151 protein-coding genes and 2 pseudogenes (1 of these 153 only partly in view) are annotated in these 107,832 nt (G+C 36.4%); 54 read left to right on the top strand and 99 right to left on the bottom strand.

Annotated elements, in window-relative coordinates; genetic code table 11:
- The 23 genes from HMPREF9423_RS11875 to HMPREF9423_RS04970 form a co-directional block, all read left to right on the top strand.
- On the top strand, positions 1-385 hold a 385-nt coding region (locus tag HMPREF9423_RS11875), incomplete at its 5' end, for an LPXTG cell wall anchor domain-containing protein (RefSeq protein ID WP_155105627.1).
- Positions 386-614: 229 nt separating this feature from the next.
- Positions 615-791, top strand: a complete 177-nt coding sequence (gene rpsU / locus HMPREF9423_RS04865) for a 30S ribosomal protein S21 (RefSeq protein WP_000048054.1) — start codon at positions 615-617, stop codon at positions 789-791.
- Positions 792-855: 64 nt separating this feature from the next.
- The gene (locus HMPREF9423_RS04870) at positions 856-1,818 is read left to right on the top strand and encodes a hypothetical protein (RefSeq protein ID WP_006148209.1); all 963 of its coding nucleotides are present in this window, start codon (positions 856-858) and stop codon (positions 1,816-1,818) included.
- A gap of 135 nt (positions 1,819-1,953) precedes the next feature.
- Positions 1,954-2,889, top strand: a complete 936-nt coding sequence (gene hprK, locus HMPREF9423_RS04875) for an HPr(Ser) kinase/phosphatase (RefSeq protein ID WP_006148210.1) — start codon at positions 1,954-1,956, stop codon at positions 2,887-2,889.
- Positions 2,882-3,670 (top strand): prolipoprotein diacylglyceryl transferase, encoded by a 789-nt coding sequence (lgt, locus tag HMPREF9423_RS04880; RefSeq protein ID WP_006148211.1) that lies wholly within the window; start codon positions 2,882-2,884, stop codon positions 3,668-3,670. The genes hprK and lgt overlap by 8 nt, the downstream gene beginning before the upstream one ends.
- A gap of 1 nt (position 3,671) precedes the next feature.
- On the top strand, positions 3,672-4,055 hold the full coding sequence (locus HMPREF9423_RS04885; protein ID WP_006148212.1) for a DUF948 domain-containing protein: 384 nt from the start codon (positions 3,672-3,674) through the stop codon (positions 4,053-4,055).
- Between the two features lie 14 nt (positions 4,056-4,069).
- The gene (locus tag HMPREF9423_RS04890; protein WP_006148213.1) at positions 4,070-4,465 is read left to right on the top strand and encodes a YtxH domain-containing protein; all 396 of its coding nucleotides are present in this window, start codon (positions 4,070-4,072) and stop codon (positions 4,463-4,465) included.
- Between the two features lie 85 nt (positions 4,466-4,550).
- Complete coding sequence (gene hemW, locus HMPREF9423_RS04895; protein WP_006148214.1) at positions 4,551-5,681, top strand: radical SAM family heme chaperone HemW; 1,131 nt, start codon at positions 4,551-4,553, stop codon at positions 5,679-5,681.
- A 4-nt stretch (positions 5,682-5,685) separates the two neighbouring features.
- Positions 5,686-6,423, top strand: a complete 738-nt coding sequence (locus HMPREF9423_RS04900; protein WP_006148215.1) for an acyl-[acyl-carrier-protein] thioesterase — start codon at positions 5,686-5,688, stop codon at positions 6,421-6,423.
- A 10-nt stretch (positions 6,424-6,433) separates the two neighbouring features.
- Positions 6,434-7,207 (top strand): TIGR01457 family HAD-type hydrolase, encoded by a 774-nt coding sequence (locus tag HMPREF9423_RS04905; RefSeq protein ID WP_006148216.1) that lies wholly within the window; start codon positions 6,434-6,436, stop codon positions 7,205-7,207.
- The gene (locus HMPREF9423_RS04910) at positions 7,197-7,826 is read left to right on the top strand and encodes a TIGR01906 family membrane protein (RefSeq protein ID WP_006148217.1); all 630 of its coding nucleotides are present in this window, start codon (positions 7,197-7,199) and stop codon (positions 7,824-7,826) included. Before HMPREF9423_RS04905 ends, HMPREF9423_RS04910 begins: the two co-directional genes overlap by 11 nt.
- 140 nt (positions 7,827-7,966) lie before the next feature.
- Positions 7,967-8,368 carry a Spx/MgsR family RNA polymerase-binding regulatory protein gene (locus HMPREF9423_RS04915; RefSeq protein ID WP_006148218.1) on the top strand — a complete coding sequence of 134 codons (402 nt, stop codon included), beginning with the start codon at positions 7,967-7,969 and terminating at the stop codon, positions 8,366-8,368.
- Complete coding sequence (locus HMPREF9423_RS04920; protein ID WP_006148219.1) at positions 8,369-8,647, top strand: UPF0223 family protein; 279 nt, start codon at positions 8,369-8,371, stop codon at positions 8,645-8,647.
- Positions 8,637-9,404 (top strand): inositol monophosphatase family protein, encoded by a 768-nt coding sequence (locus tag HMPREF9423_RS04925; protein ID WP_006155647.1) that lies wholly within the window; start codon positions 8,637-8,639, stop codon positions 9,402-9,404. The genes HMPREF9423_RS04920 and HMPREF9423_RS04925 overlap by 11 nt, the downstream gene beginning before the upstream one ends.
- A gap of 6 nt (positions 9,405-9,410) precedes the next feature.
- Positions 9,411-10,724 carry an RsmF rRNA methyltransferase first C-terminal domain-containing protein gene (locus tag HMPREF9423_RS04930; protein ID WP_006148221.1) on the top strand — a complete coding sequence of 438 codons (1,314 nt, stop codon included), beginning with the start codon at positions 9,411-9,413 and terminating at the stop codon, positions 10,722-10,724.
- 109 nt (positions 10,725-10,833) lie between these two features.
- Entirely contained in the window at positions 10,834-11,709 is an 876-nt protein-coding gene (locus HMPREF9423_RS04935; protein WP_006148222.1) for a phosphate ABC transporter substrate-binding protein PstS, read from the top strand.
- 2 nt (positions 11,710-11,711) lie between these two features.
- On the top strand, positions 11,712-12,629 hold the full coding sequence (gene pstC, locus HMPREF9423_RS04940) for a phosphate ABC transporter permease subunit PstC (protein ID WP_006148223.1): 918 nt from the start codon (positions 11,712-11,714) through the stop codon (positions 12,627-12,629).
- Positions 12,619-13,503 (top strand): phosphate ABC transporter permease PstA, encoded by an 885-nt coding sequence (gene pstA, locus HMPREF9423_RS04945; RefSeq protein WP_004252556.1) that lies wholly within the window; start codon positions 12,619-12,621, stop codon positions 13,501-13,503. The genes pstC and pstA overlap by 11 nt, the downstream gene beginning before the upstream one ends.
- 10 nt (positions 13,504-13,513) lie before the next feature.
- Positions 13,514-14,317 carry a phosphate ABC transporter ATP-binding protein PstB gene (gene pstB / locus HMPREF9423_RS04950; RefSeq protein WP_006148224.1) on the top strand — a complete coding sequence of 268 codons (804 nt, stop codon included), beginning with the start codon at positions 13,514-13,516 and terminating at the stop codon, positions 14,315-14,317.
- A gap of 12 nt (positions 14,318-14,329) precedes the next feature.
- Positions 14,330-15,088 (top strand): phosphate ABC transporter ATP-binding protein PstB, encoded by a 759-nt coding sequence (pstB, locus tag HMPREF9423_RS04955; RefSeq protein WP_006148225.1) that lies wholly within the window; start codon positions 14,330-14,332, stop codon positions 15,086-15,088.
- Between the two features lie 10 nt (positions 15,089-15,098).
- On the top strand, positions 15,099-15,752 hold the full coding sequence (gene phoU / locus HMPREF9423_RS04960; protein WP_006155649.1) for a phosphate signaling complex protein PhoU: 654 nt from the start codon (positions 15,099-15,101) through the stop codon (positions 15,750-15,752).
- Between the two features lie 92 nt (positions 15,753-15,844).
- Positions 15,845-16,312, top strand: a complete 468-nt coding sequence (locus HMPREF9423_RS04965) for an NUDIX hydrolase (RefSeq protein WP_029689683.1) — start codon at positions 15,845-15,847, stop codon at positions 16,310-16,312.
- A gap of 118 nt (positions 16,313-16,430) precedes the next feature.
- On the top strand, positions 16,431-17,246 hold the full coding sequence (locus HMPREF9423_RS04970) for an ABC transporter substrate-binding protein (RefSeq protein WP_006148228.1): 816 nt from the start codon (positions 16,431-16,433) through the stop codon (positions 17,244-17,246).
- Between the two features lie 118 nt (positions 17,247-17,364).
- On the opposite strand, the gene HMPREF9423_RS04975 is transcribed toward HMPREF9423_RS04970, so the two are convergent.
- Entirely contained in the window at positions 17,365-18,693 is a 1,329-nt protein-coding gene (locus tag HMPREF9423_RS04975) for an aminotransferase-like domain-containing protein (RefSeq protein ID WP_006148229.1), read from the bottom strand.
- 328 nt (positions 18,694-19,021) lie between these two features.
- Here HMPREF9423_RS04975 and budA point away from each other — a divergent pair, with 328 nt between their 5' ends.
- The 17 genes and pseudogenes from budA to alaS all read left to right on the top strand — a co-directional run bounded on the left by budA (position 19,022) and on the right by alaS (position 40,648).
- Positions 19,022-19,750 (top strand): acetolactate decarboxylase, encoded by a 729-nt coding sequence (gene budA, locus HMPREF9423_RS04980; RefSeq protein ID WP_006155660.1) that lies wholly within the window; start codon positions 19,022-19,024, stop codon positions 19,748-19,750.
- 12 nt (positions 19,751-19,762) lie between these two features.
- Positions 19,763-20,512 carry a YhfC family intramembrane metalloprotease gene (locus tag HMPREF9423_RS04985; protein ID WP_006148231.1) on the top strand — a complete coding sequence of 250 codons (750 nt, stop codon included), beginning with the start codon at positions 19,763-19,765 and terminating at the stop codon, positions 20,510-20,512.
- 119 nt (positions 20,513-20,631) lie between these two features.
- A complete protein-coding gene (gene murB / locus HMPREF9423_RS04990) occupies positions 20,632-21,537 on the top strand; it encodes a UDP-N-acetylmuramate dehydrogenase (RefSeq protein WP_006155655.1) in 906 nt (301 codons plus the stop codon).
- 134 nt (positions 21,538-21,671) lie between these two features.
- Positions 21,672-22,829, top strand: a pseudogene (locus tag HMPREF9423_RS05000) (ABC transporter ATP-binding protein).
- Entirely contained in the window at positions 22,810-23,616 is an 807-nt protein-coding gene (locus HMPREF9423_RS05005) for an ABC transporter permease (RefSeq protein WP_000754116.1), read from the top strand. The pseudogene HMPREF9423_RS05000 and the gene HMPREF9423_RS05005 overlap by 20 nt, the downstream one beginning before the upstream one ends.
- The gene (locus HMPREF9423_RS05010; protein WP_006148235.1) at positions 23,613-24,386 is read left to right on the top strand and encodes an ABC transporter permease; all 774 of its coding nucleotides are present in this window, start codon (positions 23,613-23,615) and stop codon (positions 24,384-24,386) included. The genes HMPREF9423_RS05005 and HMPREF9423_RS05010 overlap by 4 nt, the downstream gene beginning before the upstream one ends.
- Entirely contained in the window at positions 24,383-25,453 is a 1,071-nt protein-coding gene (locus HMPREF9423_RS05015; protein WP_006148236.1) for an ABC transporter substrate-binding protein, read from the top strand. The genes HMPREF9423_RS05010 and HMPREF9423_RS05015 overlap by 4 nt, the downstream gene beginning before the upstream one ends.
- 3,328 nt (positions 25,454-28,781) lie before the next feature.
- The gene (gene cas6 / locus HMPREF9423_RS05020; protein WP_006148239.1) at positions 28,782-29,513 is read left to right on the top strand and encodes a CRISPR-associated endoribonuclease Cas6; all 732 of its coding nucleotides are present in this window, start codon (positions 28,782-28,784) and stop codon (positions 29,511-29,513) included.
- Entirely contained in the window at positions 29,494-31,737 is a 2,244-nt protein-coding gene (gene cas10, locus HMPREF9423_RS05025; RefSeq protein ID WP_006148240.1) for a type III-A CRISPR-associated protein Cas10/Csm1, read from the top strand. The genes cas6 and cas10 overlap by 20 nt, the downstream gene beginning before the upstream one ends.
- The gene (csm2, locus tag HMPREF9423_RS05030; RefSeq protein ID WP_006148241.1) at positions 31,738-32,118 is read left to right on the top strand and encodes a type III-A CRISPR-associated protein Csm2; all 381 of its coding nucleotides are present in this window, start codon (positions 31,738-31,740) and stop codon (positions 32,116-32,118) included.
- On the top strand, positions 32,118-32,780 hold the full coding sequence (gene csm3, locus HMPREF9423_RS05035; protein WP_006148242.1) for a type III-A CRISPR-associated RAMP protein Csm3: 663 nt from the start codon (positions 32,118-32,120) through the stop codon (positions 32,778-32,780). Before csm2 ends, csm3 begins: the two co-directional genes overlap by 1 nt.
- Position 32,781: 1 nt before the next feature.
- Positions 32,782-33,687: a type III-A CRISPR-associated RAMP protein Csm4 gene (csm4, locus tag HMPREF9423_RS05040; protein ID WP_006148243.1), complete on the top strand. Its 906-nt coding sequence runs from the start codon at positions 32,782-32,784 to the stop codon at positions 33,685-33,687.
- Positions 33,684-34,760 carry a type III-A CRISPR-associated RAMP protein Csm5 gene (gene csm5 / locus HMPREF9423_RS05045; protein ID WP_006148244.1) on the top strand — a complete coding sequence of 359 codons (1,077 nt, stop codon included), beginning with the start codon at positions 33,684-33,686 and terminating at the stop codon, positions 34,758-34,760. Before csm4 ends, csm5 begins: the two co-directional genes overlap by 4 nt.
- Entirely contained in the window at positions 34,760-35,920 is a 1,161-nt protein-coding gene (gene csm6 / locus HMPREF9423_RS05050) for a type III-A CRISPR-associated CARF protein Csm6 (protein ID WP_006148245.1), read from the top strand. Before csm5 ends, csm6 (HMPREF9423_RS05050) begins: the two co-directional genes overlap by 1 nt.
- 16 nt (positions 35,921-35,936) lie before the next feature.
- A complete protein-coding gene (gene csm6 / locus HMPREF9423_RS05055; protein ID WP_006148246.1) occupies positions 35,937-37,226 on the top strand; it encodes a type III-A CRISPR-associated CARF protein Csm6 in 1,290 nt (429 codons plus the stop codon).
- 297 nt (positions 37,227-37,523) lie between these two features.
- Positions 37,524-38,009, top strand: coding sequence for an LURP-one-related/scramblase family protein (locus HMPREF9423_RS05060; protein WP_000847084.1), 486 nt, complete (start codon positions 37,524-37,526; stop codon positions 38,007-38,009).
- Between the two features lie 20 nt (positions 38,010-38,029).
- Positions 38,030-40,648: an alanine--tRNA ligase gene (gene alaS, locus HMPREF9423_RS05065; RefSeq protein WP_006148247.1), complete on the top strand. Its 2,619-nt coding sequence runs from the start codon at positions 38,030-38,032 to the stop codon at positions 40,646-40,648.
- 82 nt (positions 40,649-40,730) lie between these two features.
- Here alaS and gdhA read toward each other — a convergent pair whose 3' ends face one another.
- Positions 40,731-42,077 carry an NADP-specific glutamate dehydrogenase gene (gene gdhA, locus HMPREF9423_RS05070; RefSeq protein WP_006148248.1) on the bottom strand — a complete coding sequence of 449 codons (1,347 nt, stop codon included), beginning with the start codon at positions 42,075-42,077 and terminating at the stop codon, positions 40,731-40,733.
- Positions 42,078-42,305: 228 nt separating this feature from the next.
- Here gdhA and HMPREF9423_RS05075 point away from each other — a divergent pair, with 228 nt between their 5' ends.
- The 6 genes from HMPREF9423_RS05075 to HMPREF9423_RS05100 all read left to right on the top strand — a co-directional run bounded on the left by HMPREF9423_RS05075 (position 42,306) and on the right by HMPREF9423_RS05100 (position 47,393).
- The gene (locus tag HMPREF9423_RS05075) at positions 42,306-43,241 is read left to right on the top strand and encodes a dihydroorotate oxidase (protein ID WP_006148249.1); all 936 of its coding nucleotides are present in this window, start codon (positions 42,306-42,308) and stop codon (positions 43,239-43,241) included.
- A gap of 32 nt (positions 43,242-43,273) precedes the next feature.
- A complete protein-coding gene (holA, locus tag HMPREF9423_RS05080) occupies positions 43,274-44,311 on the top strand; it encodes a DNA polymerase III subunit delta (protein WP_006148250.1) in 1,038 nt (345 codons plus the stop codon).
- Positions 44,312-44,380: 69 nt separating this feature from the next.
- Entirely contained in the window at positions 44,381-44,986 is a 606-nt protein-coding gene (gene sodA / locus HMPREF9423_RS05085) for a superoxide dismutase SodA (protein ID WP_000974733.1), read from the top strand.
- 157 nt (positions 44,987-45,143) lie between these two features.
- Complete coding sequence (locus tag HMPREF9423_RS05090; protein ID WP_006155650.1) at positions 45,144-46,052, top strand: LysR family transcriptional regulator; 909 nt, start codon at positions 45,144-45,146, stop codon at positions 46,050-46,052.
- Positions 46,049-46,510 carry a signal peptidase II gene (gene lspA, locus HMPREF9423_RS05095; RefSeq protein ID WP_006148252.1) on the top strand — a complete coding sequence of 154 codons (462 nt, stop codon included), beginning with the start codon at positions 46,049-46,051 and terminating at the stop codon, positions 46,508-46,510. The genes HMPREF9423_RS05090 and lspA overlap by 4 nt, the downstream gene beginning before the upstream one ends.
- Positions 46,500-47,393 carry an RluA family pseudouridine synthase gene (locus tag HMPREF9423_RS05100; RefSeq protein WP_006148253.1) on the top strand — a complete coding sequence of 298 codons (894 nt, stop codon included), beginning with the start codon at positions 46,500-46,502 and terminating at the stop codon, positions 47,391-47,393. Before lspA ends, HMPREF9423_RS05100 begins: the two co-directional genes overlap by 11 nt.
- A gap of 23 nt (positions 47,394-47,416) precedes the next feature.
- On the opposite strand, the gene ffh is transcribed toward HMPREF9423_RS05100, so the two are convergent.
- The 3 genes from ffh to HMPREF9423_RS05115 are packed head-to-tail and all read right to left on the bottom strand — an operon-like array spanning position 47,417 to position 49,551.
- A complete protein-coding gene (gene ffh, locus HMPREF9423_RS05105; RefSeq protein WP_006148254.1) occupies positions 47,417-48,982 on the bottom strand; it encodes a signal recognition particle protein in 1,566 nt (521 codons plus the stop codon).
- A gap of 18 nt (positions 48,983-49,000) precedes the next feature.
- Complete coding sequence (locus HMPREF9423_RS05110) at positions 49,001-49,216, bottom strand: hypothetical protein (RefSeq protein ID WP_006148255.1); 216 nt, start codon at positions 49,214-49,216, stop codon at positions 49,001-49,003.
- 2 nt (positions 49,217-49,218) lie between these two features.
- Positions 49,219-49,551 carry a putative DNA-binding protein gene (locus HMPREF9423_RS05115; protein WP_006148256.1) on the bottom strand — a complete coding sequence of 111 codons (333 nt, stop codon included), beginning with the start codon at positions 49,549-49,551 and terminating at the stop codon, positions 49,219-49,221.
- A gap of 153 nt (positions 49,552-49,704) precedes the next feature.
- On the opposite strand from HMPREF9423_RS05115, the gene rnc reads away from it, so the two are divergent.
- From rnc to HMPREF9423_RS05135, 4 genes are all read left to right on the top strand, one after another.
- Positions 49,705-50,403 carry a ribonuclease III gene (rnc, locus tag HMPREF9423_RS05120; protein ID WP_006148257.1) on the top strand — a complete coding sequence of 233 codons (699 nt, stop codon included), beginning with the start codon at positions 49,705-49,707 and terminating at the stop codon, positions 50,401-50,403.
- Positions 50,394-53,933: a chromosome segregation protein SMC gene (smc, locus tag HMPREF9423_RS05125; RefSeq protein WP_006148258.1), complete on the top strand. Its 3,540-nt coding sequence runs from the start codon at positions 50,394-50,396 to the stop codon at positions 53,931-53,933. The genes rnc and smc overlap by 10 nt, the downstream gene beginning before the upstream one ends.
- Positions 53,934-54,022: 89 nt before the next feature.
- Entirely contained in the window at positions 54,023-54,682 is a 660-nt protein-coding gene (locus HMPREF9423_RS05130; RefSeq protein WP_006148259.1) for a trimeric intracellular cation channel family protein, read from the top strand.
- Between the two features lie 180 nt (positions 54,683-54,862).
- A complete protein-coding gene (locus HMPREF9423_RS05135) occupies positions 54,863-55,444 on the top strand; it encodes an HD domain-containing protein (RefSeq protein ID WP_006148260.1) in 582 nt (193 codons plus the stop codon).
- A 130-nt stretch (positions 55,445-55,574) separates the two neighbouring features.
- On the opposite strand, the gene HMPREF9423_RS05140 is transcribed toward HMPREF9423_RS05135, so the two are convergent.
- Positions 55,575-56,042 (bottom strand): 8-oxo-dGTP diphosphatase, encoded by a 468-nt coding sequence (locus tag HMPREF9423_RS05140; protein ID WP_006155645.1) that lies wholly within the window; start codon positions 56,040-56,042, stop codon positions 55,575-55,577.
- A 331-nt stretch (positions 56,043-56,373) separates the two neighbouring features.
- Here HMPREF9423_RS05140 and HMPREF9423_RS05145 point away from each other — a divergent pair, with 331 nt between their 5' ends.
- Genes HMPREF9423_RS05145 through ftsY form a run of 3 tightly spaced genes read left to right on the top strand, consistent with a single transcriptional unit; the run spans position 56,374 to position 59,345 of the window.
- Complete coding sequence (locus HMPREF9423_RS05145) at positions 56,374-57,165, top strand: Cof-type HAD-IIB family hydrolase (protein WP_006148262.1); 792 nt, start codon at positions 56,374-56,376, stop codon at positions 57,163-57,165.
- Positions 57,165-57,983 (top strand): Cof-type HAD-IIB family hydrolase, encoded by an 819-nt coding sequence (locus tag HMPREF9423_RS05150; protein WP_006148263.1) that lies wholly within the window; start codon positions 57,165-57,167, stop codon positions 57,981-57,983. Before HMPREF9423_RS05145 ends, HMPREF9423_RS05150 begins: the two co-directional genes overlap by 1 nt.
- Before the next feature lie 3 nt (positions 57,984-57,986).
- Positions 57,987-59,345 carry a signal recognition particle-docking protein FtsY gene (gene ftsY / locus HMPREF9423_RS05155; protein ID WP_006148264.1) on the top strand — a complete coding sequence of 453 codons (1,359 nt, stop codon included), beginning with the start codon at positions 57,987-57,989 and terminating at the stop codon, positions 59,343-59,345.
- Positions 59,346-59,668: 323 nt separating this feature from the next.
- Here the strand turns inward: ftsY and HMPREF9423_RS05160 are convergent, their stop codons facing one another.
- The 38 genes from HMPREF9423_RS05160 to HMPREF9423_RS05300 all read right to left on the bottom strand — a co-directional run bounded on the left by HMPREF9423_RS05160 (position 59,669) and on the right by HMPREF9423_RS05300 (position 78,168).
- Positions 59,669-60,001, bottom strand: a complete 333-nt coding sequence (locus tag HMPREF9423_RS05160; protein ID WP_006148265.1) for a hypothetical protein — start codon at positions 59,999-60,001, stop codon at positions 59,669-59,671.
- 55 nt (positions 60,002-60,056) lie between these two features.
- On the bottom strand, positions 60,057-60,473 hold the full coding sequence (locus tag HMPREF9423_RS05165; RefSeq protein WP_420902912.1) for an RHS repeat-associated core domain-containing protein: 417 nt from the start codon (positions 60,471-60,473) through the stop codon (positions 60,057-60,059).
- 66 nt (positions 60,474-60,539) lie between these two features.
- Positions 60,540-60,995 (bottom strand): hypothetical protein, encoded by a 456-nt coding sequence (locus tag HMPREF9423_RS05170; RefSeq protein ID WP_006148267.1) that lies wholly within the window; start codon positions 60,993-60,995, stop codon positions 60,540-60,542.
- A gap of 110 nt (positions 60,996-61,105) precedes the next feature.
- Positions 61,106-61,249, bottom strand: a complete 144-nt coding sequence (locus HMPREF9423_RS12585) for an AHH domain-containing protein (protein ID WP_233419426.1) — start codon at positions 61,247-61,249, stop codon at positions 61,106-61,108.
- 164 nt (positions 61,250-61,413) lie between these two features.
- Positions 61,414-61,500: a hypothetical protein gene (locus tag HMPREF9423_RS12800; protein WP_420902914.1), complete on the bottom strand. Its 87-nt coding sequence runs from the start codon at positions 61,498-61,500 to the stop codon at positions 61,414-61,416.
- A 21-nt stretch (positions 61,501-61,521) separates the two neighbouring features.
- A complete protein-coding gene (locus HMPREF9423_RS12805) occupies positions 61,522-61,638 on the bottom strand; it encodes a hypothetical protein (RefSeq protein ID WP_414391897.1) in 117 nt (38 codons plus the stop codon).
- Positions 61,639-61,798: 160 nt separating this feature from the next.
- Entirely contained in the window at positions 61,799-62,314 is a 516-nt protein-coding gene (locus tag HMPREF9423_RS05175) for a hypothetical protein (RefSeq protein WP_006155659.1), read from the bottom strand.
- Between the two features lie 108 nt (positions 62,315-62,422).
- A complete protein-coding gene (locus tag HMPREF9423_RS05180; RefSeq protein ID WP_006148270.1) occupies positions 62,423-62,773 on the bottom strand; it encodes an Imm10 family immunity protein in 351 nt (116 codons plus the stop codon).
- A 269-nt stretch (positions 62,774-63,042) separates the two neighbouring features.
- The gene (locus HMPREF9423_RS05185) at positions 63,043-63,714 is read right to left on the bottom strand and encodes a hypothetical protein (RefSeq protein ID WP_006148271.1); all 672 of its coding nucleotides are present in this window, start codon (positions 63,712-63,714) and stop codon (positions 63,043-63,045) included.
- The gene (locus tag HMPREF9423_RS12480; RefSeq protein ID WP_006148272.1) at positions 63,707-64,093 is read right to left on the bottom strand and encodes a hypothetical protein; all 387 of its coding nucleotides are present in this window, start codon (positions 64,091-64,093) and stop codon (positions 63,707-63,709) included. Before HMPREF9423_RS12480 ends, HMPREF9423_RS05185 begins: the two co-directional genes overlap by 8 nt.
- Positions 64,094-64,095: 2 nt before the next feature.
- Positions 64,096-64,374, bottom strand: a complete 279-nt coding sequence (locus HMPREF9423_RS12485; protein WP_006148273.1) for an RHS repeat domain-containing protein — start codon at positions 64,372-64,374, stop codon at positions 64,096-64,098.
- Positions 64,375-64,439: 65 nt separating this feature from the next.
- Complete coding sequence (locus HMPREF9423_RS05200) at positions 64,440-64,913, bottom strand: hypothetical protein (RefSeq protein ID WP_006148274.1); 474 nt, start codon at positions 64,911-64,913, stop codon at positions 64,440-64,442.
- Positions 64,914-65,081: 168 nt separating this feature from the next.
- The gene (locus HMPREF9423_RS12810; protein WP_006155648.1) at positions 65,082-65,213 is read right to left on the bottom strand and encodes a hypothetical protein; all 132 of its coding nucleotides are present in this window, start codon (positions 65,211-65,213) and stop codon (positions 65,082-65,084) included.
- A 144-nt stretch (positions 65,214-65,357) separates the two neighbouring features.
- A complete protein-coding gene (locus tag HMPREF9423_RS05205) occupies positions 65,358-65,858 on the bottom strand; it encodes an SMI1/KNR4 family protein (RefSeq protein WP_006148276.1) in 501 nt (166 codons plus the stop codon).
- 61 nt (positions 65,859-65,919) lie between these two features.
- A complete protein-coding gene (locus tag HMPREF9423_RS05210) occupies positions 65,920-66,324 on the bottom strand; it encodes an NTF2 fold immunity protein (RefSeq protein ID WP_006148277.1) in 405 nt (134 codons plus the stop codon).
- A gap of 23 nt (positions 66,325-66,347) precedes the next feature.
- Positions 66,348-66,932 (bottom strand): hypothetical protein, encoded by a 585-nt coding sequence (locus HMPREF9423_RS05215; protein ID WP_006148278.1) that lies wholly within the window; start codon positions 66,930-66,932, stop codon positions 66,348-66,350.
- A 69-nt stretch (positions 66,933-67,001) separates the two neighbouring features.
- Positions 67,002-67,454, bottom strand: coding sequence for a tetratricopeptide repeat protein (locus HMPREF9423_RS05220; protein ID WP_006148279.1), 453 nt, complete (start codon positions 67,452-67,454; stop codon positions 67,002-67,004).
- A 305-nt stretch (positions 67,455-67,759) separates the two neighbouring features.
- Positions 67,760-68,128 (bottom strand): DUF7716 domain-containing protein, encoded by a 369-nt coding sequence (locus HMPREF9423_RS05225; protein WP_004694758.1) that lies wholly within the window; start codon positions 68,126-68,128, stop codon positions 67,760-67,762.
- A gap of 23 nt (positions 68,129-68,151) precedes the next feature.
- On the bottom strand, positions 68,152-68,379 hold the full coding sequence (locus tag HMPREF9423_RS12815; RefSeq protein ID WP_006148280.1) for an HNH endonuclease: 228 nt from the start codon (positions 68,377-68,379) through the stop codon (positions 68,152-68,154).
- 376 nt (positions 68,380-68,755) lie between these two features.
- On the bottom strand, positions 68,756-69,136 hold the full coding sequence (locus HMPREF9423_RS05235; protein ID WP_006148282.1) for a hypothetical protein: 381 nt from the start codon (positions 69,134-69,136) through the stop codon (positions 68,756-68,758).
- A 282-nt stretch (positions 69,137-69,418) separates the two neighbouring features.
- A complete protein-coding gene (locus tag HMPREF9423_RS05240) occupies positions 69,419-69,742 on the bottom strand; it encodes an SEL1-like repeat protein (protein ID WP_006148283.1) in 324 nt (107 codons plus the stop codon).
- Positions 69,743-69,936: 194 nt separating this feature from the next.
- Complete coding sequence (locus HMPREF9423_RS05245) at positions 69,937-70,326, bottom strand: hypothetical protein (RefSeq protein ID WP_006148284.1); 390 nt, start codon at positions 70,324-70,326, stop codon at positions 69,937-69,939.
- Positions 70,327-70,453: 127 nt separating this feature from the next.
- Positions 70,454-70,588 (bottom strand): hypothetical protein, encoded by a 135-nt coding sequence (locus HMPREF9423_RS11895; RefSeq protein ID WP_006155657.1) that lies wholly within the window; start codon positions 70,586-70,588, stop codon positions 70,454-70,456.
- A 52-nt stretch (positions 70,589-70,640) separates the two neighbouring features.
- Positions 70,641-70,892 (bottom strand): RHS repeat-associated core domain-containing protein, encoded by a 252-nt coding sequence (locus HMPREF9423_RS11900; RefSeq protein WP_080555138.1) that lies wholly within the window; start codon positions 70,890-70,892, stop codon positions 70,641-70,643.
- A 132-nt stretch (positions 70,893-71,024) separates the two neighbouring features.
- Positions 71,025-71,426: a hypothetical protein gene (locus HMPREF9423_RS05250; RefSeq protein ID WP_006148287.1), complete on the bottom strand. Its 402-nt coding sequence runs from the start codon at positions 71,424-71,426 to the stop codon at positions 71,025-71,027.
- Between the two features lie 438 nt (positions 71,427-71,864).
- Positions 71,865-72,332 carry a hypothetical protein gene (locus HMPREF9423_RS05260; RefSeq protein ID WP_006148289.1) on the bottom strand — a complete coding sequence of 156 codons (468 nt, stop codon included), beginning with the start codon at positions 72,330-72,332 and terminating at the stop codon, positions 71,865-71,867.
- 33 nt (positions 72,333-72,365) lie between these two features.
- Positions 72,366-72,590: an RHS domain-containing protein gene (locus tag HMPREF9423_RS12775; protein WP_006148290.1), complete on the bottom strand. Its 225-nt coding sequence runs from the start codon at positions 72,588-72,590 to the stop codon at positions 72,366-72,368.
- A 141-nt stretch (positions 72,591-72,731) separates the two neighbouring features.
- Positions 72,732-73,040, bottom strand: coding sequence for a barstar family protein (locus tag HMPREF9423_RS05265; RefSeq protein WP_006148291.1), 309 nt, complete (start codon positions 73,038-73,040; stop codon positions 72,732-72,734).
- 118 nt (positions 73,041-73,158) lie between these two features.
- Positions 73,159-73,596: a DUF4265 domain-containing protein gene (locus tag HMPREF9423_RS05270; protein WP_006148292.1), complete on the bottom strand. Its 438-nt coding sequence runs from the start codon at positions 73,594-73,596 to the stop codon at positions 73,159-73,161.
- A gap of 606 nt (positions 73,597-74,202) precedes the next feature.
- Positions 74,203-74,970: a hypothetical protein gene (locus tag HMPREF9423_RS05275; protein WP_006148294.1), complete on the bottom strand. Its 768-nt coding sequence runs from the start codon at positions 74,968-74,970 to the stop codon at positions 74,203-74,205.
- 57 nt (positions 74,971-75,027) lie between these two features.
- Positions 75,028-75,414: an ankyrin repeat domain-containing protein gene (locus tag HMPREF9423_RS05280; RefSeq protein WP_006148295.1), complete on the bottom strand. Its 387-nt coding sequence runs from the start codon at positions 75,412-75,414 to the stop codon at positions 75,028-75,030.
- Between the two features lie 198 nt (positions 75,415-75,612).
- Positions 75,613-75,681, bottom strand: a complete 69-nt coding sequence (locus HMPREF9423_RS12820; RefSeq protein ID WP_080555155.1) for a hypothetical protein — start codon at positions 75,679-75,681, stop codon at positions 75,613-75,615.
- Positions 75,660-75,836: a hypothetical protein gene (locus HMPREF9423_RS12230; protein ID WP_208853954.1), complete on the bottom strand. Its 177-nt coding sequence runs from the start codon at positions 75,834-75,836 to the stop codon at positions 75,660-75,662. Before HMPREF9423_RS12230 ends, HMPREF9423_RS12820 begins: the two co-directional genes overlap by 22 nt.
- A gap of 95 nt (positions 75,837-75,931) precedes the next feature.
- On the bottom strand, positions 75,932-76,603 hold the full coding sequence (locus tag HMPREF9423_RS05285) for a hypothetical protein (RefSeq protein ID WP_006148296.1): 672 nt from the start codon (positions 76,601-76,603) through the stop codon (positions 75,932-75,934).
- Between the two features lie 17 nt (positions 76,604-76,620).
- Positions 76,621-76,842 carry a hypothetical protein gene (locus HMPREF9423_RS05290; protein WP_006148297.1) on the bottom strand — a complete coding sequence of 74 codons (222 nt, stop codon included), beginning with the start codon at positions 76,840-76,842 and terminating at the stop codon, positions 76,621-76,623.
- Positions 76,843-76,954: 112 nt separating this feature from the next.
- Positions 76,955-77,230, bottom strand: a complete 276-nt coding sequence (locus HMPREF9423_RS05295; RefSeq protein ID WP_006148298.1) for a hypothetical protein — start codon at positions 77,228-77,230, stop codon at positions 76,955-76,957.
- A 10-nt stretch (positions 77,231-77,240) separates the two neighbouring features.
- On the bottom strand, positions 77,241-77,426 hold the full coding sequence (locus HMPREF9423_RS11915; protein ID WP_233419427.1) for an RHS domain-containing protein: 186 nt from the start codon (positions 77,424-77,426) through the stop codon (positions 77,241-77,243).
- 52 nt (positions 77,427-77,478) lie between these two features.
- Complete coding sequence (locus HMPREF9423_RS05300) at positions 77,479-78,168, bottom strand: hypothetical protein (protein WP_006148299.1); 690 nt, start codon at positions 78,166-78,168, stop codon at positions 77,479-77,481.
- 39 nt (positions 78,169-78,207) lie between these two features.
- On the opposite strand from HMPREF9423_RS05300, the gene HMPREF9423_RS12410 reads away from it, so the two are divergent.
- Positions 78,208-78,351: a hypothetical protein gene (locus HMPREF9423_RS12410; protein ID WP_162097542.1), complete on the top strand. Its 144-nt coding sequence runs from the start codon at positions 78,208-78,210 to the stop codon at positions 78,349-78,351.
- A gap of 83 nt (positions 78,352-78,434) precedes the next feature.
- Here HMPREF9423_RS12410 and HMPREF9423_RS05305 read toward each other — a convergent pair whose 3' ends face one another.
- The 55 genes and pseudogenes from HMPREF9423_RS05305 to HMPREF9423_RS05540 form a co-directional block, all read right to left on the bottom strand.
- Positions 78,435-78,734 carry a MafI2 family immunity protein gene (locus HMPREF9423_RS05305; RefSeq protein WP_006148300.1) on the bottom strand — a complete coding sequence of 100 codons (300 nt, stop codon included), beginning with the start codon at positions 78,732-78,734 and terminating at the stop codon, positions 78,435-78,437.
- A gap of 412 nt (positions 78,735-79,146) precedes the next feature.
- A complete protein-coding gene (locus tag HMPREF9423_RS05310; RefSeq protein ID WP_006148301.1) occupies positions 79,147-79,929 on the bottom strand; it encodes a hypothetical protein in 783 nt (260 codons plus the stop codon).
- Positions 79,930-79,969: 40 nt separating this feature from the next.
- Entirely contained in the window at positions 79,970-80,191 is a 222-nt protein-coding gene (locus HMPREF9423_RS05315) for a hypothetical protein (RefSeq protein WP_006148302.1), read from the bottom strand.
- 102 nt (positions 80,192-80,293) lie between these two features.
- Positions 80,294-80,821 carry an Imm21 family immunity protein gene (locus HMPREF9423_RS05320; protein ID WP_006148303.1) on the bottom strand — a complete coding sequence of 176 codons (528 nt, stop codon included), beginning with the start codon at positions 80,819-80,821 and terminating at the stop codon, positions 80,294-80,296.
- Positions 80,822-80,867: 46 nt separating this feature from the next.
- Positions 80,868-81,188 (bottom strand): hypothetical protein, encoded by a 321-nt coding sequence (locus HMPREF9423_RS05325; protein WP_006148304.1) that lies wholly within the window; start codon positions 81,186-81,188, stop codon positions 80,868-80,870.
- A gap of 202 nt (positions 81,189-81,390) precedes the next feature.
- Positions 81,391-81,909, bottom strand: coding sequence for an Imm15 family immunity protein (locus HMPREF9423_RS05330; protein WP_006155761.1), 519 nt, complete (start codon positions 81,907-81,909; stop codon positions 81,391-81,393).
- A gap of 145 nt (positions 81,910-82,054) precedes the next feature.
- Positions 82,055-82,894, bottom strand: coding sequence for a hypothetical protein (locus tag HMPREF9423_RS12600; protein WP_420902915.1), 840 nt, complete (start codon positions 82,892-82,894; stop codon positions 82,055-82,057).
- On the bottom strand, positions 82,869-82,973 hold the full coding sequence (locus tag HMPREF9423_RS12825) for a polymorphic toxin type 34 domain-containing protein (RefSeq protein ID WP_208853958.1): 105 nt from the start codon (positions 82,971-82,973) through the stop codon (positions 82,869-82,871). The genes HMPREF9423_RS12600 and HMPREF9423_RS12825 overlap by 26 nt, the downstream gene beginning before the upstream one ends.
- A complete protein-coding gene (locus HMPREF9423_RS12725) occupies positions 82,973-83,173 on the bottom strand; it encodes a polymorphic toxin type 34 domain-containing protein (protein WP_006148307.1) in 201 nt (66 codons plus the stop codon). The genes HMPREF9423_RS12825 and HMPREF9423_RS12725 overlap by 1 nt, the downstream gene beginning before the upstream one ends.
- A gap of 36 nt (positions 83,174-83,209) precedes the next feature.
- Complete coding sequence (locus HMPREF9423_RS11925; protein ID WP_208853959.1) at positions 83,210-83,422, bottom strand: RHS repeat-associated core domain-containing protein; 213 nt, start codon at positions 83,420-83,422, stop codon at positions 83,210-83,212.
- A 350-nt stretch (positions 83,423-83,772) separates the two neighbouring features.
- Complete coding sequence (locus HMPREF9423_RS05345) at positions 83,773-84,084, bottom strand: hypothetical protein (protein WP_006148309.1); 312 nt, start codon at positions 84,082-84,084, stop codon at positions 83,773-83,775.
- 92 nt (positions 84,085-84,176) lie between these two features.
- Positions 84,177-84,629, bottom strand: coding sequence for a hypothetical protein (locus tag HMPREF9423_RS05350; RefSeq protein WP_006148310.1), 453 nt, complete (start codon positions 84,627-84,629; stop codon positions 84,177-84,179).
- Between the two features lie 188 nt (positions 84,630-84,817).
- Positions 84,818-85,168: a hypothetical protein gene (locus HMPREF9423_RS05355; RefSeq protein WP_006148311.1), complete on the bottom strand. Its 351-nt coding sequence runs from the start codon at positions 85,166-85,168 to the stop codon at positions 84,818-84,820.
- Between the two features lie 282 nt (positions 85,169-85,450).
- Complete coding sequence (locus HMPREF9423_RS05360) at positions 85,451-85,891, bottom strand: SMI1/KNR4 family protein (protein WP_006155773.1); 441 nt, start codon at positions 85,889-85,891, stop codon at positions 85,451-85,453.
- A gap of 355 nt (positions 85,892-86,246) precedes the next feature.
- Positions 86,247-86,672 (bottom strand): hypothetical protein, encoded by a 426-nt coding sequence (locus HMPREF9423_RS05370; RefSeq protein ID WP_006148313.1) that lies wholly within the window; start codon positions 86,670-86,672, stop codon positions 86,247-86,249.
- 141 nt (positions 86,673-86,813) lie between these two features.
- Positions 86,814-87,131 (bottom strand): hypothetical protein, encoded by a 318-nt coding sequence (locus HMPREF9423_RS0102060; RefSeq protein WP_006155749.1) that lies wholly within the window; start codon positions 87,129-87,131, stop codon positions 86,814-86,816.
- 379 nt (positions 87,132-87,510) lie between these two features.
- Entirely contained in the window at positions 87,511-87,678 is a 168-nt protein-coding gene (locus tag HMPREF9423_RS12610) for a hypothetical protein (protein WP_006155764.1), read from the bottom strand.
- Between the two features lie 281 nt (positions 87,679-87,959).
- Entirely contained in the window at positions 87,960-88,796 is an 837-nt protein-coding gene (locus HMPREF9423_RS05385; RefSeq protein WP_006148316.1) for an RHS repeat-associated core domain-containing protein, read from the bottom strand.
- Positions 88,797-88,974: 178 nt separating this feature from the next.
- Positions 88,975-89,178: a DUF4926 domain-containing protein gene (locus HMPREF9423_RS05390; protein ID WP_006148317.1), complete on the bottom strand. Its 204-nt coding sequence runs from the start codon at positions 89,176-89,178 to the stop codon at positions 88,975-88,977.
- Between the two features lie 224 nt (positions 89,179-89,402).
- Positions 89,403-90,038: an Imm43 family immunity protein gene (locus HMPREF9423_RS05395; RefSeq protein WP_006148318.1), complete on the bottom strand. Its 636-nt coding sequence runs from the start codon at positions 90,036-90,038 to the stop codon at positions 89,403-89,405.
- 9 nt (positions 90,039-90,047) lie between these two features.
- Positions 90,048-90,647, bottom strand: coding sequence for an RHS repeat-associated core domain-containing protein (locus HMPREF9423_RS12415; protein ID WP_006148319.1), 600 nt, complete (start codon positions 90,645-90,647; stop codon positions 90,048-90,050).
- A pseudogene (locus tag HMPREF9423_RS12830) lies at positions 90,580-90,753 on the bottom strand (hypothetical protein); the annotation flags it as partial. The gene HMPREF9423_RS12415 and the pseudogene HMPREF9423_RS12830, both read right to left, overlap by 68 nt.
- A 21-nt stretch (positions 90,754-90,774) precedes the next feature.
- Positions 90,775-91,413, bottom strand: coding sequence for an Imm43 family immunity protein (locus HMPREF9423_RS05405; protein WP_006148321.1), 639 nt, complete (start codon positions 91,411-91,413; stop codon positions 90,775-90,777).
- A 263-nt stretch (positions 91,414-91,676) separates the two neighbouring features.
- Positions 91,677-92,159: an SMI1/KNR4 family protein gene (locus tag HMPREF9423_RS05410; protein WP_006155770.1), complete on the bottom strand. Its 483-nt coding sequence runs from the start codon at positions 92,157-92,159 to the stop codon at positions 91,677-91,679.
- Positions 92,160-92,178: 19 nt separating this feature from the next.
- Positions 92,179-92,586, bottom strand: a complete 408-nt coding sequence (locus HMPREF9423_RS05415; RefSeq protein ID WP_006148323.1) for a hypothetical protein — start codon at positions 92,584-92,586, stop codon at positions 92,179-92,181.
- Between the two features lie 181 nt (positions 92,587-92,767).
- Positions 92,768-93,121, bottom strand: coding sequence for a type II toxin-antitoxin system RelE/ParE family toxin (locus HMPREF9423_RS05420; protein WP_006148324.1), 354 nt, complete (start codon positions 93,119-93,121; stop codon positions 92,768-92,770).
- Positions 93,111-93,395, bottom strand: a complete 285-nt coding sequence (gene relB / locus HMPREF9423_RS05425) for a type II toxin-antitoxin system RelB/ParD family antitoxin (protein ID WP_006148325.1) — start codon at positions 93,393-93,395, stop codon at positions 93,111-93,113. Before relB ends, HMPREF9423_RS05420 begins: the two co-directional genes overlap by 11 nt.
- A gap of 475 nt (positions 93,396-93,870) precedes the next feature.
- Positions 93,871-94,143 carry an RHS domain-containing protein gene (locus tag HMPREF9423_RS12500; protein ID WP_115253943.1) on the bottom strand — a complete coding sequence of 91 codons (273 nt, stop codon included), beginning with the start codon at positions 94,141-94,143 and terminating at the stop codon, positions 93,871-93,873.
- A 174-nt stretch (positions 94,144-94,317) separates the two neighbouring features.
- Positions 94,318-94,566, bottom strand: a complete 249-nt coding sequence (locus HMPREF9423_RS05435) for a hypothetical protein (protein WP_006148327.1) — start codon at positions 94,564-94,566, stop codon at positions 94,318-94,320.
- A 181-nt stretch (positions 94,567-94,747) separates the two neighbouring features.
- Positions 94,748-95,182, bottom strand: a complete 435-nt coding sequence (locus HMPREF9423_RS05440) for an SMI1/KNR4 family protein (RefSeq protein ID WP_006148328.1) — start codon at positions 95,180-95,182, stop codon at positions 94,748-94,750.
- A 260-nt stretch (positions 95,183-95,442) separates the two neighbouring features.
- On the bottom strand, positions 95,443-95,904 hold the full coding sequence (locus tag HMPREF9423_RS11750; RefSeq protein ID WP_006148330.1) for a DUF4303 domain-containing protein: 462 nt from the start codon (positions 95,902-95,904) through the stop codon (positions 95,443-95,445).
- Between the two features lie 134 nt (positions 95,905-96,038).
- Positions 96,039-96,401 (bottom strand): hypothetical protein, encoded by a 363-nt coding sequence (locus tag HMPREF9423_RS05450; RefSeq protein WP_006148331.1) that lies wholly within the window; start codon positions 96,399-96,401, stop codon positions 96,039-96,041.
- Positions 96,402-96,444: 43 nt separating this feature from the next.
- Positions 96,445-97,134: a hypothetical protein gene (locus HMPREF9423_RS05455; protein ID WP_006148332.1), complete on the bottom strand. Its 690-nt coding sequence runs from the start codon at positions 97,132-97,134 to the stop codon at positions 96,445-96,447.
- The gene (locus HMPREF9423_RS12425; RefSeq protein ID WP_006148333.1) at positions 97,131-97,268 is read right to left on the bottom strand and encodes a hypothetical protein; all 138 of its coding nucleotides are present in this window, start codon (positions 97,266-97,268) and stop codon (positions 97,131-97,133) included. The genes HMPREF9423_RS05455 and HMPREF9423_RS12425 overlap by 4 nt, the downstream gene beginning before the upstream one ends.
- 271 nt (positions 97,269-97,539) lie before the next feature.
- The gene (locus HMPREF9423_RS12505; RefSeq protein WP_208853962.1) at positions 97,540-97,677 is read right to left on the bottom strand and encodes an RHS repeat-associated core domain-containing protein; all 138 of its coding nucleotides are present in this window, start codon (positions 97,675-97,677) and stop codon (positions 97,540-97,542) included.
- A 21-nt stretch (positions 97,678-97,698) separates the two neighbouring features.
- Entirely contained in the window at positions 97,699-97,815 is a 117-nt protein-coding gene (locus tag HMPREF9423_RS12615) for a hypothetical protein (RefSeq protein ID WP_006155774.1), read from the bottom strand.
- 155 nt (positions 97,816-97,970) lie between these two features.
- Positions 97,971-98,282: an NTF2 fold immunity protein gene (locus HMPREF9423_RS05460; RefSeq protein ID WP_006155772.1), complete on the bottom strand. Its 312-nt coding sequence runs from the start codon at positions 98,280-98,282 to the stop codon at positions 97,971-97,973.
- A 138-nt stretch (positions 98,283-98,420) separates the two neighbouring features.
- A complete protein-coding gene (locus tag HMPREF9423_RS05465) occupies positions 98,421-99,002 on the bottom strand; it encodes a hypothetical protein (protein ID WP_006155757.1) in 582 nt (193 codons plus the stop codon).
- A 25-nt stretch (positions 99,003-99,027) separates the two neighbouring features.
- Positions 99,028-99,189 carry a hypothetical protein gene (locus HMPREF9423_RS12260; RefSeq protein WP_006148336.1) on the bottom strand — a complete coding sequence of 54 codons (162 nt, stop codon included), beginning with the start codon at positions 99,187-99,189 and terminating at the stop codon, positions 99,028-99,030.
- 55 nt (positions 99,190-99,244) lie between these two features.
- A complete protein-coding gene (locus HMPREF9423_RS05470; RefSeq protein WP_006148337.1) occupies positions 99,245-99,721 on the bottom strand; it encodes a hypothetical protein in 477 nt (158 codons plus the stop codon).
- Positions 99,722-99,944: 223 nt separating this feature from the next.
- Entirely contained in the window at positions 99,945-100,481 is a 537-nt protein-coding gene (locus HMPREF9423_RS05475) for a hypothetical protein (RefSeq protein WP_006155765.1), read from the bottom strand.
- A gap of 331 nt (positions 100,482-100,812) precedes the next feature.
- Positions 100,813-101,157, bottom strand: coding sequence for a hypothetical protein (locus tag HMPREF9423_RS05480; RefSeq protein WP_006148339.1), 345 nt, complete (start codon positions 101,155-101,157; stop codon positions 100,813-100,815).
- A gap of 88 nt (positions 101,158-101,245) precedes the next feature.
- Positions 101,246-101,401: an RHS repeat-associated core domain-containing protein gene (locus tag HMPREF9423_RS12620; RefSeq protein ID WP_233419438.1), complete on the bottom strand. Its 156-nt coding sequence runs from the start codon at positions 101,399-101,401 to the stop codon at positions 101,246-101,248.
- 248 nt (positions 101,402-101,649) lie between these two features.
- Positions 101,650-102,042, bottom strand: coding sequence for a hypothetical protein (locus HMPREF9423_RS05485; protein ID WP_006148340.1), 393 nt, complete (start codon positions 102,040-102,042; stop codon positions 101,650-101,652).
- Between the two features lie 122 nt (positions 102,043-102,164).
- Entirely contained in the window at positions 102,165-102,398 is a 234-nt protein-coding gene (locus HMPREF9423_RS05490) for a DUF7660 family protein (RefSeq protein WP_006148341.1), read from the bottom strand.
- Positions 102,399-102,471: 73 nt separating this feature from the next.
- Complete coding sequence (locus HMPREF9423_RS05495; RefSeq protein WP_006148342.1) at positions 102,472-102,804, bottom strand: hypothetical protein; 333 nt, start codon at positions 102,802-102,804, stop codon at positions 102,472-102,474.
- Between the two features lie 197 nt (positions 102,805-103,001).
- Positions 103,002-103,853, bottom strand: a complete 852-nt coding sequence (locus HMPREF9423_RS05500; protein ID WP_006148343.1) for a hypothetical protein — start codon at positions 103,851-103,853, stop codon at positions 103,002-103,004.
- Between the two features lie 232 nt (positions 103,854-104,085).
- On the bottom strand, positions 104,086-104,517 hold the full coding sequence (locus tag HMPREF9423_RS12520) for a TNT domain-containing protein (protein ID WP_006148344.1): 432 nt from the start codon (positions 104,515-104,517) through the stop codon (positions 104,086-104,088).
- A gap of 14 nt (positions 104,518-104,531) precedes the next feature.
- A complete protein-coding gene (locus HMPREF9423_RS12730; protein ID WP_006148345.1) occupies positions 104,532-104,801 on the bottom strand; it encodes an RHS repeat-associated core domain-containing protein in 270 nt (89 codons plus the stop codon).
- 104 nt (positions 104,802-104,905) lie between these two features.
- Complete coding sequence (locus tag HMPREF9423_RS05510) at positions 104,906-105,238, bottom strand: hypothetical protein (protein WP_006148346.1); 333 nt, start codon at positions 105,236-105,238, stop codon at positions 104,906-104,908.
- A gap of 48 nt (positions 105,239-105,286) precedes the next feature.
- On the bottom strand, positions 105,287-105,847 hold the full coding sequence (locus HMPREF9423_RS05515) for a hypothetical protein (RefSeq protein ID WP_006148347.1): 561 nt from the start codon (positions 105,845-105,847) through the stop codon (positions 105,287-105,289).
- Positions 105,810-106,163: an RHS domain-containing protein gene (locus HMPREF9423_RS11960; RefSeq protein WP_006148348.1), complete on the bottom strand. Its 354-nt coding sequence runs from the start codon at positions 106,161-106,163 to the stop codon at positions 105,810-105,812. The genes HMPREF9423_RS05515 and HMPREF9423_RS11960 overlap by 38 nt, the downstream gene beginning before the upstream one ends.
- A gap of 164 nt (positions 106,164-106,327) precedes the next feature.
- Positions 106,328-106,903 carry a hypothetical protein gene (locus HMPREF9423_RS05525; protein WP_006148349.1) on the bottom strand — a complete coding sequence of 192 codons (576 nt, stop codon included), beginning with the start codon at positions 106,901-106,903 and terminating at the stop codon, positions 106,328-106,330.
- Positions 106,904-106,984: 81 nt separating this feature from the next.
- Positions 106,985-107,203 (bottom strand): hypothetical protein, encoded by a 219-nt coding sequence (locus HMPREF9423_RS12430; RefSeq protein WP_006148350.1) that lies wholly within the window; start codon positions 107,201-107,203, stop codon positions 106,985-106,987.
- 522 nt (positions 107,204-107,725) lie between these two features.
- A protein-coding gene (locus tag HMPREF9423_RS05540; RefSeq protein WP_006148352.1) for a toxin C-terminal domain-containing protein crosses the window boundary here: on the bottom strand, positions 107,726-107,832 show its 3' portion. It continues 232 nt past the right edge of the window; only the last 107 of its 339 coding nucleotides appear in the window; its start codon lies beyond the right edge, outside the window — the gene reads right to left on this strand; it ends in the stop codon at positions 107,726-107,728.

Here is a 107,832-nt window from a genome sequence, read left to right on the forward strand (position 1 = left end):
AGCTCCAACAACAACTGAAGCTCCAACAACTGAAGCTCCAACAACTGAAGCTCCAACAACTGAAGCTCCAACAACTGAAGCTCCAACAACGACTGAAGCTCCAACAACAACTGAAGCTCCAACAACAACTGAAGCTCCAACAACTGAAGCTCCAACAACTGAAGCTCCAACAACTGAAGCTCCAACAACTGAAGCTCCAACAACTGAAGCTCCAACGACTGAAGCTCCAACGACTGAAGCTCCAAAAACGACTGAGGCTCCAACAACAACTGAAAACAAACCAGGACTTCCAAATACTGGTGAGGCTACAAGCCTAGTACTTGTATTGGCAGGTGTGGTAATCATGTCAGGAACAGTTGTTATGAAACGTAAATTTACTAAATAATAGTTTTTAGAAAATCTACACTATCTTAAAGAGAGCCGAAAGGCTCTCTTTTCAATTTAATGAGTGTATATAAATCTCCCTACTTAATTAATTATTTTTTATAAAAAAGTGATAAAAGCAAGTTTGAAATTAATAGTGAAAATTCATGGAATAAATCATTTTAGTCTTGACAAATAGCTCTTATCCATGTAAAATAGAATAGATCTTGAACTTGAAGGGAGTGAAAAAAATGTCTAAAACAGTAGTACGTAAGAATGAATCTCTTGACGATGCACTTCGTCGTTTCAAACGTGCGGTTACTAAAGCTGGTACTCTTCAAGAAACACGCAAACGTGAATTCTATGAAAAACCTTCTGTAAAACGTAAACGTAAATCAGAAGCAGCTCGTAAACGTAAAAAATTCTAATTGAAATGAAAGGCTAGACTTGTCTAGTCTTTTTTTGCACATTGTTTAGAGATATGAGGAACTTATGAAAGAGTATATAAAAGAATATCAAAAGATGCGCGAAGTACATTTTAAGGATTGGGGTTATTTTTCTGACCCTATAAACTGGCAGGAATTTGAAGAGTCTAATCAGAGGATTTTTCAAAAGTATTTGAAGGATTCAAAAGTATTGTCCGATAATGTTTTAAGGACAAAGTTGTATAGTAGCTTATTGCTAAATGATATCAAGTATTTTGCATACTATATAGCTTTTTTAGACGGAGATTACAAACAATTAAATAATGCTCTGTGGCAAACAGGAAGAGAAGAATTGATTAGAGGTGGTTTGCTTGCAAGTGGAACAATCTATACAGATGGTATTTTGAGGGGCTTATTTACCTCTTTTGCATGTAACGATTTTTCAGTCATTTCATCTTATATACCAAAAGACTTGCCTTTACTGAAAGGAACCTATTATCCCCAAAATGTCATCAATCTTTTGCACGCTATTTATTATCAGGATGAAGACAGATTATCAGAGTCTATCATATTGGCACAACAGTTTCTAGAGAAGAAAAAACGAACAGGTATGGAAGAATTTTCTGTTCGTTACTTTATAAACTTGGCAAGAAAAGAAGCAGCTGGGATAAGCCAAAACTTACAAAACTTATGCCTAGCTTATCAGAGACGGGGTTATTCCTTTGAGAAGATAGATAAATGCTTCGCTGATGAAGTTCATGGTCTTTATCGTTTGGTGAAATATTTTGATGATTCCATGTTTGAAGAGGTTCGTATGCCGTCTCATAAGACTTTTCTGCAGGAATTTGAAAAATGGCAAGTTCAAAATCAGTTTCCACAAGGACAACAGTTCTATATCTATCCACAAGATATGGCTGATGCAAACAAAATACTAAAAAATGAACTTCCGAGAATTCACATAGAAAAATCTGGAAGGGATTTGGTGATAGACGTTGACCGATTTGCAGTGGATTTGTCTCAACTGATTTGAGAAAGTACGAGAAGACTCACATGCTAAATCATTTTTAAGGCAACTTTAAATAAATACTGTAAATCTTGCAAAAAAAGGAAACTTCCAGCTACAATCTGATATAATAGTAAGAGAACTCGATTTAAGGAGAAATATATGTCGGTTTCAGTAAAAGAAGTAATTGAGAAGCTTAGATTAGACATTGTCTATGGGGAGCCTGAATTACTTGAAAAGGAAATTAATACTGCGGATATTACGCGACCTGGTCTTGAAATGACAGGCTATTTTGATTACTATACTCCAGAGCGTATTCAATTGTTGGGGATGAAGGAATGGTCTTACCTAGTCTCTATGCCTTCTCAAAATCGTTACGATGTCTTGAAAAAAATGTTTCAACCAGAGACACCTGCGGTCATTGTTGCGCGTGGTCTAGTTGTTCCTGAGGAAATGTTGAAGGCAGCCAGAGAATGTAAAATTGCGATTTTAACTAGTCGTACAGCTACAAGTCGTCTTTCTGGAGAACTGTCTAGTTATCTGGACTCCCGCTTAGCAGAACGTACTAGTGTACACGGTGTCCTAATGGATATCTATGGTATGGGTGTTTTGATTCAAGGTGATAGTGGAATTGGTAAGAGTGAGACAGGTTTAGAACTAGTTAAACGTGGTCACCGCTTGGTGGCAGACGATCGAGTAGATATCTATTCTAAGGATGAAATGACTCTCTGGGGTGAACCTGCTGAAATTTTGAAACATCTGATTGAAATTCGTGGAGTAGGGATCATTGATGTCATGAGTCTATACGGTGCTAGTGCTGTTAAGGATTCTTCACAGGTCCAGTTGGCTGTCTATCTAGAAAATTATGATACACATAAGACCTTTGACCGCTTGGGGAACAATGCTGAAGAGTTGGAAATTTCAGGTGTTTCTATTCCGCGTATTCGGATTCCTGTAAAAACAGGTCGCAATATTTCTGTGGTCATCGAAGCTGCTGCCATGAACTATCGTTCTAAGGAAATGGGCTTTGATGCGACACGTCTTTTTGAAGAAAGATTGACGAAATTAATCGAAAAGAACGAGGTGCAAAATGATTGATCCAGTTGCTTTTCAAATAGGTCCCTTTGCTGTTCGCTGGTATGCTATCTGCATTGTATCTGGATTAATACTAGCAGTTCTTCTTGCAATGAGAGAAGCACCCAAAAAGAAAATTTTATCTGATGATGTTATTGACTTTATACTAGTAGCCTTTCCTCTGTCCATTATTGGTGCAAGACTCTACTATGTCATCTTTAAGTTTGACTATTATAGTCAACATATTGGAGAAATCTTTGCTATATGGAATGGTGGTCTTGCGATTTACGGCGGTCTAATTACTGGAGCGATTGTACTTTATATTTTCGCAGACCGTAAGTTAATCAATACCTGGGACTTCCTAGATATTGCAGCACCAAGTGTCTTGATTGCCCAGAGTCTTGGACGTTGGGGGAACTTCTTTAACCAAGAAGCTTATGGCGCAGTTGTAGAGAGTCTTGACTACTTGCCTGCTTTCATTAAAAATCAAATGTATATTGATGGTTCTTATCGTCAACCAACCTTCTTATACGAATCTGTCTGGAACCTGATTGGGTTTGCTTTAATTGTTATTTTTAGACGCCGATTAAATGGCATTCGTCGTGGTCATATCACAGCTTTTTATCTAATTTGGTATGGATTTGGACGTATGATTATTGAGGGTATGCGTACAGATAGTCTCATGTTCTTTGGACTTCGAGTATCTCAGTGGTTGTCTGTTCTATTAATTGGACTTGGTATTTATATTATCGTTTATCAAAATCGGAAAAAAGCACCATTTTATAATGTAAAAAAGGAGAATTAAAATGTTAGAATTTGCTTATATTATTGTGGCTATTGCCTTGATTGTATTTATTGTTTATTTGATTATTACCCTTCAAAAAGTTGGACGTGTAATTGATGAAACAGAAAATACTGTTAAAACGCTAACTTCAGATGTAAATGTTACTCTACATCACACAAACGAACTTCTTGCCAAGGTCAATGTTCTTGCTGATGATATCAATATCAAAGTTGCAACCATTGATCCACTCTTTACAGCAGTTGCAGACCTTTCTGTTTCTGTTTCTGATTTAAATGATCAGGCTCGTGTCTTGAGTAAAAAAGCATCATCTGCAGGTTCAAAAACATTAAAGACTAGTGCAGGCTTATCTGCCGTTCGTATTGCAAGTAAATTTTTTAAAAAATAAAAAGGAGATAACTCATGGGTAAATTATCATCAATCCTTTTAGGAACTGTTTCAGGTGTGGCTGTTGCCTTGTTTCTAACAAGTGAAAAAGGAAAACACGTTACTAGTCAGGCACAAGACTTTATTGAAGATCTGAGAGAAGATCCAGAATATGCTAAGGAACAAGCTCTTGAAAAATTGACAGAAGTCAAAGAACAAACCAGAGATTTTGTTCTAAAGACAAAAGAACAAGTAGAATCAGGCGAAATTACCTTGGATTCAGTTCTTGAAAAATCTAAATCTTTAGCTCAACAAGCTACTGAAGCTTCAAAAGAGACCTTGAACAGTCTCAAGGAACAATTGGAAGAAAAAGTAGTTGTTGAAGACCCAGAAGATGGTCAAGAAATCATCATTGATACTCAAGAAGATTAAAATAGAAATCACCATTTTTGATTCCCTTAGAGTCGGAGATGGTGATTTTTTTCTTGAGTGAAGTCTTTGTGGTATAATAAATACTATGCAGAAGAAACCAACATCAGCTTACGTGCACATTCCATTTTGCACACAAATCTGTTATTATTGTGACTTTTCTAAGGTCTTTATTAAAAATCAACCAGTAGACAGCTATCTAGAACATCTACTGCAAGAATTTCATTCTTATGACATTCAGAAGTTGCGTACTCTCTATATTGGGGGAGGTACACCGACAGCCTTGTCTGCGCCACAGTTAGAGGTGCTTCTGGATGGATTGACAAAAAACTTAGATTTGTCAGTCTTAGAAGAATTAACCATTGAGGCCAATCCTGGAGATTTGGATGAGGATAAGATTGCAGTTTTAAAGAATTCAGCTGTCAATCGTGTTTCATTGGGTGTCCAAACTTTTGATGACAAAATGCTGAAAAAAATTGGTCGTAGTCATTTGGAGAAAGATATCTATGAAAATATTGATCGTCTCAAGTTAGCAGGGTTTGATAATATTTCTATTGACTTGATCTACGCTCTTCCTGGTCAGACTATGGAGCAGGTCAAGGACAATGTTGCCAAGGCCATCGCTTTGGATATTCCCCACATGAGTCTCTATAGCTTGATTTTGGAAAACCATACAGTCTTTATGAATCGTATGCGTCGTGGGAAATTACCACTTCCTAAAGAAGAAGTAGAAGCTGAAATGTTCGAATATATTATTGCAGAATTAGAGCGTGCTGGTTTTGAGCATTATGAAATTTCAAATTTTTCAAAACCTGGCTTTGAAAGTCGTCACAATCTTATGTACTGGGATAATGCTGAGTATTATGGTATAGGTGCAGGTGCGTCTGGATATATAAACGGTGTTCGCTATAAAAACCATGGTCCAATCCGCCATTATTTGAAGGCAGTAGAAGAGGGAAATGCTCGCATCCATGAAGAACATCTAAGTCTAAGGGAACAAATGGAAGAAGAGATGTTTCTTGGACTTCGCAAGAAGACAGGAGTTTCAAAAGCAAGATTCGAAGAAAAATTTGGTACATCTTTTGAAAATATATATGGTCAAGTTGTAAGAGATTTGTGTCATCAAGGTCTTTTACAAATAGAAGATCAGCAAATACGAATGACAAAAAAGGGTCTCTTTTTAGGAGATACAGTAGCAGAAAGATTTATATTGGAGTAGAATTATGGGCTTAACTTATCAAATGAAGATGAAAATTCCTTTTGATATGGCTGATATGAATGGCCATATCAAGTTGCCAGATGTTATTTTGTTGTCCCTGCAAGTATCAGGAATGCAATCCATTAATTTAGGAGTGAGTGACAAGGATGTTTTAGAACAGTATAATCTAGTCTGGATTATCACTGATTATGATATCGATGTTGTACGTTTACCTCAATTTGCTGAGGAGATTACCATCGAAACAGAGGCCTTGACCTACAATCGTCTATTTTGTTACCGCCGATTTACTATTTATGATGAAGCTGGTCAAGAAATCATTCGCATGGTGGCTACCTTTGTCCTTATGGATCGTGATAGTCGTAAGGTCCACCCTGTAGAACCAGAAATTGTCGCACCTTATCAATCTGAATTTTCTAAGAAACTCCTTCGCGGGCCAAAATATGCAGATCTGGAAGAAGCGATTAGCAAAGATTATCATGTCCGTTTTTACGACTTGGATATGAATGGCCACGTCAATAACAGCAAATACCTGGACTGGGTTTTTGAAGTTATGGGGGCAGATTTCCTAACCAATCATATTCCTAAAAAAATCAACCTCAAATATGTCAAGGAAGTTCGACCAGGTGGTATGATTACTTCTAGTTACGAATTGAATCAACTAGAAAGCAATCACCAAGTCACAAGTGATGGCGATATTAATGCTCAGGCAAAGATAATTTGGCAAGAAATTAACACAGATTAGAAAGTAATATATGACTTATAAAGGCTATTTAATTGATTTAGACGGTACAATTTATAAAGGAAAAGATAGAATCCCAGCTGGTGAAGCATTTGTTCACGAGTTGCAAAAAAGAGTGATTCCTTATCTCTTTGTAACAAACAACACTACTCGTACACCTGAAAGTGTTCAAGAGATGTTGGCAAATCAGTTTAATATTGACACACCTGTATCGACAATCTATACTGCAACCTTAGCGACTATTGATTACATGAATGATTTAGGTCTTGAAAAGACTGTTTATGTAATTGGAGAAGCAGGGCTCAAGGAAGCAATCAAAGCAGCTGGTTATGTTGAAGATAAAAAAAATCCAGCCTATGTGGTTGTAGGTTTGGACTGGCAAGTTGACTATGAAAAATTTGCTACTGCAACCCTAGCTATCCATAAAGGTGCTCATTTTATCGGCACCAATCCAGATTTAAATATTCCAACAGAACGTGGACTTTTACCTGGTGCTGGTTCACTGATTACTCTTCTTGAAGCAGCAACTCGTGTAAAACCAGTTTATATTGGAAAACCAAACGCGATTATTATGGATAAGGCTGTTGAACACCTAGGACTTGAACGCCAAGAAATTGTCATGGTAGGGGATAATTATCTTACTGATATTCGAGCTGGTATTGACAATGGCATTCCAAGTCTTTTGGTGACGACAGGATTTACAAAACCTGAAGAAGTAGCGGATTTACCAATCGCACCAACCCATGTCCTCTCAAGTCTAGCGGAGTGGAATTTCGATGAAAACTAAATTTACTTTTGTAGGAAGTCTTCTCTTTCTCCTCTCGCTTGCTATTTTATTGACCATCTACCTGTCTTGGTTGGTTTACCCTCTGGAGATTTCTTGGTTAAATCTGACAAGTCGTGTTCATGTTCAACCTCAGACCATCCAACATAACTTGAATGTTTTGATGAATTATTTGACCAATCCATTGAGTCAAGTATTAGCAATGCCAGATTTTCCTTCGTCTGCCTCTGGAATTCACCACTTTGTCGTTGTAAAGGGACTCTTTCACCTAGCGCAAGGAGTAGCAATCGTAACTCTACCGATTTTCTACCTTTTTTGGAAGCGAGTCATTCAGAAAGGTTTTCTGTCTCTATATCGCAGAGGTCTCTTGATTATGCTGTCTTTACCTTTGGTTCTTGGTTTAGTTGGCGTCTTCATTGGGTTTGAACAATTCTTTACCTTGTTTCATCAAATTCTATTTGTAGGTGATGATACCTGGCTTTTTGATCCCGCTAAAGATCCAGTCATTCTTATTCTACCAGAGGATTTTTTCCTGCATGCCTTTCTCCTATTTTTCTGCTTGTATGAGTTAATTTTTGGATTCGTTTATCTACTAAGTTGGAAAAAATTACCAAAAATATAATAAATGCAAAAAAATGTTTTAAAAATTATACGAAAAACCTATTTTTCTTTAAAAAGTAGGTTTTTTTTCGGAAATAACTAGTCAAGCGCTTTATTTTTTTGTATAATAGAGTTAGAAAAGTATGCAAAGAAGAGAATAGCATGATTACACTATTTTTATCACCGAGTTGTACATCATGTCGTAAGGCAAAGGCCTGGCTTGATAATCATAAAGTGCCTTTCCAAGAGCACAACATTATGACCAGTCCTTTATCAAGAAAAGAATTACAACACATTCTTTCCTTGACCGAAAACGGTACCGATGACATCATTTCAACTCGTTCAAAAATTTTCCAAAAATTAAATATCGATGTGGAAAGTATCTCGGTGACAGAGTTGCTTAATTTAATTGAGCAATATCCTAGTCTTTTGCGTCGTCCAATCATCATTGATGATAAACGTATGCAGATTGGCTTTAATGAAGATGAGATTCGTGCATTTCTTCCTCGTAGTTACCGTAAGCAAGAATTGAAAGAAGCTACATTAAGAGCTGGTATTAATTAGATGAATAAACAGTATAGTTACCCACTAGATTTGTCGTGGAGCACTGAAGAACTTGCTTCAGTGCTTTCTTTTTTTAATGATGTTGAAGCTGCCTATGAAACACAGGTAGATGCTAAGAAACTATTAGAATCCTACAAGGTATTCAAGTCAGTTGTGCCTAGCAAGAGCGAAGAAAAACGTTTGGGACGTGAGTTTGAATCAGTTAGTGGCTATTCTTTCTACCGTGCAGTTCAGTTGGCCAAAGAAAAAGGAGAAGGGAAGATTTCACTTGGAAAATAAATTTACATTTGCCAAAGAAATTGTCAGGGAAGCTGGGGAATACATTCTCCAGCATATGAAAGAAGATCTCCATGTTGAGAGAAAGTCTTCCCCTACAGATTTGGTAACTAAGTTAGATAAAGAAGTTCAAGAATTACTTATTAAAAAAATCCGTTCTCGCTATCCAGATGATCTATTTTGTGCAGAAGAAGGCTGCATGCGTGCAGCAGTAGGACAAGGTTCTGTATGGATTATTGATCCTATTGATGGAACCAACAACTTCGTAGCACAAGGTGAAGATTTTGCTGTTATGCTGGCCTATTTTGAGGATGGTATTGGTAAGTTTGGTATTATTTATGATGTCATGAAAGGTGATTGTTACCATGGTGGAGGAGACTTCCCGCCCTGTCGCAATGACGAACCTTTGCCACTCTTTAAAAAGAGACCCTTGAGAGAATTTTTGGTAGCTGGTAATTCTGGAATGTTAGCGACTAACGAATGGGGCTTAGCGGATTTGGGAAACGCTGCACTTGGGACACGAGTTTATGGCAGCGCCGCTATTAGTTTTGCCAAGGTACTATCAGGTCGACTTTTAACCTATATCACTTATTTACAACCTTGGGATTATGCGGCTGCAAGTATCCTAGGTGAGAGTTTGGGGTATAAGGTTTTTACGATTGCTGGTGAGGAAGTCGATTTTCAAACACGACAGGCCGTTATGATGGTGCCAGTCGAGATGAAAGATGAGATTCAATCCTATATCTATGAAAGGAAATAAATCTACATGCAATTTCCAGATGGATTTGTAAAAAAATACGAAACAATATTGGGAGATGAGGCAAGAGCTTTTCTTGCCTCTTTTGATGATGAGGCTGTTTCTGCTTTTCGTATCAACCCTTTAAAAGAAAGACAGCTTTCTTTTTCAGATGCTATCCCCAATACACCCTGGGGCTACTATGGCAAGGTTTCAGGGAAATCACCAGAACATGTAACTGGCTTGGTCTATTCACAAGAACCTGCCGCACAAATGGTCGCTCAAGTAGCCCAGCCAAAGCCAGGTATGAAGGTCTTGGACTTGGCAGCGGCTCCCGGTGGGAAATCCACTCAACTGGCCTCCTATCTTGCAGGAGACGGTCTTCTTGTTTCAAATGAGATTTCAAGCAAACGGTCAAAGATTTTAGTTGAAAATATGGAACGCTTTGGTGCGACTAATGTCGTTGTGACCAATGAATCAGCAGACCGTTTAGCCAAGGTTTTTAAAGGCTATTTTGACCTGATTGTTTTAGATGCTCCTTGCTCAGGAGAAGGGATGTTTCGTAAACAACCTGACGCTATGGATTATTGGAGTGTCGATTATCCTAGTCAGTGCGCTAGTTTACAACGTGAGATTTTATCAGATGCTATTACCATGCTGGCTGATGGTGGTCGACTAGTCTATTCAACCTGTACATGGGCGCCAGAAGAAAACGAAGAAATCGTCCAATGGTTACTGGATAGCTATCATTTTGAATTGATTCCAGTCCAACACATCAATGGAATGGTACCTGGAATTGATTTACCTGAAACAGCTAGAATGTACCCTCATCACTTTAAGGGAGAAGGTCAGTTCGTGGCCCATCTTCAGTTTAAAGGTCAAAACAAGGCTGGGAAGTTCAAACCTTCTAAATCCAACCTATCTCGTGAACAGATTTCCTTATGGCAGGATTTTGAGAAAAAATATCTTAAAGAAAAACTGACCGGTGTCCTACAAGTTTTTGGAGACCAGCTTTATCTCTTGCCAGAAGTCCTACCCGATATAGGAAAACTCAAGATAGCTCGTAATGGTCTTCATCTTGGAACTTTTAAGAAAAAACGTTTTGAACCAAGTTTTGCTCTTGGCTTAGCTTTAAAACCAAGTCAGGTCAAGCAAGTCATTGAAATTCATCAAGAAGACTTTGTCAAATATGTGGCTGGTGAAACGGTCCAATTAGCTGAAACTCTTCCAAATGGTTGGTACCAAGTTTTGGTTGGTGGAAATGGTCTAGGTTTTGCAAAAGTAACCGGAAATACCTTGAAGAATTATTTTCCCAAGGGCTTGAGGTTTCAGGTGAAAAACTAGTCAAAAACAGTATTCTATGTTATAGTGGAAGTATGGATTTTCCCTGAAAACAATAGAAAATAAGGGCAAAAATTCAAGCTATTCATCATTATTTTCAAGGAGACAAATAGTGAAAAAATTTAAAAAACTCACCATCTTTCTTGCAACTCTTTTACTTGCTGGTTCGCTAGCAGGATGTGCAAGTTGGATTGATCGTGGGGAGTCTATGACGGCTGTTGGTTCAACTGCCCTTCAACCTTTAGTCGAGGCGGCAGCAGATGAATTTGCGTCCGCACACGTTGGTAAAACAGTCAATGTTCAAGGCGGTGGTTCAGGTACAGGTCTGTCTCAAGTCCAGTCTGGGGCGGTAGACGTCGGTAACTCGGATGTATTTGCCGAGGAAAAAGATGGTATCGATGCGTCCGCGCTAGTTGACCATAAGGTTGCTGTTGCTGGATTAGCTGTCATTATTAATAAAGAAGTAGATGTCGATAATCTTACGACAGACCAACTTCGCAAAATTTTTACAGGTGAAATTACCAACTGGAAGGAAGTCGGCGGTAAGGATTTAGCTATCTCTATTATCAACCGAGCTGCTAGCTCAGGTTCTCGTGCTACCTTTGACAGTGTGATTATGAATGGTCAGTCAGCGGTACAAAGTCAGGAGCAAGATTCAAACGGTATGGTGAAGTCCATTGTTTCTCAAACCCCTGGAGCTATTTCCTACCTTGCCTTTGCTTATGTTGATGATTCGGTTGGGACCATCAAGCTCAATGGTTATGAGCCAATTTCAGAAAATGTTACAACGAATAATTGGCCTTTGTGGTCTTATGAACATATGTATACACTTGGCGAGCCAAATGAATTGGTTGCCGAATTCCTAAACTTTGTCCTTTCAGATGAAGCTCAGAATGGAATCGTAAAAGGAATGGGCTATATTTCTGTCAAGGAAATGAAGGTCGAAAAAGATGCTGCAGGTACTGTGACAGCGCTAGAAGGGAGCTAATAATGAATCAAGAAGAATTATCAAAAAAATTGCTCTCTCCTTCAAAAAACTCTCGTCTTGAGAAATTAGGAAAAGGGCTAACCTTTGCCTGCCTTTCTTTGATTGTTATCATTGTTGCTATGATTTTGATTTTCGTGGCTCAGAAAGGCTTATCGACCTTCTTTGTTAATGGTGTGAATATCTTTGATTTTCTTTTTGGTGCAACCTGGAATCCGTCAGGTAAACAATTTGGTGCCCTTCCAATGATTTTAGGTTCCTTTATTGTTACCATCCTGTCAGCTCTTATTGCAACACCATTTGCCATTGGTGCAGCAGTCTTTATGACAGAAGTGTCTCCAAAAGGAGCTAAGATTTTGCAACCTGCTATTGAACTCTTAGTTGGGATTCCTTCAGTAGTATATGGATTTATCGGTTTGCAGGTCGTGGTACCATTTGTACGTACTGTCTTTGGTGGAACAGGTTTTGGTATTTTATCAGGGATTTTCGTTCTCTTTGTTATGATTTTGCCGACTGTAACCTTCATGACAACTGATAGCTTACGTGCAGTTCCTCGTCACTATCGTGAAGCTAGTTTAGCCATGGGAGCTACTCGTTGGCAAACTATCTGGCGTGTAACCTTGAAGGCTGCTCGTTCAGGTATTTTTACGGCTGTAGTCTTTGGTATGGCGCGTGCTTTCGGTGAAGCCCTTGCAATTCAGATGGTTGTTGGTAACTCAGCAGTTGTTCCAACTTCATTGACGACACCAGCAGCGACTCTCACATCTGTATTGACCATGGGAATTGGTAATACCGTTATGGGAACTGTTGATAATAATGTTCTTTGGTCACTGGCCTTAGTATTGCTCTTGATGAGTTTGGCCTTTAACAGTGTGATTAAATTGATTACGAAAGAAAGAGGAAAGAAAAACTATGCACGCTAAGAAATTAGATAAACTTGCAACAGCTGTCCTCTATACCATCGCAGGAATCATTGTAACCATTCTAGCTTCCTTGATTCTTTATATCTTGGTTCGAGGCTTGCCTCATGTTTCTTGGTCTTTCTTGACAGGAAAATCATCCTCTTATCAAGCAGGTGGTGGTATTGGAATCCAGCTTTATAATTCCTTTTTCCTTTTGGTGATTACCTTATTTATCTCTGTACCTCTATCAATGGGGGCTGGAATTTTCCTAGCAGAGTATGCTAAAAAAGGTCGTATTACCAATTTCGTTCGTACCTGTATTGAAATCTTGTCTTCTCTACCATCCGTAGTTGTGGGACTATTTGGTTACCTCATCTTTGTAGTCCAGTTCGAGTATGGATTTTCCATTATTTCTGGTGCCTTGGCTTTAACAGTCTTTAATCTTCCACAGATGACTCGTAATGTTGAGGATAGTTTGAAGCACGTTCACCATACGCAACGTGAAGCAGGTTTGGCGCTTGGACTTTCTCGTTGGGAAACTGTCCTTCATGTCGTTATTCCTGAAGCCCTACCTGGTATCGTAACAGGTATTGTGCTTGCATCAGGTCGTATCTTTGGGGAAGCTGCAGCCCTTATCTATACGGCAGGTCAATCTGCACCAGCTCTTGACTGGTCTAACTGGAATGTTCTCAGCGTAAGTAGTCCAATCTCAATCTTCCGTCAAGCAGAAACCTTGGCTGTCCATATCTGGAAAGTCAACAGTGAAGGAACTATTCCTGATGGAACACTTGTTTCAGCAGGTTCTGCAGCGGTGCTCCTAATCTTTATCTTAATCTTTAACTTTGGAGCACGTAAACTCGGAAGCTATCTACATAAGAAATTAACCGCAGCCTAAAGGAGAAGCCATGTCAAAATATAATTGGGATGAAAGGCATATCATTACTTTTCCAGAAGAAAAAGTGGTCCTCTCTACTAAGGATTTACATGTTTACTACGGTAAGAATGAATCCATCAAGGGCGTGGATATGCAATTCGAAAAAAATAAAATTACGGCCTTGATTGGACCGTCAGGTTCTGGGAAATCAACCTACCTACGCAGTCTCAATCGTATGAATGATACCATTGATATTGCAAAGGTTACAGGACAAATTCTCTATCAAGGAATTGACGTTAACCGTCCTGAGATCAATGTTTATGAAATGCGTAAACATATTGGAATGGTTTTTCAACGTCCAAACCCGTTTGCTAAATCAATCTACCGCAACATCACCTTTGCACACGAACGTGCAGGTGTTAAGGATAAGAAAGTCCTTGATGAAATTGTAGAAACCTCTCTTCGTCAGGCTGCCCTCTGGGACCAGGTCAAAGATGACCTTCACAAGTCTGCCTTAACGCTTTCAGGTGGTCAGCAGCAACGTCTCTGTATCGCGCGTGCTATTTCTGTAAAACCAGACATCCTCTTAATGGATGAGCCGGCATCAGCCTTGGATCCAATTGCGACAGCTCAGCTTGAGGAAACTATGTTGGAGTTGAAGAAGGATTTTACCATCATCATCGTTACCCACAGTATGCAACAGGCTGCGCGTGCAAGTGACTACACTGGGTTTTTCTACTTAGGTGATTTAATTGAGTACGATAAAACGTCAAATATTTTCCAAAATGCCAAGCTACAGTCTACCAATGACTATGTAACTGGGCACTTTGGTTAGAAAGGAAGCAGTATGACAGAACCGATTTTACAGGTCAAAGACCTGTCTGTTTATTACAACAAAAAGAAAGCTTTGAATAGTGTTTCCTTATCTTTCCAACCCAAGGAAATTACAGCTCTTATAGGTCCATCAGGATCAGGAAAATCAACCCTGCTCAAGGCTATCAATCGTATGGGAGATTTAAATCCTGAAGTGACGACAACTGGATCAGTGGTTTATAATGGGCACAATATCTATAGTCCGCGTACCGATACGGTTGAATTACGTAAGGAAATCGGGATGGTTTTCCAACAACCCAATCCCTTCCCAATGTCTATCTACGAAAATGTTGTCTATGGACTGAGAATTAATGGAGAGAAAGACAAGCAAGTCTTGGACGAAGCTGTGGAGAAAGCTTTACAGCGTGCTTCAATCTGGGATGAGGTCAAGGATCGCTTGCATGATTCAGCTATTGGACTTTCAGGTGGACAGCAACAACGTGTCTGTGTAGCCCGTGTTTTGGCGACTAGTCCAAAGATTATCCTCTTGGATGAGCCGACCTCAGCCTTAGACCCTATCTCGGCTGGAAAAATCGAAGAAACCCTATATAGTCTTAAGGACAAGTACACCATGCTATTGGTTACTCGTTCCATGCAGCAAGCATCTCGAATCTCTGATAAAACAGGCTTTTTCCTCAATGGAGATTTGATTGAATTTAACGATACCAAGGAAATGTTCCTCTATCCACAACATAAGGAAACAGAAGATTACATTTCAGGTAAATTTGGATAAGGAGAAAAAGATGTTACGATCTCAATTTGAAGAAGATTTAGAGAAATTGCATAACCAATTCTACGCTATGGGACAAGAAGTTCTTTCCCAAATTAATCGAACTGTACGTGCTTTTGTCACTCATGACCGTGACTTGGCTAAAGAAGTCATCGAGCAAGACGCAGAAGTCAATGAATACGAATTGAAACTTGAAAAGAAATCATTTGAAATCATTGCCCTTCAACAACCAGTATCACAAGACTTACGTACAGTTCTAACAGTTCTAAAGGCTGTTTCAGACTTGGAACGTATGGGTGACCACGCAGTATCCATTGCTGAGGCAACCATTCGTATGAAGGGGGAACAACGTATCCAAGCTGTCGAAGAAGAAATCAAAAAAATGGGACGTGATGTTAAAGATTTCGTAGAAACAACCCTTGAACTTTACCTAAACGGATCAGTTGATAAGGCCTATGAAGTTGCAACCATGGATGAAAAAATCAACCATTACTTTGAAAATATTCGAGATTTGGCAACTGAAGAAATCAGAAAGAATCCAGATGCTATCGTCACAGGTCGTGATTACTTCCAAGTGATTTCATACTTGGAGCGCATCGGTGACTATGCAAAAAATATCTGTGAATGGGTTGTTTACTTTGAAACAGGTAAGATTGTAGAATTGTAAAATATTTAGAAGATAAAAATTATTGTGAAAGCTTACTTTTTAATATAGTAAGCTTTCATTGTATCGATAGTTTACTTTGTCAGAGGTGAATGATGAACTATATACAGAGTATAAGAAAAAAAGTTGGAAAAGATAAAATTATTTTAAATTTTACTTGTGGAATTTTAAGTCAATCAGGGAAAATATTATTACAAAAACGAGCAGATAAAGGAACTTGGGGTTTACCAGGTGGTGCTATTGAATTAGGTGAATCGGCTGTAGGAGCATTAGTGCGAGAGTTTTATGAAGAAACTGGAGTGAAAGTAACAGTGAAAAAACTCTTAAATGTTTATACAAAATATTCAGATAGTTATCCAAATGGTGATGAGGCACAAGTTATTACAATGTTGTATTTAGTTACATCTGAAACTTCAATCTCTACAAATGTTTTTACGAGTGACGAAACTTTAGAATTAGGGGTGTTTGATCACAGGGACATGCAAAATATCACAATTGTAAACCAGCAACATCAAGATATGATAAATGATTTTTTTGAAAATTGTTTCCCAATAGATAGATAAACCAATCATTGAATTTGTATTTTTTATAAATATATTTTATTGAAAATGCAAGAAAATGTTGACAATTATTTTTAAATAAGTTATAATTATACAAATTTGATAGAGAGGTTGTTTATTTATGAAATTAAAAAAATGGATATTTGTCTTATGTAGTTTTCTTGCAAGTTTCTTTTTAGTTGCTTGCCAATCGTCTAGCTCAAGCTCACAGTCTGCAGTAGAGGCAATCAAACAAAAAGGTAAATTAGTGGTCGCAACTAGCCCAGACTATGCACCATTTGAGTTTCAAGCACTTGTGGATGGCAAGAACCAAGTCGTAGGTGCTGATATTGATATGGCACAAGCTATCGCTGATGAACTTGGAGTGAAATTGGAAGTTTCCAGTATGAGTTTTGACAATGTCTTGACCAGTCTTCAAACAGGGAAAGCAGATTTGGCCATTGCGGGAATCAGTGCAACTGAAGAAAGAAAAGAAGTCTTTGATTTCTCAATCCCTTACTATGAAAACAAGATTAGCTTCCTAATCAGAAAAACTGATCTTGAAAAATACAAAGATTTAGATTCTCTAGCAAGTGCAAATATTGCAGCTCAAAAAGGAACTGTCCCTGAATCTATGGTTAAAGAGCAACTTCCTAAAGCGCAGTTGACTTCATTGACAAATATGGGTGAAGCTGTTAATGAGCTTCAATCAGGTAAGGTTGATGCTGTTCATATGGACGAGCCAGTAGCCCTCAGCTATGCAACAAAAAATGCTGACTTGGCTGTCGCAACAGTAAGCTTAACTATGAAAGAAGGCGAAGAAAATGCAGTTGCTATCAAGAAAGGCAACTCAGATTTGAAGGAAGTAGTTGATAAAGTTATTCAAAAACTGAAAGATGACGGTACTTATCAAGCATATCTTGAAAAAGCTGCCAAGCTAACAGAAGTAGAGCAATAAAAAATAACAGAGGCTGGGACAAAAGTCCTAGCCTCTCAATTGTCATTGGATTATCAAGCAAGACGCAGTGGTTGAGTGGGCTCTACTACGCTGATTTCATCAGCTTTTACAGCCTTACTCAACTGTGCGGAGGTGGGACGACGAAATCGAATTCTAACGAATTACCGATTTCTGTCCCACTCTCTGTTTTTAAGTAATTTAATGTTGTTTCAAGATTTTCTAAAGGAACCTTAGCAAATTGATAAGGGCAGGTCTCAATGTAGGACGATTCGAAAAAGTCTAGATTTAAAGAGCTATGTTTGAGGCTTGCAATCTTAGGATAGTTCCTGAGATCAAGCAAAAGTCCATCATGGAGAGGATAGTTTGGTAGGGAAAGGGGATAAGATTTTAATAGCTTATGAATGAAGTCTTGACTTTTCTCTTGCAGTGCCAATCTTGCTACTCTATTTTTTTCAAAAAGTTGACTATCAATATAGAGTGATAAAGCCTTTTGCATAATGAGGTTGTTATCATAGTCCAGAATGTTTTTATAAGAGACAAAAGCATCTTTCATAACATTTGGGAGTATGAGAGCAGTGATTCGAAGTGCTGGGAAAATACTTGTAGAAAAAGACTTGATGTAGATGACCAAATCATTTTGGTCCAAATAATGAAAGGTTTGTCCCATTTTAGGATCTAGATCCCCCAGATAATCATCTTCAACGATATAAATTTGATATTTGGCTGCTAGATCAAGGATGGCACGTTTCTCCTCTTCAGAATATGAATGACCCAGAGGATAGTGGAATCGAGGAATGGTGTAGAAAAATTTAATGTTACCACTTTTAAAATGTTTCTCAAGTTCTTTCAGGTCAATGCCATCCACCCGACGTTCAATGGTTTGATAGGGAAGATTTTGAGCCAGAAGAAGTTGGTTCATTCGGTGATAGGTTGGTTGTTCGACCAGTATTTCTTGGCTCTTACCTGGAAAGTCAATTTGAGAAAGAATAAACAGTGCTTGCTGGGTTCCAGTTGTCATGACTAATTGATCGGGTTTACTATAGATAGCTTGGTCAAACAGTAGTTGCTGAACAGACTTTCGTAATTCTTCTAAACCCTCTTGGTGTTCATAGTAGTTGTAGAGATAATTTTCTCGACCAATCAAGCTTTCATTGACACAAAGACGAAAATCATCATAGGCAGCAGCATGTTCGTCATTGACCGAGATAACGAGGTCTTCGTGGCTAGCTTGTTGTTCTAAAACATAATAGCCACTTTGAGGTTTGGAGTAAATGTATTTCTCGTATCGGAGTTCCAAAAGTGCACGCTGCACAGTATCTTTACTACAGTGGAAGTCTTGACTGAGTTTTCGGATAGAAGGTAGACGACTTCCTGTTTGAAGTTTTCCTGATTCAATCTCTTCTTTTAGATAGTGAACAACTTGTTCGTACTTACTTTCTTGCTTCATTCCAGACCTCTCTTGATTTTGTTACATTGTACCCTTTTTTTAGTTGTTTGGCAATGTTATACTCTTCGAAAATCTCTTCAAACCGCGTCAACGTCGCCTTGCCGTATATATGTTACTGACTTCGTCAGTTCTATCCACAACCTCAAAACAGTGTTTTGAGCTGACTACGTCAGTTCCATCTACAACCTCAAAACGGTGTTTTGAGCAACCTGTGACTAGTTTCCTAGTTTGCTCTTTGATTTTCATTGAGTTTTAAACGGCAGTCCTGCGTTCAATTCTAAGAAGAAATGTGATATACTTAGTAAGTAAATTTTCAAAGAAGAGTGAGATGATAAAGGTGCAAGAACCAGTTAAATTATTCCAATATAATACTTTGGGAGCCTTGATGGCAGGACTTTACGGCGGGACCATGACAGTTGGTGAGTTACTTGAACATGGAGATTTGGGGCTAGGAACCTTGGACTCTATTGATGGGGAGCTAATTGTCTTAGATGGTAAAGCCTATCAAGCTAAGGGTTCAGGTGAGAAGCCTGAAATCGTTGAAGTTTCACCAGACGCGCTGATTCCCTATGCAGCAGTTGTACCCCACCAGGCAGAAGTTATTTTCCGCCAGCGTTTTGAAATGACTGATCAGGAACTAGAAAAACGTATTGAGTCCTACTATGATGGAGAAAATCTTTTCCGTTCGATTAAGATTCATGGTGATTTTAAACACATGCATGTTCGCATGATTCCAAAATCGACAAGCGAAACGAAATTTGCTGAGGTTGCGACTCATCAGCCTGAATATAGTTGCGAAAATGTCTCTGGGACTATCGTTGGATTCTGGACACCTGAAATTTTCCATGGTGTCAGTGTCGCAGGCTATCATTTGCACTTTATCTCAGATGACCTAACCTTTGGTGGTCACGTTATGGACTTTGTCATCAAGGAAGGAATCGTAGAGGTTGGAGCTGTCGATCAATTGGATCAACGTTTCCCTGTCCAGGATCGCCAGTACCTCTTTGCTAAGTTCAATGTTGATGAGATGAAAAAAGATATCGATCAGGCTGAATAAAAGGAGAAAAATATGAAAATTCATGTAATAACCACAATGATAGCTTTAGTTGTATTTCTCATAGCTGCCATTTGGTTCTCAAAAAAGAAGTACAAGATTAACCTTTCAGTTTTAGGACTTGGGGCAGTTGCATTTTTTGTCTCATCTCAGGTCTTAGAGAAAATTGTTCACCTTTTGGTGCTTCATCCACAAAAGGATGGGACAGTTCCACTCATGACGGAAAATCCTCTTCTCTATGTGGTTTACGGGGTCTGTATGGCTGCTTTGTTTGAAGAAACAGCTCGACTTGTCTTCTTTAAGTGGTTAGAGAAGAAGAGAGCTTTGGAAGATTCGGATGCCCTCGCCTATGGACTTGGTCATGGTGGCTTGGAATTGCTCTACCTCGGAATGGGAAGCTTGATTAGTCTTTTGATCCTCTTTTCGTTATTAGAGTCTTCAAATCCAGATCTGGCAAATCTCCTTCCTAAAAATACACTTGAAACAGTACAATCTCTATCTGGATGGCAGGTTTATTTACTCGGTGTTGAGCGTGTGCTTGCTCTTGTTATGCAAATCGGTCTCTCTTTCTGGGTTTATCAAGCAGTTCGTCAAAAGAATTGGATTTATCTAGTAACTGCTTATGGTTTACATGCCTTCTTTGATCTGGCTCCGAGTCTATCTCAGGTTGGTTGGATTTCAAATCCGCTTCTTGTTGAAGGATTGTTAGCAGTGGAAGTTGTTCTATTTGTATACTTTACAAAAACTATCTTGTATAAAAAATAATCATGCAAAAGAGGTCTGACCTCTTTTTTACTTGTGTGAATAAAAAAGCTTTTTCAAATCATCGAAAAATGCTCCTAAAAATGGTATAATAGAATGTATTTTATAAAAGGATGAGAGATATGACAGTACTAGATAAATTAAAAGAAACCTTAGAAGGTATTGATATTCGTTTTAACGAACCACTCAAAACCTACACCTATACGAAAGTGGGAGGGAAGGCAGATTACTTAGCTTTTCCTAGCAATCATTATGAGATGGCCCGTGTGGTTAAGTTCGCTAATCAAGAAAATATCTCATGGATGGTTCTTGGAAATGCCAGTAATATTATCGTCCGAGAAGGCGGAATTCGTGGCTTTGTCATTATGTGTGACAAACTCAACAATGTTTCGGTCGATGGTTACACCATTGAAGCAGAAGCAGGTGCTAACCTGATTGAGACCACTCGTATAGCTCTTCGACATAGCTTGACTGGTTTTGAGTTTGCCTGTGGAATTCCAGGAAGCGTCGGTGGAGCTGTCTTTATGAATGCTGGAGCCTATGGAGGTGAGATTTCCAATATTTTGCAGTCTTGCAAAGTATTGACCAAGGATGGGGAAATCGAGACTTTATCAGCCAAGGACTTAGCTTTTGGTTACCGTCATTCAGCTATTCAAGATTCTGGAGCAGTAGTCTTATCAGCTAAATTTGCACTATCTCCAGGGAATTATGAGACTATTAATCAAGAAATGGATCGCTTAACTCATTTGCGTGAACTTAAGCAACCTTTGGAATATCCATCATGTGGTTCTGTCTTTAAACGTCCAGTCGGGCATTTTGCAGGGCAATTGATTTCAGAAGCTGGTTTGAAGGGCTACCGTATCGGTGGTGTCGAAGTCTCAGAAAAACATGCAGGCTTTATGATTAATGTAGCCGATGGGACAGCAAGAGACTATGAAGACTTAATTGAGTCTGTCATTGAAAAAGTTAAAGAACATTCTGGTGTTACCCTTGAGCGAGAAGTTCGTATCTTGGGTGAACACGAATAACATTATTATTAAACATTATACAAAGATTGGGATTTTATCGCTAGATATGGTTTGGGTCAATTCCTTACAGTTATTGCTAGCATTTAACAAGGTCCCAATCTGTTAATTTACGAAGAAAAAGGAATTTAGAGGAATTGAAAAAACCAATTATCGAATTCAGAAACGTTTCTAAAGTTTTTGAAGATAGTGACACTAAGGTTCTCAAGGATATTAACTTTGAGTTGGAAGAAGGAAAATTTTATACACTGCTAGGAGCTTCTGGTTCAGGAAAATCAACCATCCTAAATATCATTGCAGGTTTGCTAGACGCAACGACAGGTGATATTTTGCTAGACGGTGTTCGTATCAATGACATCCCGACCAATAAGCGCGATGTTCACACGGTCTTCCAATCTTACGCCTTGTTCCCGCACATGAATGTCTTTGAAAATGTTGCCTTTCCATTGTGATTGCGCAAGGTCGATAAAAAAGAAATCGAAAAACGTGTCTTAGAAGTTCTCAAGATGGTACAGCTTGAAGGATATGAAAAACGTTCTATCCGTAGGTTATCTGGAGGACAACGTCAGCGTGTAGCTATTGCACGTGCGATTATCAACCAGCCTCGTGTGGTGCTCTTGGATGAGCCCTTGTCAGCACTTGACTTGAAGTTGCGGACAGACATGCAGTACGAACTACGTGAACTGCAACAACGCTTGGGCATCACCTTTGTCTTTGTTACTCACGATCAGGAAGAAGCTCTGGCCATGAGTGACTGGATTTTTGTCATGAATGACGGTGAGATTGTTCAGTCTGGGACACCAGTTGACATCTACGATGAACCTATCAACCACTTTGTAGCCACCTTCATCGGTGAATCAAATATCTTGCCAGGGACCATGATTGAGGACTACTTGGTCGAGTTTAACGGCAAACGATTTGAAGCGGTCGACGGTGGGATGAAGCCAAATGAACCGGTCGAAGTCGTCATTCGTCCAGAGGACTTGCGTATTACCCTTCCAGAAGAAGGAAAGCTTCAAGTTAAGGTCGATACGCAGCTCTTCCGTGGGGTTCACTATGAGATTATCGCCTATGACGAACTTGGCAATGAATGGATGATCCACTCAACTCGTAAGGCCATCGTTGGTGAGGAAATCGGTCTGGACTTTGAACCAGAAGACATCCACATCATGCGTCTCAATGAAACAGAAGAAGAGTTCGATGCTCGTATCGAAGAATACGTAGAAATCGAAGAGCAGGAAGCAGGTTTGATTAACGCTATTGAGGAGGAAAGAGATGAAGAAAACAACCTCTAAACTCTTTGTAGTGCCCTACATGCTTTGGATTGCCCTCTTTGTATTGGCACCCTTGGTCTTGATTTTTGGACAATCATTTTTCAACATCGAAGGTCAGTTTAGTTTAGAAAACTATAAATCCTATTTTGCGTCACAAAACTTAACCTATCTCAAAATGAGCTTTAACTCTGTTCTCTATGCAGGGATTGTGACTTTAGTGACACTCTTGATTAGCTATCCAACAGCCCTCTTTTTGACTCGTCTCAAACACCGTCAACTCTGGCTCATGCTAATCATCTTGCCAACTTGGATCAACCTACTGCTCAAGGCTTATGCCTTTATCGGAATTTTTGGTCAAAATGGCTCTATTAATCAATTTCTAGAATTTATTGGAATTGGTTCTCAGCAGTTGCTATTTACCGATTTCTCATTTATCTTTGTCGCAAGCTACATCGAGCTTCCATTTATGATTTTGCCCATCTTCAATGTCTTGGATGATATGGATAACAATCTCATCAATGCCAGCTATGACCTTGGTGCAACCAAGTGGGAAACCTTCCGTCATGTCATCTTCCCTCTGTCTATGAACGGGGTGCGAAGCGGAGTTCAATCGGTCTTTATCCCAAGTTTGAGTCTCTTTATGTTGACCCGTTTAATTGGGGGGAACCGAGTGATTACCTTGGGGACTGCCATCGAGCAGAACTTCTTGACCAACGACAACTACGGTATGGGTTCAACTATCGGTGTTGTTCTTATCCTGACTATGTTTATCACTATGTGGGTGACTAAGGAAAGGAGAGAACGATGAAAAAATTATCGAATCTTTACCTAGCCTTTGTCTTTATCGTCCTTTATTTGCCAATCTTTTACCTGATCGGATATGCCTTCAATGCTGGGGATGATATGAATAGCTTTACAGGCTTTAGTTTGTCTCACTTTGAAACCATGTTTGGAGATGGAAGACTCATGCTCATCTTGGTTCAGACCTTTTTACTAGCCTTTCTATCAGCCTTGATTGCGACTGTTATTGGGACTTTTGGGGCTATCTACATCTATCAATCACGCAAAAAATACCAAGAAGCCTTTCTATCTCTCAATAACATTTTGATGGTTGCACCCGATGTTATGATTGGTGCCAGCTTCTTGATTCTCTTTACTCAGCTCAAGTTCTCTCTTGGTTTTCTGACAGTGTTGTCCAGTCACGTAGCCTTCTCGATTCCTATCGTAGTGCTTATGGTCTTGCCACGATTGAAAGAGATGAATGGAGATATGATCCATGCAGCCTATGACCTTGGAGCTAGTCAGTTCCAGATGTTTAAGGAAATCATGCTTCCTTACCTAACGCCGTCTATTATCGCAGGCTACTTCATGGCTTTCACCTACTCGCTAGATGACTTCGCCGTGACCTTCTTTGTGACAGGGAATGGATTTTCAACCCTCTCAGTCGAGATCTACTCTCGGGCTCGTAAGGGAGTTTCCTTAGAAATCAATGCTCTTTCAGCCTTGGTCTTTCTCTTTAGTATTATCCTAGTAGTTGGATATTACTTCATTTCACGTGAGAAGGAGGAACAAGCATGAAACGACTCTATTCATTTTTAGCAGGAATTTTAGCCATTATCCTTGTCTTATGGGGAATTTCTTACCATCTTGATAGTAAAATCAATAGCCGTGATAGTCAAAAACTGGTTATCTACAACTGGGGAGACTATATCGACCCTGAACTTCTGGAGAAATTTACAGAAGAAACCGGGATTCAAGTCCAGTATGAGACCTTTGACTCCAACGAAGCCATGTACACGAAAATCAAGCAGGGTGGGACAACCTATGATATTGCCATCCCAAGTGAGTACATGATCAACAAAATGAAGGATGAAGACCTCTTAGTTCCACTGGATTATAGTAAAATTGAGGGCATTGAGAATATTGGTCCAGAGTTTCTCAACCAGTCTTTTGATCCAAATAACCAGTACTCTATCCCATACTTCTGGGGAACTTTGGGAATTGTCTACAATGAAACCATGGTGGAAGAAGCACCTGAACATTGGGACGACCTCTGGAAACCAGAGTACAAGGATTCGATTATGCTCTTTGATGGGGCGCGTGAAGTACTTGGGTTAGGTCTTAACTCACTAGGCTATAGCCTTAACTCAAAAGATCCTCAACAACTGTCACAAACGGTTGATAAACTGTATGAGCTGACTCCTAATATCAAGGCAATTGTAGCCGATGAGATGAAGGGTTACATGATTCAGAACAATGCTGCTATTGGTGTGACCTTCTCAGGGGAAGCTAGTCAGATGTTGGAAAAGAATCCTAACCTCAAATATGTTGTGCCGACAGAAGCAAGTAACCTCTGGTTTGACAACATGGTTATTCCTAAAACTGTCAAGAACCAAGATGCAGCCTATGCCTTCATCAACTTCATGTTGAAGCCTGAAAATGCTCTCAAGAATGCAGAGTATGTCGGCTACTCAACACCAAACAATGCTACTAAGGAAATGCTCCCAGAGGAGACAAAAGAGGACAAGTCCTTCTATCCCGATGCAGATACAATGAAACACCTAGAAGTTTATGAAAAATTTGACCATAAATGGACAGGAATCTACAGTGACCTCTTCCTACAGTTTAAGATGTATCGGAAGTAGGAGTTTATAAAACAAAACGAACCAGTCAAGCTGGTTCGTTTTTTGTTTAAAAAAATTTATATTTGGGCTTGACAAAAGGAATTTTAATGATAAAATAGTATCCTTTATACATTAAGGAGGTATAAAAAAGATATGTGATTTATTTGGTATTCAGAAATGAAAACTCTTACAAAGTATGATATACTAGTAATAGTTTCCAATAGGTTATATCTAGTGCTTGTTATAGGTTTACATACAAGATATGGGGTATAGATACCTATCTACCTCGAGAGGGGACGGAAACTGTGTAAGTGTTTGTTTCCAAACGACCCAACATCATAGTATAGATACCTATCTACCTCGAGAGGGGACGGAAACGAAAGCCTAGTTGATTAAAGATTGTACTCTTATTCAGTATAGATACCTATCTACCTCGTGAGGGGACGGAAACGCGTTAGACACACCAGTATCGAGACCCATCATTTTGTATAGATACCTATCTACCTCGTGAGGGGACAGAAACTCATCAAAAGCCCAATTACTAGCATCTTGATAGTCTGGTATAGATACCTATCTACCTCGAGAGGGGACGGAAACACTACTGGAGTAGGTGTTGGTTCAGCTGGTACTTGTATAGCTCCCTATCTACCTCGCGAGGGGCCGGAAACAAATACCGCTTCTCTTTCTCGACCTCGTAACCGTCAAATATAGCTACCTATCTACCTCGAGAGGGGCCGGAAATGCTAGTGATTTTGAACCGTATTCTAGTTTTATATTTCCGTATAGATACCTATCAACCTCGAGAGGGGCCGGAAACTAAACGCTATATTTACTAGTGTATAGTTCAGTATTTGAGGTATAGGTACCTATCTACCTCGCGAGGGGCCGGAAACGCCATGTACCCTTTCTCATCGAACCAGTACCATTTTTATAGCTCCCTATCTACCTCGATAGGGGCCGGAAACGCAGCAACGTGACCATAGAGAGTTACGCTGTTGAAGTTGGAGAGTATAGTTACCTATCAACCTCGGTAGGGGCCGGAAACATTTCTTTTACGAAATCTTCATAAGAATCCGTAGGTTCGGTATATCTCCCTATCTACCTCGAGAGGGGCCGGAAACAGAAGGAGTTCTGCAAAGGCTTGCAACTCTTCTTTATAGCTACCTATCTACCTCGAGAGGGGCCGGAAACAGAACGGAAGATCATCTTCGCTCATATTAAAATTGGTATAGATACCTATCTACCTCGAGAGGGGCCGGAAACTGTTACCGTCCCAGCCTGACCATTGAAAGTATCCAGCAACTGTTACCGTCCCAGCCTGACCATTGAAAGTATCCAGCAACTGTATAGCTACCTATCTACCTCGAGAGGGGCCGGAAATAGAAGTAGGTCTAATTGACCTTCTGAGATGCTTTTATATAGCTACCTATCTACCTCGAGAGGGGCCGGAAACGGGAGTAATTGTGTTCCTAAAAAATACAATGCAGCAAATAGTATAGCTACCTATCTACCTCGCGAGGGGCCGGAAACCTTTGTAGTTCTTTGTATTGTTCTAGTAAGTTCATTTTGTATAGCTACCTATCTACCTCGTGAGAGGCCGGAAACTTATATCTCTTTTGAGATATTCCCTTAGTTTTATTCTGTATAGCTACCCATCTACCTCGAGAGGGGCCGGAAACTATTTCCCACCAGAACTTACCTTTGTTGAAAGGATACGTATAGCTACCTATCTACCTCGCGAGGGGCCGGAAACCATCACTCCACCTCCTCAATCTCAAACAATGGACTATTAAACACTGTATAGCTATCTACCTCGCGAGGGGCCGGAAACGAGTAGCAGTTCCCATTAATAAGACCAATCCACTTTATAGCTACCTATCTACCTCGAGAGGGGCCGGAAACTCGTAGTTTCCAGTTACAGATTCGATAGCACGTTGAACAGGTGTATCTCCCTATCTACCTCGAGAGGGGCCGGAAACTTGCTTGTGTAAAGTTCAGTATTTGAGTAGTCAAATTTGTATAGATACCTATCTACCTCGCGAGCGGCCGTAAACGGACTTGTACCAATACCCTGCTCAATACCGTGAGAAAGTAACGTATATCTCCCTATCTACCTCGCGAGGGGCCGGATACTCACTTGGAATCACTTCTTTCTCAACAGACCACGAGCCTTTATATATCTCCCTATCCACCTCGCTAGGGGCCGGAAACAAATTCAAGAGAAACCTTTGATATAAAATCAATTTGTATAGCTCCCTATCTACCTCGAAAGGGGCCGGAAACCCTTCTTCATCTTTGTAGTTACGTTCTACTGCAATTGTGAGTATAGCTCCCTATCTACCTGGGTAGGGACGGAAACACGAAAGTACGGTTGTTGTCTTGTAGATATTTGTTAATAACTGTATAGCTAACTACCTACCTCGAGAGGGGCCGGAAACGGAATTGAAATCCCTTGAAGTTAAAATTTTTCATTGTGTATAGATACCTATCTACCTCGAGAGGGGACGGAAACTTTGTTTTCAAGTGATATGCGACTTGTTTCCAAGAATGTATAGATACCTATCTACCTCGAGAGGGGCCGGAAACCCATTTTGTCCATTGCTTTAACATCAGTTACATCATCGGTATAGATACCTATCTACCTCGAGAGGGGACGGAAACTCTGATGCGCTAACTGCAAATCCATCAACGTAAAACGTATAGATACCTATCTACCTCGCGAGGGGCCAGAAACGTTACTAAGTAACCTCTCACAAACGCAACTCGCATTACTGCAAGTATAGATACCTATCTACCTCGAGAGGGGACGGAAACGTATTCATGGGAGAAACAATAGTATCATAGTGGTAAATAATCAGTATAGATACCTATCTACCTCGAGAGGGGACGAAAACGCTGGCTCATAAACTCTTTCAAATTCCAAGTCTTCAGTATAGCTTCCTATTTACCTCGCGAGGGGCCGGAAACTCAATTGTTCCAACGATTTTTCAAAAATTCTTTTTTGTATATCTCCCTATCTACCTCGCGAGGGGCCGGAAACTTGTGCCACTGCTTTATTGTCTTGCGTGTAGCGAAGTTCGAGTATAGATACCTATCTACCTCGCGAGGGGGCGGAAACACAAACTGCTGGATTTTGACTTTTTCGGGTTCATCTAAGTATAGGTACCTTTCAACCTCGCGAGGGGCCGGAAACATTCCTGAGTTCCTGTGTAAGGAAGCTCAACCATTTTGTATAGATACCTATCTACCTCGAGAGGGGACAGTTTTATAAGGGCAAAGGATTCCAAAAGTAAATGAAAAAAGCGCTCATGAGAAACCAAAAGCGCAATTGTATCAATAAAGGAGGCATATGAAACGCATCGAACTATCATTTAAGCGGATTGACCAATCACCGAACGACCTATCGACAAAATTTCAAGGTTTTCTCATGGAAAATCTGGAACCTGACTATGTGACTTGGCTACATGAGCAGGAGACCAATCCCTACTCACTAAAAATCATCCATCAAAAGGACAAGACTCTATGGTCCCTTCATCTCCTAACGGATGAGGCTGTCAAGCAGATTTTGCCTGTTCTATTGGAGCTCAAGAAAGTAGAGCTTCATGATTTACCGACTCTCATGGTAGAGTCTGTGTCCATGCAAGATCTCAGTTCGGAGCAACTCTTTGAGTTTTTTAATGAAAACCAAGATCGGTCACTCTACACCATTCATTTTCAAACTCCGACAGGATTTCGCTCTCAGGGAGAGTACGTACTCTTTCCGACCATGCGCCTCATCTTTCAGAGTTTGATGATGAAGTATGCACGTCTGGTCGAGAATCGTCAGGACATCGAAGAGGAAACCCTGGACTACTTGGTCAAGCATAGTAGGGTTACCAGCTATCGATTGGAGTCCAGCTATTTTAAGGTCCATGGCAAAAAAATTCCTGGTTTCAGGGGGAAATTGACCTTTAAAATTACAGGTCCAAATACCTTGAAAGCATACGCCAATATGCTTCTAAAATTTGGGGAATACTCAGGTCTAGGTATGAAAACTAGCTTAGGGATGGGAGGTTTAGAACTTGAAGAAAGAAAAGATTGATTTAGTTTATGGATCGCTTTTGCACGCTATCGGCAAGGTGATTCAAGGTTCCAGGTATGATGATAAAGACCTAGGTACCATTGGGTCCGAATGGTTTAGACGCTTTTCGGATAATGAAAAAATAGCCCAGCAGATAGCCAAGGCGACTTCTAGCAATTTGCCGACGGATTTAGCTCCTGATAGTTTGGTCTATATTACGTCATCTGCGGCAAAGATTGCTTCAGGACTAAAAGGGGCAGCAAGAATTCATCAAGGAAAAGAAGATTTCCTAAGCAAACAATCGGATATCTTCAATGTATTTTCAGATAGCCCTAGTCAGCGTTATCTCGATGCACGACTATTAGACCTTGACGGGGAACCAAACTATGCTAAGGAATCGAGTGAGCCGTCTGACCAGTCAGATTATGACTTGATAGTAGAAACCTTAGAAAAAGAGTTTGAGAGATTGGACTTTAGCCAATCTGAGATAGATACCCTTTTGAATCTCCTTGAGTCTACTCTTTCCTATGTGCCTGTTTCGACAAGGACCAAGGAATTATCGGATATTTCTCTAGCAACCTACAGTCGTCTGACAGCTGGCTTTGCCCTAGCTATAGAGGACTACTTAGCAGACAAGAATTGCCGTGACTATGACAAGGTACTAGGGCAAGATTTAGAAGCTTTTTATAGCGAGAAGGCCTTTTTACTAGCAAGTTTTGACTTGTCAGGGATTCAGGATTTTATCTACAATATAGCAACAGCTGGAGCAGCCAAGCAACTAAAAGCACGTTCCTTGTATCTAGATTTCATGGGGGAACATATCGCTGACAGCTTACTGGAGAAGTTAGAGCTTACAAGGGCTAATCTTCTCTACGTCGGTGGAGGGCATGCCTACTTTATCCTTCCAAACACCGAAAAAACTAGAGAAACCTTGGCTAACTTTGAAGCAGGGTTCAATCAGTTTTTGGTCAATCATTTCCAGACAGGCTTATACGTAGCATTTGGTTGGAGTCCGTTTTCTGCCAATGATATGACAACGACACTGGCCGACTATCGAAAAGTCTACCAAACAACTAGTCGGATGATTTCCCAAAAGAAAATTTCTCGTTATGATGCCAAAACTCTCCTTGAACTCAACCAAGGAGGAAAGAGTTCCCAGAGAGAATGTGCAATTTGCCACTCAGTCGAAAAGCTTACCAAGTATAAAGATCAAGAGGTCTGCCATATCTGTGCAGGAATGTATCGCTTTGCCAAGGAGATACAAGAAAGCTACTATATTGTTACAAAAGAAAAAGGCCTCCCGATAGGTCCGGGAGCCTATATTAGAGGTATTTCCAAAGCCGACCTTGCTAAAGAAGAGTGGGACCGTGTTTATGTCAAGAATAGCTATAGTACAGATATCCTAAAAGCAACCCATGTCTTTGTCGGAGATTACAAATATGCTGAGATTGACCAATATGCCAAACTATCTCAGGATAGGGAAACTGGACAAGGGATTAAGCGATTAGCAGTCGTTCGACTAGATGTGGATGATCTAGGAGCAGCATTTATGGCTGGTTTCTCCTATCAAGATAGTGGCAAATATAATACTCTGGCACGTTCGGCGACCTTCTCTAGAAGTATGAGTCTCTTCTTTAAGGTCTATATCAACCAGTTTGCCAAAGAGAAAAAACTATCGATCATTTATGCCGGTGGAGATGATGTATTTGCGATCGGTTCCTGGCAGGATATTATTGAGTTTACTATTTGTCTCCGACAAAACTTTATCAAGTGGACAAATGGTAAATTAACCCTATCAGCAGGAATTGGACTCTTTCCAGACAAGACTCCAGTTAGCCTCATGGCTGAAGAAACTGGTAAGCTAGAAGGAGCAGCCAAGGATAACGACAAGGATAGTATCTCACTTTTTGAAAAAAATTATACCTTGAAGTTCGACCGATTTATTGACAATGTCTATAAAGGGAAACTGAAGAGCATTCGTTACTACTTTAATATTCAAGATGAGCGAGGAAAGAGTTTTGTATATAGACTTATTGAGCTCCTTCGCAACTACGATCGTATGAATATTGCTCGATTAGCCTATTATTTGACCCGTTTAGAAGATCAAACTTCTAAGGATAAAAAAGAGGAGTTTAAAGAGTTTAAAGATTTATTCTTTTCTTGGTATACAGGTAGCGATAATGAACGTAAGGAAGCAGAGATAGCTTTACTTCTATATATTTATGAGATTAGAAAGGATTCATAGATGGCAATTTTAACAGATGATAATTACGTAGATAAGGCAGAGAATGTTATTAAATCACTGAATCGAAACACTAGAGATTCTAGGAACCCTGAAGCATTCCTTTTAACAACTAGCAAAATTAGAAACCTACTAAGCTTGACGAGTACTCTCTTTGATGAAAGTAAGGTTAGAGAGTATAAGGATTTAGCTGACAAAATTGCTTATTTGAGAGTGCAGTTTGTTTATCAATCGGGCCGAGAAACTGCGGTTAAAGACTTGGTTAAAAAGGCTGAAATTCTAGACATTTTAAAAGAAATAAACAATAAGGAAAGTCTCCAACGTTTTTGTCGTTATATGGAAGCACTAGTAGCTTATTTCAAATTTTACGGAGGAAAAGATTAATGGCATTTGCAAAAATTCAAGTAACAGCACAAATTCGTCTAGAAACAGGACTTCATATTGGAACCAGCAATGCTTTTGCGGCAATTGGGGCTACTGATTCTCCTGTAATCAAGGATCCTATTACTAACTTACCCATTATTCCTGGTTCAAGTATCAAAGGCAAGATGCGCAGTCTTCTTTCAAAAGTACATAATGAACGACTAGCTAAGAAACCAGGAGAAGATGGCGAACTTCTAAGTCGACTCTTTGGGAACAGTTCAGATAATCGCTATAAAATGGGGCGACTCATTTTTAGAGATGCTTTCTTAATCAATAAGGACGAGTTAGATTCATTAGGGGTCAAGAGTTACACTGAAGTTAAGTTTGAAAATACTATTGACCGTATCACTGCTGAAGCGAATCCGAGACAAATTGAACGTGCCATCCGTAAGAGTGCTTTTGCATTTGAATTAATCTATGAAATCACAGATGACAGTGAAGACCAAGTGGAAGAGGATTTTAAAGTAATTCTTGATGGATTAAAACTCCTGGAACTTGATTATTTAGGTGGATCAGGCTCTCGTGGATATGGTAAAGTTGTTTTTGAGGATCTTAAAGCAAATACAGTTTTCGGAAACTATGATGTTAGTAGATTGAATGAACTTTTAACTACGGAGGTCTAGTATGACCTATAAGATGTATATTATGAACTTTCAGTCTGCTCACTTTGGAGCAGGTACGCTCGATAGTTCTAAAATGACTTTTGCAGCTGACCGATTATTTTCTGCCTTAGCTATTGAGGCAAAGAAAATGGGTAAAATGGAGGAATTTGTATCATTAGCAGGTCAAGATGAATTCGTTTTGACAGATGCATTTCCATATAAGTCAGGCCCATTTTTGCCTAAGCCGATAGGATTTCCAAAGTTTGATCAGCCGGACTTAACAACGGATGTCAAAGAAGTAAGACGTCAAGCGAAAATGGCGAAGAAACTTCAGTTTATCCCTTTGGATAAATTTGATTCTTATGTAAATGGAACTCTTTTTGAAGACGCAGAACATGCAGTAACAAACATCATCACTAAAAACCAACCTCATGTGGATGGGCATCTTTATCAAGTTTCTACCGTTCGATTTGCAGATCAGTCTGCTCTCTATGTGATTGCGACCGAATCAGACCTCTTGAATCAACTCATGACAAGCTTGCAGTATACAGGAATTGGTGGCAAACGTTCCAGCGGTTATGGACGGTTTGATTTGACCATTACAGACATACCTGATGCTCTTAAAAATCGTCTTACTAAGGTCCATCAAGGACCTGTCATGACCTTGGCAACTTCTCTACCGGTCGAAAAGGAACTTGAATATGCTATGGAAACTGGTTCCTATTTACTAAGTAAGTCAAGTGGTTTTGCTTTTAGTACAGAAACTAATGAAAATTACCGTAAGCAGGATTTATATAAGTTTGCTTCTGGATCTACTTTCTCTGAAACCTTTACAGGACATATTGTAGATGTAAGACCTCTTGATTTCCCGCATGAAGTATTAAACTATGCTAAGCCACTATTTTTCAATATGGAGGTAGAAAGATGAAAATAGATTATAGAACTTTTCAATTTAGCCTCCTAGCCATGGCTCCTATCCATATTGGGAATGGTGAAAAATATACTTCTCGAGAATTTATCTATGAAAATGGATACTTTTATTTCCCTGATATGGGTAAGTTTTATAATCGCATGGTGGAGAAAGGATACGATCAGAAGTTTGAGCGTTTTTTACAGGAGACAAAGCCAAACGCCAGAAATAATCGCTTGATTTCCTTCTTGGATGATAACCGGATATCTAATCGTGATTTCGGTGGTTACCGGATTGTTGAGACTGGTTTGGAAATTGAAAAAAATAATCGCGATTCCAAATTAGGCACGATAAATGAAGTGGCAAAATTTATTAGAGACCCTTTTGGGAGTCCGTATATTCCAGGTAGTTCCTTAAAGGGAGCTATTCGAACCATCTTAATGAACACCAATCCTGACTGGAACAATAAGAATGCAATTGATTTTCGTGGGAGAGGTCCTAAAGAAAATAAAAAGATGATTCCATGGGGTGCCAAAAAGGGTCAAGAATTTAATGACTTGTTTAATGCGATTCGTGTTAGTGATAGTAAGCCATTTAACAATGAGCAGATTATTCTAGTTCAAAAATGGGATTATTCAGCCAAGTCCTTAACTGCCAAGCCTCTTCCTTTATACAGAGAAGCAATCGTACCCTTAACTAGAATAAATTTCACCATTACTACAACCACTAAGGAAGCTGGAATCCTAATTGAGGAATTAGGACAGAGAGCGCAAGCTTTTTACAAAGAATATAAAGAATTTTTCTTATCAGATTTTCCTGAAAATAAGATTCAACCAAATCTTCAATATCCTATCTATTTGGGAGCTGGAAGTGGAGCCTGGACAAAGACCTTGTTTCAACAAGCGGATGGAATCTTACAAAAACGGTATAGTCGAATGAAGACAAAGATGGTTGGTAAGGGAGTGTTGAAATTAACAAAAGCACCAATGAAAAGTGTTAAAACAACACAAGCAACTCGAAAACTGATCATGAATGATGAGTCTTTCTATGAAATGGGCAAAGCTAATTTCATAATTAAGGAGATTAGTTGATGAAGGTTTTAATTTCAGCAGTGGGTGATACAGATCCAATCCGTAATTTTCACGATGGAGCTTTAGTTCATATTGCGAGAAAATACCGTCCAGAAAAGATTATTATTGTTTTTTCAGAGAGAACAATTAGTAAGAAAGATGATATTGAGAAAGTAATTCACTCTATCGATACTGAATACCTCCCAGAAATTGTATGTCATGAACCAATTATCTTGAATGAAGATGTATTTGTTTTTGATACCATGTATGAACAATTTGATGCTATTATACAAAAGTATTATACAAAAGACGACGGATTTATTCTCAATCTTTCAAGTGCAACTCCTCAAGTAAAATCGGCTTTGTTTGTGATTAATAGACTTAGTGAAATCAATGTCAAGGCAGTACAAGTTTCAAGTCCTGAAAATGATTCAAATGCAGGAGTTGGACATGATGATTCAGAAGATATTGACGCACTAATTGATACGAACTTAGATAACAAACAGGACTATATCGACCGAACCATTGAAGATACTTCAGAGAAGTTTAAACAAGGCTTAATGAAGAAAACTTTACGTGATTTTATTACGAAATATGATTACAAAGCAAGTTTAGAGGTTGCTAATCAATTATCAGACTTTCCTGGTTTGAAAGAATGTCGCAAGAAGTTGCAAGATATTGTGGATTCATTAGATAGGCAGGCTGTACCTCAAGTCCTCCAAAAGAAAAAATGGAGCGAAGAACAGAAAAAAGTATTAAATTCTTATTTGACTATTGATTTGCAAAAAGAACGTGGTAATTTTAGTGAAGGTCTGATAAGAATTAAAAACCTCACAGAGTTTATCTTAGATGACTATATCGAAAATCGTTATCCAGGATTTCTGGATAATTACGCGAACGATTCAGAGAAATATTATATCGGGATTTGGGATTATGGTAAGATCCTTCAAGAAAAAAGAGAGTGGACATTGCATAATAAAATCAAACCGATTTTGAGAATGAACAAAACACGAAATACGATAGCTCATAAATTGGATTCACTAGATTCTGAGGAACTTAAACAGTTAGGTCCAGTTCTAAAAGCCTTAAAAGGGCTAATCAAGGAACAGTATCAACTTACTGAAAAGGATTTTAATTTTTACAAGGATTTTAATAAAGAATTATTAGAATTACTGAAATAATGAGAGGTAGAATATCTTGGAAATTTTAATTTCAGCAGTTGGAACGACAGATCCGATAAGCAATAATCGAGATGCAGCTTTATTACATATTGCTCGAACATACAGACCTGAACAAATTGTTTTGGTTTATAGTGAAGAAATGTTAGTAAAAAAAGATCTTGTTGAGAAAGCACTATGTTCAATAGAGGGTTATCATCCTAAAGTGGTTATTGAATCAATCATACTGAAAAATGATGAAGTCTATCTATTTGATAAAATGTATGAAGTGATGGGACAGATTATCGAAAAATATTCTGGAACAGATCATCAATTAATCTTAAATCTCTCCTCAGGGACACCTCAGATTATTTCTGCTTTATTTGCCTTAAATCGAATTAATGATTATAATACGCAAGCCATACAGGTTGCAACTCCTAACAAATCTGCAAACAGAAAGTATGTGCCACTGTCAAATGAAGATGAACAGAAGCTTTTTGACGAGAACGAGGATAACCAAAAGGATTACGAAGATCGTACAATCAAAGATGAAGCTGAAAAATTTAATCAGTCTCTTATCAAGCGACACTTAAGAAATTTAATCTCTTCTTATGATTATCTTGCTGCGGAAGAATTAGTTACTAGAAAAGAATACAATAAATTACTTTCTAAAAAGAAATTAGCTCGTTTAAGAGATCTATTAAATGATTTTGTAAAAGTATTTAAAACCCAAGCGATTTTAAAAGATATTCAGGGATATTCACTCACAGAAGTTGAGAAAAAAGCTCTTAATTACTTTTTAATGATTGAAGTTTTGAAAGAGAGAGGGCAGGTTGCTGATGTCTTAATCAAATCAAAGTCTTATGTTGAATTTATCATCGAGGAAAAGATAAAGAAAGATTATCCAGATTTGATCAAATATGATGGAACTTTTCCAAAGTTAAATGAAGAATACAAGGATTTTGAAGCTATCTTAGATTTCATTGATCTAGAATTTAAGAAAGCTAAGGGTATAAAAGATGAGAAGGAAAGAATCTATTCCCCTCAGTCAACCTTAAATCTCTTGTCATATGAAAATATTCTATCTTATTATCAAGTTTCTCCTGAATTACTTAAGTCCATAAAGCTAATAAATAGCTTAAATGGTGAGAGAAATAAGGTGGCACATGGCTTGTCAGAGATTGATAGTAAACTAGTCAATTCAAAGAAATTGCAGCAGACGATAGATACTTTGCGCTTTATTTTACAAGATACATTTGAGATTGATGATAGCTATTTATCTTGTTATCAAACACTTAATAATGAAATGCTTGACTTACTTCGTCAATAATATTCTTTAACAATAAATAGATTTGATAATGATACATATAATGAAATTGCAAGTGCTTGCTTTCCCAGTTGACTCAAACTCAAAAAAACAGTATAATAGGAATGTTGAGAATTGATTTTCTCTCCATCTTAGTTCAGAGAATTGGCGGTGCTGCGAGCCATCTAAGATAGAAAATCATGCTACTCAATCAGACAATTGCATAAGAACAAGAGAATGACAAGTTCATTGAATGAAGGTGGTACCGCGGTTTTTCGCCCTTCGTGATATGGACTTGTCTTTTGATTTTTGGAGGTGTTTATGAAGACATTTCTCGTGAAACAAAAGTTTCGTCTTGGAGGCGAACGCTTCGATATTAAAGATGATAGGGGAGTAGTGAACTATCAGGTGGAGGGCTCTTTCTTCCAAATTCCTAAGACCTTTACCATCTATGACGCCTATGGTGAGCAAGTCAGTGAGATTAGTAAAGAATTTTTCACTTTGCTTCCTCGATTTACTATTCAGCTACGAAACGGTTCAAATTTCGTTATTCGTAAGAAGTTGACCTTCTTTCGAGATAAGTATGAATTTGACAACCTAGGTCTGCGCATTGAGGGAAATATCTGGGATTTAAACTTTAAACTTCTGGATGACCGCGACCAAGTGATTGCCGAGATTCGAAAAGAGATTTTCCATTTGACCTCAACTTACACCGTAACCGTCTATGAAGACTCTTATGCAGATCTAGTCATTTCCCTCTGTGTCGCGATTGACTATGTGGAGATGCTGGAAAGCCAATCAAATTAAACAAGTAATAAGGAGATATTATGAAACAACTATCTAGTGCTCAAGTTCGCCAAATGTGGCTTGATTTCTGGGCGACCAAAGGTCACTCAGTAGAACCATCAGTAAGTTTGGTTCCAGTAAACGATCCAACCCTTTTGTGGATCAACTCAGGGGTTGCTACTCTTAAGAAATACTTTGACGGAACCATCATCCCTGAAAACCCACGGATTACCAATGCGCAAAAGGCTATCCGTACCAACGATATCGAAAACGTAGGGAAGACTGCGCGTCACCATACTATGTTTGAAATGTTGGGGAACTTCTCTATCGGGGATTACTTCCGTGACGAAGCCATTACCTGGGCTTATGAACTCTTGACAAGTCCTGAGTGGTTTGACTTCCCTAAAGACAAACTCTACATGACCTACTATCCAGATGATACAGATTCTTACAACCGCTGGATTGAAGTGGGAGTAGATCCAAGTCATTTGATCCCAATCGAAGACAACTTCTGGGAAATCGGTGCTGGACCTTCTGGACCTGATACAGAAATCTTCTTTGATCGTGGGGAAGCTTTTGACCCGGAAAATATCGGTATTCGACTTCTCGCAGAAGATATCGAAAACGACCGTTACATCGAAATCTGGAATATCGTTTTGTCACAATTTAACGCTGACCCAGCTGTACCTCGTAGCGAATACAAGGAATTACCACACAAGAACATTGATACGGGCGCTGGTTTGGAACGTTTGGTAGCCGTTATCCAAGGCGCTAAGACTAACTTTGAAACAGACCTCTTCCTTCCAATCATTCGAGAAGTTGAGAAGTTGTCTGGTAAGGTTTATGACCAAGATGGTGACAACATGAGTTTCAAGGTTATTGCAGACCACATCCGTTCACTTTCATTTGCGATTGGGGATGGTGCCCTTCCTGGAAATGAAGGTCGTGGTTATGTCCTTCGTCGTCTTCTCCGCCGTGCCTCTATGCATGGTCAAAAATTGGGCATCAATGAACCTTTCCTTTACAAACTCGTTCCAACTGTTGGAAAGATCATGGAAAGCTACTACCCAGAAGTGCTTGAAAAACGTGACTTTATCGAAAAAATCGTTAAGAGCGAAGAAGAGTCATTTGCCCGCACTCTTCACTCAGGTCAACACTTTGCAGAAACCATCGTAGCAGACTTGAAAGAAAAAGGTCAAACGGTTATCGCTGGTCAAGACGTCTTCAAATTGTACGATACATACGGATTCCCAGTAGAATTGACAGAAGAAATCGCTGAAGAAGCAGGAATGACTGTAGACCGTGAAGGCTTTGAAGCAGCCATGAAGGAACAGCAAGAACGTGCGCGTGCGTCAGCTGTTAAAGGTGGCTCAATGGGTATGCAAAACGAAACCCTTCAAAACATCACTGTTGAGAGTGTCTTCAACTACAATGCTAGCCAATTGTCTTCTAAGTTAGTGGCTATCGTAGCGGATAATGCAGAAGTAGAAGCTGTAACAGAAGGGACTGCATCATTGATCTTTGCAGAAACACCATTCTACGCTGAAATGGGTGGACAGGTTGCGGACCATGGTCAAATCTTGGATGCTGCAGGAAATGTCGTAGCGACGGTAACAGATGTTCAAAAAGCACCAAACGGACAACCACTCCATACCGTTGAAGTTCTTGCTCCTCTTGCTTTAAACCAAGAATACACCTTGACTATCGATAGCAATCGTCGCCATCGTGTCATGAAGAACCACACAGCTACTCATTTGCTCCATGCAGCTCTTCATAATATCCTTGGCCACCATGCTACTCAAGCAGGATCACTTAATGAAGTGGAATTCCTACGCTTTGACTTCACCCACTTCCAAGCTGTGACTCCAGAAGAGTTGCGTGCTATTGAGCAACAAGTCAATGAGAAGATCTGGGAAGCTATTGCAGTCAAGACTGTTGAGACAGACATTGACACCGCTAAAGAAATGGGAGCTATGGCCCTCTTTGGTGAGAAATACGGTAAGGAAGTCCGTGTTGTAACGATTGGTGACTACTCAGTTGAACTTTGTGGTGGTACTCACGTAGGTAACACTTCTGAAATCGGTCTCTTCAAGATTGTCAAAGAAGAAGGGATTGGCTCAGGAACTCGTCGTATCTTGGCAGTGTCTGGTAAGGAAGCCTTTGAAGCCTACCGTGAGCAAGAAGATGCACTGAAAGCCGTCGCAGCAACCTTGAAAGCTCCTCAACTCAAAGAAGTACCTCACAAGGTTGAAGGACTTCAAGAACAACTCCGTCAATTGCAAAAAGAAAATGCTGAATTGAAGGAAAAAGCTGCAGCAGCAGCGGCAGGTGATGTCTTCAAAGACGTTAAGGAAGCAAATGGCCACCGTTACATTGCGAGTCAAGTTTCTGTTTCAGATGCAGGTGCTCTTCGTACCTTTGCAGATAACTGGAAGCAAAAAGACTACTCTGATGTGCTTGTTCTTGTCGCAGCAATCGGTGATAAGGTCAACCTTCTTGTAGCCAGCAAGACTAAAGACATCCACGCAGGTAACTTGGTTAAAGAATTGGCTCCAATCGTCGATGGACGTGGTGGTGGTAAACCAGACATGGCCATGGCAGGAGGAAGCAACCAAGCGAAAATCCAAGAATTATTGGATGCAGTAGCAGGTAAATTGTAATAAAAAATACCTATCCGTTTGGATAGGTATTTTTTGCATCAGAAAAACTCCCCACGAATAGTGAGGAGTTCATTTTTTAGAATTAAACAATACCTTGGGCAATCATAGCATTTGCTACGTTTTCAAAGGCTGCAATATTTGCACCTGCAAGGTAGTCAGTACCAAGACCGTATGTTTCAGCAGTTGTTTTAGCTGTGTTGAAGATGTTAGTCATGATGTCTTTGAGACGTCCGTCAACTTCTTCACGTGTCCATGAAAGACGAAGACTATTTTGGCTCATCTCAAGAGCAGATACAGCTACACCACCAGCATTGGCAGCTTTGGCAGGTCCGTATAGGATACCGTTTTCCTTGTAGACTTTGATAGCTTCAAGGTCGCTAGGCATGTTGGCTCCTTCAGAGACACAGATAACTCCTTGAGCAACCAAGCGTTTCGCAGCTTCACCGTTGATCTCGTTTTGAGTCGCACATGGAAGAGCGATATCGTAGTTACCAGTGTAAGTCCATACAGAACCTTCATAGTAAGTAGCAGTAGGTTTTTCTGCAGCGTACTCAGTTAAACGAGCACGACGGTTGTTTTTAACATCTGACAAAAGGTCGAAGTCGATACCATTTTCATCAATGACATAACCATTTGAGTCAGATACAGAAATAACTGTAGCACCAAGTTCAGTTGCTTTTTGAAGGGCAAACTGAGCAACGTTACCAGAACCAGAAACAACCACTTTCTTACCAGCAAAGCTGTTTCCGTTAGCTTTGAGCATTTCTTCAGTGTAGTAAACCAAACCGTAACCAGTCGCTTCTGGACGAATCAGGCTACCACCAAATCCAAGAGGTTTACCAGTCAAGACACCAGCATCAAATTGGTTAAGGCGTTTGTATTGTCCGTAAAGGTAACCAATTTCACGTCCACCGACACCGATATCACCAGCAGGTACGTCAAGAGAAGGTCCGATGTATTTTTGCAATTCAGTCATGAAGCTTTGGCAGAAGCGCATTACTTCAGCATCAGTTTTGCCTTTAGGATCGAAGTCGGCCCCACCTTTACCTCCACCGATTGGAAGTCCAGTCAAAACGTTTTTAAAGATTTGTTCGAAGCCGAGGAATTTCAAGATCCCTTGGTTTACAGTTGGGTGGAAACGAAGTCCGCCTTTATATGGTCCAACAGCAGAGTTAAATTGAACACGGTAACCACGGTTAACTTGAACTTTTCCTTCACGGTCAACCCAAGGAACACGGAAAGAAATTACGCGCTCAGGTTCAGTGATACGTGCCAAGATGTTTTCTTCAATATACTCAGGGTGTTTTTCAAAGACAGGTTCCAAAGTACTGAAGAATTCTTCAACCGCCTGGAGAAATTCAGCCTCATGCCCGTTACGAGCTTTTACAGTTTCAAACACGCTTTGGATATATTCTTTAGCAGATGTCATATCGTTCTCCTTTTTTTATTGTCATATTTTATTACATGAGACATTATAGCAGAAAAAATTTTCAGTGTAAAGAAAAAAACATAAATTTTCTAAAAATTCTTTCAATTTGAATAAGCTTGTTTTATTAGCTGTATCAGAACCTTTTTATAGGGTTAGTTTTATTAAAAGGCTCCTTGCCAAAGTATGGTATAATAATAAAGAAACAATGGATTTTGGAGGAATAGAATCATGGTATCAACGAAAACGCAGATTGCTGGTTTTGAGTTTGGAAATTGCTTAATGAATGCAGCAGGTGTTGCTTGTATGACAATTGAGGAATTGGAAGGTGTCAAAAATTCAGCAGCAGGAACCTTTGTCACTAAGACAGCAACCTTGGAATTTCGTCAGGGAAATCCTGAACCACGCTATCAAGATGTTCCACTTGGTTCTATTAACTCTATGGGGCTCCCAAATAATGGTTTAGACTATTACTTGAACTACCTTTTGGAATTGCAAGAAAAGGAACCAAATCGTACATTCTTTCTATCTTTAGTTGGAATGTCTCCAGAGGAAACTCATACCATCTTAAAAAAGGTGCAAGAAAGTGATTTCCGTGGTTTAACTGAACTCAATCTCTCATGCCCAAATGTGCCAGGCAAGCCCCAGATTGCCTATGATTTTGAAACAACAGATCGTATCTTGTCAGAAGTTTTTGAGTATTTTACAAAACCTCTAGGAATTAAGCTTCCACCTTATTTTGATATTGTACATTTTGATCAAGCGGCAGCTATTTTTAACAAATACCCACTCAAATTCGTCAACTGTGTCAACTCTATTGGAAATGGACTTTATATAGAAGATGAGTCTGTCGTGATTCGTCCTAAGAATGGCTTTGGTGGAATTGGTGGAGAATACATTAAACCAACTGCCCTTGCCAACGTCCATGCTTTTTATCAACGCTTAAATCCTCAAATTCAAATCATCGGAACTGGTGGAGTATTAACGGGGCGTGATGTCTTTGAACATATCCTATGTGGTGCCAGCATGGTACAAGTAGGAACTACTCTTCATAAAGAAGGTGTAGGTGCTTTTGAGCGTATTACAAAGGAGCTCAAAGAAATTATGACGGAAAAAGGATACCAAAGCCTAGAGGATTTCCGTGGAAAATTGAATTATATGGATTAAACGGAAGCTAAATTAAAAAGAAAGGAGAATAAATGCTAGCCATAGAAGAAAGTCGAAAGCTATCCTTAGCGAACCTTCCTAGTTTGACCCTGTTTACAGGGGCTGATCAAGGACAGTACGACATCATGAAAACTCAGGTTCTAAAGCAAATCGGGTACGACCCTGCAGATTTGAATTTTGCTTATTTTGACATGAAAGAAGTAGACTACAATAGTTTGGAACTTGAGCTGGTCAGTCTTCCTTTCTTTGCGGATGAAAAAATTGTTATTTTAGATCATTTTATCGATATTACAACTGCTAAAAAACGCTATCTAACTGATGATGAGCTCAAGGCCTTTGAAGACTATCTGGAAAATCCTGTACCCTCAAGTAAATTAGTAATCTTTGCTGAAGGCAAGTTAGATAGCAAGCGACGTTTGGTCAAATTACTTAAGCGGGATGCGACAGTATTTGAGGCTCTTGAACCTAAAGAGCAAGAGTTGAGAGCCTATTTTCAAAAGTGGACTCAGGAACAAGGACTTACTTTTGGTGGAAATTCCTTTGAACAATTGCTTATCAAATCTAGTTTTCAATTCAGTGAAATTCAGAAAAACCTGCTCTTCTTACTGTCTTATAAGGATAGTGGTCTGATAACAGAAGAAGATATTGTTGAAGCCATTCCAAAGACTTTGCAGGATAATATTTTTGATTTGACCCAATTAATATTAACTAAGAAAATTGATCAGGCACGAGATTTAGTTAAAGATTTGACCTTGCAAGGAGAAGATGAGATTAAACTGATTGCCATTATGCTAGGGCAGTTTAGACTCTATACACAGGTAAAAATATTGCAAGAGTCTGGTCAGACAGAATCACAGATGGTTAGCAGTTTGGGTCACTATCTTGGTCGCAATCCGAATCCCTATCAAATCAAATTTGCCCTTCGTGACACGCGAGGATTGTCTCTGAATTTCCTACAAGATTCTATTCGTTATCTTATTCAGGCAGATTATCAAATTAAGACTGGTGTTTACGAAAAAGGGTACTTGTTTGAGAAGGCTTTATTGCAGATTGCGAGCCAGTCAAATTGAGCAAATAACTTGAAAAAAAAGGTTGTTTGCGTTATCATTTTTATATAGAAAGAAAAAGAGGTATTACAGATGGCTATTATCTTACCAGATCTTCCATACGCTTACGATGCATTGGAACCATACATCGATGCTGAAACAATGCACTTGCACCATGACAAACATCACCAAACATATGTCAACAACGCAAACGCAGCTCTTGAAAAACACCCTGAAATTGGTGAAGACCTTGAAGCTTTGCTTGCAGATGTTGAATCTATCCCTGCAGATATTCGTCAAGCTCTTATCAATAATGGTGGTGGCCACTTGAACCATGCTCTTTTTTGGGAATTGATGACTCCTGAAAAGACAGCTCCTTCAGCAGAACTTGCAGCAGCAATTGATGCAACATTTGGTTCATTCGAAGAATTCCAAGCAGCATTCACTGCAGCAGCAACAACTCGTTTCGGTTCTGGATGGGCATGGTTGGTTGTTAACAAAGAAGGTAAGCTTGAAGTGACTTCAACAGCAAACCAAGATACACCAATCTCAGAAGGTAAAAAACCAATCTTAGGTTTGGACGTTTGGGAACATGCCTACTACGTGAAATATCGCAACGTTCGTCCTGACTACATCAAAGCTTTCTTCTCAGTGATTAACTGGAACAAAGTAGACGAGCTTTACGCAGCAGCTAAATAATCGCATTTGATAACACCCCTTTTTAGTTGGATTTTGGGTCTAGCTTTAAAGGTGTTTTTTTGTTTGCCTTTTTTAGAAGTAACTGTCTCATGATTTTCCTTTGTTGGATAGGCTTTATTTATGGTATAATGATAAGATAGAAACCGAAGGAGAAGTCATGAATATTCAACAATTACGCTACGTTGTTGCTATTGCAAATAGTGGTACTTTTCGTGAAGCGGCTGAGAAAATGTACGTTAGCCAACCCAGTCTATCTATTTCTGTAAGAGATCTGGAGAAAGAGCTAGGATTCAAGATTTTCCGCAGAACTAGTTCGGGTACCTTTCTTACTCGTCGTGGAATGGAATTTTATGAAAAGGCCCAAGAGTTGGTTAAAGGATTTGATATTTTCCAGAACCAGTATGCCAATCCTGAAGAGGAAAAGGATGAGTTTTCAATAGCCAGCCAGCACTATGATTTCTTGCCACCGACTATCACAACTTTTTCTCAACGGTACCCAGACTATAAAAATTTCCGTATTTTTGAATCTACAACTGTTCAGATTTTGGATGAAGTAGCCCAAGGTCATAGTGAGATTGGGATTATTTACCTCAACAATCAAAACCAAAAGGGTATCATGCAACGGGTTGAAAAGTTAGGCCTTGAAGTGATTGAGTTGATTCCTTTCCAGACGCATATCTATCTTCGTGAAGGACATCCTTTAGCCAAGAAAAAAGAGTTGGTTATGGAGGATTTAGTTGATTTGCCAACAGTTCGTTTCACACAAGAGAAGGATGAATATCTCTATTACTCAGAAAACTTTGTGGATACAAGTGCTAGCTCTCAAATGTTTAATGTAACTGACCGTGCTACCTTAAATGGAATTCTTGAAAGAACAAATGCTTATGCGACTGGTTCTGGATTCTTGGATAGCGATAGTGTCAACGGAATTACGGTTATTCCATTAGATGATAATCTCAATAATCGCATGGTTTATGTGAAACGTGAGGAAGTAGACTTGAGCCCAGCGGGAACCTTATTTGTAGAAGTTATGCAAGAGTATTTTGATCAGAAGAGGAAAGCATGAAAAAAAGAGGAATAGTAGCAGGAATCATAGCAGCCTTGATTGTATTAGATCAATTGGTAAAAGCTTATGTCGTTCATAATATTGCTCTAGGTGAAATTAAATCATGGATTCCAAATCTAGTTAGTTTAACCTATCTGCAAAATAGAGGGGCTGCCTTTTCCATGCTTCAAGATCAACAGTGGTTTTTTGCGGTGATTACTCTAGTAGTTATGGCAGGAGCTATCTGGTATTTGCACAAGCACATAGAGGATTCCCTCTGGATAGTCTTTGGATTGGTTCTGATTATTGCAGGTGGTCTAGGAAACTTCATTGATCGCATTGGCCAAGGATTTGTCGTGGATATGTTTCACTTAGACTTTGTCAATTTTGCGATTTTCAATGTGGCTGATAGTTATCTGACAGTAGGGGTCGTTGTGTTATTACTTGCAATGCTAAAAGAGGAAATGAATGGAAATTAAAATTGAAACGGGTGGGATACGCCTAGATAAGGCTTTGTCAGATTTGACAGAATTGTCTCGTAGTCTCGCCAATGAACAAATCAAGTCTGGTCAAGTCTTGGTCAACGGCCATGTTAAGAAAGCCAAGTATACGGTCCAAGAGGGGGATGTCATCACCTATCAAATTCCCGAACCAGAGGTTTTGGAGTATGTAGCTGAAGATATTCCTTTAGAAATCATTTACCAAGATGAGGATGTAGCAGTAGTCAACAAACCTCAAGGTATGGTTGTTCATCCAAGTGCTGGTCATACCAGTGGTACCTTAGTAAACGCCCTTATGTATCATATTAAAGACTTATCAGGTATCAATGGTGTGCTGCGTCCAGGGATTGTCCATCGTATCGATAAGGACACATCTGGGCTTCTCATGATTGCTAAAAATGATGAAGCTCACATGGCACTGGCTCAAGAATTGAAAGACAAGAAATCTCTTCGAAAATATTGGGCCATTGTTCACGGTAATCTTCCCAATGATCGAGGTGTCATTGAGGCACCGATTGGTCGTAGCGAAAAAGACCGCAAGAAACAAGCTGTGACTGCTAAAGGAAAACCGGCAGTGACACGTTTCCAAGTCTTGGAACGCTTTGGAGACTATACCTTACTGGAATTACAACTGGAAACAGGACGGACCCATCAAATCCGTGTGCACATGGCTTATATCGGTCATCCTGTCGCTGGGGATGAGGTTTATGGTCCTCGTAAAACCTTGAAAGGACATGGGCAATTTCTCCATGCTAAGACGCTAGGTTTTACCCATCCAAGAACTGGGGAAACGCTGGAATTTACTGCTGATATTCCAGAAATATTCAAGCAAACCTTGGAGAAACTTAGAAATGAACAATAAAAAAGGACTCAATTGAGTCCTTTTTATTTGCGTTTTTTCTTAGCTTTTTTCATTTTGTTGGCCATACGTTTCATGGATTGCTTCATGGCAAATTCACCGATTTTACCCTTGAGACCTCCACCAAGCATCTGGCTCATATCAGGCATTCCGGCTCCTCCAAGAGCAGACATATCCGGCATACCACCTTGTCCCATCATGCCTTCAAGGGCGGACATATCCATGCCACCAGGCATGTTTTTAGGAAGGTTGTTAGGGTTGATGCCCATTTGTTTCATCATCTTGTTCATGTCACCAGACATGACACCTTGCATGAGTTGTTTGGCTTGGTTAAAGTCTTTGATGAACTTGTTGACATCGATAAAGGTATTACCAGAACCAGCAGCGATACGACGACGACGGCTTGGAGTAAGCAAATCTGGATTTTCACGCTCTTCAGGAGTCATAGATGAGACGATGGCACGTTTGCGAGCAATCTGTTTTTCATCCACCTTCATATTTTGAAGGGCAGGATTGTTGGCCATACCAGGAATCATCTTGAGCAAATCTTCCATCGGCCCCATATTTTGCACCTGATCCAACTGATCGATGAAATCGTTGAAATCAAAGGTGTTTTCCCGCATCTTTTCAGCCATTTCAAGGGCTTTTTGCTCATCGTATTCTTGGGAAGCTTTCTCAATCAGAGTCAGCATATCCCCCATACCGAGAATACGGCTGGCCATACGGTCAGGGTGGAAGGTTTCAATGTCGGTAATCTTTTCACCAGTACCAGTGAACTTGATTGGTTTTCCTGTGATATGACGAACAGAAAGGGCCGCACCACCACGAGTATCCCCATCAATCTTGGTAAGGATGATACCGGTAACTTCTAATTGAGCGTTAAATTCTCTCGCAACGTTAGCAGCTTCTTGACCGATCATAGCATCGATGACAAGAAGAATTTCATTTGGTTGAGCTAGAGTTTTGACATCACGGAGCTCATTCATGAGAAGTTCATCGATTTGTAAACGACCGGCTGTATCAATCAAGACATAGTCATTATGGTTGGCTTTAGCTTGCTCCAAACCTTGGCGAACAATCTCCACTGCAGGAACTTCAGTTCCAAGAGCAAAGACAGGAACATCAATTTGTTGTCCTAGTGTTTTAAGCTGGTCAATAGCTGCAGGACGATAGATGTCGGCCGCAATCATCAGAGGACGAGCATCCTCTTCCTTTTTAAGTTTGTTAGCAAGTTTTCCAGCGAAGGTTGTTTTACCAGCACCCTGTAAACCAACCATCATGATGATTGTAGGAATCTTAGGAGACTTGATAATCTCAGCTGTATCAGAACCAAGAACTTCCGTCAACTCTTCATTGACAATCTTGATGATTTGTTGAGCTGGATTGAGGGTATCAATGACTTCATGCCCGACCGCGCGTTCACGAATTTTCTTTATAAAGTCCTTAACCACTGGCAAAGCAACGTCGGCTTCTAAAAGAGCCAGACGAATTTCCTTGGTTGCTTCTTGGATATCACTCTCAGTGATTTTTCCTTTTTTACGTAGATTCTTAAAGACGTTCTGCAAACGTTCTGTTAAATTTTCAAATGCCATTATTTTTCTCCTATTTATTCAATTCAGTGGAAATCGTCCGAAATTTTGCAAACACTCTAGTTCTTCGGGAGTGACCTCTTTCATGATTTCATTTGGATATCCCCAACAGCTAAATCCTTCTTTAAGGGCTTGGGGGATAGAATCAGGTGAGAGAATTTGTAGTATTGTAGGGAAGGGGGGCTCTGCAGCTAATAGTTTACAAGGTATTCCTTTATAGACAACAAGATTATCCATGATTACTCCCTATTATCAATACTGGTCAAAATCTCAACTTGCTCTTGGAGAAAAGCATCTTTTGGATAGCGCTCAATGATCTGATCAAAAATCTGACTGCGAACAATGTAGTCAGAGTACATATGGAGCTTCATCTCATAGTCTTCCAGAATCTTTTCCGTTCGTTTGATATTATCATAAACAGCCTGACGACTGACACCGAACTCTTCTGCAATTTCAGCTAAACTATAGTCGTCTGCATAGTAGAGCTCGATATAGTTCATCTGCTTATCAGTCAAAAGGGCTGCATAAAATTCAAACAGAGCATTCATTCGATTGGTTTTTTCAATTTCCATAAGATTTATTATACCAAAAAATAGCTTGAACTGCTAGTAATGGATTGATTTTAAACACAAGTCAGAAAAAGGACTTTTAACGGTTATTTTCTGACTATGATTCTATTTTTTGGTATAATGGAGTGTATTATAATGTTTTAGAAAGAGGTTCTTATGAAAGAATTAGAAACCGTGTTAGAGCAACGTTTTGGGCTTGTTTTTTCAGATAAACAATTACTTGAAACAGCTTTTACTCACACTAGTTATGCCAATGAGCACCGCCTCTTAAAAATTTCACACAATGAACGCTTGGAATTTTTAGGAGACGCTGTTCTGCAATTATTGATTTCAGAATATCTGTACAAAAAATATCCTAAAAAACCAGAAGGTGACCTGTCTAAACTCCGTGCCATGATTGTACGTGAAGAGAGTTTAGCTGGTTTTGCTCGCGACTGCCAGTTTGACCAGTTTATCAAGCTAGGTAAGGGAGAGGAAAAATCTGGAGGCCGTAATCGAGATACCATCTTGGGAGATGCTTTCGAAGCCTTTTTGGGTGCCCTGCTTTTAGATAAGGATCTACTTACGGTAAAAGAGTTTATCTACCAGGTCATGATACCTAAGGTTGAGGCCGGTGACTTTGAGATGATTAAAGACTACAAGACTCATCTCCAAGAATTACTCCAAGTCAATGGTGATGTCGATATTCGTTATCAGGTCATTTCAGAGATCGGACCTGCCCATGATAAGATGTTTGAGGTTGAAGTCCTTGTCGAGGGGCAAAGTTTAGGTAGGGGTCAAGGACGATCTAAAAAATTGGCCGAACAAGAAGCCGCTAAAAATGCAGTTGAGGAAGGACTGGATTCATGTATTTAAAAGAAATTGAGATTCAGGGATTTAAGTCCTTCGCTGATAAGACCAAGGTTGTTTTTGACCAAGGAGTAACAGCAGTTGTAGGACCCAATGGTTCTGGAAAATCTAACATCACAGAAAGTTTACGCTGGGCTCTTGGGGAATCCAGTGTCAAAAGTCTTCGTGGTGGGAAGATGCCTGATGTTATCTTTGCAGGGACAGAAAGTAGAAAACCATTAAACTATGCTTCTGTAGTTGTTACTCTAGATAATCAGGACGGTTTCATCAAGGATGCAGGACAGGAAATCAAGGTGGAGCGTCATATCTATCGTACTGGGGATAGTGAATACAAGATTGATGGGAAAAAAGTCCGTCTTCGTGATATTCATGATCTTTTCTTAGATACCGGACTTGGACGTGATTCCTTCTCCATTATTTCCCAAGGGAAGGTCGAAGAAATCTTTAACTCTAAACCTGAGGAACGCCGTGCTATCTTTGAAGAAGCGGCGGGGGTCTTGAAATATAAAACTCGTCGTAAAGAGACGGAAAGCAAACTTCAACAAACTCAAGACAATTTAGACCGCTTGGAAGATATCATCTATGAGTTGGATAATCAAATCAAACCATTGGAAAAGCAAGCAGCAACTGCACGCAAATTTATAGAACTAGACGGTCAACGTAAAGCTATCTACTTGGATGTTTTGGTTGCACAAATTCAAGCCAATAAGGCTGAATTGGATCTAACAGAAGAAGAATTAAACCAAGTCCAAGAACTGTTGACTAACTATTATCAGAAGCGTCAAGAGTTAGAAGAAGAAAATCAAAGTCTCAAAAAGAAACGTCATGATTTGCAAGCTGAAATGTCAAAAGATCAGTCAACATTAATGGATTTGACTGCTTTAATCAGTGAATTAGAGCGTAAGTTAGCCTTGTCTAAACTGGAGACAGAGCAGGTTGCTCTCAATCAACAAGAGGCTCAAGCTCGTTTAGCTAGTTTGGATGAAAAGAGAAATGCTCTTATTCAAGAGAAGGAAGAAAAAGAAGCAAATCTCAGTCAGTTAGAAGAAAATCTAGCAGTCAATACCAAGGAGCTCAATCGTTTAGAAGCTGAGTTAGAAGCATTTTCTGATGATCCTGATCAGATGATTGAGCAACTGCGTGAGCGCTTTGTTGCTTTCTTGCAGGAAGAAGCGGATGTCTCTAACCAGTTGACACGGATTGAGAATGACCTTGAAAATAGTCGCCAACAGACTCAAAAGCAAGAAGAACAATTGGAGTCCTTGAAGGAACAATTAGCTTCTGCTAAGTCTAAGGCTAGTGAGCAAGAGACTGAACTAAAATCAGCAAAAGAAAAAGTACAGACCTTACTTGCTGACTATCAGACGCATGCTAAACAGGAAGAAGAACAAAAGCAAGCTTATCAAAGTCAGCAAAGTCAACTTTTTGACCGTTTGGATAGTCTGAAAAACAAGCAGGCCAAGGCGCAAAGTCTGGAAAACATTCTTAAAAACCATAGTAATTTCTATGCGGGTGTTAAGAGTGTTCTACAAGAAAAAAATCGCCTGGGCGGTATTGTCGGAGCGGTCAGTGAACATTTAACTTTTGATGTTCGTTATCAAACAGCCCTTGAAATTGCCCTCGGAGCAAGTAGCCAACATATCATCGTTGAAGACGAACAGGCTGCGACTAAGGCTATCGACTTCCTTAAACGAAACCGAGCTGGTCGTGCGACCTTCCTACCTTTGACAACCATCAAAGCTCGTAGCATTTCTGGTCAGAACCAAGATGTGATTGCCTCAAGTCCAGGTTTTCTTGGAATGGCAGATGAATTGGTTACTTTTGATGCAAAGCATGAAGCTATTTTTAAAAACCTGCTTGCTACAACAGCAATCTTTGATACGGTAGAGCATGCGCGTGATGCAGCTCGTAAGGTACGTTATCAGGTTCGAATGGTAACGCTAGATGGTACAGAATTGCGAACAGGTGGTTCTTATGCTGGTGGTGCAAATCGTCAAAATAACAGTATTTTCATTAAGCCTGAATTGGAGCAGTTGCAAAAAGAGATTGCTCAAGAGGAAAAGATTCTTCGTCAAGAGGAAGAAAATCTGAAATCACTTCAAGAAGGCTTGACAGCCCTCGCTCAAACTTTGGAGGTTATTAAGTCTCAAGGAGAGCAAGCTCGAATAGAGGAGCAAGGCTTATATCTGGCTTATCAACAAACTTGCCAGCAAGTCGAAGAACTCGAAACACTTTTAGAACTTCAGGAAAAAGAATTAAACAACCTCAGAGGTGGAGATTGGCAAGCTGAAAAAGAAAAATGCCAAGAACGTCTTTCAATCATCGCAACTGAAAAGCAAAAGCTTGAATCAGAAATTGAAGAAATCAAGTCCAATAAAAATGCTATTCAAGAACGTTATCAAAACTTGCAGGAAAAACTTTCTCAAGAGCGGCTTCGCAAGACAGAAATGATAGGGCGAAAGCGTTATGAAGTTGCGGATATTGAACGGATTAACAAAGAGCTTGAATACCTTGATATGGAGCAAGATGAAATCGAACGGCTTCTCCAAGAAAAGGTTGACAATCTTGAAAAGGTTGATACAGAACTTTTGACCAAGCAGGAAGCAGAAGCCAAGAGTCAGAAGGAAGAAATTCAACAAGGGCTTATTCGTAAGCAGTTTGAGCTGGATGATATTGAAGGTCAATTGGATGATATTGCTAGTCATTTAGAACAAGCTCGTCAGCATAATGAAGAATGGATTCGTAAGCAAACACGAGCGGAAGCGACCAAAGAGAAGATTACGGACCGCCTTCGCTATCTTCAAGGTCAACTGACTGAAGAATACCAGATTAGTTATACGGAAGCTTTAGAACAAGCCAATCCATTAGAAGATTTGGCTGTCGCTGAACAAGATGTCAAGGATCTGGAAAAATCTATCCGTTCACTTGGTCCAGTCAATCTGGATGCCATTGAGCAGTTTGACGAAGTTCACGAACGCTTGGAATTCTTGAATAGTCAACGTGATGACATTCTTTCTGCCAAAAATCTTCTTCTTGAAACCATTACAGAGATGAACGATGAAGTGAAGGAACGATTTAAATCAACCTTTGAAGCTATTCGTGAATCCTTCAAAGTGACCTTCAAGCAGATGTTTGGTGGTGGTCAAGCGGACCTAATCCTGACCGAGGGAGATTTATTGACAGCAGGTGTTGAAATCTCTGTTCAACCGCCAGGTAAGAAAATCCAATCCCTCAACCTCATGAGTGGTGGAGAGAAGGCCTTGTCAGCTCTTGCTTTGCTTTTCTCAATCATTCGTGTCAAGACCATTCCATTTGTTATTTTGGATGAAGTAGAGGCTGCACTCGATGAAGCTAACGTTAAACGCTTTGGGGATTATCTTAACCGATTTGACAAGGATAGTCAGTTTATCGTTGTTACCCACCGTAAGGGAACCATGGCTGCTGCAGACTCTATTTATGGAGTAACTATGCAAGAATCTGGTGTTTCTAAGATTGTCTCTGTTAAACTAAAAGATTTAGAAAATATGGATGCTTAGTTTGTTTTCAATATAACATTTCAAACTAGAGCATGTAGAATGACCTTCAAGAAGTCAGAAAGGTTACAAAAATAAATTGAGGAGCTTACATGGATTTTGACCTATTCCTAATGATTTGTAATTATATTGGGACTATAGCCTTTGCGGCGTCAGGAGCCATCAAAGGATTTGGTAAACGTTTAGATATTTTTGGAATTAGTTTATTGGCAATTGTAACGGCAGTAGGTGGAGGTATTTTAAGAGATTCTATTATCAGTCGTTTTCCCTCCGCTCTCGCAGATCCTGGACCGATTTATGTCTCTATCCTTGTAGCTGTTATTATGTATGCCTTTGTGACATCAAAACAAGCCAATGCTAGTCAAGAAAAAAAATTCTATAAGTGGCTGAGAGAAGCTTATCTTATCTTTGATTCGATTGGTTTAATCATCTTTTCCTTGATTGGAGCTACAGCCTTAGCTGATAGTAAATTGAACTTGATGTCTGCAGGGATTTTGGCCTGTTTAACAGGTGCTGGAGGAGGTATCATCCGAGATCTCTTGATTAATGAAGTTCCAAGTGTTCTAAAAGAGGACATCTATGCCCTTCTATCTTTTGTAATTGGCGTTATTTATTACTGGTTGGCCTTTGTCCTTCACTTTCCAAGAATCACTGCTTTTATCATTCTCTCAATTGTCGGTTTTGTGATTCGACTCTGTATTATTAAGTTTAAGCTCTCTTTGCCAAATATGGACAAAAAGACTTGGAATTGATTGATGGTAGGAAAGTTCAATCACTCGATTGATAAATATTTTATAAATTACAAGTTTAATCAAGCGTCTAATCTTACATGGATTAGGCGCTATTTTATTTTTTGCAAATATGGGAAATATTTGATGAAATTAATATTTTTTGGTATTATATCTAAAATTTTAAATAAGATAGGAGCTACAATGAGAAATTTAAAGAATTCAGTCGATTTTATTAAAGAAATAGAGAAATTAAAGGCAGTAACAAGATTTAATAGAACTCTTGATGGAAGGTTTGAAAATAGTGCTGAGCATTCTTGGCAAGGCGCCATAGCTGCAATGGTTCTTCAAGATTATTATCCTGAAAAATTGGATATGGAAAAAGTTATTCCTATGTTATTGATTCATGATTTAGGTGAGATTTATGCAGGAGATACTTGGGTTTTTGATGATGAAAAAAAGGTTCATTCTCATGATAGAGAGTTGGAATCTATAGAAAAAACAATGAGCCTCCTTCCAGAAGAGAAATATTTGAATATGAAAAATTTGTGGTTGGAATTTGAAAAAGGGCAGAGTGCTGAAGCAAGATATGCAAGAGTGATCGACGCCTTAGTACCACTGATAAATCACTTAGAAGTGTCAGAATTCAATTATAATCCTGATAATATTAGTGCAGACATGGTATTAGAAAAGAAAAAGTTCATAAAAAGTGAATCAGGAGAGTTATGGAAACTGACGGAAGATTTGATTCAGGAAAGTGTGGAGAGGGGCTTATATTTTAAATAACGACTGACTAATATAGAGAAAGCCTTGGAATAAGCTGTTTCCAAGGCTTTTTAGCTATCTATAGATATAAGGAAAAGTTGTCAGAGTAGATGATTTTTATTAGATACCCTTGATTATACCGTAGAGAATATTAGTCAAATAAAATTGTTTTGTTTTCACTAATGCATTTCTTATTATCATCCCAATAGTTAATACTTTCAAAGCTTCCTTTTCTTAAATAAAGCGGTAGCCTTTTTCTGATTTCATCTTGCATTGGTATTTTATCGATTTCTTTTAGATTCCACCATTTTGGCTCACCTTCGTCGGATGTGCTTAGTTCACCAGTAAACTGAGTACATAAAAAGTCATAGAAGACAAATCTCTCATTACCAATTGAATTAGTAAAGCCTGAAATTCCCTTTAATTCAAGATTTAATGCAGTGAGTCCAGTCTCTTCCTTAAGTTCCCGTAATGCAGCTTCAAAAAAACTTTCAGGGAATTCTACTTTTCCCCCTGGTGGAATCCAGCCAGAAAAATTATCGTGCTGTCTATTAAGTAATAAAATTTCCTGATTTTTCAAAACGCAAATATTAACCCAGTTTTTGATTTTTTCAGTCATATTATCAGCCTCCAACAAGTATTTTTTCATATGTTAGACTATATGTCAAGAACTATATGCTATTTTGATTGTGACAAATGTGTATCAGCCAAAGATTGATAATTTTTACGCAATAGCTGATTAATTATCAGAATAGAATTTAATCAAGACCTTTGGTAAACAAGTGTTGAGAGGTTGTATATAAAAGAAGGCAAGCAAATCAGCCTGGTCTTCAAAATTGGCTCTACGGATAGATTTATAGAATACAAGGACGTGTCAATCCTGCAGGTCTTTTTTACTTTTTCTATGGTATAATAGAAGATAGATTTACAACTGGAGAATAGAAGTATTTATGATTAAACTAGTCGCAACTGATATGGACGGGACTTTTCTGGATGAAGCTGGCCAATTTGATATGGAGCGGTTAAAAAAGCTTCTCCATTCTTATAAAGAAAAAGGAATTTACTTTGCTGTAGCTTCTGGCCGTGGTCTTTTGTCGCTTGAAAAGCATTTTGCGGATGTCAAAGATGAAATTATTTTTATCGCCGAAAATGGGAGTCTGGTTCGTTTTCATGGACAAGACCTCTATGAAGCGACCATGCCTAGAGATTTTTACCTATCAACTTTTGAAAAGCTAAAGACTTCACCTTATTTCGATGAGAGGAAGATGCTCTTGACTGGTAAGAAAGCTTGCTATGTTTTAGATACTGTAGATGAAACCTATCTCATGTTTAGTCATCATTACAATGAAAATATTCAAAAAGTATCCAAACTTGAAGATATCACTGATGAGATCTTCAAATTCACGACGAACTTTACAGAAGAGACAGTAGAAGCTGGCGAAGCTTGGGTCAATGAACATGTTCCTGGTGTTAAGGCAATGACGACAGGTTTTGAATCTATCGACATTGTTCTTGATTATGTGGACAAGGGAGTTGCGATTGTCGAATTAGCTAAGAAGTTAAATCTGGATATGGATCAAGTGATGGCTTTTGGAGATAACCTCAATGACCTTCATATGATGCAGGTTGTAGGACATCCAGTCGCACCTGAAAATGCCCGTCCAGAGATTTTAGAACTTGCTGAAACGGTTATCGGTCACCACAAAGACCAATCAGTTATAGCTTATATGGAGGGGGTATAATGGCAGATATTAAATTAATTGCCCTAGACTTAGATGGGACTTTGCTGACGACAGACAAGAAATTGACTGATCGTACCAAGGCGACTTTAAAGGCTGCGCGTGAACAGGGTGTCAAAGTAGTCCTAACAACTGGACGTCCTCTCAAGGCTATGGATTTCTTCCTTAAAGAGCTTGGAACAGACGGCCATGATGACGAATATACTATCACATTCAACGGTGGATTGGTTCAGAAAAATACAGGTGAGATTCTTGATAAGACAGTTTTTTCAATTGATGATGTGACACGTATTTACGAGGAAACTGAAAAACTAGGCATTCCTTTAGATGCAATTTCAGAAGGAACAGTTTACCAGATTCAGTCTGACCAAGAAAGTTTATATGCTCAGTTTAACCCGGCTCTAACTTTTGTTCCAACTGCTTTTGAAAATTTGTCTAGTCAGGTAACATACAATAAATGTGTGACTGCCTTTCCTCAGGAACCTTTGGATGCGGCTATTCAAAAGATTTCACCAGAATTATTCGATCAATATGAAATTTTTAAATCACGTGAACTCTTGCTAGAGTGGTCACCAAAGAATGTTCATAAGGCGACAGGATTATCTAAACTAATTGAACACCTGGGAATTGACCGAAGTCAAGTCATGGCTTGTGGAGATGAGGCTAATGACCTTTCGATGATTGAGTGGGCCGGTTTCGGTGTAGCTATGCAAAATGCTGTACCAGCAGTTAAGGCTGTGGCAAATGTGGTAACACCAATGACTAATGACGAAGAAGCTGTCGCCTGGGCTATCGAAAAATATGTACTAAAGGAGAACTAAAGAATGGGATTATTTGACCGTTTATTTGGAAAAATAGAAGAACCTAAAATTGAAGAAGTTGTCAAAGAAGCTCTAGAAAACATTGATTTATCGGATGATAGCGAGCAAACTGAAACGCTAGAATCTGAAAATATCGAAGTCAAAGAGCAAGATGGGACTGTCGTAGCCGAAGAAAATGTTGAAGACTTATTTGAAGCAGATGTTGACGAAGAAACTATTGTCGAATCAGTTGACGAAGTGAAGGTTTCTCGAGAAGAGTTAAATCAAGTTCAAGAGGCAGATAGTCCTCAAGAGGAATCGACTCATGTTGAAGAGATTCCTTCAAATGATAGTGACGACGAAGAAATTGTTCAGCCTCAATCAGACGAAACGGGAGCAGACACTTCTGAAGAAGTAGAAGAAGATCTAGCAATCGAAGAAACTCCTCAAGTCCAAGAAACTGAACAAGAAAAATATGACCGTAGTCTTAAGAAAACGCGTACTGGATTCGGTGCCCGTTTGAATGCTTTCTTTGCAAACTTCCGCTCAGTCGATGAAGAATTTTTTGAAGAACTAGAAGAACTGCTCATCATGAGTGACGTTGGTGTGCAGGTGGCTTCAAATCTTACGGAAGAATTGCGTTATGAAGCCAAGCTTGAGAATGCTAAGAAACCTGATGCCCTTCGTCGTGTTATCATCGAAAAATTGGTGGAGCTATATGAAAAGGACGGCATTTATAATGAAAATATTAACTTCCAAGATGGATTAACGGTTATGCTTTTTGTTGGAGTTAATGGGGTCGGGAAAACAACTTCAATTGGTAAATTAGCTAATCGATACAAACAAGCTGGTAAAAAGGTTATGCTTGTTGCTGCGGATACTTTCCGTGCTGGTGCAGTTGCCCAGTTAGCTGAATGGGGGCGTCGTGTAGATGTTCCTGTCGTTACTGGCCCTGAGAAGGCAGATCCAGCTAGCGTTGTCTTTGATGGGATGGAACGAGCAGTAGCAGAAGGTATTGATATTCTCATGATTGATACAGCTGGCCGTCTGCAAAACAAAGAAAACTTAATGGCTGAATTGGAAAAAATTGGTCGTATTATCAAACGTGTTGTTCCAGAAGCGCCTCACGAAACATTCCTAGCCCTTGATGCTTCAACAGGACAAAACGCTCTTGTACAAGCTAAAGAGTTCTCTAAAATTACGCCTGTCACAGGAATAGTCTTAACAAAAATTGACGGGACTGCCCGAGGTGGTGTTGTGTTGGCTATCCGTGAGGAACTTAATATCCCTGTTAAGCTAATTGGTTTTGGTGAAAAAATCGATGATATCGGTGAGTTCAACTCTGAAAACTTTATGAAGGGCCTTCTAGAAGGTTTGATATAAAAGAAAATCCTGCAAGAATTCTTGCAGGATTGTTTTTGATTATTCTAGTCGACCATCCTCACGATAGGCGATATCTGGTTAGTAGCTTTGTCGTAGGTATAGTGGCGGTTGACGGCCTAAGCTGATGCTACTATGGTCTTACCTATCTCGGTCTGCGTCAGGTCGTTTAGTGCGGCGTTTTGTTTTATGAAGCTAACTGTGTGCTTTAGGAGGCTCTCTCTATATACGGAACTATGACTTGCTTATTAAGTATTTAGATCTTAATTTAATTCGATTGTTTTGACTTAGTAGAAATGATTGATCTTCTTTAGTAACAGTAGGCTTTAACTTATGTTTTCAAGTAAATAATCAAATAACTGGTTCGCAATAAGTTCTGCGTGGGTATTTATAACGGGAAATTTAAAGTAATAATATTGAGATTCATATCTTTCTAATATGTAGCTAGGAACTAGAAAAAAATTATTATAGCAAGAAGATATTTCTTTTATAGAATTAGAAATATCTTCTAATTTATTACTTATATTAGTTATGTCAAAAAATAGCTCACTAAAACCATTATCAATATTATTAATTGTAATAAATGGATATTTATTTTGATTGCAAAATTCCCAGTGGTCAGTATAATTTTGATCTTTTTTATAAATAAATTTATTCATATAATCCTCTTATTTGAATTTGAAGTCAGTTACATTCTTCATTTTTCCAGCTTTATCAAATATTGCCATGTAGTGAATAGTAAGCAGCCCATCTATTTTTTGCTAACCCCAGTGGATCAATCCATCTTTGAACATTCGGCGCAAATCGGTAAAAGTTAAATCCGCCTTCCAACCCAATCGGATCCTGATTCACAAAGCGCCCGGCATTCGGCTCGTAATACCTGAAGAAGTTGTAATGCAGTCCTGTCTCACGATCGGCGTATTGGTTTTGTATGCGGAGCGGCTGGTGCGCGTCCTTATAAACCCTCTCGTCCTTTTTCAGACGACGCCAAGCAGTGTATTCGCCGTACCACAATAGATTGCCGTGGATATCGGTCATCTCTTTCGGAATGCCGATTTGGTCGTAGTGGAAGTAGTGGGTTTGTTGACAGCTTTGTTGTAGGTATAGTGGCGGTTGAACGCAATACAACAAAAATCGTCTGAAAACCTTGCGTTGGGTTCAGTGCTTTATCTAGATGGGGATTATCATGTTTTTTATTTAAGCATAGTTTAATTTAAAAACAACAAGCTTCCCCTCAGGATATTTACCTTCCCATCCACAAGGCCAAAACCCTTTAAAATAAGCATCTTCTATCATGTTCCAAATAGGATAATTTTTCTTATATTTGTTGTTTAAATAACAATTAAATAAATCGGCATCTATATCACTAAATAAACTATCTTTTAATCCCTCCTCTAAGTGCAAGGAATTCAATTTTTTTTCAATTACAGGAACAGCATATTCATCCCAAAAATTGTCATCTTCATCTGTAGATAGCTTTAAAATTAGTGAGTTTGATTCACGCAAATCCGCCCAAACAGTCTCTAAATCATACTGCTGATATGCATATCTTTGTGCTACTGAAATATCTTGAATAATTTTCCATTGGTTGTTTTGAAAATTACCTGATACTTCTAATAAATTATTTTTTATAAATCCTAATATTATATTCATAATGTTACTCCTTATTATGTTAAGCAATTAATCCAATCTTGTTTTGTTGTCGGTTTATATAAAGACATACTTCCTGACTTAAGTGCCTTATGAATTTTGGATTGTAATGATTAAATTTTTCTAGCCTTTTCTCTATCACATTTAGGATTTTTATCAATATTATCTACTATATTCATAATTGCTTGGTTATATCCTCTATGATAGCCCTTATGTATAGAACGGGTAGTCCCTCTAGATACAGTTTCCGGTAACATAATTCTGTTACCTTATCCATTAAGTTTAAATAATCCTTGCTTTTCTAGGCGTTGTAACAGTGGAGAATTATTAAACACCTCTACCGGAATTTTATGATGCGCTTGACGACCAGACCACCGAGTAGATTTAGTAATTGTTTCTCCCAACAGCTGAGAATTATTTTTTAGCCCCCAAACATCAACCCAATCGGATTCTGATTCACAAACCGATCCTCATCAGGCTCGTAATACCTGAAGCAGTTGTAATGCAGCCCCGTTTCACGGTCGCAATACTAGTTTTGCAGGCGGAAGGGTTGGTGAGCAGTTCCGGATATGTTAGTTTCATTCTTCAGTATGTCCCAACCGTAATAATCGCCGAACCAAACCAGATTAGCTTCATCATCGGTCATCTCACGCGAGATGCCGATTTGGTCGCAGTGGAAGTAGTTTGTTTCTTGGCGGTTTTCTCCTTCTTCGGTTGTCCAGTCGTGGACTTGCGCCAAGGGGTCGTCAGGACTGAAGGTTTTGTGCGGGCTACGGTTTGCTTAATAAATTTATTGAATATTCCAATTAAAAATACTTAAATGGATAAACATTAAACAAATTATTACTTATACTATTTACTGAATATATAAACTCAGTTTTTATATTATCCGTAAGTGTCTCTCCCTCATCTAATAGGTGTTCTAAATCTCGGTATAAGAAAGCTAACTGGATAAATTGTGGGAAACCTATCCCTAAATCTGTAAATCCAGATTTAGTATATTCTCCAGTATCATGATTATAATGAAAAATGGTATTATCTATTTTATTTAAAAACCATCCATCTCCCTGTCCTGCTTGTCCAATACTCCAAAAACACCTTGATATTTCGGGATAATTGCACTCTAAGTATCTATTTTCATTTAAAGCCTCTTCATAATTAAAAAGAGAAATATCAGGTATTATCTCTACCTCTTGATACTTAGTAATAAATAACAAATAGTTATTATCCAGCTTAGGAAGTTTATCTAACTTTTTAATTTCTACTTTACGCTTAATACATATATTAAAAAAATCCTCGGGAAATAATTTTAATTTGAACATAAAAGTATCCTCCATAATTTTTTTGATAGAAAGATATTTCCTTCAATATTTTCCTAATCCTTTTATTTTTTTTTAGATATTGTAGCTTTGCTGTCAATTTTTTTAAGTTTAGTAAACTACGACTTCGCAATCAGATTCCCCAAAAATATACTCAATAAATTCATTTAATCTTTTATCAGGTTTATAAGTAATAATTAGATTTTCAATACTATTTTGATAAATTTTTTGTTTCTCTTGAAAATAGATAACTAATTTATTGGAATAAATTTCTACCCTTTTAAAACCACCTATTCCTGAATATTGTTGACTATTAATTTCATAATAATAGTATTCTAAGTCGTCAACTTCTCTTTGCAAGATTAAGTAATTATCAGGGTTAGGTTTGTCACTATCTGCAAATGCAATAGTAAGAATATCATCTTCTATTTTGTAATACGTATTTATTGAAATAATTTCCATAAACAATTCCTTATCATATTGTTTCTTAACATTTTCCAGGTGGAGGTGTTTGTAGTTTTTTTCCAGCTGGGCGAGGTGCTTTACGAGTTCTTTTTGAAGATTTTCGCTTTAACCAGTTGGTCGTGCAAATCGTAGAAATAGTTCAGCACTTCTCAGTCGGCCAGTTCGCGGTGGATCAGGTTGCCGAAGTGGTCGTAGTCATAGCGCACCAGTTCTTTGCCGTTGATGGTGACGGAGACGCCACGTCAAAATTGGAAGTTTCACACAGGCTAAAACCAGCAAGTTGCTAGGACTGCACCATTCGAAATATCAACTTCCCAAGTATCTGAAATCAATCCTTTGTAATTGGACTCAACAATAAAATGTTCGTCGTCTATCCAATGAAAATTCAAGCTATACCATATATCGATATAAGATGGTTGTTCTGTCAGTAATGTACCCTGCTTAACTATTTCCCCTTTTTTATCAGATGTTATCCAAGTAATTTTAAAGTAGTGTTGATCGCAATATGCCCATAAAGACAAATATTGTTTTCTGTTCGGACTTAGCTTGCGCTTTTTGATTTGTCTTTTAAAGGTTAGATCGGAAGTTAAACAACTTTGGTAAGCTTCTTCCAATGGTTCCGTATCCCAATTGTAATCAGCAGCAATATCTAGCATTCCCTGATGAATAACTTGTAATACCATGAACTTTCTATCTTCCTCATTTAAAGAAAGATATTTTTTAAAATCAAAAAATTGGTACGATATAGCAAAACCCAGTATTTTCGCTTTGGTTGGAAATTGTCGGTCCTCACACAAGAAAATATTACATTTAAAAACTTTTTTTGAATCAAATTTTGGTAGAGATACCAAATATAGTTCTGATATAGCAAACATTCCTTTGCTAATGTTTTTATATTTTGTGTAATCTTTGAGCGGTAAGCGAATTTCTTTAATCATCGTTTATTCCTTCGTTACATAGGAGATTTAGTAAGGATTCCAAATACAATTCTGATATAGCAAACATCCTCGGCGAATTATTTTCCATTTTAAAGTAATCTACCTTTGTTCTAGTTGCTCCGCTGATACCATATTCCATTATTTGCCCCGTTCTTTTATCGTAAATTTTATATCCGTGCTGAGACTTTTTGGAACTTTTACAGTTTCCATGACAAGCGCCTGCCCTTACCGCTGCCCTTGCCTGTGCTTTAGCCTGACTTTTCTCTTTTGAAGTATCACCACTTAGACTTAAAACTGCTCCAATGCCAATTGCTGTTAGTGCAGCTTGCCCTAAAGCAGTTAAAGCAGCACCTATTTCTGGTAAGAAAACTAATGCCATAGCTATAAAACCAGAGGGATCAGTCCATCCTTGCGCATTAGGTGCAAACCGATAAAGGTTACTACCCCCAGCAACCCAATTGAGTCCTGATTCACAAACCGCCCCGTCTCAGGCTCGTAATACCTGAAGAAGTTATAGTGCAGCTCCGTCTCATAGTCGGCATATTGGTTTTGTATGCGGAACGGCTGGTATGCGCTATCCGTTACCTTGGTTTCCTTTTTCAGACGACCCCAGCCGCTGTAGTTGCCGAACCACAGCAAATTGCCGTCCTTATCGGTCATCTCTCTCGAGATGCCGATTTGGTTGCAGTGGAAGTAGTGGGTTTGTTACGCTTACCTTATAACGTTTAATATTTAGAACATAGATTCATAGTGGATTTTACTAACTTTCTAGAATTTTCATCTGGGCTAATTATTTTTGTAAGTAGAAATTTTTTCTTATTGAATTTGTTGTAGTAAAGATTTAATCCATTTTGAAGAAAAACGACAAGCTCATCATCATCTTGATATATAGAATGTATATCCCCATTTAATTTGCTTAATTTCAAATTTTCAAATGTCAATATAGAAGATATTCTTTTACTCTTAATTTTTTTATGGTTAGAGATTTCTATTTGCTCTCCCTTAAGTATTCCTTTACTTTCATCGTATATAAAAGATATATCATATCCCTTAAAATAAAAGTAATACATTACAATATCCTTTCCGAATGACTCATTACTGTTCTCTTTTAGGAAGCATGATATATTTTCAGTTAAGAAATTCTTTAAAAAACTACCGTTTTTTAAAAAATCTCTTATTTTAAAAATTTTAGCTGTCATCTTATCCTCCTAATGCTTTTAAAGTAGTAGAGAAATCTCTCGTGTTATTTGGAAAATTTTGGACAGCTGCTTCAGTAACATCTTTCAATTTGGTTTTATTTTTTGGATTTTGTACAAAATCATCAACAGCTTCTACGATTTTTTTCCATTGGGAAGGGTTATTTTCCTTTATATTTTTTGCGGTTGGTTCTGTAAGCGGAAGGGCTGGTATGCGCTATCCGCAACCTTGGTTTCCTCTTTCAGACGACCCTTGCCGGTGTATTCTCCGTACCACAACAGATTTCCGTCCTTATCGGTCATCTCTCTCGGGATGCCGATTTGGTCGCAGTGGAAGTAGTGGGCTTGTTGGACGCTTTCGCTTTCTTCGTTGGTCCAGTTGTGTACCTGTGCGTACCTCACATGCCCTATGTCAGGATTGAAAGTTTCATGCGGGCTACAACTTACTTATTCATCTTCATAAGCATCACCATAGCTTTGAAAAGAAGAATCTAACCAAAACCATTCTTTTTCATTTGAAACCAATTTTTCCAGTAGTTCTGTAAATGATTTAGCAATAATGGGAGACTCATCAGGTGTAGCATGAGTTTCTATAAAACTATCATAACAAAAACCAAATCTTTTTTCATTTAAGTCTATACTGATATATTGACTGAACTCTTGTGAAGATGCAATCATGAACCAATCATTACTGATATCATCTGCTAACTCCTCCCAAATAACATCATCAGCTGGATATAGAATTTGGTTTGTTGGTTGCAATTCTGAAAGTGAACTGATTCTTATCTCACAAGAAGTATCAATATTGAGAATAGCATATTCATAATTTTCATAAAAGAATTCTAAATCTTGTGGCAAAGGAAAAGGAAATTCTGGTTTTGATACTGCTTTCAAAAATTGATGGCTACTTTTTTGTTCTAATTTTTCAATTAATTCTTTGATTTTCATAAAATACTCCTTAGGACTGAGAGTTTTTGTTCAGGCTACGGATTGCTATAATTACTTTAATTTAGATATGTATAGAATACCATTTCCCATCATAACTATCAAATTCTTTTACATTATCTAATTTCCAGAGACCTGCCTGTTTTTTAAATTTATAAAGTCTTTGTGCTTCCATTCCAGCGTAAAGCACATCACTTTTTACAGTTATAGAGCTACCTTTTTCTTCTATTTCAACGATTTTTTCGTTATTCGGATTGAATGTTGGAGGGTAGTTAACAGTCATACATTCTAACTTTCCCATTTTTCTTGGTTTATCTGTTAGGTATTTATCGTATATTTCCTTTAGTGTTTGTTTCAATATCTCATTAGGAATATCTGTGCCTGCATCAATATGCTTATTAGCATTGTCTTCCCATTTATACATTTCCATCAGAAAACTATTTAATACTGTTTCAATACTTTCATTCATAATTCAATCCTTTTTAGTTTTGTTTAAGTTGTTTGTACGAAAAATAATCCACCAGATAGATCTCGATTTATAAAAATATATCCGATGTTCTCAGTTAGATAAAAAATTTCATTTACTTTTTCAGGTAGATCCATTCCTAAGATTTGACCTATGAAAATATATTTTTCTAGAAAATCATCACTCTCTTGCTGTAAATATTCAGGTTGTCCTCCTAGAAAACTCATTTCATCTATATTCTCAATAGGATTAATTGGATAAAATTTATCTAGGTTAAACCTGAACTGATGTTTATCTCCGACGATAACTCTAGTGTATCCTTGAATAGCATCGTCAATTTCAGTAATGTAGTCAAGAAAATAATCTTCTTTATCATAATAAGAAAAAACGTAAATTGCTTTATCTTTATATTCCTTATCCTGAAAATCTGTTTTAAATTGAGGTGCAATAGTTAGTAGATTTTCAATTGGTATAAAAGCAACCAATGCTAACTCATGACCATCTGGCGCTATCACTTTATTTGAATAGTCTAAATCTAGCCCAACTAATATATTATTTATATTGGGTTTGCTATCTAAAAAGTTAAAATTAACGTATCCATTTTTTTTCATTTAAATTCTCCTAAAAATTTAAGGGCATTTCTTACCTGATTTTTTTAATTTTTGAGGTGCAGTGCAATCTTACTTTTTGGTTTTTTTCTTAGGATTTAATTCGTCTTTACGCTGCTTATAAAACTGCCAATATTTTTTGTCCTCAATACTAAATGGATAATATCCAGCATCATTATAAGCAATATCAAAATATTTATAAGCTTCATCATATTTTCCAAGGTCATAATAAAAAATACCAGCTAACAGATACGTCCCTGCATTAGTGGTTCCTAAGTCAGCGACACTTAAAGCAATACTCAGCCATTCCTTAGCCTGTTCATATTTTTGATTTTTATAATACAACTCAAACAAAGCAATCGTAACCATTGTCGTTGGATGCGTCCATTGAGTTACTGGCTGGGGTATTAGCTCAAATGCTTCTTTTAATAACTTTTCTTGTTCTAAAAAAGGTTTATTATAAGCCTCACAGACTAAATCATTAATCTTTGATTCTAATTCTGGATTAACTGCATCTAAATTCATAGCATACAACTCCTCAATAAAAATGAAACAAGGTCAAAAGTTTCCACCTTTTCCCGCACCTTTTTCAAGCCTATAGTTATTTGAATCTCTCATCCATGACCTGACTTCAGACGATTTGGTAGAGGTCGTCTGAAAAAAGGTTATCTCTACTCAACAACCCAATCGATTCCTGATTAAACAAACTGCCAAGTTTGAGGTTCGTAGTAACGTATCAAGTTGTAATGTAGATAAGTCTCCTAGTTTCCTTACACTAATATATCCGTAATCGTAGAGAGGAAATCTAAAATAATACCTAAATATAGATTTTAAAATTCAATGTAATCATCATTATCCATGTAATAATTTAGAGCATCAATAAATTGATCTTTTGTAAAATTTGGATACCGTTCATCTAAGTCATCGTAAACATCCATAAATACATCCCCACTACATAAAATATCTAATCCATTTTCGTTTACAAAATCAGGAAAAACTTCTTTTCCATCCATTATTTTTGGGCCGTTATCCAAATAACAAACCGTCTCTAAATCAAGAATACTCTCATCTTCATCAGAAGAAATATATATGTATGGAAATTTGGCAAATTTATCAGTATCATCATCGTTGAATAATCTAGCACAATCAATAACTTCTGATATACTAATTTTTCTTCTATAAAATTTATCTAAATTCATTTTTTGTTCCTTCTATGATTAAATTAACATTTACCTAATGGTTTACTAGTGCGACCGTTTAATTTTCCTCGTCGACCTGGTCTACCACCTCCCCATATACTTCTTCCGCCTTTTCTTTGTTGGTGATATAGACCATAATTTCTTCTATGGTCATTATAATCAACCAGTATCAACCTTTTTGTATCCTCATGATGATGCCACGTTAGTCCCTGTTTATTTTTACCTTTTCCCCAATTGGGACTTGAACTCATATCTCCAGATCTCGGTATTTCCCGCGGGCTTTTTTTGTTTCAGCACGGACGAACTAGTTTTCTAAATCGTATTGGTAATATTGATTTTCGCCATTAGGCAGCTGGCGATAGATCAGGTTGCCCAATGCGTGAATGAGAAATTTTTAAAAGAACGAATGTTTCAGACGGCCTTGATGCTGATCAATAATCGGATTATTAAAGAACCAATATTTCAGACAGTCTCAAAGAACGGATTGAGACTGTCTGAAAAACAGAAACCGCGTGCTTACCGCAACCCACGTCAGGACTGAAGGTTTTGTGCGGGCTACGGCTTGCTTGATTCACCCCATATTTACTCAGGGATTTATACGCTAGCTTGGTTAGTTTTTTATTTTAACTATTTGTTTTCATGTTTATGTTTGGAATTCTGCTTTTCATTATGTATATCAGTGAGTAGGTTAGTAATAGACATCCCATTTTTTTGAGCAAGTAGAGCCCATTTTTCCGCTTCGTCTAATTTGTTTTTGTCTTTACTGTTTTGGTAATGATCAAAGAATATATAGGCCAAATCATATTGTGCTTGAGTATTACCTAATTCAGCTGATCGAATTAACCAAAATATAAATTTATCATTGTTAAATTCATAAAAAGCAAAAAAATTAGCTAATTTTGATGCTGCTTGACTATTGCTAGAGGAAGCATCAATTTTTAACTTTTCCAGATCAGTTTTAGAAATATACATACTGTCATTTATTGAAATGTTGGCATTAGATTTCATGTCTCTATCCTTACTGTATGAGTTATTATAAGACGTTAGAAAAATACTAAAAGAAAAATTTAAGGATTTTATGGCTTAATTGTAACATATTTACCTCCATTTAATACTTCTCCTGTAACTGCACTAACATTTTCTGTTGCACCACGTACAGGTACTTTTAATTCATTAGCCAATTTTTGAGCAAATGAATCGTCCCCTTTCCCTGTTTGACAAGCAACTAATGTTACTGATTTCCCTCCAGAAGTTTTAGGTTTATAACGATAATCCGCTAAATCGTATTAATTAATTGATATTTATCAATATTTTTAATTCGTCTGGTAGTTTGGCACCATTTCTATATGCCTTTTTAGCCCAAAATATGGCTTTTTCTTTATTGCCTTGTGTGAAAAATAAATCGGCTAAATTGGATTGGGCAATTGGATGTCCATTTTTTGCTGCTATCTCTAGCCATTTAAATTCCAAATCTTGATCTAAAGATACAAACATATGGTATTGATATAATTTGAATGCTGAGTTTTTATCTCCATTAGTGGCATTCTTTTGGAGAATTTGAATTTCTTCATCTGAAATCCAATAAGTACTACCTGTTGATATAAAGTTAGTCATTTTAAAGTTCTTTCTGGATGTTGTTTACATGATATTAAAGGTGTTAATTTCTCGTTACTTAAAACCAAAGATATTCATTTGGTGCTTTAACTGTAGTATTTAATTCATTAGCAAGTTGTTGTCCAATAGGGTCGTCTGAGGGTTTATTTATACATCTCAATGCTTTGTTGAATACTTATCTAATCTAAGTTTCACTAGGAGGTAAGATACAAAATTACATTTTTTTTATATAGTCTTATGGATTCATCTAAAAATAATCTAAGGAAACGAATAAAATCTTTCTTTAAAAGCATCATATTCGAAAATTCTAAATATATGATTCCATCAGATGTGCAAATACTAACTTCATGAATATAGATGTTTATAGATTCTTTTTCTTCATATTTTAATATGATATCAAATAAATCAATGTCTTTTTCATTTAGTAGTTCTTCTTTTAATAAAATAGAAATGCCTAGCTCATAATTTTTATTTGGCTGATTATTTAATTGAAAAAATGATGCTTTGTAAACTTCATTTCTTCGACTTAGTATTTGTGAGTAATTATCCATTAAATCTAAAACATTTTTATTTAAATCTTCCATAGTTTTGTCTCCAGTTTACTGATATAGATTATTTATAGTGAATCGATGAGTTGGATCTTTCTTGCAAGTTACACACCCCATTCTGCCACTCCCGCGAGATACCAACCGATATGATGTGGAACTAGTATTATTCTGTGGGATTGCTTGTTGTAGTTTCTGAGTATAGATGGATTTGTAGAAGCATTTCACGAGTATTAGCCCATTCAACAAGCTTTGATTTGACGAATGGAAACGTGTCGTCCATGATCATTGACTGTCTCAAGCCCACTTCCTTGAAGTTTACATACATAAATAGCTTGACATTTACCAGGTTGTTAATCTAAAGATGCAGATAAACCAGAAGTAGTATCTTTACCAGGGCGAGGAGTTAAATTGATATTACTATTTGAACTTGATCGATAAATAACTCCTTTCGTTATTATTTTTTCAAGCCCTAAAAAGTCAACCCAACTTTGAGGATTCGGCGCAAAAGCATACAAATTCTCCCCACCCAACAGCCCAATCGGGTCCTGATTCACAAACCGACCTGCATCAGGATCGTTGTACCTGAAGAAGTTGTAATGCAGACCCTATATCTTGATTGGCATACTGGCGGGAATGAGGACGGCAGGAGACGTAGACGGAATGAGTAGAAGAAATTAATAATGGTAAAGCTTATGTATAAATTAAATTTTTCAGGATATTTTATTGCTATATTTTTACTCAAACATATCTAAAACGTCGTTCAATAATTCAGTTCTCCATCTCTCATTTTGATGATTTGTAGAAAAGGTTTTTATGATTTCATATGCATTATCAACTTGATCACCTGATAGTTTTGATATTTTGTTAATGATGTTAAATGCTCCATGAGCAACTTCAAATTCTCCATGTATTAACCAATCAATCGCTTTTTCAAACAGAGGTTCTGGAGGATAATTTTCTAGCGCATAAATTAATGTTCCCTTACACCTTTTAAACTCTGGTTGTTCTATAAAATCTAAGATAATAGGGTAAATTTCATTATCCTTTTTTTCTGCTAAATCTAAGACAATGTGAAGTTTATCCCAAACTGGTAAGTTGTGTTCTTGCAGAGCTTGAATTAAAAATTTATTTGACATTTGGCTCTCCTAATTTTCCCATGGTGCTGGTCAATAATTTGACGGTTGTCGTAGTAGTCGAAGCAGTTAATGCTTTGGCTGTTGGTGGCGCGAACGAGATTACCGTCCTTATCGGTCAACTCTCTCGGGATGACGATTTGGTCGCAGTGGAAGTAGTGGGTTTGCTGGCAGCTTTCTCCATCTTCGGTTGTCCAGTTTCGGACCTGTACCAAAAGTTCGTAGATGTCGGGATAGGTGTAGATATAGGTATACCTGCCGTCCGAATGGATTTCCTGTGATAGGTGGCTGTCGTCCCAAACGAATCCAGTGGCATTTTCGAGGCCGTCTGAGCTTCTTCGTTTTTCAGACGACCTTACTACACTGTTGGGATTTAACCCAGTCTATGCTTGTCAGGAGATATAATAAAGATATCAAAATATAGATAGAGTAGTAAAAGTTTTAATATATCTTTAGGCTCTCTTGGTAAAATTCAAATAACTCTTTTGCATATTTTTTATAAGAAGGAATCTTAATTGCTTTCAAAAAATTTGTTAAATCTATTTCTGATTTTCTCAATAGTAAAATTTCTATAGAGTTTACAATGAGGAAAGTCTTAGCCTGACCAATTAAAATAATATCATCACTATTTTCTTCATCTTCCTCAAAGTCACAGTAATCCTCTGACAATTTTGATATTTTTAATTTTGAGAAAACAAAAACTAATTTATCGTTTTCCATAATAAAATCTAATATTAACTCAGGTGTTAATCCTGATTTATTAATTTCATAAGCAACAGAATTACATTCTTGTGAAATACTGTCGTCATTGTCATAAATTTTAATTTTATAATCATGTTCAGCCTTATCTAATAATCTTTTGTATTCATGAGATTGAATTAAATTTTTGATTTCTAATCCTGTTACCATGTGCTGGTTCCTTTCAAATTTTTTAATAATACACTACCTGTGTGAGGGTTGGTATGTGCTATCCGTTACCTTGGTTTCCTCTTTCAGACGACCCCAGCCGGTGTATTCGCTATACCACAACAGATTGCCGTCCTTATCGGTCATCTCTCTCGAGATGCCGATTTGGTCGCAGTGGAAGTAGTGGGTTTGCTGGCGGCTTTCTCCGTCTTCGGTTGTCCAATCGCGAACCTGTGCCAAGGGTTTGTGCGTACCGTACATGCCCTACGTCAGGATTAGAAGTTTCGTGTGGGCTACGACTTGCTACATTATATGTATCCTTATCATTATCTGAATTGTCAGGACAACGATTTTTATATAAGAAGAAGGTCGTCTGAAAATCATTTCATACAACCATGTAAGTTAAAAGTTTATTGTAACTATTTTTTCATGATTATTTTCTTCCCAGTATTGTTTGTAGAAAGATGATGCATCATGTATTAAATGATATAATTCACTATTTCTATCCTTTAGTTTATTAATATTATTAAAATTCAAAATAATTTCTTTCTCTTGAATCCAACTTAAATCTCTCATGCATTCATCTAAAGCATCTAAATTTGATCCAAAATAGCTTGGAAAATTAAGTTCTTGATTTAATGTATTTAAAAAATTTTGTTTTGTTTTTAATTTTAATAAATTTATATCTATGATTTTTTTATTGGTATTCATAATGCAACCTCTCTATGCTTCCTGCTAAATAGGTACATATATTTGCTGAATTGCTACGATTTTTCCATTTTCCAAGGCAGTAGAATCCGTTATTCGGTATAGATATAGCTTGCGTAAATTATTGTGCCAAATACCCTGTGTCATAATCTAAATCGTCAGTTTCCACAAACTCATCTAAGAAAAGATATATATCTTCTATATCTACTTGAATTGGGATGTTTATAGCATAGAAATTTACATTAAATGCTTCATACTCACATCCAAGATCGATTAGTTTCGTTAGTATTTTATCTTTAAATTTCTGATTTTCATTAAAGAAAATAATCCGCAATGTACTATTTTGACTATGAATTATCGTTTTATCATAGAATAAGTAATTTTCTTCCGTTTGTATTCCACTAACAATATCACCTAGAGAAATTTCTTTGCTATAAAAAGGAATATTATTTATTTTAAGATAGCCTTCTTCAGTCACTTCTGCCCAAATGCTTTCCATAGATACTGGAGGATAACCATCAATTACTTCTAGATTTAAAAAAAGCTTTTTCATTTTCATTACCTTATATAACCTTGCTACCTACTGTAGGAACTTAATTTAACAACTCGCACTTTCTTAAGTTAAACTTTAGTAATATTCTTTAAAGAATCATATATTAATTCTTCCAAATAACTAATATTTTCATGGTAAATATTTATTTCTTAGTCTTTGAAAAAAGAATATCCTCTTGAGTCAGATATGTCAACCATTCCTTTTGAATTCTCTCGATTTATAAATAACTCTAAAACTATTTTATCATTATCATCGTATATAAGAATATTTTCCTTTAAAAGTAGACTGAATACAATTCTTAAACTAGATTGTTTTAAATAAATATCTAAATCCGCTTTAAGAATTTTACCATTTGAAGCTTAAGTTTCTCTTAATTTTGTAAACTGTTCAATGCGTATTCGATGCAAGTTGATAAAGGCTAAAGCCCCCTAGCAACCTAATTGGGTCTTGGTCAGATTGGACGGGGAGTCTTTTATTGAACTTGCCGTTCATATGGAACATATCGCCTTTGCGCACGATATAGCGTTTGCTCATTGTAACCGAGGAAGAATGGCGCATCGGCCAGGCTGGTTTGGTGACGGTATGGGAAAGTATGGCCTTGCCTCCCGGAAGTTATAAATAAAGTTGAATAGTACTTGTTATTTTTTTTTGTGTTTCGACACTAATTTCCTGGTTAAAATTTTGGATTAATTTTAAAAAATCAATAATTAAGTTGATTTGAGTAGTGTTAAATATCGTACTTTTGTTTCTTAGGGCAATATATAAAAATTCAACAACGTAACCATATAAATAAAATTTAGATAAATTAGAAAAAATATATTTTAAACAGCAAGGAGTAAAATATAATATAGCCTTATTAGTATAAGCTTGCCACTCTAGTGATTCAAGTATTGAGAGAAAATCATCGTATGTTATCTCAATCCAAGTTTTAGTAGATAGTTGCATTATAGAAAATATATAAAAGTTATCACTATCATCAAAACTTATGATATTGTTTTTATCAACTTTGAAAACTGGAAAAGTAGTCCTAATTTTTTCCTCTAGATAATTTCGTTCTTGTATATATTTTACCTCCGTAAGAAATTTTTCAAATTCACAATATACTCCTAAGTCTTTGACAAACTTTGAAATATATTCTAAAAAATCATAAATGATATTGATTTCATCTTTGGTTAAAGATTGCAGTAAATTAAATAGTTCACTTACTTCTCCTTGGGATATATTAGAATAATAGCTAAATAATTCTATGAAACAATCATTATCTATACTAGGATTTTCTATTGAGCTTAGTAAAAGTCTATTTAAATGTAAGGCATTTTCATTTTTTTGTTTATCTGACATTTGATTTTTAATTAATAAAATTAGATTGTTTTTTTTCATGTCTTACTTTCTACATTTTAAGGTATTGCACCATTTGATTGATTTATTATCTATTTTTTATTTACGTTTTTTAAAATCATTTAATAGTTTTACTATCTTCTCTTTATTTTCGCTAGATGAATTAATTGCAATTCTAACGGCATTTTCTCCAAATTCATTTTGTATATTTTTATCAGATCCATTATCAAGGAGTATTTTCACCATTTCGATATTTCCAAACATGCATGCATAATGTAGGGGAGTATATCCTAAGTCCCCTTTAAGATCGATCAATGCCCCATTTTGAAGAAAAACAAGAGCATCATTTAAAGAATTATTTCTGGCTGCAATATGTAAAACTGTATCATCCATACCTCCTACTTGATTTATATCTTCAATAGTGTCACCCAAGAAATCAGGATGCGTTTCATATTTTTTTAAAATACATAATAATTCTTTTTCCATTAATAATACCTATAATTGTAAGTTGATAAATTTAATATCTGGATTTTATTTATTACTCGTGACACAATATTCTTTATGCTCTTTTTTAGATTGTTTAATCTGTTTTTACGTTCTTGTATTTTTTGAGCATGACCGTCCTGGCCGTATTCATAGGTGGTTTTGGCTTAGATTGTTACGGAATAAATATTTCAGATGCCCCTAGCCGGTGTAGTTGCCGAACCAAACCAGATTGCCATCCTTATCGGTCATCTCGTGCGGTATACCGATTTGGTCGCAGTGGAAGTAGTGGGTTTGTTGGCCGCTTTCTTGAAGATTTCGGCTTTCATCAGTTGGTCATGCAGGTCGTAGAAATAGTTCTGCACTTCGTCGTCAGTCAGTTCGTGGTGGATCAGGTTGCCGAAGTGGTCGTAGTAATAGGTCATGCTGTTGTAGGTTTTCAGGCGGTTGTCCGGGACGGTAGGTATATTGTTGTCGGACAGGATATTGTGAGCGGGCTACGGCTTGTTACAAGGACTAATTATTGCATAATTTGTTGTTTTAATTTTTGGTCAAAAGAATTTTCCATGAAGATCAAATCATGCTTGCTAAACAATCCATTATCATTTTCTAATACTTTTTTATCAAACAATAAAATATTCTGTATTAAAGGATCATTTAGTGGTAATTCATTCTTATTTATAATAAAAATAGCGGTTAATGCTTTAAAACGAAAAGCCTCTGGATAAAGTGCTAAATATTTTAAAACTTCTTTGCTACCGGAATGGAAGGCCATAATGATTGGAATATGATCTTGCTGCAAATGCTTTAATACATCTGGATAGATTTTTTTTGCATCATTCTCAGATTCAGGTAATTTAATGGTATCTCCATAAGGAAATGAGGTAATAGGGGGAGCCTTAAAAAAATGAGCCTGCGAGATAGATGGTTGGACAAATACTAAATCATATGGATTTGACGATTTATCATAAGGAGGAACATTTTGGGAGAAAAAAACTCCCATTTCAGAATTGTATGCATATAGGTGAAGTATGACCCCCTCGAAAGTACGAGAATTGCTAAAGGATATTTCACCATAAACATATTTTCCTTTTTTAAATTTAATCCTATCTTTTAGAAAATTAGCATCAGGAATATTTAAATTATTTTTTAAATATTCAATAAGACCTTGAATAAATTCCTTACTTTTCATAATTATCGTCCTTATAATCAATCTTTGAATACTAAAGTCATAAAGCGAGCAACGCCTTTGGAGGAACCCACATCCGTTTGCTTATCCTTATTTTTTGTTGAAACCATATATGCAGCCTTCGGATATTTTCCTCCAGCATTGTGCGGTTTTTTCAAATTGAATAACCCTGATCTCTTTTGACCTTTCGTTAATCGTCCTGTATTATATTTTACCTCAATAAAATAGATTTTCCCAGGCATACCTTTGTCAGTATTTTTTGGATAAAAATCATAGGGAAGGTCGTCTGAAGGTTATTTCAGAGGACTTTGATATTTTGTTGGATCTCGACCAACCTATGATCTAAAAAAGGTCTTAAAGAGGCTTGTTACCTTTAAATATATTAAATCTTGATAGATTAGCTCCTTTTGATTGAATATGTTTTATAGCTAATTCAAGTTCATTAAATTCATTAAATTCTTCTATCTCATAATCTTCAGCCTGATCCAATTTATTTTTTGGTACTGTATAGTAATATGTGCTATAAGTTCCATTATTTTTCTTAATAGCAAATACTTGATAAACAACCTCTCCATCAATTTCAATAAGTTCATCATATCCTTTTGTTTGTAAATTATTTAAATTTAACATATCTATTCTCCTATAATATCAATACGCACTTGTTTCCCATCCGTAATAATCCCCGAACCAGGTCGCCTTTATCATCAGTCATTTCACGTGGGATGCCGATTTGGTCGCAGTGGAAGTAGTGGGTTTGTTGGCGGCTTTCAACGTCTTCAGTTGTCCAGTTGCATACCTGCGCCAAGGGTTCGTGTGTACCGCACATGCCCTACGTCAGGATTGGAAGTTTCGTGCGGGCTACGACTTGCTAACTCAATCTAGTGGTCATTTTTACTATTGTTATCATTGTGTATCTCAATATTTTTTTTATGTGCGAATAATAAATCTAAAATTTGAGATATATTCTTTGAGTCAGGGAATTTTCTAGGATTTTTTATGTTTACGAAATTATCAATTTCCAAGTTTTGTAAATGACTTATTAGTAAAATTGTAGATAGTGGGTATTTATATGAGGAAGGATTTTTTAAAATATCCTCTATTGCTAAATTACTTCCAAAATAATAATTTTTCATTGGAAACACATAATTATCGAATATGGCAATAATTATCTCATTTATTTCATTTTCGGATGTTTCTGGATATAAAGAAATAATGCCAAAATCTTTAAAAATAGAATCAAATTTTCCAAGTTCTGAACCATGTACTTTAAAATTACTTGGTGTGTCATTTTCATCAAAAATATCGTTTATTTCAGGATAAAATTTTGGGATAGTTGTACTTAATTCTATAAATTTTTGGTCTAGAATATTTTTCTCATTTATATAAGAAACGATAGAAAATGAGCATAATGCCCCAATTTTTACATGCTTACCTTTTTTAAATTGGAAATTAATTTTTCCAAAAAAAATGTCATTAAAAAAGAGTGAAATAATACAATCGTGTTTTTTAAATGAAATATGGTTAGCTTCTAAATATGAGCAGAAGCTATTTAATATTTTTTTCTTCATTTTTTATACCTCAATAAAATAAATGTTATATCACTTCCATTGACATTAACAACTTTGCCTTTAGAAGTTAAAATAGTTCCTTCTCCTTTTCTTGATGTATTTGCATTTGTACAACGACCAGTTGGTCATACAGGTCGTAGAAATAGTTCTGCACTTCGTCGTCGGTTAGTTCGCGGTGGATGAGGTTGCCGAGGTCGTCGTAGTAGCAACTTGTGCCGTTGTAGGTTTTCAGGCGGTTGTCTTGAACGGTAGGGCTAACGAGTTATTTAATCAAAATTATTTTCAAATCTCATAAAAAAACATCCTTTATATGTATTCAATAAAAGAATATTAGCATTATTTTCAATAATATATATTTTCTCATATAGAAAATTTGGAAAATCAGCCAATACATCTGTAACTGCACTATCTATTGCTTCATACTCATCATCTGTCAGTGGTGAATCAATATATACATAAAGAGTAAATAATTCTTCAGTCATATCAAATGCAATAAGTCTGACTTTGTTACAAATTGCCCCAAGAAAAGCTGTTTGCATACTTAAAATAATTTCTTGTTTTTTCATAATTAATTTCTCCAATAAAATATAGAATTTAAGTTATATCAGGCAATGTAGGAACAATAAGGGCTTCTTTGGGGATGAATGAATTATTCCCCATTCTGTCGGAGTCTCATCTTTCTTGGGATGCCAATTTGGTCGCAGTGGAAGTAGTGGGTTTGTTGGCGGCTTTCACCGTCTTCGGTTGTCTAGTCGTGGACTTGCGCCAGCGGTTCGTAACTGTCGGGATCGGATAATTTTAAATAATTCATCAGAAGGTGACGGAAGTGAGGCTGTGCGTCGCCTTCGGGTTAGGCAATTTGACAGAGGTCGTCTGAAAAACAGAAACTGCGTACGTGCGTTCCGCACACACTACGTCGGGATTGGAGGTTTCATGCAGGCTACAGCTTGCTGCCATATTGCCGAAGGCCAGTAATATTTATTCTTTCGTCATTGAAAGCAGGAAAGGGGTTGAACTAAGTGCACTTTTTACTGAATCAATTTCAGTAAAGTTCAATGTCCAAATATATTTTTCATTTTTTATAGAATAACTTCCAATTCCTCTATTTAAGAAACTTGTCAAATTAATATTTTCAGCCTGTTTATGATTTAGAATATTAAGTTCATAAATATCTTTAACAAAACCTTTTTCGGCTAATGAACCATTTGTTAATAACATGTTGTCCCATATTTTTTCTGCAAACAATGGTATATTTTCGCTTGAGAATATTGTGGATTTAATTTTAGAACCATCAAGTGTTTGGTTTTCTAGCAATCCCATACCGTAGCCATAATCCCAAGCATCAAGATTTACATTATTAGTAATAAAATTTACTAACAACTCTTTATATTTATATGGGCACATAATTATAAATTTTGCTTCATATACATTATTAGAATTTAAATCTAATTGATTTAAAAAAGGGTTGTCGTACAGGATTAAAATTTTATCTATTTTTTTTGCTTGAGCTGAAAAGAATGATAAATTTTTCTGTTTCATTTTTTTTAAGGTATTTTCAATCGAACTAGATTGATAGTTTCCAAAATTTATATCAATATCATCTAGTCTTAAGTTAAATTCATTTATGTATAATTTATCAATTTGAATTATATTTTCTAAAAACCAATTATCTGTATTTGAGAAATTGTTAATATCATTTCTTTTTAAAAGAGTTATAGAGAAATTTTTAAATTTCTCTCCTTTAGTTTTTTTAAAAATCATTGAATAAATTCCTTACTTTTCATAATTATAGTCCTTAAAATCAATTTTTGAATACTAAAGTCATAAAGCGAGCAACACCTTTGGATGAAGCCACATCCGTTTGCTTATCCTTATTTTTTGTTGAAACCATATATGCAGCCTTTGGACATTTTCCTCCAGCATTGTGCAGTTTTTTCAAATTGAATAACCCTGATCTCTTTTGACCTTTCGTTAATCGTCCTGTATTATATTTTACCTCAATAAAATAGATTTTCCCAGGCATACCTTTGTCAGTATTTTTTGGATAAAAATCATAGGGAAGGGCGTCTGAAGGTTATTTCAGAGGACTTTGATATTTTGTTGGGTCTCGACCAACCTACGCTTGCTATAGTTCGTTATAGTATTTAAATGAATGAATTAAAAAAGAAATATCATATGCTTCGTACAAATACGTTTGGATTTTATACAAGCAATTTTTATGAGTAAATTTTACCTCTATACTATCTTCTTTATCTTTAAAAGTAAAAGCACTATCAAATATAACCCATTCAACATCATTAATGAAAATTGATGTTTCTTCTAATGGCTGATATTTATGATGACCATCCACTATATTTTTTATATGAGTATCAATGTGTGATTCATCATTAATCCAATAAGCTCTGAATATAAAAATCTCACTAGTGTCTAGTTTGTGTACTGCAAAAGTTGGTAAAGGTTCGTCTCCTAAAATAATAGTTTGTACACCTTCTACAGCTAAAACAGATAAATAGTTATGCTGAGAGCAAGCTAAAGAATAATGCTCTTCTGGTTTTAAATCTACACAGCCCTGCCATATATTGGCATCTGATTTGGGTAACATGACTAATGGACCACCATAAGTGTCAATATCATGTGTTTTAAAAAAATTCATTGCAAAACCTCTATGTATTAAAAATTTAAATTTTAGCTAACTAAAGTTACTTCAAGAATAAACATTGAGGATACAGATCTTGAGACTCATTTCCTCGTAGCAAGCCAATATTAGCTTGGTGATCTCCTACAAAATTTCCAGTTTTAGTTCCAGGATCAGTGGCACCACAAGTATGGCATATACCAATTTTATTCAATTTTTTGCGTTCTTCTTGAGTGAAATTCCTTTCAGGTCCTCTAGCAGGAATAGATCCTTCTTCAAATGGGCCAATTCCTACCGTCAGTAATTGTTCTAATGTGAATAATCCTAAAAAGTCTACCCAGCTTTGCGTATTCGGTGCAAACCTGTACAGATTCTCCCCACCCATCAACCCAATCGGATCCTAAGTTACAAACCGACCTGCATCAGGCTCATAGTATCTGAAGAAGTTGTAATGCAGCCCGTTTTGCGGTCGCAATACTGATTTTGCAACCTCAACGGCTGGTGCGCCGTCCCCGTAACGTTCGTCTCCTCTTTCATACGACCTTAATGTATGCGTTAGGAGGAGGCTAATTCTATTTACGCTTGTTTTAAATATCCTTCTTTTTTAATAAAAATATCCTGAAAATTTCATGGCCAAAACCGTCATCAAATTTAGAGTAAACAATGTTAAAAATGTCTTTATAATTAAAATCAGATGAATATTCATGTAACCATGAGAAATTCTCTAAATTTAAGACTGGATAATTTTTAAATGTATTTTCATATTTCGACCTATAAATACATATGTTAGGTATATAAAAACTATATAGATTATGTGATTCAGAACTTATATCCGGGTATGTTATACATATTGATAAATCGTTATCTATCAGAATATCTTTTGCCATTAAATTTATATTATTAATGTAAAATATTGCAGTATTTAAAAAGAACAAATTCAACTGTTTTTGGGATAGTATTTTCAAAAATGGTTTTTCTCTTCCAGTTCTAGTAATCAAGGGAATTTCTTCAAATTCAACAGGATGCTTAAGTAATTTAATTATTTCATCATACTGATACGATTTTTCAGTTTTTGCTAACGTTGTTAATAGTTTTAAGTATTCCATTATGTATTCCATCCATGGCAAAATAAGAAATCTCTATTATCTTTAGAGAATGGGGGATTTATCAATGTTTATCGTGAGTAGTGTGGTTGGTTTTACTGGCTTTGAAGACGAAAGCAGGTTTGCGATTAAGGCGTACGTCAAGAAACTATTTAAATTCTTCTAATAATTCTTTTCTTAATTCCGCAAATTCATCCGATAAATTATTTTTAAGTTCAGTATAAATTTCATCATCGATTTTACTTTGAGTGAATAGTGTCTTTTTAACATAAGGGATAACTTTTTTAGAATTAATTGAAATTAAAAATGCAATAATTTCATTGTAAATATAAGATTTTTCATTAAATTGGCTTAGTTTATGTATTAGTAAATTTTCAATTGATTCTGATCTATAATGTTTTCCTTTTAATCCATACAATACCCAGGAGATAATTTTGTGATGCTTGCTGTTTAAATTTTTTATAAGATATTCTTTTATATAATTTCTTTTTGGGAAATATGCAGAACTAAATGCAATAGAAATAATTATAGAATATCTATTTAAATTCCAAATAGAACTAATATTATTTTCAATAGTGCGAAACTCTTCTTCTCCTAGATTATATTTTTTGAATAGATGTCCTAAAGAAGATATTGCAGATGATTTCACTTTAATACTTTTGTCATTTTGAATAGAGTAAATTAATATAGAGAAAATTTCTTTCAATTCCGTAGTGCTAAGTTTTTCTTGCATTTGTCCCAAGATAAAATTTGCAATTTCTCTATGTTTACTAAATCGACTTGTTAAAAGGGTATTTCTGATTATATCAATAATCTCTTTATACTGAAAAAATTGTAGTCTTTTTGCTGCTTCATATTGAATAATAGTATTAGAATGTAGTAGTTTTTCTAATAAGTCATTGATAGATAGATCTTTACATTCTAAAAAAGCGTCAAAACTTGAAATTCTATCATTTACCATATTATTTTTTCCTGTTACACTTATCATTCGAATGCTGAGAATGGCAACATCCCCAAGCTTTTTGAGTAGATTTAGCTTGTTTGGCAGATATTTGCCCACAATTAATTAATTCTTACAATACTTCACATTTCTCTGGTTTTTTCCTGTGCTTTGAAAATACTCATTTATTTTTTTATAAACTTGATTAGCAACCCCAGTATCTACTTGATTTCCATTTGCTGCCATCATTACTGTATCAAGCGCTTTTTTTCCTTTTTCATAAATAATAACTATACCTAAAGTTACAAGCGCAGCTTTACTTAACACAATCAATTCAGGAGCAATAAGGGAACTGCCAAGCCTTTAAGGGTCGTTCCATCTTTGTACGTTCAGTGCAAACTGATATAAATTTTCCCCACCCATCAATCCAATCGGATCCTGATTCACAAACCGTCCGGCCTCGGGTTCGTAATACCTGAACAGATTGTAATGCAGCCCCGTCTCTTCATCGAAGTATTGGTTCTGCAATCTGAACGGCTGATGTGCATCCTTATAAACCCTCTCATCCTTTTTCAGACGACCCTAGGCGGTGTATTCGCCGTACCACAACAGATTGCCGTTGAAATCGTAGTGGTAGCGGATGGTTTCTGAACGGGCAGGTACAGCATATCGTACAGCACATCGCGCCAGTCGGTTTCAGGCAAATCGTTTCGGGCGTTCTCTTCTTTAGATGGCACTTTCCATTGGTGCTGGCCGTTTTCGTTGTAGACGAAGCAGGTAAGGGTAAGCGTATAGGGCAAGGTCGTCTGAAGGTTATTTCACACAACCTTGATATTTTGTTGGGTCTTGACCCAAACTACGCTTGCTAGAAACATCTACAGTTATTTGGATTTTGATTAGCTTTATATAGTTTGAAGGATTTAAAATTAGTAAATTATAAAAGAATTCAGATTTAAAATGAATGTATTTAAATCTCTCTTCCATAACTTAATGCTCTTAGAAAAGTATAATGATATAGTTGGCTCTTCAGATAAAAAACATGCATAACTTTTTTCGATTGGTAAAACTTCCAAGTCATCCATTCCTTCAAAAACTAGAGTACAAGTTTTGTTTGGTTGGTATCTATGACGAATAGTCCAATATTCTGATATATCTAAATCATTTCCTTCTGATTCTTTTAAAACAATCCAGTTATGGTTATGTAATTGGTCTCTTAAATCTTCAATATGATATTTCATAGTATATTTCCCTCTAGTTATACTACATCCGGGTCGTAGGCGTAGTGGCGGTTAAGTACGGTACAAAAAAGGTCGTCTGAAAATATCGAATCTTACTTTTTGGTTTTTTTCTTAGGATTTAATTCTTCTTTACGTTGCTTATAAAATTGCCAATATTTTTTGTCTTCCATAGAGAAAGGTGTGTAACGTAGCTCATTATAAGTTAGGTCAAAATATTTATAGGCATTTTCCATATCACCTAATTCGTAATAAACGATTCCTGTCCATATAAACACACCTGCTGCAGGTTCATCTTTTCGTGCATCAAGTGCAATTAACATCCACTCAAGAGCTTTTTGATAATCACCTAATTTTTTATAGCTTCCTGAAATACCACAAGCAATCGCAGAAGTAGGTTCAACAAATTGAGTTGCTGGTTTGGGTAAAAGTTCCCATGCCTGCTTTAGAATATCAATTCTTTCCTCCGGTGTGGGCGCGTCATTTGAGTTACATACAAAATCATTGATTATTTCGTTTAATTCATAATTTACTTGATCTAAATACATAATTTCTCCTTCTTATGTGCATTCTTTAAAGAGTATTTATTACCATGATGGTCCAGTTGTGTATCTGTGCCAAGGGTTCGCGCGTAACGCACACACTTTACATCTTGGAGGTTTCATACTGGCTACGGATTGCTTCAGATTATTACAAATTCTATATTTGTACAGAATTTAATTGTCTTTTTGCCGTTTTATTTCTTAAGATACTTTTCTATATATCTGTATTGCTCTTGCGTACATTTAACTGAAAAAAATATTTTTTCACTTATAATACTTTGGGCAGAAAAAATATCTTTTTCATATTTTAATTTTATTTTACTTAACGGAATCATTCCTTTTCCATTTTCTTTCCCACAAAAAAGCTTATATTGTAACTCATTATTACTGATCCTTATATCTCCGCAAGTTTTTTTACTATTATATTCTGATACAATTATATTTAACCAGCCATGTTGAAAATCATAAGAGTAATGTGAAACATAAGGTAAATTAGAAGAAGAGGATACTATTAGAGATAAAATTGAACTTAAAATTGATTTCATAATTTATTTACCATTTAATTTATTAATTTTATTAGCTAACGAAGCAGGAGTAACCCAACCAGACATTTTCAATTCTTTAATATCAGCAGCTTAACTTTGCTCCATATGCAAAACTTGCACACTGCCTATTTCGTAAATTATATCCAGAAGTTTCTGTATTTTTTTATTAATGAGATTGTCAAAAAACAAATCTTTCAAAGGATCTTGATGAAGGTTTGAAGTCGACTGAAAATTATTTCAGACGACCTTATGGGATTTGTTAAACCTTGATACAATTTACATTTACTCAAAATCTATAATTTTTCCATATTCAAGAATTTCATCAAAAGTATCTGCTACTTTTCCAATACTTCCATCATCTAGCCAATACTCCCATATTGAGAAATTATCTTCCAAATCAAAATACACGCACGCTCCATCAGCTAAAGAGCCAAACAGCAAACCTCTTTTTACTCGTTCTGAGTCAATATATCCATTTGAGTCATGCCTTTCTACAATATTAGGCATCTGTTGTTTCTCTTTATTTATCTCTACTAGGTATTTTAAATAGCACCATTGAGGAAATCCATTTAAGTTATCAAACAACGATTCTTCATTAAACAGATTAATTTGATAGTTGTTGAATTCAATCTCCATAAATAATTGAAATTTATTAATAGTATTTTTATATGACTGAGGAAATAAGATGTTTAAATTTTTTTCTATGCTTGATATTTCTTTCATGATTAGTATTAGTCCTTTCAATATGAGTTTTTTTACAACTTCCAATATAATCCCGTGCACTTTTTTTCAATAGACCTCACGAAATTTATCGTGCGCATCAGTTTGTGCTTTATCTCTATGAAAACTTTCTGTAATAAAGAGTTGTGTACCTGTACCAGGGGTTCGTAGTTGTCGGGATCGGTGTAGAGATAAGTATATCTTCCGTCCGGGTGGGCTTCCTGCAAGAGGTGGCTGCCGTCCCAAACAAATTAGGAGGCCAGTAATATCATAGACGTAGACATCTTTAGACATTATCAGGCTTCTTACTAAACCATCTCTTCATTATTTTCATTGCCTTTTAGCAAAGATAGGCGTATTAAAAGTATCTTTTGAAATAATTTATTGCCTTATAAGAGCTGATACCATAATGGTTTATACACTCAATAAACCAATATAGATTATCACAGTTTCTATCTAATTCTTCTGATTTAAATGGAGTAAGAATTAAACGATAAATATGATTTAATTCTATATTTTTTTTATCCTTTTTATTTAAAGTTGACCATTTTTTTAATAGTGCAATTTCAATAACTTCCTTTCGGTATTTTTCTAAGTTATCAATAGTTTCATCATAATATCTCCAATAATTTTCTGCACTATCAACATAAGGTTTATAGATGCTTATACATAAAATTGGATTCTCTATAATAATATCTAATATAGAAAGCATAATCTTTCTATAAATTTGTTCAGTATTATTATCAATTAATAAATTGATAATTTCTAAGAAATATTTTTCCATCTGATTTCTCTTATTTATCCACTTGTTGCAGTAATTCTTAATATAGCTAGCAAAGGGTTAGATGTTGCACATGCATGCTTTGGTTTCTCAAAACGGTTATCTTTTGCTAAATTTAGAGTTTCTATGGTTGTTAACAGGAATTTATTGTCCTTGACCAAGAATTTCTTCTCCAATTATTGAATCTAACTCTATCCATGCTTCTTCAAGTTGATTAACAATAGAAGATTCATTTTTATTTGGATCGTCTTTTAAATTGAGATACCAAATATGTGTTAATTTCGGTATTTCATATAAATAAGACGCCAATCTTTTTTCAATTAGATTATGATTATGAGTATAATGCTTTATTTCATTTAAAATTTTTAATAATTCTTGATAGTCCTTTACATCGAATTCAAGATCCATTCTGACCTTATCAATAAAACTATTATTTTCAAGTTTTTCTAATAATTCTTTCATAGTAACCACCTTTAAGTTATACAAAGCCAAGGATTGCTTCTGCTGGAATAGTTTATTTATTTTAAAAAAGTTAAGCATTCACTCCAATAGAAATAGATAACACATCTTTCTCATTGTCGAGTAGAGATATATCGATGACTTTATCTATTTTATGACTAAAGAATTTTAAACAATAAAAATTAGGTTTGTTTATTAATTCTAGCCAATTGCTAATATTTTTTATTTTGATAATAAACAAGGGGAATAATTCTATTGGTATTTCAGCCGAATCATTTATTCCTCCATAAAAGTATACATAAGCAATATCATTTTCCTCTGGTGCAAAAAAATTTAATATTTCATTTTTTATCGATAAACTAAAATTTTCTTTTAATAATTCTTATATTCTATAGGGGGTAAAAGTACGATTTATTATTTCACATGAGAGTGGATATGGAATAATTTTTTGAGAATCTGAAATTAAATTATTTAAAAAATGAATTTCTTTCATTTTTTCCATTAAATTATTCTGTTTTAAAGTAAAGATTTTATCTTCTAAAGTTGTCATGATACTATTTCCTATGTTGTACGGTTGCATTATCTTTGTAGGACTTCCAAGAAAATATACCATTCCCATTATTTCTTTTTTGACTAAGATTTCCATCCATTTTGGTAGTGGCTACATGCAAGTGTGGACAAGGATGTTTTCCAATCGTAAGGGTTGGTGTGCGGCATCCCGATTTGGTAGCAGTGGAAGTAGTGGGCTTGTTGGCGGCTTGCTTCTGTTGGGGATGGGGTCGTCTGAAAGCTGGGTGAGTGAGGGTTTAGGGTTTCAGACGATCCTGTAGGTTATGGCTTACCGAAAATATATTTTTCCTCTAGTTTAGTTTTATCATGCTCAAGAAAAAAAATGTTTCTATATTCAGATAAACTATTATGATTAACCGCTGAATATTGTTCTTCATTACTGCCATCATCTTCCCAATGACAAATGGGACAAATATCATAGTTGGATTTACTAGACAAGGTATAAAAATGACAACACGGACATTTTACTTTCTGATTTATCTCGTCTCCATAGACGTTTATTTCTTTGGAGAGAAGAAGACTAAGTTTTTTAGCTAGAAATTTATTACTTAAAATTGAATTTTTATATGTTAACCCTAAGGTAACTACAGGATTAAAAAAATCATCATAAAATTCTATGTCATCAAAATCATGTGTACTTAAGTAGCTTATAAGTTCTTTATTTAAATGTTCTGGTTCAGATTCATAGGAATACCAAAAGTCTAATAGGATATTCATCTTTTCAGAATTAGATATTGAATTAGTCTGATACTCAGAAAAAAATTTAATAGCTTCTGTTCTAGTCATGATAAAACCTTTCCATTTGATCTCAGATGCTTTAATTAGCCCTAAGGGATCAATCCAGCTAACAATATTGGGATTAAAGGTATATAGATTTTTCCCACCCCACAACCCAATCGGATCCGGATTCACAAACCGACCGGCCTCAGGTTCGTAATAACACATCAGGTTGTAATGCAGCCCCGTCTCACGGTCGGCATACTGATTTTGCCGTCTGAACGGCTGATTCGCAACCTTGTAAACCCGATCGTCCTTTTTCAGACGGCCCCAGGCGGTGTATTCACCGTACCATAAGAGATTGCCGTGGATGTCGGTCATCTCGCGCGGTATACCGATTTGGTCGCAGTGGAAGTAGTGGGTTTGTTGGCGGCTTTCTCCGTCTTTGTTGGTCCAGTTATGTACCTATGCCAAGGGTTCGTGCGTACCGCACACCCTACGTCGGGATTGGAGGTTTCATGGGAGCTACGGCTTGCTTTTAAGTTTTATAAGAATAATATTATGTATCAAGAAATGGCATTAATTGTTCTGGCTTTAAAGTTAGTAGTGAGATTGTTTTTCCTTTAGTATCGCAGAATTCAACCTCATATGCTTCATATGGATTTGAATAAACTTCTACAATTGCACCGATGTCTCCCTGTTGTAAATTAAAATCAGGAAGATCTTGTTGCAATTTGACTACTTCTAAAAGTGAATATTTCATTAGAAACTCCTTAATAATTAACTATAAAACATATGTAGTTGCCTTTGGAGGTGTACTCCTGAAGTAATCGCGTTCCGTCCACCGCGAGTTCGTAGGCGGTTTTGGCACCGAGTCCGTCGATGTAGGCGGTCAGTCGGTCGAGGCAGTTGTTTTGCCCTCTCCCATGAGAGAAGGAGTAGATGTTGGGATGGAAAAAAGTTCATCCAACACTTCTTTGATTTATATTAATCCCAATAAAAGTCTGAATTATTTAATTCCTTCCACTCTTCCAAAGAATAAAGAAAAGGCAAAGAAAAGTTTTCCAATATTTTTTCTTTTAAATTTTCTGACATCATAAATGCTCCTGAATAATTATAATTGGAAGACAATAAAATATCCTTATCTGAATTAGTATATGCCTCCAGTGAATAATCATCTTCATCTAATGCTAAATCTGGGTAAACAATTTCATCCTGAATTTCCCAATCAACTATTCTTACTAAATAATAGACTTCATTCGTCAATAACTCACCTTTTGTATTGACAATAATTGCTTTACTCATTCCAAAATCATGATCAAACCCGTATTTTTTAATAAATTCCAAAAAACGTGCTGACATGATAAAGAAATCATTATATGGAAGAAAATCAAAAGTAACACCTCTTGCTTTCTTTAAGCAGACATAAACCTTTTCAGGCATTGGAGGAATTTCTTGTCCCTTTACAAACCAACTCCACGGAAAGTCAAAATCAGGATGCGTTTTCTTAGGGTTAAACTTCTCTGATATACCCACAGCTCCACTACTTACTCGTGGCAACCCCATTTTTTCTGCTTTATCCATGCTTTGTAGGGCATATCCCCACACCATCAATTTCTTCATAATACACTCCTAATCTAATCGTTTGGGCGAGTTGGTAGATGAATATCCTCCAACAGATATGGACTTACTCAAACGATTTTTTAAACTTTTTTGTAAATCTCGTACACGCCGTCGCACTTGTGCCTGTAATCGACCATGATGTGGTTGCGGTAGGCGAAACCGCGTGCGTACAATTCTGCTGTAAATGCGACCATTAACATTTAAAAAAGGAACTGCCCCTGTATTTTGTTTTGCAGATACTTTTGTAAGGAAACCTAATATGGATTCCAAGCCTAAAGGATCAATCCAGCTTGTAATATTAGAAGCGAACCAGTATAGATTCTCTCCACCTTCTAACCCAATCGGATCCTGATTCACAAACCGACCCGTATCAATCTCGTAATACCTGAAGAAGTTGTAATGCAACCCCGTCTCACGGTCGCAATAGTAGTTTTGCAGGCGGAAGGGTTGGTGAGCAGTTCCTCCGGATGTGTTGGTTTCGCTCTTCAGTTTGCCCCAACCGTAATAATCCCCAAACCAGGTTACCGTCTTTATCGGTGATTTCACGCGGAATGCCGATTTGGTCGCAGTGGAAGTAGTGAGTTTGTTGGCGGCTTTCGCCGTCTTCATTGGTCCAGTTGTGTACCTTTGCCAAGGGTTCGTAGCTGTCGTTTTGCCCTCTCCCCAGCCCTCTCCCACGAAAGAAGGAGTAGATGTTGGGATGAAAAAAGTTCATCCAACACTTCTTTGATTTATATTAATCCCAATAACTGTCTAAATTGTTCAATTCCTTCCACTCTTCCAAAGAATAAAGAAAAGGCAAAGAAAAGTTTTCCAATATTTTGTCTTTTAAATTTTCTGACACCATAAATGCTTCCATATACTTATATTTGGAAGACAGCAAAATATCCTTATCCGAATTAGTATATGCTTCCAGCGAAAAACCTTTTTCATCTCTTCCTAAATCCGGGTAAACAATTTCATCCTCAATTTCCCAGCTAACTATTCTTACCAAATAATAGACTTCATTCGTCAATAACTCACCTTTTGTATTGACAATAATGGCTTCGCTCATACCAAAATTATAATTAAAACCATATTTTTTAATAAATTCCAAAAAACGCGCTGACATGATAAAGAAGTTGTAGCCATAAGGTAGAAAATCAAAAGTAACACTCCTTGCTTTTTTTAAGCAGACATAAACCTTTTCAGGCATTGGAGGAATTTCTTGTCCCTTTACGAACCAACTCCATGAAAAGTCAAAATCAGGATGCGTTTTTTTAGGGTTGAATACCTCTGATATCCCTACTTCCCCTAAGGAAACCTTAGGCACTTTTCTTTTCGCTAACTCATCTAAACTTTGTGAGCTATATCCCCACACCATCAATTTCTTCATAATACACTCCTAATCTAATCGTTTGGGTGAGTTGGTAGATGAATATCCTCCAACAGATATGGACTTACTCAAACGATTTTTTAAACTTTTTTGTAAATCTCGTACACGCTGTCGCATTTGTGCCTGTAATCGACCATGATATGGTTACGGTTGGCGAAACCGCGTGCGTACAATTTTGCGCACACCTAACATCAGAATTGAAGGCTTCATGCGAGCTATGTCTTGTTACACTTACTATATATACACGACGCTACGCCAGTTTATTAATCATCAGGATTTTCTTCTAAACAATTTAAAAACTCATCAAATGATTTCGCAATAATAATTGAATTTTTTTTAAAATTAGCTTCTCTTGATATATTTTCACTCCATACATCCCTTACATAATAAATAATTTGCCGACTATTTTTTTCTAAACAGAGGTAATTCCCTCCCCAATCAAAAGCAAAAGGAATCAGATTTATAGGTAACTCATTAAGTTTCCATTCATTTATTGCTCTTCCTTCCAATGTAAAATCTGGATCATCCTCAAACTGCTTAGAATATTTCATTGGTATGAAGTCGCGAATTTCAATATAGTCATAATCAATATTATCATTGACAAAACAAGAAAGAGTGGGAGTACCTCCATTCCATTTGAAGTAATGCGACTTGAATGAAGCTGGAAAAGATACTTCTAAATTTTTTTCAACGTCATTGAAATCATTTTCAGATAAATTTTTATCACAATCGTAAAAACTAAGCATAACAATCTCCTTTAACAATTTAACAAGCACCAGTTTTTTTCTTCTCCATTCTCTTTTGGAGCGGTTTTCCTACCTCAATGTTATTTTTATAAATTTTGATTAGATTTCCCATCTCATCATATTCATAAGCAAAATCCATTACTTTATTATCATTACTATATTTCTCAAATTTAATTAATTTTCCATCTTTATAAAACCCAGTATAATAAGACATAGTCTCTTTGCTTTTTCGGATATTATCTACCTTATCTAAATTGATTTCATCATACAATTTTGCAGGATGGTTATACTTAGGAAAAGTCATTCCTAAATAGTATCTAACAGTCAAATCATTATATTGAGTATTTTTTGTAAGTTGTTGTGACATTTTTAAAGCTCCTGTCAAAAGCAAAATAGTTCCAATCAATCCAATCAGTAACTTTTTCATTTTACTTGCTCCGATTTTAAACCGTATTTTACAAAGATATACTCTATAGTGTTTAAATCTTTATTAAATCAACGTTTCTAAAGGGGATATAGCTGTAAAATATTAGATATATACCGTATTGTTAAACCAAGACGGTACCAAAAATTAAGGTTTCGGAGCTTATAAACTTAAGAAAGTTGTCTCAAGTATTTGGCCTTTTTATATTGTCTTTTTGTAACAAAGTGACGTAGTCACTTTTAGTGTGGAATAGGTGAGATAAAAAAACAGTGTTTCGTTTTTGGTCAATGAAGTAAAGCAAAACATATTGATCTATAATTTTTCCTCGTGAGGGATACTTGCTGTTAATCTTTACTCCGATTTTCTCATCAGCGTCAAAGCCTGCTTCAGGAAAAATCTCTAAACTTTTTAAGCTGTCTAAAATTTTAGCCACAGTATTTTTGGCGGATTGAGGGGATAGAAGTACCGTAGCTATATAGTCGTGTATATTGTCGATAGCTTCCTCGACCTCTTTTGAAGCAATCACTTTATAAGCCATAACGTACCCTCATATCGTCTAGGGCAGTTCCTTCGCCTGCCTCGTATTCTCTCAAGGCACGCTCAGATTGGGCTTGTAATTCTTCAATCAACTGTTCTCTATGTAGATCTTCGGCCGTCTTAATAGGCAAATCTTGCTCCAGGACTATTTGCTCCACAAATAAAGAAATAGCATCTGTCATTGTCATTCCCTTTTCCTTGATAATTTTTCGAGCTTGTTCCATAGTGGCTTCATTCAGTTTAAAATTGTATTGTTTCGATAAAGTTATAGCCATGATATATCTCCAATCTATATGTTATAGATTGATTATATACTAGATATAGATTCTAATCAAGAAAAAAAGTTCTGTTTGATGACAGAACTAAGTTGTTTCAATAGAAGAAGTAGTGCTTTAGTTGACTGAAGTACTGAGCGGTCAAGAAAGCGTAATACAGAACATGCAAGCAGACAACCAAAAAGTGTTTTTCTCATAGCGTTACCTCATCACTAAATATATACCACAGCTTATTTTTTAGCTGCGATTTCCTCGACGGTCTTCTTTTGAAAAATTCGATTTTTTCAATCGGAGTCATTTTGCGATATGTTTTGATAAAACCACGATAAATCAGATACCTTTTATCAGGATCAAGTAAGTCATTAAAGAGGTTAATAACTCCAGTTTTAAAGGTATCAATATCCTCAATAACAAGAAGAATATAAAGCGATTTTTTGTATTAATGGATGTTATAGTTATCCTTGAGATGAATTTTTTATAAGGACCTCTTGGGATGTGAGTTCTTATAAACCCGCTCATCTTTTTTCAGACGGACCCAGGAGGTGTATTCGCCGTACCACAAGAGGTTGCCGTCCTTATCGGTCATTTCTCTTGGAATGCCGATTTGGTCGTAGTGGAAGTAGTGGGTTTGTTGGTGGCTTTCGCCGTCTTCGTTGGTCCGGTTGTGTACCTGTGCTAAAGGATCGTAGGAATCCGGGTCGGTATAGATATAGGTATATCTGCCGTCCGGGTGGATTTCTTGCAGCAAATGGCTGCCGTCCTAAACGAATCCAGTTTTCTCTTCGAGGTTGTCTGAAGCTTCTCCGTCTTTCAGACGACCTTGCCTATCCTTTTGCCCAAGGCATCGTAGGTGTACTCCAAAGTTTCTTTCGTACCGTCTTTCTTGAAGATTTTGGCTTTAACCAATTTGTTGAGGCTCGTCTCAATCTACAGCTTGCTTATTATTAATAATAGATTTTTTAGCTATATGTTTTAGATCTTTATAATTTTCCATAAAAGGTTCTTCTAATGTGGATTCTAATAAGCATTCTAAGTCATATAATATTTTTTGCTCAGCTTCATCAATAATTTCATTATTTTCAACGAACTTAACAAGCCATTCAAAAAAAACTAATACTTCATAGTTGTTTAATTTAATAATATAGTCGTTGGACTCTTTTTTAATTTCCATAATATTATAATGCTCCTTGAGAAACTACATTTTGTAAATGACTGGTAATGAGATTGTTAAAGAACCAATATTTCAGACGACCTCGAAAAAGGATTGGGGCGTCTGAAAAACAGGAACCGCGTGCATGCGTATCGCGAAGACTTTACGTCGTGATTGGAGGTTTCATGCAGGCTACGGCTTGCTATTCACCCAACAATGTTTCTTTAAATAAGTTTTCAAGTGATTCATATAACATTTCCATTTCTGATGAATCATGATAATAAATAAAAATATGTCCCTGTTGATCCATTAAAATAGGATTGCCTGAACCATCATCTGATATTGCATAAAGTTTATTCATTGGTTGTTCATATAATTCTAAAAGTTTTTGAAATCCCTGAGTTAATTCGATAACTGTTTCTTTTCCAATTAATGTTGAATTATGGAAAGCATGGATATCCAAACCAGCGCTTGCGCCGCCGAATTTTTTAATAAATTCAATGTAATCATCGTGAAATTTTATTCCTAAAATATTTTCAGCATGTTTAATTTCCTCACTACTAGCGGGTATCCCTTTAAACTCAGGGTAATCTTGAAAATATTTAATAAGTAAATTCATTGTTTCTTGGCTAATCATTAAATACCTCTTCTTGATAATTCTTTTAAAGCTTGGTCATACCAGAACTCGCGCCTCCAATATACTCAATTGATAAATCATCTAAATTTAATATTGCAAGCCTAAATCCAACAACGCAAAACTGTCTAATGAAAATCGAGATTGGAAGTTTCATGCAGGCTACGGCTTGCTTTGAAATCTATTTTTGAACGTAAGAAATTTATCATATGAATTCAATTGCTCAGCAGAATAATTTTCCATAATTTCAGCATTATCACTATCTACAATAGAAACAAAAAATATGACATTCTTTGTTTTTTCTTATCTATATTTTCTATTGCTTTTTTAAATCCTTCTATAATTGAATCATATACTTCCGCCTGATATTGCTCAAAATTACCTTCTGATATTAATGTATTTGCATCATTAAGAATATTTTGAATCTCATTATTGAATACACTATCTATTTTCTCAGGAACCTCTCCAAGTCCTATTGCAAATTGAGGGTAATACCATTTAATAAAAGGCTGATCTTCTTTTGGGTAGTTTACTTTTTCTATTTCGTAGTGAGAAATAGTGTTAGCAGCCCAACCCAGATATGAACAATAGTCATCAATATATAATGTATAGGCAAAAACTTCATTAGAATTATATCTTTCTAATACAAATTTAAATGTCTCTGTAACTCCTTTAGATACATTCTGGATTAAATCTTGAATTATATAATTACTTAAAATACTCATTTTTATTTTCCTTTTATAATTTTTTGTTATCAATCAGTTTCTATGCACATTTACTACGTGATCCGTATTTTCCAAAAACCTAACCACCAATTCTAGTTAATTGCTTGCTCATATATCTATCTGCTTGAGCTTTATTATACATAATTTCCTATCTTTTTTCTTAAAAATAAAAATATTTTAATCCAAAAGGGTGTTGTTAATCCCAAAATTCCTCCGAATATCAATCCTTCAAGGAGCATAAAACTCTCACTTTCGATTTGTATAGCTAATCCCAGCAGCATCCCAATTAACATTTGAATTATAGATAGATGTTTAATATTTTTTCTTTCTAATTCTAAATGAAATAAAATAACTAGAAAGAAAGAGATGATCGGAAACACGACCAACTTAACTATTGTGTTATCTCCATAATAGGCCATCCATAACCAAAAACAAATCCATGAAATTAGAATACTAATCCAATACTTTTGAATAAATTCTTTGACTTTAATTAACATGGAAGTCCTCCTTAGGCTATGATGTTTACAGCATATTCTTGAGTTATATTTGTTCATATAATGTTAAATTCTTTTCTGTGCTTTTATATATGTCTGTATAGAAATAAATTCTATTACCTTTTATCTCTTTCAGATAAACTAAGTCTTCGATACCCCCAATATACTCAATTGATAAATCATCTAAATTTAATGTTGCAAGCCTAAATCCAACAACCCAAAATCGTCTAATGAAAACTGGAATATATATTTTTCTATTGGAATACAACAAAGGCCCTCCAAATCCCTGTTCTTTAATAATAACTTGACCGTTTATGGATAGACTTCCAACTAAGGGAGAACCTTGATTAACTTCCATCAAATCAAGGTAACTGACTTCCCATTGGTCAAAAATATTTTTTTCTTGAAAGTCTAAAGGAGTTTCATTCAAAATTTTTAACTTAGACATTTTTATAGTCAAAGAATTGAAATCTTCTTCTATTTCTACAAGGAGTTTACCAACCTCATTGTTAAATGGCCAAGAATCAATTACTATCCGAGACAATAAAAATTCTTTTCCTTTTTTTTGTTGAAAAATACTTTCTGAATTTAGATAATTAATCATGTCATATAGTTCATTTTTTATAGAAATCAACTGCTGTTTATTTGTATAACTATATTCATCACAATTATTAATCATTTTATCAATTTCGACTAAAACTATATTGATCTTTTTTATAAATTGCTCCTGATTCATTGTCTTATTAACCTTTCTAAGTCATTAATATATTTTTGTGTTTGTCCACCAGGCAAACTCAAACCTTGAGGTGCAGCTTTACCTTCAATAATAGTTGTTTCTGGTTTCACTTTAAATTGAGCAATATTAGTCATGAGGTTCCATTTTGGTTTGACTGCGAGGCTACTTCTGGTAGCAGGGAATGTTTCAAATAAATAACGGCCTTTAGCTTGAGCATTTAATCCGTCGAAGTATCTTAATCCATATTCACTAGTTCCTGCCGAACGTACTTTAATCGTTTCTCTATCAAAAGATTCTAAAAGTTGTTTCCTATATTTTCTTGGAACTCCTAGTGATTTTAAATATTTAGATGTTTTTTACACCTTGATATGGATTTGGTGTTTTCGATCTTGATGAGCATTTACTTCAACCAAGAGGATCAACCCAGTCTTGAGCATTCGGCGCAAACTGATAAACGTTAAAGCCTCCTTCCAACCCAATCGGGTCCTGATTAACAAACCGCCCCGCATCAGGTTCATAATACCTGAAGAAGTTGTAGTGCAGCCCCGTTTCACGGTCGGCATACTAGTTTTGCAGGCGGAATGGTTGGTGATTGCTATCCGCAACCTTGGTTTCCTCTTTTAGACGACCCCAGCCGGTGTAGTTGCCGAACCACAACAAATTGCCGTCTTTATCGGTCATTTCTCTTGGGATACCGATTTGGTCGCAGTGGAAGTAGTGGGTTTGTTGGCGGTTTTCGTAGTCTTCGCTGATGTGGTTTAGACAGGCGAAACCGCCTTCGTGCGTACCACAATGCTCTACGTCGGGATTGGAAGTTTCATGTGGTCTACGGCTTGCTATTTTGAATGAGTTATTTCTTCTACTCTCCCATCTTTTTTAGAAATAACTATATGGAAATTACCACCTAGTGCTTTTGGAGGGGCTCCATTAATGATCCAGACATCTTTCTCTTCAATAATACGGTATGGTTTTTGATTTATTGAAACGGTATTTCCATATACGTTTTTTATGTATATTTCAGCAAGATCAAGCGCCATATTTTTTGAACTGACTAACATATTGCTCTCCTTTTTGTCTAAAAAATCTTTTGCAAAAGCTGAAGTAAAACAAAGAAATACTAATATAGTAAAGAGACGGATTTTGTTCATCATTCTTTCCTTAATACCAAAATTTAAAAATCGATTGTGCTTGTGTAGGTAATGCAGTACTGCGCACACCCTACGTCGGGATTGAAAGTTATATAATGACTACTGCTTGTTACTGATAAAAATTATATTATTGATCAATTAAGAATATTGCCAAAATCCAGCTATTACATCAATATTACCTTTCTTATCTTTTTCTTTATAATATATATATAATTTTCCATAATCAAACGGGTAATTACCATTAAGAAGATTATCTGGGTAATAATCTTCGTCAATACTCATAAAGTACAAATATCCATCTTCTTCTAGATTTTTATAAAAATAATCTTCTTCTTGAATTAGTTGCAATTCTCCTCCTACTGTTACTAAACCTGATAAATCATCACTATTTACTTTCCTATACGGTTCAAAATAAATCCTATTTAAGTCCATATTTGTAAATGAAGTAATTTTACTTTCCTCAGATTTTGGATGAGTAAAAACTTTTATTGAACAATTAGGATAGATATTATTATCAAGCATAATATCATGATTTTTAGGCAAGAAAATAGATAATATAAAATTAGTTTTTAATGGATGGTCAAAACATCCATAAAACATCATTTCTGAAATACAATCTTGTTTATCATCAAAATATTTAGGAATATTTCCTCCTATTCGATTAAGGCTAATCTCCTTAATCTCGTTCAAAATAACTTTTTCTTGAATAGCTTTAGTCATTTTTAATTCCTTTCTTGTATTAAACTTATAAGTTGTTTTTTCTAGCAAAATTTATTGCTGAAGATCTTAAATTTGAAGCAAGTTTAGTTGCATAAGCACGAGCAGATGATTTTTCCCATCCTCTTCTTGACAAGCCTATATAGATTCCATATCTAGTTAAATTTGTATTTAACTCAATGTTATCCATTGCCGATTCTAGAAACCTTAGCTTATGTATTCGGTTAACAAAATAATAAGTAGATTTAGGGATTATTTATTAACTTTTCGAGATATTCAATACTTCTGAATAAATAATGTTCACCTATTTGCTGTATCAAATTTGATGAGCTCCCAAATAGTATTTTTTCTAAATACTTTTTAAGAATTATAAGCTCATCTTTTTTTAAGAGATTTAAAGCGTGAGTGATGTTTTCTGCGGTAGGTATATTTATAATAAATTGTTCTATATTTACTGGAATATCATCATTTCCAATGCCATTGCTGATGCTATCAATAATTTTAGGCATTAAATAATTTATTCCTTCTGGTGAAAAAAAGATGAATGGTACTAAATTATGTTCATCAATAATAATTTTCTCTATTGGGGTATATTCGTAATACTTAAATTCATCTTTAAATTCCTCTATTTTATAAATGTTTTCTCGATAAAGTTTTTTGAACAATCCTTCTTTAGGATAATCTCTATAAGGAATTTTCAGGAAGGGCATATTTGTCTCCATTATGTTAGATAACTTTTATATTAATAGTGGTTTTTCCATGCGGTGTATTCGCCGAACTACAAGAGGATGCCGTCTTTATTGGTTAAATCTTGAGATGCCGATTTGGTCGCAGTGGAAGTAGTGGGTTGGTTGGCCGCTTTCTCCGTCTTTGTTGGTCCAGTTGCATACCTGTACCAAAGGTTCTTAAGAACTGGAGGTTTTGTGCGGGTTACGGATTGCTATTTTATCTAGGGTAGCTCAAAAATTTTATGAAATCATTTATTTCATCTTCATTAAAGCCATTTTCAAGATATTCTTTCTCGTAAAAAATAAAATCTAATAAATATTTTCTTGAATAATCATCTAAATCATTTTTAATTTTCTCAACTTGCATAAAAAATTTATTGGGTTCTATTAATTTTGTTATTAGTATATTTAACTCAAAATCACATTTTTTGCTTAAAATATTTAGATTTTGAAAAATCAAATCAGAAATATCCTGTTTTTGTAGGTCATTAAAGTTGAGTATAGATATTGCTCTCAGAAAATCAGAGATGCTTTGAACTACTATAAATTTATTATTGGATAATATACATTTAATAAATTTAAATTCATTCTCAGTAATTTCTATTTTATTTGGGAATATTTTTGATAATAAATACAATGCTCTACGTATATTTTTAGATGGTAGCGAATCTAGTAGTATAATTACTTGACTGAAATCTTCTTGTTCTAAAGAAGTTTCAATCATATTTTGTATATAAAAATCACTATTGCTCATAATTATCATGCTCCTATATCAATATTAAACTTCACATTGCTCCTACAAGACTTACTCCTACCAAAAAAGCACCACATACTCCTACCAAAAAAGCACCACATACTCCCGCCGTTGAATATATACAAACACTAACTAGAACAACAATTCCAACATGGGCGACTGCTCATCAGCCACATTGCCGAGGTTCAGCGAGAATACCCGTCCGTTGCCGTTGGCGTCTTCCACCTCGTCCAGTGGGAAGGGGAAGGGGATGGGGTTATCTAAAAATGTATTTCAAATAACCCTTTTATATTTTACAGGTAGTATTGGAGTTTGATTCCGTCTAGGCTAGTTAGTTATGCCATATGATTTCCCTTGCAGAGCCAAAGGTAACTTTACTAATATTTTTGCCAATAATAATTCTTTTGTCTAATTTCCCAGAATATTTTGATCCTGCTAGTTTCTGAAATAAAACAACATTTAATTCATTGTCATTGTAAATAGTAGTTTCCATACTTGATATTCCCATTGCACTATTGCTAAGTAAACCTGTCAAATGAGCTTCTCTATTTTCTTGAGCTTCAGTAATAGTAATTTTAAAATTCCAAATGTCATTAATATCAATTTCATTATTAGTTAACGAATAACCAGATGATATTATACTCATAAGAAATGGGATAATTGCTTTAATTTTCATAATGAACCTCCTGATGAATTTAACGATGAAGAACCTGAAGATCTACCACTTGAGTGAATTGTTAGAGTACCAGATAAACCATAAATATCTATCCATAAGGTAGTATTAAATCCAAATTGATATAAATTAGTTCCCCCTGTAATCTAATCGGATCCTGATTCATAGACCGCCCCGCATCGGTCTCATAATACCTGAAGAAGTTGTAGTGCAGCCCCGTTTCACGGTCGGCGTACTGGTTTTGCAGGCGGAAGGGTTGGTGACCTTGGTTTCCTCTTTTAGACGACCTTTGCCCGTATAGTTACCGAACCACAAGAGATTGCCGTCCTTATCGGTCATTTCTCTCGGGATGCCTATTTGGTCGCAGTGGAAGTAGTGGGTTTATTGGCGGCTTTCGCCGTCTTCGTCGATGAGGTTTCGATAGGCGAAGTCGCATACGTGCGTATCGCACACGCCCCACGTCAGGATTGGAGGTTTCGTTTGGGCTACGGCTTGCTAATTTTGGTTCGATTCCTGATATTTTGTTATATCAGAAATAGTGATATCTTCATTATTAAACATATCATCCCAAATTTGCTTATAAAGTTCTTTTGCGGTCATTTGTTGAGGTTTTTCAAAGGCTGCGTCGGTACTAGGAAATTGATCATATAGTCGTTCTTCTGTCCAGAAATTTAATCCAAATCTCAAACTTTCTTTAATTCTGAATTGGGTTGATATTGTAAAATTTTGATACTCGGGGTACAGATATTCTTTGACTAATCTCTTTACGCTATCTCGATTAACCAAATTCAGACCTGATAAGTCTTCAAGTTTGCTATCTATACCTTCGTGTAATAGTCCAAGAAAAAGTCTGATATATTCAGGACTGACTTGATACTTTTTATTCATTTTAATTCCCCTAGAATTGAAACTAATTGACAAACTTTATTGAATATGGCTTGTACTTGAGATGTTTGGATTAATGGTCCTCTTTATTGGAATTCAATCTAAACTATAGTAGACTGAACTCGCTATTCATATATTCGTGAGGCATTCAAAATGTCTGCTAACATACTCCAATTTAAAGTTTTGTCGTTATATTCTCTCATACCTATATTTTTATAGTATCCATCCATATCTTCAATCCAATTTTTCATGGCTTCTAAAAAGCTATCTAGTATATTATTTTCAAAATCTTCTGTATGAATTTCAGTAATGAATTCTTTTAAAAAAACTAGAAAGTCATCTCTATTTTTAATTTCCATAATATAGTCCTCCTCGAACAATGTCTTTCAGACGGCCTCAAAAGAGATATTGAGGACGTCTGAAAATATAAAATTACTTTTTCGCAGCAAGAATTTTTTTCAACCCATTCTCCAAAATTGTAACTTTCTCGGGAGGAGTTCCCCTATCCAAAGCATTCCACCAGTTATTTACTGGTTTAACAAATAATTGGAATCCTTCATCAGTTACATTAGACTTTCTAATAACGATATTTTCTTTAATAGAACCGTCCTCATTAAAAGGATCAATGCCTATTAGTAAATCATTTTTTTTAAGAAAATTCATTAATGAAATAGTTGATTTTATAATACCTTCTTTATAATCAATATTGTTACTTCTGTTCAATAATAGTTGGTGATCAAATAAAACTATATCATTTACTTCCATAAGATTCCTTTCTATTTCAATCGGATAATTTCAAATAATTCATCTGAAGGTGACGGAAGTGAGGCTGTGCGTCGCCTTCGGGTTAGGAGATTTGACAGAGGTCGTCTGAAAGGCAGAAACCACGTGCGTACCGCACACACCCTGCGTCAGGACTGAAGTTTTTGTGCGGGTTACGGTTTGCTAAAGCTTTCTTGTGATTACCAGCTAGTAATAGGTCTATGCAAATTTACCCAAAATTTTAATAATGATTGTTCAAAAAAACGAAACTCGGACAGATCTTTTTCTACAACTAGACCTAATTCTTTGAAAAGATATTTAGATTTCGTTCTCTCAATAACATCATATTGACTTAATAGCTCAGCAAACCCTTTTTTTGATGATATATCCATTTCATTATAGTATATTGCAAGCTCTACTTTCTTATCATTGAAAATTGTAACCTCAGTTAACTTTTCATTATCAAACCTTAGTACAAAATTGTTTATCTCTATAATATTTTTTACCTTCGGGATAACATTGTTTGATATGTCATATTTTCTTATAACATCTGATAGAGAACAATTTAATTCAAAATCGCCTATGCTCTTATAAGGAATAAATAATAATTTATCATGATTTAAAGTTGGGTTTTTAAGTTTACTTTTTTGAAAGTCTGAGTACTTTTTACCTTTATTATCATATAAATCTCTTATACTCTCATCGTAAATTAATATCTGAAGAAACAAATTATCCTTATAGTCAACATATAAAACTAAATTATATTTTGGAAAAATATAAAAATAATTTTCTTCATCCGAAACTTCTATTAGAGGACCCTCCTCTTCTAAAAATTTTTCAAGATTTGAAAAGTTAATAACTTTTCCATTTAAGAAAAATTCATCACAATTCCTCAAGGAGGATACAGTAATCAATTCTGAATCAGATTGTATCTTGTGTTTTCTATCAAACTCTAATGAATAATTAGGATTATTTAAAATAACATCATCAAAGTCAGCCTTTTTTTGACCCAATACAATTCCATCCAATGAATTATTTAATATTTTCAACATAATATATATCCTTTCCTGTATTTGTCTATGTCAATTAGCTTCTCAGCCATCAGGGGAAACGATCTCTAGATAGAATGCCATTTCTAATGGTAATGAAATTGCTAAAGAATCGATAGCTCAGACGCCTTCAAAGAAGATTTAGATGCCGCTTAAAAAGTAGAAGCCTCGTGTATGTTACGCACATATCCCATACCATAATTAAAAGTTTCATACAGGCTACAGTTTTCTTTTTTCATTCGAAAGAAAAATTTAACATTTTTGATAACCGATTTATAAAATATAGAATTGCCAAATGTTCATCTTGGTAACAATATTCTTCGGTTCTCAATCCTCTTTCAGAATAGAATATATGCCATTTTTTATTTTCTTCAACAATACATAATGATTCATCATTTACTTCATTGATTGAGTAACTATCTTCTGGTACTCCTTTACTTTTAAGATATGAATTCAATTCATTAATTTTTAACATTTTCCTATTTTCACCTCTTCCAAATGCCCAGATTCTATATGATTTAACAGATTTTGGTAATTCATACTGTGTCCCTAATCCAATTTCTCCGAACAACGGCATAATTTTACTTGCAACTACATTATCAATTGGTTTCAGTACCCTATATATGGTATAAGGCTTTCCATTAGAACCAGGAGGTAAGGCTCTCATAGGGTATGGTGTTCCTACTGGAGATACAGATTGTCTCCGCCTGAAAGCCCAATCGGGTCCTGATTCACAACCCGCCCCGCATCAGGCTCGTAATACCTGAAGAAGTTGTAATACAGCCTGGTCTCTTCATCATAATACAGGTTTTGAAGTCTGAACGGTTGATGCGCGTTCTTGTAAACCCGCTCGTCCTTTTTCAGACGACCTTGAGTTTTGAGGTCGTCTGATTTGAAAACTGTACCCTCAGGAATCTGTAAGGCCGTCTGAAAAGCGTAAACCGCGCGCACATTCTACACACAAATCTACGTCAAGGATGGAAGTCTCATACAGGCTTAGGCTTTCTAATACTTGCTTACATAAAAGTACGAGACCAATCATAGGTATATCTAGATTACAGTAAATCTATTATAGGTAATTCAAGAATATCTTTCGTTGTTAACTCTCTAATTTTCTTTTCAATAAAAGACAACTTCCTATTTTTCACTAATTTGTCATCATGGAACGCATATTCGTAGATTTTTCCATTTGTTTTATTATAGACATATCCATAATAATCATCCTGATTATTCTCATCTTCAACAAAATTCATAAAGAATACTTCATCGTCTTGCTTAAATCTCTCCATTACTGCTCTGTATAAATTTGGCACCTCATTTACTACAAAATTTGTACATTCTAAAACACTTTCCAGCAAAATTTTAGAAGTTAATTCCTCAGACTCCATCAACTCAACTCCTATCTTTCTAAATAGTCTACTCAGGCTTGCATCAATTTATCTATATTTCTTAATATCCTGTAAGGTAATTATACTATTTTTTAAATCATCTAAAAATAACAATTGAATTTCATATTCACGTTTTAAATTTTCGTCCTCTATTTTGCCATCTTCGGAATATGGGAAATTCGCTAAAGCATCTTTCCAGTTAATTACGTTTTCAGCACATGCAGCAAAGTAATAACTATCAGATGATTTTTGTTGTATACCTAGTAACATATTTCGAATTGAAGCTAATAATTCTATAGTTCCTTGTGTTTCTATCATATCATTCAATGGATCATCATCATCCCAATTTATATCTTCTATAGCTTTTTGAGAGATTCCAATATTTATTTGGGAGAAATCATACCAACCAGCTTTAATGATAGCATCACAGAGTTGGTAGTTCACATTTGAATTAGTTATTTTAGTCATATTTTCTTTTATTTTTTTCTCAAGGAGCAGTGCATTACAGCACCAAGCTGAAAATTTGCATTTCTTTTGTAGATCCATTTGATCTAAAAGAGATTGTACTCTTTCAATATGCAATTCTATATTCATAATTTTTTCTTTCATTAATCATATACACCGCTAGCATCGTCAACACTTGGTCATCGAAGTACTGGTTCTGCAATCTGAACGGTTGATGTACATTCCGATAGACGCGCTCATCCTTTTTCAGACGACCCCAGCCGGTATAGTTGCCGAACCATAAGAGGTTGCCGTCCTTATCGGTCATCTCTCTCGGGATGCCGATTTGGTCGCAGTGGAAGAAGTGGAAGAAGTGGGTTTGTTGTCTACTTTCGCCGTCTTCGTTGGTCCAGTTACGTACCTGCGTCAAGGAGTCGTAGCTGTCGTATTGTAAGTATCGGTAACGGTTTCGGGCAGCCATTGGGCGTAGTAGCCGTAGCTTGTGGTGTAACCGGCGGGGTCGGTGATACTGATGGCGATTTGACAGAGGTCGTCTGAAAAACAGAAACCACGTGCGTGTCACATACACCCTTACGTTAGGATTGAAGATTTTGTGCAGGCTACAGCTTGCTACGACTTGCCCATTTATAGAGACTGTATGACTTCTGTATATCTATCTGATTTTTTATCCCAAAAAATGTACAAATAAGTAGTATCATGCTTCAACTTCGATATATCTAACTGTCCTAGAAACATTGCGGGAATATTATCGACGATAGGCCAGTCAGGCTCCTGTAACCATTTGGGATATTTATCCATACAAATGAAATGTTCCTTAATAATCTTTTTAAAAGTGGTCGCAGTCTTAGGTTTGTACTTATCATACAAGAAATTTAAATAACCCATATCAGCAGTTATCCAGTTAGGAATAGATTCCAAAATTAAATCGAATTTTTTTTCTGTCGTTGAATTCGAAGAGTACGGGATATGCTTGTAATCTAAAATTTCCCTGAAAATATCTATAAAATTCAACTTTGCATCAAGAGATGTCAAATCCTGACTAATTAAATATTCATAAGTGGAATTACTATTCATATAGGGTTTAGCTTTAGTACTTTCCAACAGGGAAATTAATTCTTGATTGGAAGACAACGCCATTTCCAATTCTTCAGTTGATAATTTGTCTTCCACAAAATTCTTTAAAATTTCTATTGCTTTCATAGCTAATCTCCTAGATTCCTATAAGGGTCAAGCGCTGCATGTTTTTCTCTAGTTACTACTCTCAAATTAAAAGGACTATGCCTATTCTTCTACCCAAGGCGTCGTAGGTGTAGGATCAAGTTTCTTTTGTGCCGTCTTTTTGAAGATTTTGGCTATAACCAGTTTGTCATGCAGGTCGTAGAAGTAGTTCTGTACTTCGCCGTCGGCCAGTTCGCGGTGGATGAGGTTGTCAAAGTAGTCGTATTCATCATTTTTTTGTATTTCTAAAGTGTTTGGAGTTATATTTTCTTTGCGATCCATATCTTTTGTTAATTAATAATTTGGTTTTAAAATGGTTTAATTCTTTTAATTTGTTTGTATTTTATATATGGAGATATATATTTTTCAATATTTAATGTCGTTGATGAAGTATTAAAAAAACAGTATAAATCCTTATTGCATATGCAATATAAGTAATAATCATAGCCAAAATGGAACTCACAATTTCTGGAACATAATTTACACCAAATTTTTTCTCTCAAGATAAGTTTTAATAACTTAATCAAATCTTCTTCATTGGTTATTTTCTGATTGTTACTATATTGTTTTAAGTGATTGAAATTATCTAGTTCTTTTATTTTTAGAGATTTGATCTTATGTAATTTACAAATTTTTAATATAAGACAGATATATTCAGATTCAATTTTTGTGTATTCATTAAGAGAGACTATCCCTTTTCCTACATCAGAAAAACTCGTCCATTCTTCAGGCGAGGTACATAATATCTTTTTATCTTCGTTTGAGTATTTATGGTATTTTGTGATTCTATAAGAGAACTTCATTTTAATCTCCAATTCGTTTAAGTGCTGCATCATACGTACCTGAGCGTATTTGCTTACTATTCAATGCCTTAGCTGAATCAGCACCATTCCAAACACCTCCATTATGAC

Source organism: Streptococcus infantis ATCC 700779 (genome assembly GCF_000187465.1).
Classification (GTDB): domain Bacteria; phylum Bacillota; class Bacilli; order Lactobacillales; family Streptococcaceae; genus Streptococcus; species Streptococcus infantis.

Bases quoted from the DNA above. Each gene is read 5' to 3' on its own strand.
- rpsU (WP_000048054.1), top strand. From the start codon at position 615: ATGTCTAAAACAGTAGTACGTAAGAATGAATCTCTTGACGATGCACTT.
- HMPREF9423_RS04870 (WP_006148209.1), top strand. From the start codon at position 856: ATGAAAGAGTATATAAAAGAATATCAAAAGATGCGCGAAGTACATTTT.
- hprK (WP_006148210.1), top strand. From the start codon at position 1,954: ATGTCGGTTTCAGTAAAAGAAGTAATTGAGAAGCTTAGATTAGACATT.
- lgt (WP_006148211.1), top strand. From the start codon at position 2,882: ATGATTGATCCAGTTGCTTTTCAAATAGGTCCCTTTGCTGTTCGCTGG.
- HMPREF9423_RS04885 (WP_006148212.1), top strand. From the start codon at position 3,672: ATGTTAGAATTTGCTTATATTATTGTGGCTATTGCCTTGATTGTATTT.
- HMPREF9423_RS04890 (WP_006148213.1), top strand. From the start codon at position 4,070: ATGGGTAAATTATCATCAATCCTTTTAGGAACTGTTTCAGGTGTGGCT.
- hemW (WP_006148214.1), top strand. From the start codon at position 4,551: ATGCAGAAGAAACCAACATCAGCTTACGTGCACATTCCATTTTGCACA.
- HMPREF9423_RS04900 (WP_006148215.1), top strand. From the start codon at position 5,686: ATGGGCTTAACTTATCAAATGAAGATGAAAATTCCTTTTGATATGGCT.
- HMPREF9423_RS04905 (WP_006148216.1), top strand. From the start codon at position 6,434: ATGACTTATAAAGGCTATTTAATTGATTTAGACGGTACAATTTATAAA.
- HMPREF9423_RS04910 (WP_006148217.1), top strand. From the start codon at position 7,197: ATGAAAACTAAATTTACTTTTGTAGGAAGTCTTCTCTTTCTCCTCTCG.
- HMPREF9423_RS04915 (WP_006148218.1), top strand. From the start codon at position 7,967: ATGATTACACTATTTTTATCACCGAGTTGTACATCATGTCGTAAGGCA.
- HMPREF9423_RS04920 (WP_006148219.1), top strand. From the start codon at position 8,369: ATGAATAAACAGTATAGTTACCCACTAGATTTGTCGTGGAGCACTGAA.
- HMPREF9423_RS04930 (WP_006148221.1), top strand. From the start codon at position 9,411: ATGCAATTTCCAGATGGATTTGTAAAAAAATACGAAACAATATTGGGA.
- pstC (WP_006148223.1), top strand. From the start codon at position 11,712: ATGAATCAAGAAGAATTATCAAAAAAATTGCTCTCTCCTTCAAAAAAC.
- pstA (WP_004252556.1), top strand. From the start codon at position 12,619: ATGCACGCTAAGAAATTAGATAAACTTGCAACAGCTGTCCTCTATACC.
- pstB (WP_006148224.1), top strand. From the start codon at position 13,514: ATGTCAAAATATAATTGGGATGAAAGGCATATCATTACTTTTCCAGAA.
- pstB (WP_006148225.1), top strand. From the start codon at position 14,330: ATGACAGAACCGATTTTACAGGTCAAAGACCTGTCTGTTTATTACAAC.
- phoU (WP_006155649.1), top strand. From the start codon at position 15,099: ATGTTACGATCTCAATTTGAAGAAGATTTAGAGAAATTGCATAACCAA.
- HMPREF9423_RS04965 (WP_029689683.1), top strand. From the start codon at position 15,845: ATGAACTATATACAGAGTATAAGAAAAAAAGTTGGAAAAGATAAAATT.
- HMPREF9423_RS04970 (WP_006148228.1), top strand. From the start codon at position 16,431: ATGAAATTAAAAAAATGGATATTTGTCTTATGTAGTTTTCTTGCAAGT.
- HMPREF9423_RS04975 (WP_006148229.1), bottom strand. From the start codon at position 18,693: ATGAAGCAAGAAAGTAAGTACGAACAAGTTGTTCACTATCTAAAAGAA.
- budA (WP_006155660.1), top strand. From the start codon at position 19,022: ATGATAAAGGTGCAAGAACCAGTTAAATTATTCCAATATAATACTTTG.
- HMPREF9423_RS04985 (WP_006148231.1), top strand. From the start codon at position 19,763: ATGAAAATTCATGTAATAACCACAATGATAGCTTTAGTTGTATTTCTC.
- murB (WP_006155655.1), top strand. From the start codon at position 20,632: ATGACAGTACTAGATAAATTAAAAGAAACCTTAGAAGGTATTGATATT.
- HMPREF9423_RS05005 (WP_000754116.1), top strand. From the start codon at position 22,810: ATGAAGAAAACAACCTCTAAACTCTTTGTAGTGCCCTACATGCTTTGG.
- HMPREF9423_RS05010 (WP_006148235.1), top strand. From the start codon at position 23,613: ATGAAAAAATTATCGAATCTTTACCTAGCCTTTGTCTTTATCGTCCTT.
- HMPREF9423_RS05015 (WP_006148236.1), top strand. From the start codon at position 24,383: ATGAAACGACTCTATTCATTTTTAGCAGGAATTTTAGCCATTATCCTT.
- cas6 (WP_006148239.1), top strand. From the start codon at position 28,782: ATGAAACGCATCGAACTATCATTTAAGCGGATTGACCAATCACCGAAC.
- csm2 (WP_006148241.1), top strand. From the start codon at position 31,738: ATGGCAATTTTAACAGATGATAATTACGTAGATAAGGCAGAGAATGTT.
- csm3 (WP_006148242.1), top strand. From the start codon at position 32,118: ATGGCATTTGCAAAAATTCAAGTAACAGCACAAATTCGTCTAGAAACA.
- csm4 (WP_006148243.1), top strand. From the start codon at position 32,782: ATGACCTATAAGATGTATATTATGAACTTTCAGTCTGCTCACTTTGGA.
- csm5 (WP_006148244.1), top strand. From the start codon at position 33,684: ATGAAAATAGATTATAGAACTTTTCAATTTAGCCTCCTAGCCATGGCT.
- csm6 (WP_006148245.1), top strand. From the start codon at position 34,760: ATGAAGGTTTTAATTTCAGCAGTGGGTGATACAGATCCAATCCGTAAT.
- HMPREF9423_RS05060 (WP_000847084.1), top strand. From the start codon at position 37,524: ATGAAGACATTTCTCGTGAAACAAAAGTTTCGTCTTGGAGGCGAACGC.
- alaS (WP_006148247.1), top strand. From the start codon at position 38,030: ATGAAACAACTATCTAGTGCTCAAGTTCGCCAAATGTGGCTTGATTTC.
- gdhA (WP_006148248.1), bottom strand. From the start codon at position 42,077: ATGACATCTGCTAAAGAATATATCCAAAGCGTGTTTGAAACTGTAAAA.
- HMPREF9423_RS05075 (WP_006148249.1), top strand. From the start codon at position 42,306: ATGGTATCAACGAAAACGCAGATTGCTGGTTTTGAGTTTGGAAATTGC.
- holA (WP_006148250.1), top strand. From the start codon at position 43,274: ATGCTAGCCATAGAAGAAAGTCGAAAGCTATCCTTAGCGAACCTTCCT.
- sodA (WP_000974733.1), top strand. From the start codon at position 44,381: ATGGCTATTATCTTACCAGATCTTCCATACGCTTACGATGCATTGGAA.
- HMPREF9423_RS05090 (WP_006155650.1), top strand. From the start codon at position 45,144: ATGAATATTCAACAATTACGCTACGTTGTTGCTATTGCAAATAGTGGT.
- lspA (WP_006148252.1), top strand. From the start codon at position 46,049: ATGAAAAAAAGAGGAATAGTAGCAGGAATCATAGCAGCCTTGATTGTA.
- HMPREF9423_RS05100 (WP_006148253.1), top strand. From the start codon at position 46,500: ATGGAAATTAAAATTGAAACGGGTGGGATACGCCTAGATAAGGCTTTG.
- ffh (WP_006148254.1), bottom strand. From the start codon at position 48,982: ATGGCATTTGAAAATTTAACAGAACGTTTGCAGAACGTCTTTAAGAAT.
- HMPREF9423_RS05110 (WP_006148255.1), bottom strand. From the start codon at position 49,216: ATGGATAATCTTGTTGTCTATAAAGGAATACCTTGTAAACTATTAGCT.
- HMPREF9423_RS05115 (WP_006148256.1), bottom strand. From the start codon at position 49,551: ATGGAAATTGAAAAAACCAATCGAATGAATGCTCTGTTTGAATTTTAT.
- rnc (WP_006148257.1), top strand. From the start codon at position 49,705: ATGAAAGAATTAGAAACCGTGTTAGAGCAACGTTTTGGGCTTGTTTTT.
- smc (WP_006148258.1), top strand. From the start codon at position 50,394: ATGTATTTAAAAGAAATTGAGATTCAGGGATTTAAGTCCTTCGCTGAT.
- HMPREF9423_RS05130 (WP_006148259.1), top strand. From the start codon at position 54,023: ATGGATTTTGACCTATTCCTAATGATTTGTAATTATATTGGGACTATA.
- HMPREF9423_RS05135 (WP_006148260.1), top strand. From the start codon at position 54,863: ATGAGAAATTTAAAGAATTCAGTCGATTTTATTAAAGAAATAGAGAAA.
- HMPREF9423_RS05140 (WP_006155645.1), bottom strand. From the start codon at position 56,042: ATGACTGAAAAAATCAAAAACTGGGTTAATATTTGCGTTTTGAAAAAT.
- HMPREF9423_RS05145 (WP_006148262.1), top strand. From the start codon at position 56,374: ATGATTAAACTAGTCGCAACTGATATGGACGGGACTTTTCTGGATGAA.
- HMPREF9423_RS05150 (WP_006148263.1), top strand. From the start codon at position 57,165: ATGGCAGATATTAAATTAATTGCCCTAGACTTAGATGGGACTTTGCTG.
- ftsY (WP_006148264.1), top strand. From the start codon at position 57,987: ATGGGATTATTTGACCGTTTATTTGGAAAAATAGAAGAACCTAAAATT.
- HMPREF9423_RS05160 (WP_006148265.1), bottom strand. From the start codon at position 60,001: ATGAATAAATTTATTTATAAAAAAGATCAAAATTATACTGACCACTGG.
- HMPREF9423_RS05170 (WP_006148267.1), bottom strand. From the start codon at position 60,995: ATGAATATAATATTAGGATTTATAAAAAATAATTTATTAGAAGTATCA.
- HMPREF9423_RS12585 (WP_233419426.1), bottom strand. From the start codon at position 61,249: ATGTTACCGGAAACTGTATCTAGAGGGACTACCCGTTCTATACATAAG.
- HMPREF9423_RS12805 (WP_414391897.1), bottom strand. From the start codon at position 61,638: ATGACCGATGATGAAGCTAATCTGGTTTGGTTCGGCGATTATTACGGT.
- HMPREF9423_RS05175 (WP_006155659.1), bottom strand. From the start codon at position 62,314: ATGTTCAAATTAAAATTATTTCCCGAGGATTTTTTTAATATATGTATT.
- HMPREF9423_RS05180 (WP_006148270.1), bottom strand. From the start codon at position 62,773: ATGGAAATTATTTCAATAAATACGTATTACAAAATAGAAGATGATATT.
- HMPREF9423_RS05185 (WP_006148271.1), bottom strand. From the start codon at position 63,714: ATGATTAAAGAAATTCGCTTACCGCTCAAAGATTACACAAAATATAAA.
- HMPREF9423_RS12480 (WP_006148272.1), bottom strand. From the start codon at position 64,093: ATGGCATTAGTTTTCTTACCAGAAATAGGTGCTGCTTTAACTGCTTTA.
- HMPREF9423_RS12485 (WP_006148273.1), bottom strand. From the start codon at position 64,374: ATGACCGATAAGGACGGCAATTTGCTGTGGTTCGGCAACTACAGCGGC.
- HMPREF9423_RS05200 (WP_006148274.1), bottom strand. From the start codon at position 64,913: ATGACAGCTAAAATTTTTAAAATAAGAGATTTTTTAAAAAACGGTAGT.
- HMPREF9423_RS12810 (WP_006155648.1), bottom strand. From the start codon at position 65,213: ATGACCGATAAGGACGGAAATCTGTTGTGGTACGGAGAATACACCGGC.
- HMPREF9423_RS05205 (WP_006148276.1), bottom strand. From the start codon at position 65,858: ATGAAAATCAAAGAATTAATTGAAAAATTAGAACAAAAAAGTAGCCAT.
- HMPREF9423_RS05210 (WP_006148277.1), bottom strand. From the start codon at position 66,324: ATGAATGAAAGTATTGAAACAGTATTAAATAGTTTTCTGATGGAAATG.
- HMPREF9423_RS05215 (WP_006148278.1), bottom strand. From the start codon at position 66,932: ATGAAAAAAAATGGATACGTTAATTTTAACTTTTTAGATAGCAAACCC.
- HMPREF9423_RS05220 (WP_006148279.1), bottom strand. From the start codon at position 67,454: ATGAATTTAGATGCAGTTAATCCAGAATTAGAATCAAAGATTAATGAT.
- HMPREF9423_RS05225 (WP_004694758.1), bottom strand. From the start codon at position 68,128: ATGAATTTAGATAAATTTTATAGAAGAAAAATTAGTATATCAGAAGTT.
- HMPREF9423_RS12815 (WP_006148280.1), bottom strand. From the start codon at position 68,379: ATGAGTTCAAGTCCCAATTGGGGAAAAGGTAAAAATAAACAGGGACTA.
- HMPREF9423_RS05235 (WP_006148282.1), bottom strand. From the start codon at position 69,136: ATGAAATCTAATGCCAACATTTCAATAAATGACAGTATGTATATTTCT.
- HMPREF9423_RS05240 (WP_006148283.1), bottom strand. From the start codon at position 69,742: ATGACTAACTTTATATCAACAGGTAGTACTTATTGGATTTCAGATGAA.
- HMPREF9423_RS05245 (WP_006148284.1), bottom strand. From the start codon at position 70,326: ATGGAAGATTTAAATAAAAATGTTTTAGATTTAATGGATAATTACTCA.
- HMPREF9423_RS05250 (WP_006148287.1), bottom strand. From the start codon at position 71,426: ATGTCAAATAAATTTTTAATTCAAGCTCTGCAAGAACACAACTTACCA.
- HMPREF9423_RS05260 (WP_006148289.1), bottom strand. From the start codon at position 72,332: ATGGTAACAGGATTAGAAATCAAAAATTTAATTCAATCTCATGAATAC.
- HMPREF9423_RS12775 (WP_006148290.1), bottom strand. From the start codon at position 72,590: ATGTACGGTACGCACAAACCCTTGGCACAGGTTCGCGATTGGACAACC.
- HMPREF9423_RS05265 (WP_006148291.1), bottom strand. From the start codon at position 73,040: ATGAATACCAATAAAAAAATCATAGATATAAATTTATTAAAATTAAAA.
- HMPREF9423_RS05270 (WP_006148292.1), bottom strand. From the start codon at position 73,596: ATGAAAATGAAAAAGCTTTTTTTAAATCTAGAAGTAATTGATGGTTAT.
- HMPREF9423_RS05275 (WP_006148294.1), bottom strand. From the start codon at position 74,970: ATGAAAAAAAACAATCTAATTTTATTAATTAAAAATCAAATGTCAGAT.
- HMPREF9423_RS05280 (WP_006148295.1), bottom strand. From the start codon at position 75,414: ATGGAAAAAGAATTATTATGTATTTTAAAAAAATATGAAACGCATCCT.
- HMPREF9423_RS12230 (WP_208853954.1), bottom strand. From the start codon at position 75,836: ATGACCTATTACTACGACCACTTCGGCAACCTGATCCACCACGAACTG.
- HMPREF9423_RS05285 (WP_006148296.1), bottom strand. From the start codon at position 76,603: ATGAAAAGTAAGGAATTTATTCAAGGTCTTATTGAATATTTAAAAAAT.
- HMPREF9423_RS05290 (WP_006148297.1), bottom strand. From the start codon at position 76,842: ATGCCTGGGAAAATCTATTTTATTGAGGTAAAATATAATACAGGACGA.
- HMPREF9423_RS05295 (WP_006148298.1), bottom strand. From the start codon at position 77,230: ATGTTAAATTTAAATAATTTACAAACAAAAGGATATGATGAACTTATT.
- HMPREF9423_RS11915 (WP_233419427.1), bottom strand. From the start codon at position 77,426: ATGTGCGGTACACACGAACCCTTGGCGCAGGTATGCAACTGGACAACT.
- HMPREF9423_RS05300 (WP_006148299.1), bottom strand. From the start codon at position 78,168: ATGAAGAAAAAAATATTAAATAGCTTCTGCTCATATTTAGAAGCTAAC.
- HMPREF9423_RS05305 (WP_006148300.1), bottom strand. From the start codon at position 78,734: ATGAAAAAACAAGAAATTATTTTAAGTATGCAAACAGCTTTTCTTGGG.
- HMPREF9423_RS05310 (WP_006148301.1), bottom strand. From the start codon at position 79,929: ATGATTTTTAAAAAAACTAAAGGAGAGAAATTTAAAAATTTCTCTATA.
- HMPREF9423_RS05315 (WP_006148302.1), bottom strand. From the start codon at position 80,191: ATGCCTGGGAAAATCTATTTTATTGAGGTAAAATATAATACAGGACGA.
- HMPREF9423_RS05320 (WP_006148303.1), bottom strand. From the start codon at position 80,821: ATGAATTTTTTTAAAACACATGATATTGACACTTATGGTGGTCCATTA.
- HMPREF9423_RS05325 (WP_006148304.1), bottom strand. From the start codon at position 81,188: ATGGGTGGGGAGAATCTGTACAGGTTTGCACCGAATACGCAAAGCTGG.
- HMPREF9423_RS05330 (WP_006155761.1), bottom strand. From the start codon at position 81,909: ATGGAATACTTAAAACTATTAACAACGTTAGCAAAAACTGAAAAATCG.
- HMPREF9423_RS12600 (WP_420902915.1), bottom strand. From the start codon at position 82,894: ATGATAAGTGTAACAGGAAAAAATAATATGGTAAATGATAGAATTTCA.
- HMPREF9423_RS05345 (WP_006148309.1), bottom strand. From the start codon at position 84,084: ATGAAATATCATATTGAAGATTTAAGAGACCAATTACATAACCATAAC.
- HMPREF9423_RS05350 (WP_006148310.1), bottom strand. From the start codon at position 84,629: ATGTATTTAGATCAAGTAAATTATGAATTAAACGAAATAATCAATGAT.
- HMPREF9423_RS05355 (WP_006148311.1), bottom strand. From the start codon at position 85,168: ATGAAATCAATTTTAAGTTCAATTTTATCTCTAATAGTATCCTCTTCT.
- HMPREF9423_RS05360 (WP_006155773.1), bottom strand. From the start codon at position 85,891: ATGAAAGAAATATCAAGCATAGAAAAAAATTTAAACATCTTATTTCCT.
- HMPREF9423_RS05370 (WP_006148313.1), bottom strand. From the start codon at position 86,672: ATGGAAAAATATTTCTTAGAAATTATCAATTTATTAATTGATAATAAT.
- HMPREF9423_RS0102060 (WP_006155749.1), bottom strand. From the start codon at position 87,131: ATGAAAGAATTATTAGAAAAACTTGAAAATAATAGTTTTATTGATAAG.
- HMPREF9423_RS12610 (WP_006155764.1), bottom strand. From the start codon at position 87,678: ATGACAACTTTAGAAGATAAAATCTTTACTTTAAAACAGAATAATTTA.
- HMPREF9423_RS05385 (WP_006148316.1), bottom strand. From the start codon at position 88,796: ATGACCGACATCCACGGCAATCTCTTATGGTACGGTGAATACACCGCC.
- HMPREF9423_RS05390 (WP_006148317.1), bottom strand. From the start codon at position 89,178: ATGAAATATTCACTTTTAGAAGTAGTCAAATTGCAACAAGATCTTCCT.
- HMPREF9423_RS05395 (WP_006148318.1), bottom strand. From the start codon at position 90,038: ATGAAGAAATTGATGGTGTGGGGATATGCCCTACAAAGCATGGATAAA.
- HMPREF9423_RS12415 (WP_006148319.1), bottom strand. From the start codon at position 90,647: ATGAAGACGGCGAAAGCCGCCAACAAACTCACTACTTCCACTGCGACC.
- HMPREF9423_RS05405 (WP_006148321.1), bottom strand. From the start codon at position 91,413: ATGAAGAAATTGATGGTGTGGGGATATAGCTCACAAAGTTTAGATGAG.
- HMPREF9423_RS05410 (WP_006155770.1), bottom strand. From the start codon at position 92,159: ATGCTTAGTTTTTACGATTGTGATAAAAATTTATCTGAAAATGATTTC.
- HMPREF9423_RS05415 (WP_006148323.1), bottom strand. From the start codon at position 92,586: ATGAAAAAGTTACTGATTGGATTGATTGGAACTATTTTGCTTTTGACA.
- HMPREF9423_RS05420 (WP_006148324.1), bottom strand. From the start codon at position 93,121: ATGGCTTATAAAGTGATTGCTTCAAAAGAGGTCGAGGAAGCTATCGAC.
- relB (WP_006148325.1), bottom strand. From the start codon at position 93,395: ATGGCTATAACTTTATCGAAACAATACAATTTTAAACTGAATGAAGCC.
- HMPREF9423_RS05435 (WP_006148327.1), bottom strand. From the start codon at position 94,566: ATGGAAATTAAAAAAGAGTCCAACGACTATATTATTAAATTAAACAAC.
- HMPREF9423_RS05440 (WP_006148328.1), bottom strand. From the start codon at position 95,182: ATGATTAGCCAAGAAACAATGAATTTACTTATTAAATATTTTCAAGAT.
- HMPREF9423_RS11750 (WP_006148330.1), bottom strand. From the start codon at position 95,904: ATGAGTATTTTAAGTAATTATATAATTCAAGATTTAATCCAGAATGTA.
- HMPREF9423_RS05450 (WP_006148331.1), bottom strand. From the start codon at position 96,401: ATGTTAATTAAAGTCAAAGAATTTATTCAAAAGTATTGGATTAGTATT.
- HMPREF9423_RS05455 (WP_006148332.1), bottom strand. From the start codon at position 97,134: ATGAATCAGGAGCAATTTATAAAAAAGATCAATATAGTTTTAGTCGAA.
- HMPREF9423_RS12425 (WP_006148333.1), bottom strand. From the start codon at position 97,268: ATGACTAATATTGCTCAATTTAAAGTGAAACCAGAAACAACTATTATT.
- HMPREF9423_RS12615 (WP_006155774.1), bottom strand. From the start codon at position 97,815: ATGACCGATAAAGACGGCAATTTGTTGTGGTTCGGCAACTACACCGGC.
- HMPREF9423_RS05460 (WP_006155772.1), bottom strand. From the start codon at position 98,282: ATGAACAAAATCCGTCTCTTTACTATATTAGTATTTCTTTGTTTTACT.
- HMPREF9423_RS05465 (WP_006155757.1), bottom strand. From the start codon at position 99,002: ATGACTAAAGCTATTCAAGAAAAAGTTATTTTGAACGAGATTAAGGAG.
- HMPREF9423_RS12260 (WP_006148336.1), bottom strand. From the start codon at position 99,189: ATGGATAACATTGAGTTAAATACAAATTTAACTAGATATGGAATCTAT.
- HMPREF9423_RS05470 (WP_006148337.1), bottom strand. From the start codon at position 99,721: ATGGAGACAAATATGCCCTTCCTGAAAATTCCTTATAGAGATTATCCT.
- HMPREF9423_RS05475 (WP_006155765.1), bottom strand. From the start codon at position 100,481: ATGAGCAATAGTGATTTTTATATACAAAATATGATTGAAACTTCTTTA.
- HMPREF9423_RS05480 (WP_006148339.1), bottom strand. From the start codon at position 101,157: ATGAAAATTAAAGCAATTATCCCATTTCTTATGAGTATAATATCATCT.
- HMPREF9423_RS05485 (WP_006148340.1), bottom strand. From the start codon at position 102,042: ATGAATAAAAAGTATCAAGTCAGTCCTGAATATATCAGACTTTTTCTT.
- HMPREF9423_RS05490 (WP_006148341.1), bottom strand. From the start codon at position 102,398: ATGGAAATTAAAAATAGAGATGACTTTCTAGTTTTTTTAAAAGAATTC.
- HMPREF9423_RS05495 (WP_006148342.1), bottom strand. From the start codon at position 102,804: ATGGAAGTAAATGATATAGTTTTATTTGATCACCAACTATTATTGAAC.
- HMPREF9423_RS05500 (WP_006148343.1), bottom strand. From the start codon at position 103,853: ATGTTGAAAATATTAAATAATTCATTGGATGGAATTGTATTGGGTCAA.
- HMPREF9423_RS12520 (WP_006148344.1), bottom strand. From the start codon at position 104,517: ATGAGAGCCTTACCTCCTGGTTCTAATGGAAAGCCTTATACCATATAT.
- HMPREF9423_RS05510 (WP_006148346.1), bottom strand. From the start codon at position 105,238: ATGGAGTCTGAGGAATTAACTTCTAAAATTTTGCTGGAAAGTGTTTTA.
- HMPREF9423_RS05515 (WP_006148347.1), bottom strand. From the start codon at position 105,847: ATGAAAGAAAAAATTATGAATATAGAATTGCATATTGAAAGAGTACAA.
- HMPREF9423_RS11960 (WP_006148348.1), bottom strand. From the start codon at position 106,163: ATGGCTGCCCGAAACCGTTACCGATACTTACAATACGACAGCTACGAC.
- HMPREF9423_RS05525 (WP_006148349.1), bottom strand. From the start codon at position 106,903: ATGAAAGCAATAGAAATTTTAAAGAATTTTGTGGAAGACAAATTATCA.
- HMPREF9423_RS12430 (WP_006148350.1), bottom strand. From the start codon at position 107,203: ATGGATCGCAAAGAAAATATAACTCCAAACACTTTAGAAATACAAAAA.